The following is a 113137-nucleotide window of genomic DNA, read 5'->3' as shown; positions in this document are numbered from 1 at the left end:
CGATCGCATTTGTCGGTCGCTATTCCAGTAGTCTTCACTCATTGCCGTGAATGACAGCGAGCCTAGGCGGTCGCCAATATTCTGATTGATTTGGAATTCTGCGCGGTTGCGTCGGCGATCGTTATTAATACGCCATTCGTCATCGCGCCAGGTATCCAGCACCTCTGACAGGGTGTAATAGCCAGAGGTGGAGTAGCGATAGCCTGCAATCGAAAAGTTTGTGCCGGTTTCTACAATGTTTTTGCTGTAGCGTACGCGCCACGATTGACCGATTTGTTTGTCCTGATCTTTTTGTTCAGACCATGCCTGGGTACCGTCGATAGAGATAGCGCCCAGCGTCCCGAAGTTCTTACCCAAACCGGTCAGCAACGATTGATAATGCTGGCTAAACTGGCCACCACCGTAGAGGGTAAACCCGGCGGGCAGGCCATAGATCATCGTGCCCTGAGTAAACAGCTCTTTATCAATATCGCCATCGTAGGGGCGATACTGGCCGCTGGTCAGGCTGTATTTGAGTCGCCCCTCGCGTTGTAATACGGGGAGGGAGGCAAAAGCAACGGTCTGGTGTTGTTCGCTGCCGTCAGCCTCTTTAATCGTGACATCAAGGTCGCCGCTGCTGCCGGTAGGGTACATATCGGTAATTTCGAATGCGCCTGGGGAGACATAGCTTTGATAAATGGTATAGCCATTTTGTTTGATGATGACCTGCGCATTGGTACGGGCGATACCGCGCACCACAGGCGCATAGCCACGCAGACTGTCGGGGAGCATATCGTCATCAGATGCCAGTTGCGCGCCGCGGAACGGTACGCTATCGAACATATCTGAAGGTGCGGTGCTGTCACCCAGCGTCAGTTGACTCTTGAGGGCAATAATATTGCGCTGGGCGTAGGTATACAGCGAATCCCAGCTCTCCTGGGCATTGTCGCCGCTGGTGTTGCGATTCCAGGTACTGTAATTACGAATACGCCATGGCCCGATATTGAGACCGGGGCGTAGGCTTAAATAGTAGCTATCGGAGTCCGTCATATCGTGACGGCGTGCTTCGGTATTGGCGCCGCTAAAGTTGTAGTTCAGCAGCAGGGCGTTGATGCCTTCATCCAGCCGTTCCGGCGCGACATATCCACGCGCGTGGTTACTCACCGCGGCCTGTGGGATAGACAGACGAAGCAACTGTTGGTTGAAGACGAACTCGGCGCTGGCTTGTGGGATCGCGGCGAGAACCGCGCAGTCGCCCGAACCGGCAAGACGCGGGAATTGCTCGGTCCGAATACCGAATTCATGTAGGGTATCAACGCTCAGGCACGGCTGGAGTGATGAATTACCATTGCTGTCCTTGTGCATGATAAAGTCGATGTTATGCGTACCCAGCGAGGTTTTGTTGACCATCACGTCAACGCGATAGTTACCGGGCATTTGTCCCACGCCCTCTTCAAAGGCGGAGAGATCCGTCAGCTCTTGTCCCGGCCCGTCGATACCCAGTAACGCGGGGTTAAAATACTCGCGTGCAAGCGCGGTGGTACTAAAGGGCAGGGCGCACTGTAATGCGATAAAACAGGCGATCTGGCTTAAGGTGATTCTTTTCTGGTGTCCTTCTGCATTCATCCCGATTTCCTTTCGGTATTGGCGTTAGAGGCGAGAGCGGTGTTCATTTCCCACGGCGCCAAAATCGCTAATAATGGTCCACACCACGTCTCCATTAGCTCCCGCGGGCAAGGTAAAACTGGCCGAGCTCATCGGCGCAACGTAGGTAGCCTCTTTCACCGTATTAATGCCGACCTTTAACGTGCTGAAATTCATGTAATACGCAGTAGGGTTAGTGACGGTCAGTGTGCTACCGCTACGCTTCCAGGTAAGCTTTTCGCTCACGTTTTCAGGCTGTTGCGTGAGCGTCTGTGGGCGATAGATGAGCTTAATGCGCGTCTTAACTGCAATTTGCAATGTATTGACGTTTTCCTGTTTTTCGGTAGCCGGAATCGATTTAATGTTCATCCAATACAGCGATTCGCGGTCTTCAGGCAGGTTGTCGCCGGTGCGGATGATGCGTAGGCTATTTTCCTGCCCGCCACCGAGGCGGAATAATGGCGGTGTGACGATAAATGGTGACTTGTCATTGCTTTTCTCACCGGCGTCACTCCAGGACTGAATTAAATAAGATGCTTTGTCTGGGTTTTTGACGCTGATCGAGGTTTCCTTTTTATCACCGTTATAAATAATTCTGGTGCCACCTACGATGATGCCAGCATGAGCCGATGCCATTGATAAACACATCATAGTGACAACGGCTGGAATGAACTTATTCATCTATATCACCTCGATAAATAAAGCCGGCATAACCCGGCTTTATAAATATCCAATTGCACGGAAATAAAAACGTGCGGAGGAATTAGTTGTAGGTCAGGGTAAAGTTAGCGGAGCTATCTGCCGTACCCGCGCCAACGGAAGCTTCGGTGGCGATGTAACGGGCGAAGAAATCAAGGTTGGTTGATTCGGCTTTATCCGCGTTGATGGTGACGGCGTTAGATGCCACACCCAGCGGCAGCTCAGAACCATCGGCATTTAACAGCTGGATAGCAACGCCAGTAGCGATGCCTGCTGTACCATAGCTGGTGAGCTGCAGGTAGTCATTGTTGATGGTGTCTGGTGTGCCGTCATACTTAACGGAAACCGGTTTGCCCAGCAGTTCATCAGGGCAGCCGCTCAGCACCAGCGTGAATGCGGTTGTGGCGGCAGTATCACCTTCACCAGCAAATGCGGTTTTGGCGACTTCACCCAGTTTTACGGTCTGCGGATTGGCGACGGTGCTGTCAACCTGACAGCCTGCTTCAATAATTTTGCCTGTAAAATTAACCTGACCATCCTGTGCCATTACGGTAGAGGCGATTCCCATTGTGGTACAGAATGCAATTGTAGCCAATTTTCCTTTCATTACGTCAGTTCCTTTTTATCAGTTTTACAGCAGTATTCATCAAAATCATCAAGTAATAGATGACTTTGAGTTGTTGGAGAGTAGAATGTGATTACGCTTGTGTTTAATAGTATGTTGGACGTATGGATAATATACGGCGAACATGACGATATTATGTATAAATGTTACGCCCGCGACCATGAATAATATCTTAAGGTGGTGTTAATTTTCTCTAAATATTTATATGGAAAATGTCATTTGGATTAATCGATAAAACTATAAGTGCGATTTATATTTATTTTGTTGATGTAACTTGATGGCAATTAGGTAAAACCCGGCTTTAACGGGCAAAAAAACTTGCGGGCAGGACGTTCACCTGACACTCTGGCAAACTAAAATCTGGAGGGTGAATGTATCTGATTAATGGCGCGTCGTCTGAGCGGGTAGCCGCCAATGACCGAGGCATACAATTTGGTGATGGTTGTTTCACCACTGCGCGCATTGTAGCCGGTAAAATTGCATTATTTCCCCGTCACCTTTCTCGTCTTGAGCAATCCTGCGCTCGTCTGGCTATTCCTTTTACTGAGTGGACTGTGCTGACGGAAGAGATGCAGCGCCTGGCACAATCGCATCAGGACGGGGTGCTTAAAGTCATGATCACTCGTGGTGCGGGTGGCCGCGGTTATAGTGCCGCTGGCTGCCAGCAGCCTACGCGTATGCTTTCTGTCTCCGCTTTTCCGGTGCATTATCACCATTGGCGAGAACGCGGCATTACGCTGGCGCTAAGCCCTGTGCGTCTGGGTCGTAATCCTATGCTTGCCGGGCTCAAACACTTGAATCGCCTTGAGCAGGTACTGATCCGGTCTCATCTTGAGCAGACAGACGCCGATGAAGCCCTTGTCCTTGACAGCGACGGGTGGCTTACGGAATGCTGTGCCGCTAATCTGTTCTGGCGCTGCGGGCAGGATGTTTATACGCCGCGGCTTGATCAGGCCGGGGTGGACGGCATTATGCGGCAATTTATTCTTGCCCAACTGGCACACTCGCCGTTTCGTGTTGTCGAAGTCAATGCGCCGCTGACGGCGTTAGCGCAGGCGGATGAAGTACTCATCTGTAACGCGTTAATGCCCGTTATCCCCGTTCAGCGCTATGCGGAGCAGCAGTGGTCTGCCCGCGAACTTTACCGATATTTAGTCCCACTTTGTGAGTCGCCTGATTAGCATGAAGAAAATGTTACGCGTAGTTTTGTTACTGTTGGTTATCCTCGGCATTGCCGCCGGCGTCGGCGTGTGGAAAGTGCGACAGCTCGCCAGCAGTACGCTCCTGATTAAAGAAGAGATGATCTTCACGCTTAAAACCGGCACCGGAAGACTGGCGCTCGGCGACCAGCTCTATGCGGAGAAAGTGCTCAACCGCCCGCGGGTATTCCAGTGGCTGCTGCGTCTTGAACCTGAACTTTCCCACTTTAAGGCCGGTACCTATCGCTTAACGCCGCAGATGACTGTGCGTGAAATGCTGCAACTGCTGGGCAGCGGCAAAGAGGCGCAGTTCCCACTGCGCTTTGTGGAAGGTATGCGTCTTAGCGATTACCTCAAACAGCTGCGTGAAGCACCGTACATCAAACACACGTTGAGCGATGACAAATACGCCACGGTGGCCGAAGCGCTGAAGTTCGACAATCCGGAATGGGTTGAAGGTTGGTTCTGGCCTGACACCTGGATGTACACCGCCAACACCAGCGATGTGGCTATCCTCAAGCGCGCGCACCAGAAAATGGTCGCGCAGGTTGATAAAGTCTGGGAAGGCCGAGCGGATAACCTGCCGTACAGCGACAAAAATCAGCTGGTGACGATGGCCTCTATCATTGAGAAAGAGACCGCGGTGCCTGAAGAGCGCGATCGCGTAGCGTCGGTGTTTATCAACCGCCTGCGCATTGGTATGCGTCTGCAAACCGATCCGACCGTCATCTATGGCATGGGTGAGAGCTACGATGGAAAGCTTTCCCGTAAGGATCTTGAGACCCCAACCGCGTATAATACCTACACGATTTCTGGCCTGCCGCCGGGCGCTATTGCCAGCCCGGGCGAAGCCTCGCTGAATGCCGCCGCGCATCCGGCCAAAACGCCGTACCTCTATTTTGTGGCTGACGGTAAAGGCGGGCATACGTTTAATACCAATCTTGCGAGCCATAACCGCTCGGTACAGGATTACCTGAAAGTGCTAAAGGATAAAAATGCGCAGTAATTACATCGTCATTGAAGGACTTGAAGGCGCGGGCAAAACCACCGCGCGCGACGTGGTTGTCGAAACGCTTCGCGACCTCGGCGTAAACGACCTGCTGTTTACCCGTGAACCGGGCGGCACCGTGCTGGCAGAAAAACTGCGCAGCCTGGTGTTGGACATCAAATCGGTCGGCGACGAAGTGATTACCGATAAAGCAGAAGTGCTGATGTTCTACGCTGCCCGCGTGCAGCTAGTTGACTCGGTTATCAAACCGGCGCTGGCGAGCGGAAAATGGGTTATTGGCGACCGCCACGACCTGTCCACTCAGGCCTATCAGGGCGGCGGACGCGGTATCGACAGAAAGATGCTGGCGACGCTGCGCGATGCCGTGCTGGGCGATTTCCATCCGAATCTGACCCTTTATCTCGATGTGACGCCGGAAGTGGGCCTCAAACGCGCCCGTGCGCGCGGCGACCTTGACCGGATTGAGCAGGAATCATTGAATTTCTTCAACCGCACCCGCGCGCGCTACCTTGAGCTGGCGGCGGAAGATAGCAGCATCATTACCGTTGATGCCACCCAGCCGCTGGAAAAAGTGATGAGCGATATCCGCGCCGCGGTGACCGCCTGGTTTACGGAGCAGCAGGCATGAAATGGTATCCGTGGTTGCGCCCACCGTTTGAGCAGCTTGTGGCAAGCTATCAGGCTGGACGCGGTCACCACGCGCTGCTGATTCAGGCGCGCGGCGGAATGGGGGCCGACTCACTGGCCTATGCCATCACTCGCTTTCTGATGTGCCAGAATCCCGACGGTCATAAAAGCTGCGGTCAGTGTCATAGCTGCCAGCTGATGCAGGCGGGGACGCACCCGGACTACTACGTGCTACAGCCGGAAAAAGGCAAAAGCACGCTGGGTATTGATGCAGTGCGTGAAACCAGCGAAAAGCTGTATGAGCATTCACGTCTTGGCGGGGCGAAAGTGGTGTGGATTGCCGATGCGGCACTGCTCACCGAAGCGGCGGCGAATGCGCTGTTAAAAACGCTGGAAGAGCCGCCGAAAAATACCTGGTTCTTCCTCGCCTGTGAAGAGCCTGCGCGCCTGCTGGCTACGCTGCGCAGCCGTTGCCGTTTCTACCATCTGGCACCGCCGAGCGAAGCCTATGCGCTGGCTTGGCTCGAGCGCGAAACCAGCCAGCCGCGTGAAATGTTGTTAACCGCGCTGCGCCTGTGTGACCACGCCCCTGCCGCCGCGCTGGAACTGCTGGCGGCGGATACCTGGGGGGCGCGCGAAAAACTCTGTCAGGCGCTGAGCGCTACCTTAATTAGCGGTGACTGGCTGGCGCTTTTACCGTCGCTGAACCATGATTCAGCCGTGGCGCGCCTGCACTGGTTCTCGTCGCTGCTGCTGGATGCCCTGAAGCATCAGCAGCGGATCACGCGTCTGACCAATGCCGATAGCATCGACCTGGTGAATCAGCTGGCAAACGCGCTGTCGGCATCGCGCCTGCAGACGATTGCCGCCGATGCCTGCACCTGCCGTGAGCAGCTGCTGAGCGTCACCGGGCTGAACCGAGAATTGATCCTCACCGAGCGCCTGCTGCGCTGGGAACAGTATTTGCAACCTGGTGCGGTACTGCCAGTATCCCACCTCTAAGAGAGACACCATGTTTTTAGTCGACTCGCACTGCCATCTTGATGGCCTTAACTATGAATCCCTGCACAAAGACGTTGACGATGTGATGGCGAAAGCCGCCGCGCGCGACGTCCGTTTTGCCCTTGCGGTTGCCACCACCATACCGGGTTATCGCAGCATGCGTGAGCTGGTGGGCAACCGCCCGGAAGTGGTCTTCTCCTGCGGCGTTCATCCGCTGAACCAGGATGAGCCGTACGACGTAGAAGAACTGCGCCGTCTGGCGGCGGAAGAGGGCGTTGTCGCCATGGGCGAAACGGGGCTGGACTATTTCTATACGCCGGAGACGAAAGCGCAGCAGCAGCTCTCGTTCCGCCAGCACATCCAGATTGGCCGCGAGCTGAACAAACCGGTTATCGTTCACACCCGCGACGCGCGTGCTGATACCCTGGCTATCCTGCAGGAAGAAAAAGTGACGGATTGCGGCGGTGTACTACACTGTTTCACTGAAGATAGAGAGACGGCGGGTAAGCTACTGGATATGGGCTTCTATATCTCGTTTTCCGGCATTGTCACTTTCCGTAATGCGGAGCAGCTGCGCGATGCTGCACGCTACGTGCCGCTGGACAGGCTGCTGGTCGAAACCGATTCACCGTACCTGGCTCCGGTTCCGCATCGTGGCAAAGAGAACCAGCCGGCGATGGTGCGAGACGTCGCTGAATACATGGCTGTGCTTAAGGGCGTAAGCCTTGAACAGCTTGCCCAGCAGACGACCGATAACTTTGCGACCCTTTTCCACATCGAGCCTTCCCGCCTGCAATCTGCCTGATTTCTTAGCTTATTTTATTGCTCGTAATTAATGGTTAAAGCGAGTACAGTTCACCGCCATAAAAGTGGCGGTGAATGTTATTTCTGAAACATAAAGACACTTTTTGTGTAAAGAAGATTAAGATTTCGCGCCATAGCTCTTTGAAACGTGATAGCCGTCAAACAAAAACGGAGTGAATTATTTTACTCTGTGTAATAAATAAAAAGGGCACTTAGATGTCCTGTCCCTGGTGAGTCTCTCCCCTCTCACCAATGCGTGAAAACGTAGATATACACAACGTGTATAACAAAAGTACAAATACTCAGGAGCACTCCTAATTATGTTTAAGAATGCATTTGCTAACCTGCAGAAGGTCGGTAAATCGCTGATGCTGCCGGTTTCCGTGCTGCCTATCGCAGGTATCCTGCTGGGCGTCGGTTCCGCAAACTTCAGCTGGCTGCCAGCCGTCGTTTCTCATGTTATGGCAGAAGCAGGCGGTTCTGTTTTTGCTAACATGCCGCTTATCTTCGCTATCGGTGTGGCATTAGGCTTCACCAATAACGATGGCGTATCCGCACTCGCCTCAGTCGTCGCTTATGGCATCATGGTGAAAACCATGGCTGTGGTTGCGCCACTGGTGCTGCACTTACCGGCTGAAGAAATCACCGCTAAACACCTGGCTGATACCGGTGTTCTCGGCGGTATTATCTCCGGTGCAATTGCTGCATACATGTTCAACCGCTTCTACCGCATCAAGCTGCCAGAATATCTGGGCTTCTTTGCGGGCAAGCGCTTTGTTCCGATCATCTCAGGTCTGGCCGCTATCTTTACCGGCGTGATCCTGTCCTTCATCTGGCCGCCAATCGGTACTGCTATCCAGACCTTCTCTCAGTGGGCTGCTTACCAGAACCCGGTTGTCGCGTTTGGTATCTACGGCTTCATCGAGCGCTGCCTGGTGCCGTTCGGTCTGCACCACATCTGGAACGTTCCATTCCAGATGCAGATTGGTGAATACACCAACGCCGCAGGTCAGGTATTCCACGGTGATATCCCTCGCTACATGGCAGGCGACCCGACTGCGGGCAAACTGTCCGGCGGCTTCCTGTTCAAAATGTACGGCCTGCCGGCTGCTGCGATTGCCATCTGGCACTCTGCTAAGCCAGAGAACCGTGCAAAAGTGGGCGGTATCATGATCTCCGCAGCGCTGACCTCGTTCCTGACCGGTATTACCGAGCCGATCGAGTTCTCCTTCATGTTCGTTGCGCCGATCCTGTACATCATCCACGCGATTCTGGCTGGTCTGGCGTTCCCGATCTGTATCCTGCTGGGTATGCGTGACGGCACTTCCTTCTCTCACGGCCTGATTGACTTTATCGTACTGTCCGGTAACAGCAGCAAACTGTGGCTGTTCCCAATCGTCGGTATTTGCTATGCGATCGTCTACTACGTTGTCTTCCGCGTGCTGATTAAAGCACTGGACCTGAAAACCCCAGGTCGTGAAGATAACACTGAAGACACCAAAGCAACCGCAACCAGTGAGATGGCTCCGGCGCTGATTGCAGCCTTCGGCGGTAAAGAAAACATCACGAACCTTGATGCATGTATCACCCGTCTGCGCGTGAGCGTGGCCGACGTAGCGAAAGTTGATCAGGCTGGCCTGAAAAAACTGGGCGCTGCCGGCGTGGTCGTTGCAGGTTCCGGCGTTCAGGCGATTTTCGGTACTAAATCCGATAACCTGAAAACCGAGATGGACGACTATATTCGTAATCACTGATTGATTACGAGGTCGTAAAATTGGGGAGACTAAGGCAGCCGAATGGCTGCCTTTTTTATGTCTGTGAGATGGGAGTCAATCCCGGCGGCGCTTCGCTTGGCCGGGCTACAGGTTCTATGTAGCCCGGGCGAGGCGTGCATCCGCCGACCCCGGGAAACATCAGTATCAGAAATCGTAGCTTGCCGAGATAGAAACGTTCATTGGCGCGCCGTAGACCAGGTACGAGCCCACGTAATCGTAGTACTTCTTATCAAACAGGTTATTGATGTTAGCCTGTAGAGCAAACTGTTTGGTCACCTGATAGCGGCTAAACAGATTCACCAACCCATAGCTGCCCTGTTCGATATAGGCGGCACCTTTCGGACCGTCGCTTACGTTGTTCCAGATCTTATTCTGCCAGTTAACGCCGCCACCAACCGTCAGCTCAGGAACCATTGGCAACTGGTAGCGGGTGAATAGCTTGAGCGTGGTACGAGGCTGATCGGAACTCACCGCTTTGCCGTCTTTATCTTCTGCTACGTAGCGGGTTGCGCCAAAGGTCAATTGCCAGTTATCGGTCAGCGCGCCGTTCAGCTCGAACTCAACCCCTTTACTGACCACACCATCCAGCGATTCATAGATAGACTCGCCGCTTGGCAACTGATCGTAAGTGCTGCTTGCCACATGATCTTGTTCAATGCGGAATACTGCCAGTGAGGTTGTCAGGCGAGTATTAAACCAATCTGCTTTCACCCCAGCTTCATAGCTCTTGCCAGTGGTTGGATCAAGGTAGCGACCGTTAGCATCGCGCTTATCCTGAGGTTGGAAAATGGTGGTGTAGCTGGCGTAGGCGGACCAGGTGTCATTGATGTCATAAACCAGTCCTGCGTATGGCGTTACGTCGCTCTTGGTGCTTTCAAGGTGGGTAGACGGTGCGCCAGCTGGATTATAGCGGATGTTGTAGTTGGTATAGCGAGCCCCCAGGATCAGGTTCAGCGGGTCTGCCAGCGAAATACGTGTAGAGGTGTAGGCCGAGGACTGACGAATATCGTCTTTGCTATAGAGTTTCCACGGTGTCCACTGAGGGTCGGCAATGTTGCTGTTCCAGTTATTGAAGCTGCCCACGTCAACCATTGTACCCGCGGTGGCAGGCATAGAGTTATCGTAATGGTTTCGCTGGCGGCTGAAGCTACCGCCAAACATCAGCTCATGGCGACGACCAAACAGCTCATAGCCACCGCGCAGGAATGCATCCACCGCATCCTGTTTACGCTCTCCACGGTTCCAGCCGCCGTAGCCCACCATACCATCGCCAGTATCTTTGTCGGGATACCCGTACATGTACATCATTTTGGTATCGAAATTGGTTTCGGTATGCATGCCGTTGATGTGGGCTTCCCAGCCGCTGTCGAAGCGCTGAGTAAAGTTGGCAAACACTTTCTTACTGTCTTTATCGGAGTAGGCCCAGTTTGGCGCAACGGTGTCGCTACGATCGTAGTGCGTTCTGCTACCGTCACTGTACCAGGTCGGTAGCCCGCCCCAGGTTGGGTCATCGGTATTGCTCTCCTGATACTCGTAGCCCACCGACAGCGTCGTCATGTCGGTCAGGTCGGCATCCACCACGCCGTAGAGGAATTTTTTCTGATAGTGATAGTTATCCATCCAGGAGTCGTTGTCCTGATAACCCGCAATCATGCGCCCACGTACGTTACCGGACTCAACCAGCGGCGCCTGTAGATCCAGTACATAACGCTGCTTGTCCCAGCTACCATAGCTTGCCGAAACGTTGCCCTGGAACTCGCGGCTGTCGGCATGTTTGCGCACCATATTGACGTAGGCTGAGGGGTTACCAGAGCCGCTCATCAGGCCGGTTGCACCACGAACGACTTCAATACGGTCGTAAATCGCGGTATCGGTGGTGGTGTCACCAAAGTTCCACACTTCGCTTATTGAGGTTGGCAGATCGTCGTAGGCATAGTTGCTAACGAAAAAGCCACGGGAGTAGAACACGGTACGGTCGCTATCCTGCACTTGTGCGGTTATGCCGGTGGTGTTGGTTAAGACTTCGCCAATCGAATTCAGACTCTGATCTTTCATACGCTGCTGGCTAACCACGCTGACGGACTGCGGAATATCGCGCGGGATCAGCAGAAGCTTAGTACCGGTCGTCGTGGTTTTAACACTGTAGTCCTGCTGCTGTGAGTCTGGGCTGGTTTGATCGCTGCCTTCAACGATGATGGTATCGTCTTTGGTATCGGTATCAGCAAGCCCAAGATGGGGATAAAGCGCGAGTGCAATGCCGACGGCTAGCAAAGAGGGGGCGGTACGGTTATCCCGGGTAGTGGAAATGAAAGACATGGTAAACCCTTAATATAACGAGTGTTGTTGTGTTCCGTAGCTCTGTGTCCACGGTCAATGAAATATGCCACTGCGCACTTGAAAGTAAATGCAAACGAGAAATATACGCATTTTTATTCATATGTAAACAAAAGTACGTCGCGAAATGGTAGGAAATGAAACGGTTTTTCAGTGGGCGGGTTTAGAGGCGCTCAGGGAGATTGCCCGGTGGCGCTGCGCTTACCGGGCCTATATCAGCAGGGGAGTTAGCCGGGTAAGCGTCGCGCTACCCGGCAGGGGGAGACGAGAGACTCAGGCGACCGCGTTCTCTTCAAGCTGGCGCATAAACTGGCGCACCCACTCCATACGCGTTTTACGCTCGCTCAGGTCCTGGAAGAACTTGAGGCGCGTCGGGCCGTCGAGACGATAGTGCTGCGGCTGTTTTTGCAGCAGACCAATTAGCCACGTTGGGTTGACGTGATTCTTCTCGGCGAACTCAATCACGCCGCCTTTCTCGTTGCCTTCAAGCTTACGAATCCCGAGTTTTTGCGCCTGCTGGCGCAAACGGGCGATATCCAGCAGGTTGCGCGCGGCGTCCGGCAGCAGGCCGAAGCGGTCAATCAGCTCAACCTTGATTTCGTCCAGCTCATTCTCGCTTTTCGCGCTAGCGATACGCTTGTAGAACGACAGGCGCGTGTTGACGTCCGGGATAAAATCGTCCGGCAACAGCGACGGCATGCGCAGCTCGACTTCGGTTTGCTGGCTGGTTAAATCCTCCAGCGACGGTTCGCGACCCTCTTTGAGCGCATCGACAGCGTTTTCCAGTAGCTCCATATACAGCGAGAAGCCGATAGTCTCCATGGAGCCACTTTGATCTTCGCCGAGCAGTTCGCCCGCGCCGCGAATTTCGAGGTCGTGGGTTGCCAGCGCAAAGCCCGCACCGAGGTCTTCGAGCGAGGCAATGGCTTCCAGACGTTTTTGCGCGTCGGTGGTCATCGCTTTCGGATGCGGCGTCAGCAGCCAGGCGTAGGCCTGGTGGTGTGAACGGCCTACGCGACCGCGCAGCTGGTGCAGTTGCGCCAGACCGAAGTGATCCGCTCGCTCGATGATAATAGTGTTGGCGGTTGGAATGTCGATGCCGGTTTCGATGATGGTGGTACACACCAGCACGTTGAAACGCTGGTGGTGAAAATCGTTCATCACCCGTTCCAGTTCGCGCTCGCGCATCTGGCCGTGGCCGATGGCGATACGCGCTTCCGGTACCAGTTCCGCCAGCTTATCGGCGGTTTTCTGAATGTTTTCGACGTCGTTGAACAGGTAGTAAACCTGGCCGCCGCGCAGCGTTTCACGCAGAATCGCTTCGCGCACCACCAGACTGTCGTACTCGCGCACGAAGGTTTTTACCGCCAGGCGGCGTGCCGGAGGCGTGGCAATAATCGACAGATCGCGCATACCGCTCATCGCCATGTTCAGCGTGCGCGGAATCGGCGTGGCGGTCAGGGTTAAGATATCGACGTCGGCGCGCATCGCCTTAATGCGCTCTTTATGGCGCACGCCGAAGCGGTGCTCTTCATCGACAATCAGCAGCCCCAGGTCGCGTAGCTTGACGTCGCTTTGCAGCAGCTTGTGGGTACCGATCAGAATATCGATTTTCCCCTCGGCGGCTTCGGCCAGAATTTGCGTCTGCTCTTTGGCGCTACGGAAGCGCGACAGCATCTCGATACGTACCGGCCAGTTGGCGAAACGGTCGCGGAAGTTGTCGTAGTGCTGCTGGGCGAGCAGGGTGGTTGGCACCAGTACCGCAACCTGCTTGTGGTTTTCGACGGCAAGGAACGCGGCGCGCATGGCGACTTCGGTTTTACCAAAGCCCACGTCACCACACACCAGACGGTCCATCGCCAGCGGCTGGCACATGTCGCTCAACACCGCGTTGATGGCCTGCGCCTGATCCGGCGTGGTTTCAAACGGGAAGCTGTCGCAGAACAGCTGATACTGTTCGCGGTCGTGTTTGAAGGCAAAGCCCTCTTTGGCGGCGCGCTGGGCGTAGATATCCAGCAGCTCGGCCGCCACGTCGCGCACCTTCTCGGCGGCTTTCTGCCGCGCGCGCGTCCACGCATCGCCACCGAGCTTATGCAGTGGGGCGTTCTCTTCTGCGCCGCCCGCGTAGCGGCTGATAAGGTGCAGCGAGGAGACCGGCACGTACAGTTTGGCATCGCTGGCGTAGGTGAGCATCAGATATTCGCCGGTAATGCCGCCGGCTTCCAGGGTGGTCATCCCGGCATAGCGGCCAACGCCGTGCTCAAGGTGTACCACCGGCTGGCCGATATGCAGTTCCGCCAGGTTGCGGATAAGCGTATCCGGGTTAATGGTGCGACGCGCATCCTGACGACGGCGCGCCACGCGCTCGCCGAGCAGGTCGCTTTCGCAGATTAACGCCAGATTATTTTGAGTATCGATAAAGCCGTGCTCGGCGGCACCAATCATCAGATAGCGGTTGTTGCCGGTGGCTTCATCCAGACGCTGAATGCGCTTTGGCGCAAGCTTAATGCGCGACAGCAGTTCCCCCAGCGCTTCACGACGCCCCTCGCTCTCTACCGAAAAGATCACCGGCCCGGTAAAGGACTCAATAAACTTACGCAGGTTTTCCAGCGGCGACTTGTTCTGCGCCTGAACGGCAAGCTCCGGCAGCGGCTGGAAGCTGAGGTTAGTGTTAGCGGCTTTCTTCGGCAGGCTTTCGGTTTTGAGCTGCACGCGCGGCCATTTTTTCAGCTCGCTGTTAAGCTCATCCGTTTTCAGCCAGAGCTGCGCCGGTGGCAGCAGCGGACGCATCGGATCGACGCCGCGGTTTTCAAATCGCGCCTGGGTATCGGTCTGGAAGCGGCTCGCGCTGGCGTCGAGGTCGCCGGTATTGACCAGCAGCGTGTTGGCCGGGAAGTAGCTGAACAGCGGCGGTAGTGGTTCGTTGAAGAACAGCGGCTGCCAGTATTCAATACCAGCAGGCAGCGTACCTTTGCTGACCTGCTGGTAGATATGTTCGGCATCGCGCTTGACGTCGAACTTATCGCGCCATTGGCTGCGGAACAGTTCGATGGCGGTTTTGTCCGTCGGGAATTCGTGCGCGGGGAGCAGGTTAATGGCATCCACTTCTTCGAGCGTACGCTGGCTGTCGACGTCAAAGACGCGCAGACTGTCGATTTCATCATCGAAGAAGTCGAGACGATAAGGCTGCTCGCTGCCCATCGGGTAGAGATCAAGCAGCGCGCCGCGAGTGGCGTACTCCCCGTGCTCCATCACCTGATCGACGTGGCGATAGCCCGCGCTTTCGAGCTGGTTACGCAAAGCATCGCGTGACAGGCGCTGGCCTTTTTTCATCACCAGCGCGTGGCCGTGCAGGAAGCTGTGCGGACAGACGCGCTGCATCAGCGTGCTGACCGGAATAATCAGTACGCCGCGCTGCATCGTTGGCAACTGGTACAGCGTCGACAGGCGCGAGGAGATAATGTCCTGATGCGGGGAGAAACTGTCGTAAGGCAGCGTTTCCCAGTCGGCCAGGTTCATCACCAGATTATCGGTAAACTGGCTGATTTCGTCGTGCAGACGCAGCGCATTTTGCATATCCGGGGCGATAAGCACCACCGGACCGGCGTGACGTTCGGCGATTTCTGCCACCAGCGTCGCACAGGCGGCACCGGTCAGTTCGCCAAGCTGGCGCTGGTCGCCAGGTTTACTCGGTAGGTCGTAACGGGCATGTTCAGGCATAGTCGGCGCACGTTCTCCAGAAAGCCGTGTCTTCACGGTAATAATATAAATTTGCTGTACTTATTATCCGTGATGGCGGCGGGAGTGCAACCGCTGAAAATAGCGAAACCGGTGGATCAGAGCGTTTGTCGCTTCTGCTGGCTCAGCTTGCGGTACTGCTGTGGTGACATCCCTACGTAGCGGCTGAAGGTGCTGTAGAAGCGGCTGCTGGAACGAAAGCCCGCCGTCATCGCCACATCAAGGATAGTTTTGTCGGTATCGCTCAGCAGGGCGCGTACGTGGTTAATGCGCATCGCGGTAATGTACTGCTTTAAGGTGAGCTGCATGACGCGCTGAAAAATGCCCATCGCATAGTTGGCGTTAAGCTTGACGTGATCCGCCACGTCGTCGATGGTCAGCGCCTGATCGTAGTTATCGGCAATAAAGCCCAGCATCTGGCTGACGTAAAATTGCGCGTGCCGCGAGACGCTGTTTTTGTGGGTCCGCGAGGTTTTGTTGAGCAGAATAGGCTGCCAGCCGGAGAGGCTAAAGCGCTTGAGCATCAGGCCGATTTCATCGATCGCCAATTGGCGAATCTGTTCATTCGGGCTGTAGGCCTCCTGCTGCCAGCGCAGGACTTCAAAGGCGCTGAGCTGCTGGGTGGCCAGTGATTGCACCACCATACCGTGGGTGACGTGGTTAATCAGTTCCCGGTCCAGCGGCCAGGAGAGAAACTGGTGCATTGGCAGGCTGAAAATTGCCATCTGTCGACAGTCGCCCGGTCGCGTCAACTGGTGGGGAGTACAGGCCCAGAACAGGGTGATATGCCCCTGTTTTATCTGCACCACTTCGTTGTTAATCAGGTATTCCACATCGCCGTCAAACGGCACGTTAACCTCTACCTGGCCGTGCCAGTGGCTGGCGGCCATCGCATGCGGTCGTCGTAGCTCAATGTCCATACGCTGGTATTCGGAATAGAGCGACAGCGGGCTGCGGGTCTGCTTTTCATCGCCGTTGCACATATGCGGGTCGCGGGGCAGAAAGGTAATTGGCTCGTCGCTCATGGTTACTCCGTTTCCTGAAATATCAGAATCATGCCAGCAGGGCGGGCTCAAATGCCGCCGCTATCATTGATATTAGCCTGATTAGCAGGCCGGATACTCTGCTTTTTAGTCTATTTACTCCCAAAAGCTCAGATCTTGTCGCGACCACCAGCAGATCTGAGTTTTCGGGAATGCTCATCGGGGAAGCCGGAGGTTTTCGCCCCGAGCGCATGCCACGATAAAGGCGTTCACTACTGTTTCTGGAGAGTCATGATGACAGCACCAAAAATTACCTTTATCGGCGCAGGTTCCACCATTTTCGTTAAAAATATTCTGGGCGATGTTTTTCATCGTGAGGCGCTTAAATCGGCACATATCGCCCTGATGGATATCGACGAAACGCGCCTTGAAGAGTCGCACATTGTGGTGCGCAAACTAATGGACTCCGCCGGTGCGTCTGGCCACATCAGCTGCCATACCGACCGCAAAGCGGCGCTGCAAGGGGCCGATTTCGTGGTGGTCGCCTTCCAGATTGGCGGCTACGAGCCGTGCACCGTGACCGATTTTGAGGTCTGCAAGCGCCACGGGCTGGAGCAGACCATCGCCGATACCCTCGGCCCCGGCGGCATTATGCGCGCGCTGCGCACCATTCCACACCTGTGGCAAATTTGCGACGATATGACGGAAGTCTGCCCTGACGCCACGATGCTCAACTACGTTAACCCGATGGCGATGAACACCTGGGCCATGTACGCCCGCTATCCGCACATTAAGCAGGTGGGGCTGTGCCACTCGGTGCAGGGCACGGCGGAAGAGCTGGCGCGTGATTTAAATATCGACCCTGCCACGCTGCGCTATCGCAGCGCCGGGATTAACCATATGGCGTTCTATCTGGAGCTGGAGCGTAAAACCGCCGATGGCCGCTACGTCAACCTCTATCCCGAGCTGCTGGCCGCCTATGAAGCCGGGCAGGCGCCAAAACCGAATATTCACGGCAATGAACGCTGCCAGAACATTGTGCGCTATGAGATGTTTAAAAAGCTGGGCTATTTCGTCACCGAGTCGTCAGAGCACTTTGCGGAATACACCCCGTGGTTTATTAAGCCTGGGCGCGAAGATCTGATTGAGCGCTATAAGGTGCCGCTGGACGAGTACCCGAAACGCTGCGTCGAGCAGCTGGCGAACTGGCATAAAGAGCTGGAAGAGTACAAAACCGCCGATCGCATCGATATTAAGCCGTCGCGCGAATACGCCAGCACCATTATGAACGCTATCTGGACCGGCGAGCCGAGCGTGATTTACGGTAACGTCCGTAACGACGGCCTGATTGATAACCTGCCGCAGGGAAGCTGCGTTGAGGTGGCGTGTCTGGTGGATGCCAACGGTATTCAGCCAACCAAAGTGGGGGCGATTCCGTCGCATCTGGCGGCCATGATGCAAACCAACATCAATGTACAAACGCTGCTGACTGAAGCGATTCTGACCGAAAACCGCGACCGCGTTTACCATGCGGCGCTGATGGACCCGCACACCGCGGCGGTGCTGGGCATTGAAGAGATTTATGCGCTGGTGGATGACCTGATTGCCTCGCACGGCGATTGGCTCCCAGCCTGGCTGCACCGTTAAGTCACACCGCGCCGGGCGTAAGACCCGGCGCTTACCTCTCTAATAACAGAAGGCGGGCGCTGGTAACAGCGACCCGGTACCCTATGAGCATCTCTCTGACAACAAAACTCAGTTACGGATTCGGTGCGTTTGGTAAGGATTTCGCCATCGGTATCGTCTACATGTATCTGATGTACTACTACACCGACGTAGTGGGATTATCGGTAGGCCTGGTGGGCACGCTGTTTCTGGTGGCTAAAATCTGGAACGCGTTCAACGACCCGATCATGGGCTGGGTGGTGAACGCGACGCGGACGCGGTGGGGCAAGTTTAAGCCGTGGATCCTGCTCGGCACACTGGCGAACTCACTGGTGCTGTTTTTACTGTTCAGCGCTCACCTGTTTGAAGGCACCACGCAGGTGGTGTTCGTCTGCATCACCTACATTCTGTGGGGCACGACCTATACCCTGATGGATATTCCATTCTGGTCGCTGGTGCCCACCATCACCCTGGATAAGCGCGAACGTGAACAATTGGTGCCGTTCCCGCGCTTTTTTGCCAGCCTCGCCGGGTTCGTCACCGCGGGCATCACGCTGCCGTTCGTGAACTACGTGGGCGGAGCGGACAGGGGATTTGGCTTCCAGATGTTCACGCTGGTGCTGATAGCCTTCTTTATCGCCTCGACGATTGTCACCTTGCGTAATGTTCATGAGGTCTTCTCATCAGACAGCGATGCCACGGCGGACAGCAGCCGTCTGTCGCTGAAATCAATCCTTGCCCTCATCTACAAAAACGACCAGCTCTCCTGCCTACTGGGGATGGCGCTGGCCTACAACGTGGCGTCGAATATCATCACCGGCTTTGCCATTTACTATTTCACCTACGTGGTTGGCGATGCGGATCTGTTCCCGTACTACCTCTCTTATGCCGGGGCGGCCAACCTGCTGACGCTGGTGCTGTTCCCGCGTCTGGCGAAAGCGCTGTCACGACGCGTGCTGTGGGCGGGGGCGTCAATCCTGCCGATGGTCAGCGGCGGCGTGCTGTTGCTGATGGCGCTGGCGGGGTCGGCAAACGTGCTGGTTATCTGCATTGCGGGGATTTTCCTGAACATCGGCACCGCGCTGTTCTGGGTACTGCAGGTGATTATGGTGGCGGATACCGTCGATTACGGTGAGTACAAGTTTAACGTTCGCTGCGAGAGCATCGCCTACGCGGTGCAGACGATGGTGGTGAAGGGCGGGTCGGCGTTTGCCGCCTTCTTTATCGCGGTGGTGCTCGGAGTAATTGGCTATACGCCAAACGTTGCCCAGTCTGCCGAAACCGTGCTCGGGATGCAGTTTATTATGATTGTGCTGCCTGTCGTGTTCTTTGCGATTACCCTGGTGCTCTATTTCCGCTACTACCGTTTGAACGGCGACCAGTTGCGTAGAATTCAAATTCACCTTCTGGATAAATACCGCAAAGTGCCGACGCCCGCCGCACCGCAAGACACGCCGGTAAGTCCGCTTACCGTTACTCGCGATGCGCAGGCGTAATCATGGAGTGGGTTTCTTTGATTGGCTATCTGGCTGCTTGCCTGACGACGCTGTCGTTCTTACCGCAGGCCATTAAGGTGATCGCCACCCGCAATACCCAGGGGATCTCCGGCCTGATGTATATCATGTTCGTTTGCGGACTTGTCATGTGGCTGATTTACGGCGTGATGATTGAGGATACGGCGGTCAGCATGGCGAATTTTCTGACGCTGGTGTTCGCCATGCCGATTTTGATTATCAAGTTTCGTCGCGGATAGAAAGGATTGCCGGATGGCGGCGCAAGCGCCTTATCCGGCCTACGGGAAACTCACTGTAGGCCGGATAAGCGTTAGCGCCATCCGGCAGCTTTTAACTGCCGGCAGTGCCAGCCCGCCAGCACAATCACCGTTGTCAGCGCACCCAGTAGGGCGCAGAACATATCCGACTGCGTATCCCACGGGTCGCCCTGGGTACCGAGAAAATCATCCGCGCCTTGTCCCATGGCCAGCGCCGCCCACCACTCAATCAGCTCGTAGGTTGCGCTAATGGCGAGTGCGACACAGCAGACCAGAAATGCCAGCATCTTACGTCCGCGGACAATGTGCCCACGCAGCAGGATTTCGCGCGTCGCCAGCGCCGGTACCAGCCCCTGGAAGAAATGCCCCAGTTTGTCGTACGGGTTACGGCTGAGGTCAAACCAGGCCTGCACGTCGAAGCCAATCGGCACCTTGGCGTAGGTGTACTGACCGCCGACCATCAGAATAATGGCGTGAAAGAAAATCAGCGTATAGAGCAGCGGGGTGAGGGGATAGCGTTTCGCCGTTAATAGCAGCAGCGGGACAACGATAATCACCGGGGTGACCTCCATCAACCAGGTCACTTTTTCAGCGGCGCTCACGCCGGTATAGATCAGGAACAGCGCCATAAGCGCCGCGACTGTGGATAACAGCAGAGGATTAACGGTGCGGATCATCATGAATTCGCAAATAAAGGGAAAACAACACTATTGTCCGTGACGGCCAAAATTTCAATGTTTACGTCCTTTCGTCAGCGATTGTCAGCCTTGCGCTTACGGTTCAGTCATTTACCCATCCTGCTTTCGCTTATATACTCGTGCATCTGCTTTCAGCAACCAGACGGATTACATGTACCAACCTGTCGCACTATTTATCGGCCTGCGCTACATGCGTGGGCGAGCAGCGGACCGCTTCGGTCGCTTTGTTTCCTGGCTGTCGACTATCGGCATTACGCTTGGCGTAATGGCGCTGGTGACCGTACTTTCGGTGATGAACGGCTTCGAACGCGAGCTGCAAAACAACATCCTGGGGCTGATGCCGCAGGCCATTCTGACGGCGGATCAAGGCTCCCTCAACCCGCAACAGCACCCGGAATCGAGCGCGAAGTTACAGGGCGTAACGCGCGTCGCGCCGCTCACCACCGGTGATGTAGTGCTGCAAAGCGCTCGCAGCGTGTCGGTCGGGGTGATGCTGGGTATCGACCCGGCGCAAAAAGATCCGCTCACGCCGTACCTGGTCAACGTCAAACAGACCGATCTCACCGCTGGAAAATATAACGTCATTCTCGGCGAACAGCTTGCCGGGCAGCTTGGGGTGAACCGCGGCGACCAAATTCGCGTGATGGTGCCTTCCGCCAGCCAGTTTACGCCGATGGGTCGCCTGCCGAGCCAGCGTCTGTTCACGGTGATTGGCACCTTTGCCGCCGACAGTGAAGTCGATGGTTATCAGATGCTGGTCAATATCCAGGATGCTTCCCGCCTGATGCTCTACCCGCTGGGCAATATCACCGGCTGGCGTTTGTGGCTGGAACAACCGCTGCAGGTCGACACCCTGAGCCAACAAACGCTGCCGCATGGCACCAAATGGCAGGACTGGCGCGAGCGTAAAGGCGAGCTGTTCCAGGCCGTGCGCATGGAAAAGAATATGATGGGGCTGCTGCTGAGCCTTATCGTCGCGGTGGCCGCGTTTAACATCATCACCTCGCTCGGGCTGATGGTCATGGAAAAGCAGGGCGAAGTCGCCATTCTGCAAACCCAGGGGCTAACGCCGCGACAGATCCTCACCGTCTTTATGGTGCAGGGCGCCAGCGCGGGCATTATCGGCGCGCTATTAGGCGCGGTGCTTGGGGTGCTGTTGGCCAGCCAGCTTAACAATTTAATGCCGATTATCGGCGCGTTCCTCGACGGCGCGGCGCTGCCGGTTGCCATCGAGCCGCTGCAGGTTATCGTGATTGCGCTGGTGGCGATGCTCCTGGCGCTGCTTTCTACGCTTTATCCTTCATGGCGCGCTGCCGCCACTCAACCCGCTGAGGCTTTACGTTATGAATAAGATCCTGTTGCAATGCGACAACCTGTGCAAACGCTATCAGGAAGGCACTGTGCAAACCGACGTTCTGCACAATGTCAGCTTCAGCATTGGCGAAGGCGAAATGATGGCGATTGTTGGCACTTCCGGTTCCGGTAAAAGTACGCTGCTGCATCTGCTCGGCGGGCTGGATACGCCGACGTCCGGCGACGTCATTTTCAGCGGCCAGCCGATGAGCAAGCTCTCTGCGGCGGCGAAAGCTGAACTGCGTAACCAGAAGCTTGGCTTTATCTACCAGTTCCACCATCTGCTGCCGGACTTTACCGCGCTGGAAAACGTGGCAATGCCGCTGCTGATTGGCAAAAAGAAAGCCGCCGAAATCAACACGCGCGCGCTGGAAATGCTGAAAGCGGTTGGGCTTGAGCATCGCGCTCACCACCGTCCGTCGGAGCTTTCCGGCGGTGAACGTCAGCGCGTGGCGATTGCCCGTGCGCTGGTGAATAACCCGCGCCTGGTGCTGGCTGATGAACCGACCGGCAACCTCGATGCGAAAAACGCCGACAGCATCTTTAAACTGCTGGGCGAGCTGAATCAGTCTCAAGGCACCGCCTTCCTGGTGGTGACGCACGACCTTCAACTGGCGAAACGCATGGGCCGCCAGCTTGAGATGCGCGATGGTCACCTGAGCGACCAACTGACCCTGATGGGAGCGCATTAATGGCTCCGTCCCTCTCGTTACTGATTGGTCTGCGCTTTAGCCGCGGCCGTCGGCGCGGCGGCATGGTGTCGCTGATTTCCGTTATCTCTACGGTCGGTATTGCGCTGGGCGTAGCGGTATTGATCGTTGGCCTCAGCGCCATGAACGGTTTTGAGCGTGAGCTGAATAACCGCATTCTGGCGGTGGTGCCGCACGGTGAAATTGAAGCGGTAAACCAGCCGTGGAATCACTGGCAAAACGTTCTGCCGAAAGTCGAAGCGGTGAAAGGTATTGAAGCGGCGGCCCCGTACATCAACTTTACCGGCCTGGTCGAGAGCGGCAGCAACCTGCGCGCCATCCAGGTGAAGGGCGTTGACCCGGTACAGGAAAGCAAACTCAGCGCGCTGCCACGCTTTATTCAGGCTGAAGCCTGGGCCAATTTTAAAGCCGGTGAACAGCAGATTATTCTCGGCAAAGGCGTAGCCGATGCGCTGAAGGTGAAGGCAGGAGACTGGGTTTCAATCATGATCCCGAACTCGAATCCGGAACATAAGCTGCTGCAGCCAAAACGCGTGCGCCTGCACGTGACCGGAATTTTGCAATTGAGCGGTCAGCTCGACCACAGCTTTGCGATGATCCCGATGCAGGATGCCCAGCAGTATCTCGACATGGGCGAGAGCATTTCCGGTATCGCCATCAAAGTGAACGACGTCTTTAACGCCAACAAGCTGGTGCGTGATGCGGGCGAAGTCACTAATAACTACGTTTATATCAAAAGCTGGATTGGCACCTACGGCTATATGTACCGCGATATCCAGATGATCCGCGCCATCATGTATCTGGCGATGGTGCTGGTGATTGGCGTGGCCTGCTTTAACATCGTCTCCACGCTGGTGATGGCGGTGAAAGATAAAAGCAGCGATATTGCGGTACTGCGCACACTGGGCGCCAAAGACGGGCTGATTCGCGCCATTTTCGTGTGGTATGGTTTATTGGCTGGCCTGTTAGGCAGCGTGTGTGGTGTGGTGATTGGGGTGCTTGGTTCCCTGTACCTGACCAACATTATCAACGTGATTGAAAAACTTATTGGTCACCAGTTCTTATCTGGCGACATTTATTTTATCGACTTCCTGCCGTCTGAACTGCACTGGCTGGATGTCGTTTATGTGCTGGTCACGGCACTGTTGCTGAGTCTGCTGGCGAGCTGGTATCCCGCCCGCCGCGCCAGCCGAATTGACCCTGCGAGGGTGCTGAGTGGCCAGTAATTTGACGTCCTGACCGTGTGGCCTTGCTGCTGCACGCGTCAGCAAAGAGGAATTGACCATGATGCATTATGGATTTGACATTGGCGGCAGCAAAATCGCGCTCGGCGTATTTGATTCATCGCGCCAGCTACGGTGGGAAAAACGCGTTCCGACGCCGAAAGAGAGCTATGACAGCTTTCTCGACGCGGTCATCGCGCTGGTCAAAGAGGCCGACGAACGCTTTGATTGTCGGGGGACGGTGGGCATTGGCATTCCCGGTATGCCGGAAACCGAAGGCGGCCTGCTGTATGCGGCGAACGTGCCGGCGGCCAGCGGGAAACCGCTGCGCGCGGACCTGAGTCGCCTGCTCGATCGCGACGTGCGCCTTGATAACGATGCCAACTGCTTCGCGATTTCCGAAGCCTGGGACGACGAGTTCACCCAGTATCCGCTGGTGATGGGGCTGATTCTCGGCACCGGCGTCGGCGGCGGTATCGTGCTGAACGGTAAATCGATTACCGGTCATAGTTATATTACCGGCGAGTTTGGCCACATCCGCCTGCCGGTGGATGCGCTGGAGGTGGTGGGGCGTGATTTTCCGCTCACCCGCTGCGGCTGCGGCCAGTCTGGCTGCATTGAAAACTATTTATCCGGTCGTGGTTTTGCGTGGCTGTACCAACATTTTTACCAGCAGCCGCTGACCTCGCCGGAAATCGTTGCCCTCTGGCAGCAAGGCGACCACAACGCGCGTGAGCACGTTGAGCGTTATCTGGACTTGCTTGCGGTGTGCCTGGGCAACATCCTGACTATCGTCGACCCGGATCTGGTGGTGCTCGGCGGTGGGTTATCTAATTTTACAGCGATCGCCGATGGACTAGCGCAACGCTTACCGCGTCATTTACTGCCTGTAGCCCGTACGCCGCGCATTGAGCGCGCCCGTCATGGTGATGCAGGGGGAATGCGCGGCGCGGCGTTCCTTCATCTGACCAACTAACATGGAGTAGATATGCAGTCGCGCCGCTTACATCGATTGAGCCGTTTTCGTCGGAATAAACGTCAGCTGCGCCAGCGTCTGCGTCAGCGAATTTTCTTTACGGACAGGGTGATGCCAGAAGAAATGGATAAACCAAGAGTGGTCGTACTGACGGGCGCAGGCATTTCGGCGGAGTCGGGCATTCGGACCTTCCGCGCGGCGGACGGGCTATGGGAAGAGCATCGGGTTGAGGATGTGGCGACGCCGGAAGGCTATCACCGCGATCCTGAGCTGGTGCAGCGTTTCTACAACGATCGCCGTCGTCAGCTACAGCAGGCCGAAATTGCGCCAAACCCGGCGCATCTGGCGCTGGCAAGGCTTGAAGAGGCGCTGGGCGAGAACGTGCTGGTGGTGACGCAGAACATCGACAATCTGCACGAGCGCGCGGGCAACAAAAACGTGCTGCATATGCACGGTGAGCTGCTGAAGGTGCGTTGCACTCAAAGTGGCCAGGTGTTCGACTGGCCAGGCGACCTGATGGTGGACGACCGCTGCCATTGCTGCCAGTTCCCGGCGCCGCTGCGCCCGCATATCGTCTGGTTTGGCGAGATGCCGTTTGAGATGGACCACATCTACATGGCGCTGGCGAGAGCGGATATTTTTATCGCCATCGGCACTTCAGGGCATGTTTATCCGGCGGCGGGTTTTGTTCACGAAGCGAAGCTGCACGGTGCGCACACCGTTGAGCTGAATCTTGAGCCAAGCCAGGTCGGCAGCGAGTTTGAAGAGAAGCATTATGGTCTGGCAAGCGAAGTGGTGCCAGCGTACGTAGCGAAGCTGCTGAAAGAAATTTGATGTTTTGGTTATGCTGATAAAAAGCGGAGCGCAGGCTCCGCTTTTTTATTGCTGCCATCAGGCAATTCGGCGCGGTTAACGTCCCGCTTTCAGCTTCTGGTAATACTCTTCGTACAGTGTGCTGGCGCTGCCGACGTCGTTCTGCCATTCGCCTTTGTTGATGGTTTCGGCATCCGGGTAGAGCGACTTGTCGTTAGCGACTTCCGGGCTCAGCAGCTTACGCGCCGCCAGGTTCGGCGTTGGGTAGCCGATGGTTTCCGCCACCTCTTTTGCCACGTCCGGGCGCAGCAGGAAGTTAATCAGCTTCAGCGCGCCTTCTTTGTTTTTGGCATTGGCGGGAATAGAGAGGCTGTCCATCCAGAAGATACCGCCTTCTTTCGGCCATACCACTTCCAGCGGCGTACCGGCTTGACGGGCCACGAACGCCGAGCCGTTCCACACCATTCCCAGATTGACTTCGCCTTCCATATACGGGTTAGCCGGGTTGTCGGAGTTGAACGCCGCCACGTTTGGCATCAACTTTTTCAGCTCGTTGTAGGCCGCTTCAATCTCTTTCGGGTCGGTGGTGTTACCGGAATAGCCGAGTTTGCGCAGCGCCACCTGGAAGACTTCACGGGCATCGTCGGTCAGCAGCAGGCTGCCTTTATACTCTGGCTTCCAGAGGTCGGCCCAACTGGTGACGGTTTTCGGGTCAATGGCATCGCTGTTGATACCAATCGCCGTTGCGCCCCAGATATACGGGATCGAGTAGTCATTGTTCGGATCGAACGGCTTGTTGAGCATCTCTGGGTCGAGGTTCTTAAAGTTGCTCAATTGGCTTTTATCGATCTTCTGGATCATTCCCTCTTTGCGCATCTTGTCGACAAAGTAGGTCGACGGCACCACCAGGTCGTAGGCGCCGTCTTTGTATGTCTTGAGCTTGGCGTACATGGTTTCGTTCGACTCATAGGTCGAATAGATAACCTTGATGCCGGTCTCTTTAGTGAACTGTTCCAGAAGTCCTGGCGGCACGTACTCCGTCCAGTTATAGAAATAGAGCGTTTTGCTATCGTCCGCGTGGGCCGCACTCATACCGAGCGCTAAAGCACCTGCCGCGAGCAGGTGGCGTGACCATTTTTTCATTTTACGTCCCCTGAGTTTAGTGCCTGACCTTCAGGCTTTTAGTTTTATCTCGTGCAATCAGCTGGCTGGCAATCACCATCACCAGCGACAGCACCAGCAAAATCGTCGCCAGCGCGTTCACTTCCGGCGATACGCCAACTTTCACCATCGAGTAGATTTTCAGCGGCAGAATTTCATAGCTTGGCCCGGTCACGAATGACGAAACCACCACGTCATCCATCGACAGGGTAAAGCTTAGCAGCCAGCCTGCAGCCACCGCCGGTAACGCCAGCGGCAGAATAATTTTGCGCAGAATGGTCAGTTCGCTGGCGCCGAGATCTTTCGCCGCTTCCAGCATGCGCACGTCAAAGCCTTTGAGGCGCGAGTAGACGGTGACTACCACGAACGGCAGGCAGAAGGTGATGTGCGAGAACAGTAGCGACCAGAAGCCCAGCTGAATACCGAGCAGCATGAACAGCACCAGCAGGGAAATCGCCATCACGATATCCGGCGACATCATCACCACGAACAGCATACCGCTGACGAACGGTTTGCCGCGAAAGCGATAGCGGTACAGCGCTACGGCGGTGAGTGAGCCAATCAGCGTCGCGGCGGTGGCGGAGAAAATCGCCATCGTTAGCGAGTGCTGGGCCGCCTGTAACAGACTGTCGTTGTTCATCAGCAGGCTGTACCACTTGGTGGTGAAACCCTGCCAGTTGATCCCGAAGCGAGAACTGTTGAACGAGTTGACGATCAAAATGATTATCGGGATATAGAGATAAGCGTAGATGGCGGTCATAAAACCGCCGCGCAGCAGTCGACCGATCATTCCAGTTCCACCTTCTTATTCAGCAAGCGCGAGGCGCGCCAGTACACCAGCAGCATCAGCCCCATCACCACGGTCAGCGTAATGCTGGTGGCCGCACCGAACGGCCAGTCGCGGATGTTGAGGAACTGGCTCTTGATGACGTTACCAATCAGCAGGTTTTTCGCGCCGCCCATCAGGTCGGAGACGTAGAACAGCCCCATCGCTGGCAGCATCACCAGTAGACAGCCAGCGATAATCCCTGGCATGGTCAGCGGAATGATGATGCGGATAAAGGTTTGCAGCTTGCTAGCGCCGAGATCTTTCGCCGCTTCCAGCAGCGGTTTATCGAGCTTTTCAATACTGGAGTAGAGCGGCATCACCATAAACGGCAGCAGGATATAGACCAGGCCGATAATCACCGCGCTGGGGGTGAACATGATGCGAATCGGGGTATCAATAATGCCCAGCCACAGCAGGAACTCGTTGAGATAGCCCTTGGTGCTGAGGAAAATTTTCAGCCCGTAGATGCGAATCAGCGAGTTGGTCCAGAACGGCACAATCAGCAAGAATAGCAGCAGCGGGCGCACCTTATGCGGCAGACGCGCCAGAAACCAGGCGAAGGGATAGCCCAGCACCAGGCACGCCAGCGTCGCGATAAACGCCATGTTCAGCGAGTGCAGCAGCACCTCGGCGTACAGCGGATCAAGCAGCCGGGCGTAGTTGTCCAGGGTAAAGACCATCTGGACGAAGTTGGCATCATCACGCGTCAGGAAGCTGGTGATGATGATCATCAGGTTGGGCAGGAACACGAACAGCACAAGCCAACCGACGATGGTGGCAATCACCACATTCTGGAACTTACTTGTGCTCTTCATCAGCCAGTACAACCTCCCAGCTTTCTACCCAATTAATCGCCATTTTCTGATCTAACGAGTGGTCAAAGTCGGGGTCATCTTCATTGAAGAATTCGCTGACCATCACCATTTTGCCGTTTTCAAGCTCAACCACTGACTCCAGCGTCATACCTTTATAGTTACGCTCGCGTACGTAACCAATCAGGCCGTCAACGTCGGTGCCGTCGTGAATTTCATCGACGCGCAGATCTTCCGGGCGCAGCAGGACGTTGAGTTTTTGCCCCGGGGTGACCGGGAATTTGACGTCAATATTGCACTCGCGGCCTTCGACGCTGGCGCGAACGCGCAGCGAGTCAAGACGCTCAATGACGGTGGCGTTGAAGATGTTGATTTCGCCGATAAAGCTCGCCACAAACAGATTCTTCGGCTCTTCGTAGATTTCACGCGGCGTGCCGTCCTGCTCAATTTTGCCGTCGCGCATGACCACGATACGGTCGGACATGGTCAGGGCTTCTTCCTGGTCATGAGTGACGAACACGAAAGTGATCCCGAGCTTACGCTGCAGCGCTTTCAGTTCGTTCTGCATCTGCTTACGCAGCTTGTAGTCGAGCGCGGAGAGAGATTCATCGAGCAGCAGCAGGCTCGGCTTGTTGACCACGGCGCGGGCAATCGCCACGCGCTGTTGCTGCCCGCCAGAGAGCTGGTGCGGTTTACGCTGGGCGAACTCTTCAAGCTGTACCATGCGCAGCGCATCGTGCACCCGTGGGGTGATATCGTTCGCCGGGGTTTTCTGCATCCGCAGGCCAAAGGCGACGTTATCAAACACGGTCATATGCGGGAAGAGCGCGTAGCTCTGGAACACGGTATTGACGTGGCGGTTTTCGGCAGGCACGTCGGTGATGTCCTGGTCCTCCAGATGGATTTTCCCGGCATCGACGTTTTCCAGCCCAGCGATGAGGCGAAGAACGGTTGTTTTACCGCAGCCAGAGGGGCCAAGCAGCGTGAGGAACTCGCCGTTATTGATGGTCAGGTTCAGATCGGAGATGACCGTTTTTCCATCGAAATCTTTGCGAATTCCCGCCAGTTGCACCAGCGGTGAAAGCGAACGCGATTTTGTATTCAATTTCTTACTCTGTCCCATGTCAACACACCGGATGGCTTACCGATGCGGGGTTTGTGGTTATCCACCTTTAGACGTTTAGAGGTCTGATATTTATTAATAAGGGCTGGCATTCTACGGCAAACGATACTCAATCGCCAATCCTTGTCTAAGCTACCTTAGGTATATCTGATGATTAGCGACGTATTGATGAAAAAAATGGCCTTTGCCGGACTAAAAGTGACCTGACGCAATATTTGTGTTTTCCTGCTTATTGATAATGTTGTCACAAAAAGTGAGGGTGGCTACATGGATAAATTGCTTGAGCGTTTTTTGCAGTACGTTTCACTGGACACACAGTCGAAGCCCGGCGTGCGTCAGGTGCCGAGTACCGAAGGGCAGTGGAAACTATTACATCTGCTCAAAGAGCAATTGGAAACAATGGGGCTGGTTAACGTCACGCTGAGTGAGAAGGGTACGGTGATGGGCACCCTCCCGGCGAACGTCAGCGGCGATATTCCGGCGATCGGTTTTATCTCCCATGTGGATACCGCACCGGATTTCAGCGGTAAAAACGTTAATCCGCAAATTGTTGAAAACTATCGCGGCGGCGATATCGCGCTGGGTATCGGTGATGAAGTGCTGTCGCCGGTGATGTTCCCGGTGCTGCATCAACTGCTGGGGCAAACGCTTATCACCACCGACGGCAAAACGCTGTTGGGTGCCGATGATAAAGCCGGTATTGCCGAAATCATGACCGCGCTGGCGGTGCTGAAAGAGAAAAACATTCCACACGGCGATATTCGCGTGGCGTTTACCCCGGACGAAGAGGTCGGGAAAGGGGCGAAGCACTTTGATGTCGAAGCCTTTAACGCCCAGTGGGCCTATACCGTGGACGGCGGTGGCGTGGGTGAGCTGGAGTTTGAAAACTTTAACGCTGCCTCTATTACCATCAAGATTGTTGGCAACAACGTGCATCCGGGGACCGCGAAAGGGGTGATGGTCAACGCGCTGTCGCTGGCGGCCCGCATTCACGCGGAAGTCCCGGCCGATGAGAGCCCGGAAACCACCGAAGGTTATGAAGGTTTCTACCATCTCACCAGCATCAAAGGCTCGGTGGATCGCGCAGAGATGCATTACATCGTTCGCGACTTCGACCGTAAGCAGTTTGAAGCGCGTAAGCGCAAGATGATGGAAATCGCCAAGAAGGTCGGCAAAGGGCTGCACCCGGATTGCTATATTGAGCTGATTATTGAAGACAGCTATTACAATATGCGCGAAAAGGTGGCCGATCATCCTCACATTCTGGATATCGCGCAACAGGCGATGCGCGATTGTGATATCGAGCCGGATCTCAAACCGATTCGTGGCGGCACCGACGGCGCGCAGCTGTCATTTATGGGACTCCCGTGCCCGAACCTCTTTACCGGTGGCTATAACTACCACGGCAAGCACGAGTTTGTGACCCTGGAAGGCATGGAGAAAGCGGTGCAGGTGATTGTGCGTATTGCGGAACTGACGGCGAAGCGCGGTTAATCGGAAAAGAAAACCCGGCTTATATTTGAGCCGGGTGTTTTGTAGGCCGGATAAGGCGAAGCCGCCATCCGGCAATGTGCGTCGTTCTGCCGGATGGCGGCTTCGCCTTATCCGGCCTACGTATTATCTATTCTGCGAAAAACCAATACCCGCTATTCACCAGCGCGGCCAGCATCGCCAGGAAGGACGGGTCATCCAGTGCCTCGCCGAAATGCTGGCTCTCCAGCATAATACTGCCCGCCATGGCATCCAGCGCCTGCTGATGCGGTGAGTCGATCTTCTCGCCGTTGACAAAGAAATCATCCCCGATACGAATCACCCGCAGGCCGCCCAGACGTTGCAGCATGTCGCCCTGTTGCAGCGCATCGTAAATCTCATCCGGCTGATAAGGCGGCTCCGGCGGAGCAATATCCAGCTCATGACGCGACTGGCTGATAAATTCGCCCAGCCACTGCTGGAAGTGTTCCGGCTGCTGGATCATGCCCAGCATCATGTCGCGCAGACGATCCACTTCCTGCGGCAGCAGATCCGCCGGGTGATCGCGTGACGGTACGTCGGGATCGCTGTAGTGTTGGCTGCCGAGGTCACGCTGCAGAATATAGTCGGCAAAACCGCTTATCAGCTCGCGGCTGTTCGGTGAACGGAAGCCTACGGAATAGTTGAGCGAGTTTTCCAGCGCGTAGCCTTCGTGCGGGAATCCTGGTGGGATATAGAGAATATCACCGGGCTCCATTTCTTCATCGATAATGGCATCAAACGGCTGAACCTGAAGCAGGTCCGGGTGTGGGCAATGCTGCTTGAGGGCAGTTTTATCGCCCACGCGCCAGCGACGGCGGCCGGTACCCTGAATGATAAAGACATCGTACTGGTCGACGTGCGGGCCAACGCCGCCGCCCGGTACCGAGAAGGAGATCATCAGATCGTCAAGACGCCAGTCGGGAAGGGTGCGGAACGGGCGCATCAGCGCGCTGGAAGGCTCATGCCAGTGATCAACCGCCTGTACCAGCAGCGACCAGTTGCTTTCGCCCAGGTGATCGTAGCTTTCAAAAGGACCGTGGCTAACCTGCCAGTTGCCGTCAAGATGGCTCACCAGACGGCTATCCACTTCATTTTCCATCGCCAGACCAGCCAGTTCATCCGGTGAAATAGGGTCAATAAAGTTGGCGAAGCCGCGTTTCAACACTACCGGGCGCTTTTGCCAGTAGCGCGCCATAAAATCGGGCCAGTTTAACGTTAAGTGGTATTCCATATTGATATTTCCGCAGCAGATGTATGTCCGGATTATACATCGTATTCACAAAACTACCCTGCTACGGAAACATTATTTACCCTTCGTGACTGTCCGGGCCCTGATGACCGAAAATAACTTCCATTTTTGCGCCGCCGAGCAGGCTTTCGTGGGCAATAATCTGGCCGTCATATTGGTCCACGATATCGCGAGCAACCGAGAGACCTACCCCTTGTCCAGGACGCAGCGTGTCGGCACGCTGGCCGCGGTCAAAGACGATATCGCGTTTACTTTGCGGAATGCCAGGGCCGTCATCTTCGACGATAATATGCAGGTAATCATCGGTCTGGCGGGCGGAAACCTCAACAAATTCAAGGCAGTATTTACAGGCGTTATCCAGCAGGTTGCCCATTACTTCCATAAAGTCGTTTTTCTCACCGACGAAGGAGATCTCCGGCGAGATGTCCAGGGTGATGTTGACCCCCTTACGCTGATAGACCTTGTTCAGTGCCGATGTCAGGCTATCCAGCAGCGGGGCCACCGGATGAAGCTCGCGGCTGAACAGCGTGCTATCGGAGCGCATGCTGGCGCGGTGCAGGTAATAGCCAATCTGCTGTGAGATACGGCTTATCTGCTCCAGCATGACGGGTTCGGCCTCGCTTACGGTGATTTTTTCACTGCGCAGCGAACGCAGCGAACTTTGCAGCACCGCCAGCGGTGTTTTCAGGCTGTGGGTCAGATCGGTCAGCGTGGTTCGGTACTTATCGTAGCGGTCGCGTTCGCTTTTCAGCAGCCGGTTCAGGTTGCGTACCAGGCTTGTCAGCTCGCGAGTGGTGTCGGGGTTGAGATGCTCCCGGTGATGCTCCTCAAGCTCGCGGACTTCACGGGTCAGATCCGCAATGGGGCGCAGGCTCCAGTGTGCGGCAATCCACAATAGCGGGATAACCAGCAGCAGGTTGGCGGCGAGCACGTAGGAGAACCAACTCCAGACCATATAGGAGCGTTTAAGCTCAATAGGAATGGTGTCCACCACCACGATAACCAATGCTGGCATCAGATTGGTGGCCGGGTAGCTGTTAACGGCTACCGAGTGGGTCATCTCCGAATCGTCGCCTTCCTGACGCATTTCGGTGAGCTCTTTTTGTATCTCATGATCGTCGCGCAGCAGGGTGCTACTGGCGCTGGCATCTGCTTCTATCTCATAGAAACCGTTGCCTTTAAGCCACTCGGGCTGAATGCTGTTCACCAGCCACGGGAGATCTTTTTGCTGCCACAGCAGTTTGCCCTGATCGTCGTAGATCAACGCCACCGTGGGACCCTGCATATTGAGATTCTCAGGAATATCGACGCTGAGCCTACTGTTTTCCCATTTGGAGAGGGTATAGAACAGGTTGCTCTCGCCGCGCAGCAGGCGGAAGGTGGTTTTATCAAAGCTTACGCTATAGCCAACGAGCGCCACCATGCCATAGGCCAGCGACAGCACGATAACCACCGCGGCCGTCGCCAGCAGGAAACGCATCCGCAGCGAAAGCGGCAGGAAATGCCGACGTAAACTCTTCATTCGCGTAGTTCGAACAGATAGCCCTGACCGCGCACGGTAATAATCACGTCCTGGGGATACTGAGCCTGAATTTTCTTACGCAGGCGTCCCATCAGGACGTCGATGGTGTGGCTCTCGCGCAGCTCCGCATCCGGATAGAGCTGAAGCATCAGGGAGTCTTTGCTAACCACCTTACCGTTATTGCGGATGAGCGTTTCCATAATGGTGTATTCGAATGCGGTGAGCTTAATCACCTCGTCATTAATGGAGAGTTCGCGGCGAGAGAGGTCAACCTGGAACGGCGGTAGGGAGATAACCTGCGAGGCATGACCGCTGTTACGACGCATCAGCGCCTGCATGCGGGCGGCAACCTCTTCAATATGGAAAGGCTTGGTGACGTAATCGTCGGCGCCAGCGCTCAACACCTCCACTTTATCCTGCCAGCTTTCACGTGCGGTGAGCACCAGAATCGGCAGCGAAATATCGTGGCTGCGCCAGCGGCGAATCAGCGACAGACCGTCTTCATCAGGAAGGCCTAAATCAACAATCGCAATATCTGGAATATGCTCGCCTAAATAATAATCTGCTTCCTTCGCGTCTTCTGCGGCATCGACCTGATGGCCCATTTCCTGGAGCTGAACTTTCAGGTGATGACGTAACAGAGCGTTGTCCTCTACGACGAGTACGCGCATGCTGTTTCTCCATTTAATTAATGACGTGAATAGTTTAACGCTGATTATGACGTTATGGAGATAAACATTGATTAAATTGGCAGGAAAGTCCTCTCCTTCAGGATGAAGGAGAGGAGAGGCTGGATTATTTCAGCTCATCAACCATGGTGATGGCGCGGCCAATATAATTAGCCGGGGTCATGGCTTTCAGGCGAGTTTTCTCTTCTTCTGGCAGCGCCAGACCGTCGATAAACTGCTTCATGCCTTCGGCATCCACGCGCTTGCCGCGGGTCAGTTCTTTCAGCTTTTCGTACGGCTTTTCGATACCGTAGCGACGCATCACGGTCTGAATTGGTTCAGCCAGCACTTCCCAGTTGTGATCCAGTTCGTCGAGCAGACGGTCGCGGTTCACTTCCAGCTTGCTCACGCCTTTCAGGGTGGACTGGTAGGCGATCAGCGCATAGCCAATACCCACGCCCAGGTTACGCAGCACGGTGGAATCGGTCAGGTCACGCTGCCAGCGGGAAACCGGCAGTTTGCTGGCCAGGTGCTGCAGCACAGCGTTGGACAGGCCCAGGTTGCCTTCGGAGTTTTCGAAGTCGATTGGGTTGACCTTGTGCGGCATGGTGGAAGAACCGATTTCGCCGGCAATGGTTTTCTGCTTGAAGTGATTGAGCGCAATGTAGCCCCACACATCACGATCGAAGTCGATAAGGATGGTGTTGAAGCGTGCGATGCAGTCAAACAGCTCGGCGATATAGTCGTGCGGCTCAATCTGGGTGGTGTACGGGTTCCACTGAATGCCCAGAGAGGTGACGAACTCTTCGCTGAACTGGTGCCAGTCAACGTCCGGATAGGCGGCGATGTGGGCGTTATAGTTACCGACCGCACCGTTGATTTTGCCGAGGATCTCAACCTGTGTGAGCTGGCGGTACTGACGTTCCATACGGTAAGCCACGTTGGCCATCTCTTTACCGATGGTTGACGGCGTAGCCGGCTGACCGTGGGTACGGGAGAGCAGTGGAATATCACGGTACTGAACGGCCAGGTCTTTAATGGCGTCAATGAGTTTGCGCCAGTATGGCAGCACCACTTCTTCGCGCGCGGTTTTCAGCATCAGCGCGTGGGACAGGTTGTTGATGTCTTCGGAGGTGCAGGCAAAGTGAATGAATTCAGACACGGCGTGCAGCTCAGGCACGGACGCGACTTTTTCTTTCAGGAAATACTCAACCGCCTTCACATCGTGGTTGGTGGTGCGCTCGATAGTCTTAATGCGCGCCGCGTCTTCTTCATTGAAGTTCGCCACGATACTATCAAGGAAACCGTTTGCGTCGGCAGCAAAAGCAGGAACTTCCTTGACGGCTGCGTGTGCGGCCAGCTTTTGCAGCCAGCGTACTTCGACTTGTACACGGAACTTCAGCAAACCGTATTCGCTGAAAATCCCGCGCAGCGCGCTGACTTTATCGCCGTAGCGTCCATCGACGGGGGAAACGGCGGTCAGTGAGGATAATTCCATAGATCATAACTCCGGGGTTAAATGAGCAAGAATTTGTTTTGCCTGAGTGGTCAGGCGATTACGAGAAAACATCAGCTGTAGACGGCCACCGCCAACCTGGTGCCATAGCACCGCGGCGCGGATACCTGCCAGCAGCGAAGCGCGGACCTTGGACTGCACCTGCGGGCTTTGCAGCACGGCAGGGGAACCGGTTACCTGAATTCGCGGGCCGAGCGGGCTAATCACGTCAACATAGATACCGGCCATCGCGCTCAGCAGGGTATCTGACTGTAAATCAAAATGGTCGAGCTGACGCTGCAGACCGGTAATACGGTTGCCCAGGATATCCATCGCCCCTTTGGCGGCGGCAAGCTTGCGCTCCAGCACCATCAGGCTGAGGGTATAGCGGGTCAACTCTGCGTTCAGACCCTGACGGCTGCTGGCATTCAGCACCGCGAGCAGGGTTTCAAGGCCGAGACGAAGATTGGCTTCACTGCCACCGAACACGCCCAGCGCAGAGTCCGGGTTCAGATCGATAATACTGTTCAGCGAAACGTGTAACGCGTCGCCGTCGCAATGTCCCTGATGGGCCAGTTGCTGCACCAGACGGGCTGACTGGCAGATACCGGCCAGCGCCAGGGTGATGTCATAGTAATTCTTCGCCACGCTCACTCCTTGTTGGCATCTGACCTGCGGCGCGACGCGGGCCAGATTGCGTTGTACCCTATCGAAGCAGGGCTTTATTCCACTGGCAGCGGCAGTCGCTGCTCAATCACGCCGCCACCGAGGCAGATTTCACCGTTGTAGAACACGGCGGACTGACCTGGTGTCACTGCGGCAACAGGTTCTTCAAAGCGAACCTCAATACGGCCTTCATCCAGTGCGGTGACGGTGCACGGGATATCGGTCTGGCGATAGCGGGTCTTCACGGTGCAGCGGAACGTGCCGGTGACCGGTTCGCGGTCAACCCAGTGCAACTGCTGTGCGATAAGACCAACGGACATCAGACGCGGGTGATCGTGACCCTGGGCGACAACCAGCACGTTGTTTTCAACGTCTTTGTCGACCACGTACCACGGATCTTCCGTCCCTTCTTTTGTCCCGCCAATACCCAGACCTTTACGCTGACCGAGCGTGTGGTACATCAGCCCCTGATGGGTGCCGATCTCTTCGCCGTCAACGGTGATAATTTTACCCGGCTGCGCGGGCAGGTAGCGACCGAGGAACTCGCGGAATTTACGCTCGCCGATAAAGCAGATACCGGTAGAGTCTTTTTTCTTCGCGGTGATGAGATCCAGCTCTTCGGCGATTTTACGCACCTGCGGCTTTTCCAGTTCGCCGACCGGGAACAGGCTTTGTGCTATCTGTTCGTGACCCAACGTATAAAGGAAGTAGCTCTGGTCTTTGTTGCCATCGAGGCCACGCAGAAGCTGGCTTTTGCCGTTCACATCCGCACGGCGCACGTAATGACCGGTCGCGATGTAGTCAGCGCCCAGGTCTTCAGCAGCGAATTCGAGGAAGGCTTTAAATTTGATCTCTTTGTTGCATAGGATGTCCGGGTTCGGCGTACGACCCGCTTTGTACTCTTCCAGGAAGAGCTCAAAAACGTTATCCCAGTATTCGGCAGCAAAGTTAACGGTGTGCAGCTCAATGCCGAGCTTATCGCATACCGCTTGCGCATCGGCAAGATCGGCGGCAGCAGTGCAGTATTCCTCGCCGTCGTCTTCCTCCCAGTTCTTCATGAACAGGCCCTCCACCTTATAGCCCTGTTGTTGCAACAGGTAGGCGGAAACGGAGGAATCAACACCGCCGGACATGCCGACGATCACTTTTTTCTGGCTTTCTGACATTGGAATACTCACGACATTGGACTTCAAGGCGGCATATTCTAGCACGCAGCCCTTTACTTGACACCCTCTGTAAACGGCCAGTTAAATTCGCCGATTAATGACAGCGGATATCGTGCATCTTGCTGATAGCTACGAATACTTTCGGCGACCAGCGCGGAACGCAGGTTGTTGGCCTGCAAAATTTCTTCAGCGCTCACCCATAAACAGCGGTCAATATCGCTGTCGTGCGGCTCGGTGGGACAGATGTTATCGAGCTCAATAACGAACAGAAAACGCAGGAAAGGCGTGTTGTCCGGGGCGAGCCACTGATGCATACGAAGAAAATGCTGCGGTGTGGCGCGAATGCCAGTTTCTTCCCATAGCTCACGCTGGGCGGCCTGGACCAACGTCTCATCTGCTTCCAGATGGCCCGCAGGCTGGTTCCATAGCGCTTTGCCGTTGATGGTTTCTTCAACCACCAGGAATTTATCTTCAGCGTGAACCACGCAGGCGACGGTAACGTGTGGCTTGAACATGCGGCATCCTTATCGAGCGAGAAAGAAGATAAGGATATAAAGAAGAGGGAAGGGAATCAAACGCGAGCCGGAGAACTCCAGCTTTGCTGCATAATCACCCCTTGTTGATTGCTTAAAATGACGGTGATTTGTGTCCACTCACCCTGGGGAATATCCAGGTGCAGGCTGGCAAGCTGCTGGGGATGCTGGGCTTTCAGGGTTACCTGCCCACTCTGGCTGCTGTTGCTGGTGCCGGATTGGCCTTGATGAATAACATTGATGGTTAACTGGCAGTCGCAGTCGCGGGTCAGACTGGCCATCGGGGTGATCACCACCGTTTCGGCCTGCGCCTGGGTTTCAAACCACAGTTGGTTGCTGAGTGCGGCGGCAATAAGGAGTAAATGCATGGCGGGCCTCGTGATAGCGGAAATATCGGCCGGATGAATGTTCATCCGGCCGGTGTTATTAGTGCTGCAGTACCGTTGAACTGTTGCCGGAACCGCCAACTTGCTGAACGTAAGCCAGCGTATTGTTGCGACCCTGATCGACATAGCTGCTGTTATAATTGCCGCTCTGTGACACCACCACCATTGAACCCTCTGCATTCTGGTTAACGGTTGAGCTGTTACGGTAGTCGACCTGGGTGACATCAACCGAACTGTTTTTGCCTTTCTGGTCGATATACGAGCTATTGTTGTTGCCGCTCTGCGACACGTTAATAGCGTTACCTGAGCCCGCTTGCAGCGTTGTTGAGGCGTTTGAGGTCCCTGACTGTGTGACCGCAATCGAGTTACCTGTCCCTGCCTGAGTGGCGTAGGATTGGTTGCCCGTGCCGTACTGATTTACGACGGTCGCACTTTTGGTAGCGACCTGGTTCACCGTTGAACGACCCCAATCGCCGTTCTGATGGACGTCGATAGTGGAACCGGATGCCCCAGTCTGGCTGGCATAGGAATCGTTATTGCTGCCTGCCTGATAAATATGCACCACGCCATCCCATTTCCCCGCAGCAGGAAGAACCGGTTTTGTTGGTGTGGTAAAGCCTACGTGGGGAATGCTGACGCCGCTCCCGGTAGGTGGTTGAGGCGGTGTCCAGCCACTGCCGCCACCGCTTGCCAGTGCCGTACCGGATGCTAACAACGTTGACAAAATAACAATGTTCCACTTTTTCATGAGATACCCCATAGGTTTAGAGATTGGTAAGCCAGTTCAAACACTAATTTTGGGTAATACGAATTGCCATTCCTGCCGAATTTTGCACAACGGCCGCGCTGCGGCTTGTGCCCGTTTGATTGATCTGCGTGAGATTGCGAACACCTTTATTGACAATCTCAGCAGAGTTATCAAAACCCGTTTGCGTAATATCTGCCTGGTTGCCCGTTCCTGCCTGCACTAATACGGCAGAGTTGTTCGTCCCTGATTGGCTTACCGTGGCGTTATTACCATTACCGTACTGTGCTATTGCCGCACGATTATTAAAACCATTCTGATTTAATATCGCGTTGTTATACCCACCAACCTGCGAGATAGAACCATAAATATGCGAGCCTGACTGTTTAATAGACGCAGTATTATCACTGCCGTGCTGGCCAGTGATGGCAACCATATTGTAGCCTTGACGATAATTATTCAGCCCTGAAAATTCAGAACCAGCAAGATCGCCCCCCGCCGTGGACAGATATGAATAGCCCAATAAGGGTATTAATAAAAACCATTGTTTCATAATGGCACCTAGTTTTAACCGATGGTTAAAGTCAGGAGTTAAATCAGCACACCTTAAGCCGATAATGGATTAGGGGTGAAACTGATTTATGGATTGAGTATGTCTGAGGCTAATATCCCTGCTTTTCACCTGGATTGCGTATTTTGAAAATGAGCATCAGTCAATAGTATGAGAATGCAGGAATGAGGGATTCGCTGTGGCGCGGTATGAAAGCCGTACGTAACAATCCGTCAAGGCTGACGATGTTTGAGTACGCTAAGGTTTACACTCTGGCTGTAACCTGCTTGTAATGAGCCAATATCTTGGAAAATAAAGTTTACACTTCGGCGAATTGTTGTCTGTGATTGACTTATTGCTAATGGTTTGAAATGTAAATACGTCATTTCACACTTTGCCTGAATAATATTTTGATGGCTTTTTTTTCTATATTAATCATGAAGAAAGGCAAAATCTTTTGTAATAAAATGACATGTTATTGTTACATTTTGAAACACAAATAACCCTTGCTATAAAAATGGCAATGTCTAGATTGAACAGTATTGCAGCACTTAGGATTTAAGCGCTAATGCGTGCTTAATCCCTTTATTGTCATACTTATTAATCAGCAACTACACAGAACAGCGACCCTTTCTGTATATGCACTCGTTTGTGCATAACAGAAAGGGCACGCGTTCCACGCAGCAAGCGGGATAGGATTGCATTATGCCGAAAGTAAATGAACCGGTGTATAACGATATTTTATTGTTAATAACCAGGCCGTCTTTGCAGGCAACCGCCCTGGTCCATCAGCTCAAAACTTCATTAACGATTAATGTCAAAATACAGAATATTCAAAAAACGCTCGAACAGCCGAGCGCTGGGCGTATTCTGGTACTTTTTGACCTTAGCGAGTCGGACAAAAGAAGAACGATGCTGTGGCAGACCGAGCTTCGACGATTACGTGACAAAGTTAAAGTGTTGCTGATCAATATGCCAGATGACTATCAATTTCATGAAGTTGAGTCCTGGCTTGGGATCAGCGCCGTCTTTCAGCTCTCCGTTGATGAATCTACGCTGGTGGGCGGTATCCGTAACGTGATGAGCGGCGGCTGCCATTTTCCCCACGATCTTACCAGCTATCTTATTAATCAGTCCGGTAATTACCGATATCATGACGATACCAGTGGGCTGACGCAAAGAGAAAGAGATATTCTCAATAAACTCCGGATGGGGGCTTCTAACATTGAAATTGCTCGCTTGCTATTTATTAGCGAAAATACGGTAAAGACGCATTTATATAACCTTTTCCGAAAAATAGCGGTAAAAAATAGGACGCAGGCGGTTACCTGGGCCAACGAAAACCTTAGACGCTAAACATGAGATATCTGATGGTGGTAACAGTATCTTTAATGATGCTGCTGGCGCCGTGCGCCAGTTATTCTGCGGAAATAGAAATACCTGGGTTAGTGACGGATAATACGGTCACTCGTGTGGGTCATGATTTCTATCGTGCATTTACCGAACATTGGGAGGAGGAATATCCGGGGGCGATTACTATTAATGAGCGCCCGAGCGCCCGCTGGGGTAGTTGGATAACCATTAAGGTTGACCAGGATTTATTATACCAAACGTTCTTATTTCCCAGTAAGAATGACTTTAATAGGCAAGTTAATATCGCGTTGGCCTCGGTTTATGAGGCGCTATCGAAACGTGCGATTAATAAAGCATTATTAAATACCGGCGATTTAACCAGCGATGAGTTCTAGGAGTGTACGATGAAAGTGCTTTCTTTGATTCTTGGCATTGGTTTTTTATCTACCACCGTACAAGCTGGAAATCTGACTTTCCAGTTTGTTAACCCCAACTTTGGCGGCAACCCAAATAACGGCGCATTTTTGCTTTCACAGGCTAATGCGCAAAACTCCTATAAAGATCCTGATGCCTATGACTGGAACAGTGGATCAACAGGAACCTCTGCTCTTGATAATTTTACTGCGGCTATTCAATCACAACTTCTTGGCAGCTTGATGGGGAATATTTCCACCGGTAAGCCCGGGCGTCTGGTGACTAAAGATTTTATTGTGGATATCACCAACACCGACGGTCAACTGATGATGAATATTCTTGATCGTGCTACCGGGAAATCGTCCACCATTCAGGTCAGCGGCCTGAGCAGCATTTCAACGAACTAATCAGTGGCGAGAAGCTGACATGAAAAATATCTCTGGGGTAGTGGCTCTTTTTATTAGCCTGTTTGTGTTGACGGGCTGTATTACTTCGCCACCAAAGCAGGCGGCGAAACCCACTCTGCTACCGCGTTCGCAGAGCTACCAGGATTTAACGCATCTGCCGGAGCCGCAGGGTAGACTGTTTGTTTCGGTTTATAACATCTCGGATGAGACCGGGCAGTTCAAGCCTTATCCGGCGAGTAACTTTTCCACGTCAGTTCCGCAAAGTGCCACCGCGATGCTGGTGTCGGCGCTGAAGGACTCTAACTGGTTTATTCCGCTGGAGCGTCAGGGGTTACAAAACCTGCTTAATGAACGAAAAATTATTCGCGCGGCGCAAGAAAATGGCACCGTGGCGGTGAATAACCGTACTCAACTTCCATCGCTGGTCGCGGCCAATATTCTGATTGAAGGTTCCATCATCGGTTATGAAAGCAACGTCAAATCGGGCGGGGCAGGGGCGCGGTATTTTGGCATCGGGGCGAGTACGCAGTATCAGCTCGATCAGATTGCGGTTAACCTGAGGGTGGTTAACGTCAGTACTGGCGAAGTGCTTTCCTCGGTGAATACCAGCAAAACGATCCTTTCCTATGAGTTCCAGGCTGGAGTCTTCCGCTACATCGACTATCAGCGCCTGCTGGAAGGTGAAGTGGGTTACACGGTCAACGAACCGGTGATGCTGTGTCTGATGTCGGCGATTGAAACTGGCGTCATCTATCTGGTGAATGACGGTCTCTCTCGCAATCTGTGGCAGTTGAAGAACGCTTCTGACATTAACTCACCGGTGCTGGAAAAATATAAGAGTATTATTGTGCCGGATATTTCCTGAAACCCACTGCCGGGCGAACGCTATCCGCGTTCGCCGTCGGCTTCTCGCCATTCACCGTTGTTGAGGTTATCCAGAGTATAGCCGCCCATGGCATAGCGAATCAGGCGCAGCGTTGGGTACCCCACATGAGCCGTCATGCGTCGTACCTGACGATTGCGCCCTTCATATAGTGTGACCTTCAGCCAGGCCGTTGGAATGGATTTGCGTTCGCGGATGGGAGGATTACGTGGCCACAGCCAATCGGGAGCGTCAACGCGCTCAATACCGGCCGGCAGCGTGGGACCATCGTTTAGCGTGACGCCATGACGCAGCGCCTCCATGGCCTCTTCCGTCGGTTCGCCTTCGACCTGAACGTAGTAAATTTTCCCTGTCCGTTTGCCTGGCTGCGTCAGTCTGGCCTGTAAGGCGCCGTCATTTGTTAACACCAGCAGCCCTTCGCTATCGCGGTCGAGGCGACCTGCAGCGTAGACATTTTGCACAGGAATATAATCTTTTAGCGTGCTACGTCCTGCTTCATCGGTAAATTGTGGCAACACATCGTAGGGTTTATTGAACAGAATGACGCGTTTTGGTTGGTTATCTTTACGCGACCTGGTGGCTTGTCGTGAGCTGAATCGCTCAAGCTGGTTTTTTCTAAATGAAGTCTTAATCATAGTATTTTCAGGCCTTATCGATTCGCGCATTATAGCCTAATAACGAGAGTCTTTCATGGCGACAAACAATCAGGTAGTATTGACAGGCTTATTACAAAACATTAACAAAATGCTCTAACTCTTTGTGTTGCAGGAAGACGGTAAGACAGTGCATCTCCAGGCTATATCCTGAAGAGGATTAGTGGAGTGGGCGTAGTAGCGGCAAGAACCTGTGGCGTAAAGGATGACGAGCACACCAGAAGCGCTCGAAGGAGAGGTGAATGGAAAGCAAAGTAGTTGTTCCGGCGGAAGGTCAAAAAATCACCCTGAAAGACGGCAAGCTGAATGTGCCACACAATCCGATTATCCCATTTATTGAAGGCGACGGTATCGGTGTTGATGTCACCCCAGCAATGCTGAAAGTGGTTGATGCCGCTGTTAAGAAAGCCTACAAAGGCGAGCGTAAAATTTCCTGGATGGAAATTTACACCGGGGAAAAATCCACCCAACTTTACGGCCAGGACGTATGGCTGCCAGCAGAAACGCTGGATCTCATCCGCGACTACCGTGTTGCAATCAAAGGCCCTCTGACTACGCCAGTTGGCGGCGGCATCCGTTCTCTGAACGTTGCGCTGCGTCAGGAACTCGACCTGTACGTGTGTCTGCGTCCAGTTCGCTACTACCAGGGCACCCCAAGCCCGGTTAAACACCCAGAACTGACCGATATGGTCATCTTCCGTGAAAACTCTGAAGACATCTACGCGGGTATCGAATGGAAAGCTGACTCTGCTGACGCTGAGAAAGTGATTAAATTCCTGCGCGAAGAGATGGGCGTGAAGAAAATTCGCTTCCCTGAACACTGCGGTATCGGCATCAAGCCGTGCTCCGAAGAAGGGACCAAGCGTCTGGTGCGTGCGGCGATTGAATACGCAATCACTAACGACCGTGATTCTCTGACCCTGGTTCACAAGGGTAACATCATGAAGTTCACCGAAGGCGCGTTTAAAGACTGGGGCTACCAGCTGATTCGCGAAGAATTCGGCGGCGAACTGATTGACGGCGGCCCATGGCAGAAAATCAAGAACCCGAACACCGGCAAAGAGATCATCATTAAAGATGTGATCGCCGATGCGTTCCTGCAGCAGATCCTGCTGCGTCCGGCTGAATACGACGTTATCGCCTGTATGAACCTGAACGGTGACTACATCTCCGATGCACTGGCTGCACAGGTTGGTGGTATTGGTATCGCCCCAGGCGCAAACATCGGTGACGAATGCGCACTGTTCGAAGCGACCCACGGTACTGCACCGAAGTATGCAGGTCAGGACAAAGTGAACCCAGGTTCTATCATCCTGTCCGCAGAAATGATGCTGCGTCATATGGAATGGTTCGAAGCGGCTGACCTTATCGTTAAAGGTATGGAAGGCGCTATCAACAACAAGACCGTGACCTATGACTTCGAACGTCTGATGGAAGGCGCTAAACTGCTGAAATGTTCAGAGTTTGGTGACGCGATCATCGAAAACATGTAATGCGGTAATTTGTTAAATTCATTAACGGGAGCGTGACGCTCCCGTTTTTTATAAGCGTTGAGTCTTATATCGCCACTTTTCAACCTATCACCCTAGATAATTGGGTAACGATCTAACCCTGCTGACGTTGTGATTGCTCTTCCTTTTCTGGTTGCGATTCTGTCACTAATAGCCTAATTCTTTGCTCAGACAGGTGTGTATTGGCTTCAGCGGCAATGGCTTCAACCTCTTTAGTTCCATTCCCTGTTACTGAATACTTATACCGACAATAGACTTTATTTACCTTTCTACGATAGAGCAGATATAAGTTAGGGACTGAAATATTATTTCACGCGGCCAGGCTGCCATCACTCAAAATCCGTTGTAATAGCAATGCGTCATTTTACCTGATTGCTGGTGTTACCCCTTCTCCAACTAACTCGACGTCCTCACGAATTCGCCATAGTCGGCCTTATTTCATTGCCAGTGGGCCCAACTACCGGGATGGATCGAGTTATGCCCCATTCAGGCAATTCAGGCAGGGATACTCCTATCTGAGCTGTAAAAAGGCTGGAGCTAGAAAGGCCACAGGTGAAATTGACAATACATTGCAGCATTTATAAAGCCTGATGGTTTATGGGAAATTCATAGAAAACTGAGGGGAGATTGCTAATTCCAACATAATTTTTTGCATCCCACTTCTTCATGGATAGTAACCAATTCAATATCTTAAATGGCGTAAGTGTACCATTTAGCATCTCTCTCGTGGTATTATCGCATTTTAAACCAAATCAGGATTGTGTGATGAATTTTAAGATACACGACAAACTCATTCATGAAGTTGAATCCCCTGATGGCCTGCTTTATCGAATGGTAATCGTTTACACCTGTTGTATGTTCATGCTCATTATTAGTCTATTTTGGGCTGTAGGCGATACATCCAAATTAAACTTTTACTTTTTTATAAACTCTTGCACTGTAATAGTAATGGCATGGTTTATTAGAAAGTCTTTTAACATTTACTCGAAAGATAGGCACTTATTGATTTTCAGGATTAGTTTATTCTTACTTTTGAATTCATCTCTGGCTTCTATGGCTGGGGGGCTAAACTTGATTGAGAGGGATACAGCATCTGTATTGGCATCTCTTCTTTATATTCCTGCCATGCTGATGATTATCTATTCGTTTAATAAATTCATATCATACGTGAATGTTAATTATAATTCTGCGGTGCGTTTGTCACTAACGGACGAATTAACAGGATTACCAAACAGACGACATCTGAACGTTAAACTCAGAGAGATAGAAGATAGGTCTGGAGTAATCTGCATTGCCGATATTGATCACTTCAAAAAAATAAACGATACATATGGTCATGAAGCTGGTGATAATGTATTAAAAAACATAGGGCTGAGGTTGAAAAATATCATGAAAGATAATGTTTTTATCTCTAGATCTGGAGGCGAGGAGTTTGCAATTATTATTTTTGATGACACTGATATCGAGAGGGTTGTTAGAAACATAAAAACATCAGTTTCAGATGGTTGCAACGGAAGTATTAGTGTTACCTTAAGTATTGGTGCAGCAATTAAACAGAAAAATGATTCATCTTCTGACGTTATCACCGCCGCTGATGATGCGCTTTATCGAGCCAAAAAAGCGGGGAGAAATTGTATCATGTACGCTCATCGTCCTTATAACTAGTTTTATAAATTCATGAAGGAATAGCCCGCTTTTTAATCGTTACAGTGAGGGTGTTATTGACTTTTATCTTTCTTTAAATCCTCAACAGCTTACTGTAGATAAATATGCTGGCCATTGCTTAGTGATTTTTTATCAACAGATCTTCCCTTGAGGATTATTATCGGAGCAGGTTTGAATATCCGCTCCTCGCAGACCTTGGATTTCGCATAAGTTCTTAGCTTATAGTGATTATCAAAACCTAATTTTTTTTCATTCAGCGGGTTAGGTAAATGATGTGACGCTAATATCTTGAAAACGTCATGAGATTATTTGTAATTAATTAGATGGTTGGTTTCTAAATGCCAGGTTCATTGAACGGGTAGGTTCCCACGCCGATAAGCTCTTACACCTTTAAGTCAATAATATTTTCGTTGCCGGACAGGAGGGGCTTACATAAAATTTTATAACCATCCTGATCAAAACCAACCTGTTGTCGTGATAGCGTTTTTGCCTCGGCGAGTGAATTGACAGAACCAAGCCACATCCAGTTGCGAATAATATGGTACTGAGTCAAATCAGCACTCTCTTCTTTGATTGCGATAGCTCCGTTCCAGGGCCAGCATATAAGCTGTAGGCGTTCAAGCGCCGACAATAGCCTCTGGTGATGAGATTCGATGGTCTCTTTACCACAACAGGCGCCTGCGCATCGCTGTAGTGCCGAGCGAAAGCAACCGCGATTGCCACTCAGTGATTCCAGGCCAAGCAATCCATAACAGAGACGATGTTCATTTGCGATAGATTTCAATGCTTCAAGCGCATTACGTCGATTAGAAAATAGGCCATATAAATTTGGTTGATGAGAAAAATCTATCTCCTTTGCATACACCACCTTAGGTTGTCTCTCCTCTACATGTAATGAACAAAGTTGATGGGTACGACGAAGACGTTTATTGAGGAGTGGTTGCTGCTCTTTGATCATTTTCGCCTCAAGCAGCAGCGCGCCAATTTCTCCGGCGGTACGTATCCAGCTTATTTTTTTGATTGGTAGAGCATTGATGCTTCATCATGGGCACGGAAGTGTGACATCACGCGACTGCGTATATTCACGCTTTTCCCTATGTAGAGCGGCAGCGTTTCACTTTCTCCGTGGAATACATAGACGCCAGATAATGGCGGAATTTCAGAGAGATACCGACGGAGATGCTCGGGATATTCATAAATCACTGAAGGCTCAAATCTAAGGCGTTGTATGGGCAAGCTCCCTCCGATATCTGTTTATTTAAACAGTATAATGTCAATGAATGGATAACTCTAGTTGGTTTGGTGGTCAGAACAGCGAAAGAGCAACCGCGAGGGGGTATCTATACTGGAAATTACTGTCTCATGCTAACTGGCATCAGTATTGATAGCTGATAGTGTCATCATCGGTTTCACCCTCACATCTACATCAGGGAAGATGCGCTGTACCCTCTTGCTCAACTCCCCAGAATGATGTCCCTTGCACCAGGCAGACCATCAAAATTTATTAGCATTCGAATGGTGTAGAGCGTCCAACAAAAAGCAACGATCGATGAGGTATACATCAAGTTATCATTCTGCTGTCTATAATGGCACTGGCGACAGCGGGAAAATAGAATTCGCGTGCTGGTGATCCGCTTGTGCCGCTTGACGAATCGCTTGGGTGTGATGGGGGGGCACCAGACCAGGAGCCAATATATAACAACCAAAAATAGTAGGAATAATTTTAATTTGTTGTTGTTTTTATCATGATCTGAATAATGCATATAATAACCATTAAAGGCAATGTCTTATGAAAATTCATGCTATTACAATCATTGCGCTGCTTTCTTTTCCCATCACGACACATTCAGCTTTTCAGGAACGGGAATACAATACCTGGTATTCAAAAGATGCCATTCTTTATGATATGACGCAGACTTCAGATGGATTCCCCGTCATGTTGAGTATTTCGCAGCCAGGGCGAAGCGGGGCCAATATGGTGGTCTCTTATCTAACGGAGGGGACGTGCGTTGATGCCGGTAGGGCATTGAATGTCAATGGAAAAAATATTTCCGCTAAATACAGTTGTGTGCCAGTAGGAAAGAACAAGATTGAACATTTTGCCGTGAACAATGCCGAACAAGTCAATGACATGGTGAGCAGCCTCAATTCTGATTTCACGTTATTGCTGCAGAATGATATCAAAGTATGGGCTGCCAATATCAAATCACCGAAATATGGTGTAGCACCGAGATTTTGAGACACTATGTGAATAGTGCTTGCGGGCTGCTGCTTTATTTATCGGTATATTAGCCTTACCTGAATCCCATAGCATTTATATGGTTCCACGGCTGATGCCCCGCATTTCTATGAGAAGCAGGGTTTTGTTTTTGATTCTTTCGCTGCAGCGCTAGCAGACCTGTGCTGCAGCGATATGTTCTTTATGCTGTAAAAAGCGGCGCATTTCCCTGGCATAACCCATATGGTGCCGGAAAAGGCCGCTAGCGGTGTTTATTCACTCTCCAGCCAGAACTCCGCCTCGTCAAACATCTCCTGTACTGTACGACTTATCTGCTCCTTTTCATGCTTGCTGGCATCCGTATTGATAGCCGGCAGCGTCATCATCGGTTTCACCCGAACCTCGGCATCCGGGAAGATACGGTGAATTCTCTTGCTCAGTTCACCGTGTATTATCTCTTTTGCACCGGGCAAACCTTCAAAATTCCTTTTGTCATAAACGAGTTCCACGAACATTTCTAACGCCTCTTTACTGGATATAATAACAGTATATATACTGGATATATAAACAGTGTCAACACGAGTGAGTTCATTATGAAGTTTTATTCACCCACTGGCCTCGGCCAGATAGCGGCGCTTCCTTTGTTTAGCGATCGGGTTCCGTGTGGGTTCCCGAGCCCGGCGCAGGACTATGTTGAGCAGCGCATTGATTTAAATAAACTGGTTATCAGACACCCGAGTGCGACCTACTTCGTCCGCGCTGCGGGTGATTCCATGAATGGCGCGGGTATCGGCAGTGGTGATTTACTGGTGGTCGACAGCGCTAAAACTGCGCATCACGGGGATATTGTTATCGCCGCCGTTGATGGCGAATTTACGGTAAAACGGTTGCAAACGCACCCTTCGGTTATGTTGGTGCCAGAAAACCCTGCCTACAGCCCAATTCTGGTTGGGGGGGAAGAGTCGTTGGATATCTTCGGCGTCGTGACCCATGTTCTGAAGACGGTTGGCTGATGTTTGCGCTGGTTGATGCGAATTCGTTTTATGCGAGCTGCCAGACTGCATTCAGGCCTGACCTTAGGGGCAAACCTGTTTGTGTGCTGAGCAACAACGACGGCTGTGTGATTGCGTGTAGTGCTGAAGCCAGAGCGTTGGGGATCAAAATGGGCACGCCCTGGTTCAAACTGAAAAATGTGTCGTTTCCTGAATGCGTCCATTTTTTTTCAAGCAACTATGAGCTGTACGCTGATATGAGCGTGCGCATGATGACCACGCTTGAAGAGCTAATGCCACGGTGTGAAATTTATTCGATTGATGAATCGTTTTGTGATCTGACCGGAGTCCGAAACTGTCGCGACCTGACCGATTTTGGCCGGGAGATCCGTGCGACAGTGTTCCAGCGAGCGCACCTGACCGTCGGCGTAGGAATAGCGCAGACCAAGACGCTTGCCAAACTGGCAAATTATGCCGCCAAGCGCTGGCAGCAGCAAACCAACGGCGTCGTTGATCTGTCCAATGTGGATAACCAGCGTAAGCTGATGGCCGCCTTACCGGTTGATGAGGTGTGGGGAATTGGCCGACGGATAAGCATAAAACTCCAGAACATGGGCATCAAAACGGTGCTGCAACTGGCGGACACCGATATCCGTTTTATCAGGAAGCATTTCAGCGTGGTCCTTGAGAGAACGGTACGCGAGCTGCGCGGCGAACCGTGCCTTGAGCTGGAGGAGTTTACACCGGTAAAGCAGGAAATCATCTGCTCCCGGTCGTTTGGTGAACGTATTACGGATTATGAACAGATGCGGCAAGCCATCTGTAGCTATGCGGTACGCGCGGCAGAGAAACTGCGCGGCGAGCACCAGTACTGCCGATTCATTTCAGCCTTTGTTAAAACGTCCCCTTTTGCCGTGAAAGAATCGTATTACAGTAACAGTGCATCAGTGAAACTGCTTACGCCGACGCAGGATACCAGGGATATTGTCGCGGCAGCCACGCGCTGTCTGGATGCCATCTGGGAGAGCGGTCACCGTTACCAAAAAGCGGGCGTCATGCTGGGTGATTTTTACAGTCAGGGAATTGCTCAGCTCGATCTATTCGATGAGCGCGCGCCGAGACATAAAAGTGCGCAACTGATGGATGCTCTGGATCGCATTAATACCAGGGTGGGTAGGGGGACGCTCTATTTTGCCGGACAGGGGATTCAGCAGGAGTGGCAAATGAAAAGAGAGATGCTGTCGCCGCGGTACACAACCCGGTATAGCGATTTACTGCTGGTGAAATGAAAATAACAAAACCGCTGCGTGATGAGCGGTCATTTATTTGGTATCGGCATCATTACGTAGGGCTAATAATATTCTCTGTATGTAACAGCTGATTATCCTTCGACCAGTAATAACGATTTACTTCATTAACATCCACAACCCACTTAAACACCCCGGCTCTGGCGAGCTCCCGGCAGTACTGTTCGAAAGCGGTCACGTGAGTGAAGTGACGTTTAGCCGCAATTCGGGTCAGGCAACTGCTGGCTTCTGAGTTGATTTTTATTAAGCCACGGTCACTTTTCATCGACATATAGGTGTCCGCGGTGGTCACTATTTTGACATTTCCGGTAGCAACAAAGTAAATGTAGTAGGAAATGTTGTTTTGTTTTAACTCTGTTAAAAATTGAAGGAAGTCGGATTTGCTTCTGACTTGCTCAAAAAATCCACTGAGCATTTCATTAAATTCCATTTTCACCCTCTATGCATTCCGCTTGTTGTATTGATGGTTATTATTGTTTTAACAAATTGTGTTGATGAATAGTTAACTTGTAAATAAATTAAAATCCTAATAGTTTACGTCTGTCATTTTAAGGTCTGTAAGGTAATTGTAATAGTATTTCAATTGTTACTGAGTGTTGCTGCCATCAGTGGCGAATGTGATAGCGCGATCGCACATATCACCCTACACTGGGCACGAAACTATAAGGAGAGAGTCATGTTAGAAGGGTACTTCGATCTCGACGGCGCCACCGGCGTTGATGCCGCTGAAAACCACAAGCGCTTACTGGCCGTTCAGGCCGCTCTGGAGATCTCCAAAGCGTCCGTTTCTGCGTCCACCGCAAACTCGGGGATCCGCTCCCAGATGGACCTTCGCAACGTTTCTCAGGAAGTTGCCGCACTGGCTGACGCCATCCAGGACGCGCTGGAAATCAGCGAATAAATCCTCTTGCCGCCTTCGGGCGGCGTTCATCGCGCTTCTGTAAAACTCTTATCTCTTCGAGTCGTTGTACCGGTCTGTCATTATCTGGCTGGCATGTCCCATCAATATTTGAGTATTTACGCCCTGCTCGCGATATAACCGTTCAGATAATGAACACTGTCTGCGAAAGGTTAGCGGGGGTTCCTTCTTTTGTCATAGACCACGGATTCTCTGGTTTCCTGCAAGCGGCTTTTCATACGACTGGCCTCATCCACCGGATACTCATTTTCGGTTTTCGGATACAAGTCTTATTCCCGTAGGGCTATTTTTCCCATGCCATAAGAAGATTATCGTACCTGCATTCGATAAATGGTTGGGAGTTATCATGAAAGCAATCGGTATTACTCGCGCTACAGAAGGCGGTAGCAACATTGAGTTTTTAGAAGAAATAAGCCTGCCGGACCCGGTCGCAAAGGGATACGACTTGCTGGTTGAAGTTAAGGCCATATCTGTAAATCCGGTAGATACGAAAGTTCGTGCTGGTTTTAGTGCAGCAACGCCGCGTGTACTAGGCTGGGACGCGGTAGGGACAGTAAAGTCTGTCGGTGAATCTGTTACGCTGTTTTCACCTGGTGATGAAGTCTGGTATGCCGGTGCTTTAGGTCGTCCTGGCAGTAATAGTGAGCTTCAACTTGTCGATGAGCGCATTGTTGCCTTGAAACCCCAAACGCTGGATAACGCATCCGCGGCAGCGTTACCGCTTACCGCCATTACTGCATGGGAGCTGCTGTTTGACCGGCTTGCTATTCAGGAAGGCGGAAACGAAGGCGATATTTTGTTGATTGTGGGTGCTGCGGGCGGTGTAGGTTCGATTCTGACCCAACTCGCCAGAAAACTGACAAAATTAACGGTCATTGGCACCGCCTCTCGTCCAGAAAGTCAGAAGTGGGTTCGTGAAGCGGGTGCGCATCATGTGATTGATCATAACAAACCACTGACTGAAGAACTGAAACGTATTGGTATTAAAGAGGTGACACATGTCGCCAGCCTGAATAATACCGAACAGCATTATCAGCAAATTATTGCCGCCTTGATGCCACAGGGAAAACTGGCGCTGATTGATGATCCTGAAATATTGGATGCACGCCCCCTGAAAGCGAAAAGCATCTCTCTTCACTGGGAGTTTATGTTCACCCGGTCGATGTTTGAAACTCCTGACATCATTACTCAACATCAGTTACTGACTCGTGTAGCACAGCTTATTGACACTGACGTAATTTCCACCACGTTTGGGGAGCATTTTGGCACTATCAATGCTGCAAACTTGCAAAAAGCTCACGCACAGATTGAAACCGGGCGTGTTGTAGGAAAAATTGTATTGGAGGGTTTTTGATATGCCGTGTGCAGACGTTATTTCTATTCTTGCAACCCTTAAGGCTAAACCAGGAAAGATTGATGAGCTTAGGCAGGCACTTCAAGTACTGCTTCTGCCGACTCGTCGCGAGCCGGGTAATGTTGAATATATGCTCTTTCAGCTACGTGATACGCCAGAGGTGTTTTACATGCGCGAGTCCTGGCTTGGACAGGAAGGACTGGACCAGCACATCGCAATGCCTCATTTTCAGGCATTCATTTTACAAATGGACAATCTGTTAGCAGAACCGTTGCATCTGGAATATCTGACACCGATCGAGCTTTCTGAATAAGTTGCCGCACTGGCTGACGCCATCCAGGACGCGCTGGACATCAGCGAATAAATCCTCTTGCCGCCTTCGGGCGGCGTTCTCCTTTATTAGCTCTAGCGCAAACTGGCTATTATATTACCGGCATTCTCCACTCTTTTCCCCTCGAGTCGTTGCCCTGGTCTGTCATTGCCTGGCTGGCACGTCCCATCAATATTTGAGTATTTACTCCTTGATTGATTTTATTCCAGGGTTTTCAAATGCGTGATACAACCCGCTGATACTATCAACATCAAATTTCTTATATATGTTTCGACGGTGATGACTAATTATCTTGTCGCTCATATCAATATAACGTGATATTTCTTTGTTTTTTTTGCCTGAGATAATATACGGGAGTAATATTGTCTCTATTTTTGTTAGACTGTGAGTGTGTTCAATTAGTCGTAAATTTCGGTCTTTGCAATAGGTTGTTTTATCCATTACTCGTGAGAGATGTGCGAGACTTAACCTCAACATAGTGATCGACATTTTGCTATCTATTGTAAAATCTGCAATTGTGTTGATAAGCACATTCTCTAAAGCGTTTTCAAAGCAACTATCTCTTGTGATAAAAATAGAATACGTATTGTGAGGTGTATTTCTACTTTCAAAAAATGATATTAAGCAACTTATGTCAGGTTGCCCGTAATCAACAATAATAGCTTTGGCTGATGCAAAGAGTGATGGTGTTATCTCTTTCACATTATTTACATATATAATTTCTTTGAAGTCGTTAATTTGATGAATAAATTCAGAAATTAATGACTTAAATCCTTCTCTAAAGTAAACGCACGATGAAACGACTACGATCATCCCTGTTCAGCCCTGTAAATTAAGTGGACGATTAAACAATTGCTGGTTCCCTGATTAATTGCAATTGGGAAGTTGCGCGATATGATAGGAAAATTCTTAACTTTTTAATGGCAAATTGTGCTCTATGTGTATTTTTGTAATGAAATGCTTTATAAATCAATTTCATACATTGAATTATGAGATTTTTCCACAACCACGCAGGAACATCTGAAAGATATTTCAAAATGTATTAATTATGATTCAATTTGTAACGTGGGTGTTTTTTATCGTAGGGGCGTTGCATGTGGTTACTAATTATAGCCTTCAACGAATCAAGCTATAAATGATGTTTCAGTTTAAGGGTGGTTTTGACACCCCGGTTTGAATAGTTCTAGGCATAGCAAAGTGATAACTTCCTGATTTCAGGGGGTTATACAAAGCGAGGGAACGAACCATGAAACATAATATAAAATTAACAATTATTGCGCAAAGTGTAGCACTCATATTGGGAAGTAGTCCAATGATGCCAGTTGCTGCGGAAGTTGTAATCAAAGATCAGGCATGCAACGGTCAGTCTTCCCAGTGCTCTGGTATTAACTGGTATGATTCACAGAGATTGTGGGGGCTAAGATCTCCAAGCGAAAGTAGTATCGCAACTTTAACGGGTACCCCAGATACAGCAGCTAGCATCTATTTTTCTAGTGAAGCGCTGCGTAAGGTGGGGGAGCACCAGACACTTACGCTATCAGGTACGAATTTAACTGGTCATTTGATTAACACTAGTTATGGTGGAGAGGCTACGGTTAACCTGACTAATGGTTCAAAAATTGATGTTATTGAAACCAGTAACAGTAATGCGAGCACTACAACTTATATTGTAGTTGATGGTTCTACGATTCATGGCGGTAAATCTGCGACTTATGATAATAAAAATAAACCCTGGCTACAGGGCGTTGCTATTTACAATGACTCGGCAGATTCTGGTGATAACACTATTGATATTTTGAATAATAGCACCCTTACTGGGAATATTGTTACGGGAGGTGCTGGGGTTCAGGATATTGATATAGATAGTAGTGTCATTGCCGGTGGGGCAATAATTGTCTTTGGTGCCGGAAGTAATAAAATAAATATTTATAATAGTACGGTTGATAACAGTAACAGTTCGACAGCTAACCCGTATCTCAAGCTTCAGGCGGGTGATAACGCTATTTATGCATCTGGGTTGCTAACTGAAATTGAGGTTAAAAACAGCAGTCTTACTGGTGATCTCAATCTAAATGACTCTGCACAGACTATTCTGAGCATGGTGAAAAGTGCAGTCCATGGTGATATTAGTATCAATAAGGGCACAGTTTCATTAGATGCGACGACTGTTGATGGATCCATTACTTCTAATAACGGAGGGATGCTTTCACTTGGGAAAGAAACCAGTTCGTTTAGTAATAACTTCAGTGGTTTTGATTCGCTAGAAATTAACGGTCCCACATTATTGGTTGGCGGATTAACGAACAGCCAAGTGGGAGTGGAGGGGAGTCTTAACGTTACCGGTGATGGTGCGCTGACATCAGCGATTAATCTCAGCAGCGGTAGTTTGGTGATTAATCACGGGAAGCTACTGGCGGATACCATCGCATTAACGGAGTCTGCTTCATTAACATTAAATAATAGTGGATTGCGTACTAACTCCCAGCAAATTTTTACCAACGCTCTTGATGTGGCAGGAAAGGTTGCTACTGCGGGTGACTTTAACACCACAGGTCAAAGAATCACTTTTAATAGCAGTGTGCTGTCATTGGATGATTTGGCTTATAACCTGGCTTACGTTCAGTCAGTGCACAAGTTGTTGGGCGAAATGGGCGGAACGACTCTGCTTATGGAAGGGCAACTGGTCGATGGTGATGGTGTCGTTGACAAGGCGACAGTGGCTGAAGCTGCAAGTACCGGTTCGACGCTGGTGCAGGTAGATGTCGGGACTGATAAAAGTCACTTAATCGTTGGGAAAATATCTGATGACTTGAACACGGAAGCAACGTTGCAGGGATTTGGTGCTTCAAGCCTGCAGTTAGCGTCTGTACCGGGGGGGGGACCGAACGAAGTGACTATTAGCAATGGGCAATTCCTTACCTTAACAGGGGCGCATGGTGGAGCACTTATTGATGTATTGGATACACCAGATGCAATTGTGAATGTCGCTATTGAAGAGGGCACCCTGCAACTGGGTACCCGTGTCCTTCCCAACGCGACAGGAACCTTAAACGGTACTGTTAATGTCGGTGAAACGGGAGAGATGCTTGTTGCTGCTGGTACCCATACGATTACAGGAGAGGGGGTTAACAGTCGCGGTCAGGTCACCATTGATGATGCTGCAATATTGAAATCAGATGTCACCTTAACAGGTCAGTCAACCTTGACCGTGCTAGGAAGTTTGCAAGCAGATAAACTGACAGCAGATACGGGCACAGTTATCTCTGTCGGGAATGGCAATAGTGCGGGGAATTTGCTTGCGGGAATTGTGGACCTGAATGGCGCAAAAGTATTCCTCGATCCTGTTTGGCAGAATGGTTCAATTATTGATACTGCTTCTCGCGCCGTTTTGGGCGGCAGCGTTGTTAATGGTTTGCTCTCTGCAGGTCAGAACTCGGTGCTGGTATTGGGCGATATCGCTTTTGATAACACAAGTACTATGTTTGCTAACACAGGCTTGAACTGGAGTGCTGATGGTATTACCGCAGCATTGAGTATTGTCGCACCACAAACTCTTGATGTTACCAAAGGTGGGTTGCGCGTAGACGGGGGGCTGATAAGTTTGTCGCAAGACAGAGATGCAACTGCTAATCAGGCAACTTTTGCTGACAACTCTTTACTGATGGTCAATGCTGATGCGGCAGCAGGTCAGGCTGCACTTAGCGCTATCGGCGGTACGCTGAATGTTGCAGACAGTGCAAAACTCTATATTTCAGGGGCGAAGGTCAATAGCACCTATAACATCACGAACGGTTTCAGCAGTTCAGCAGTTAGTGACAATGGCTGGGCTGGGTCGAATCTGATTCTCAATCGGATGCTGAATGGACAACGCACGGTAGAGGGGGAATCCGTTACGGTAACGACCACAGCGAAAGCGGCTGCTGATGCGTTACCTGGAGTGGTGCTACCTAACACACTGGACAGTATGATTCAAAATGGCCTTAACTCAGCTACGAGTCCTTCTGCCGGGATCCGTTTTCTGTCCCGAGTATTGGATGCTCCTCAGGCATCGACCAGTGATATCGTTCGCACGGTGAATAGCGCAGCTCAGATGGCAACTGCAGGGGCGGTGCAAAATACGTTGCTTACCACAACCGCCGCGGCAACGAGAGCTATCCAGGACCATAACTCCATTGCCAACCATTCTGTGCGCAACGGAGGCCAGGATGCGGATGTATGGGTTAACGTGTTGTATGGCAATAACCGTAACCGTGATTTTAGCGCGGGTAGCATGGATTATGGATATAACACTAACTTTTATGGCGTCATTGCAGGGGCTGATGTGACTCGTGATGTAGGCCCCGGCCAATTACGAAGTGGTGCTGCCCTCCATGCGGGTAATGGTAAAGTAAACTCATCAGGTGATTTCAACAGTACTAAGAACGATTTTAATTTCTTTGGCGCGAGTCTGTATGAAAGCTGGAGGGTTGATTCGTTCAGTATCAATGCGGATGTAGGATATTCAGCCAGCAATAACGATCTGCAACAGCGCATTCCTGGTTATTTCGGCATGGGCAGCAAAATCAAAGGCAGTGTTGATGCGCAGCTTCTTAGTGTCGGGATGATCGGAGAGTATCTGTTCAAAACGGATGTGGTTGATGTTATCCCTTATGCTGGCGTACGTTATAACCAGCTGACTACAAAAGGTTTTACAACTAAGGTGAATAACGAAGCCATGTTTAGTACAGGGAAAGAGCGTCAGGATATCTGGCAATTCCCTATCGGGGTACGGCTGAGTAAAAACTTTGCAGTTGGCAGCGGTTGGAATGTCAGTCCTCAGGCTGATTTGGCCGTAGTTCCAGTTGCAGGCGATACCCACGCCAATACAAAAGTGCGCACCTATGGTGTTAGCGCCACCGATACAATGAATGCGCAGGTCATGGACGATACATCGTTTAACGGTCAGTTGGGCGTGAAAATGCAGAAAGGTAATATGACCTGGGGTATTAGCTACAATCTTGCAACCTCTGAGCATGAAACCGGACAGGCGGGGACGGTTTCTTTCAAATATGCTTTCTAACAACAGCGCTACCTGAATAGGTAAACAAGCAAACCGGCATGGTAATCATGCCGGTTTTTTATCTATAGATTTCGGAGAGTCTCATGGCGATAGAGACCGAAAAAAATGCGCCACAATTCACACCGGAACCAATGACGGTCAGTATCGGTGTGTTTACCTCTGTGGATAAACGTTTCACGGCAGATGAGTGCATTTCGTTCGCTGACAAAGCGTTATATGCCGCCAAAAGGAGTGGGCGAAACCGAGTTGTTGTCAGTGAGTAACGAAGGGGTAACACTATTGAGTGCTTTCTCTTCTGCTCACAGGTGGTACACTGAAAATGTGATTTCAATCATGACCTGCGTAAAAACGAAAAAGAGATACTGCTATGCAACATATCATTGAAGGGTTCCTCAACTTTCAGAAAGAAGTTTTTCCTCAACGTAAGGAACTCTTCCGCAGCCTGGCGTCCAGCCAGAATCCAAAAGCGCTGTTCATCTCCTGTTCTGACAGCCGTCTGGTCCCTGAACTGGTGACCCAGCAGGAGCCAGGGCAGCTGTTCGTTATCCGTAACGCCGGTAATATCGTGCCGTCCTTCGGCCCGGAGCCGGGTGGGGTATCTGCAACCATTGAGTACGCGGTGGTAGCGCTTGGCATTACCGATATTGTGATTTGTGGCCATTCTAACTGCGGCGCAATGAAAGCGATTGCTACCTGCCAGTGCCTGGAGCCGATGCCGGCTGTTTCCCATTGGCTGCGCTATTCCGATGCCGCTAAAGCGGTTGTTGAGAAGAAAACCTACGCGAACGAAACCGACAAGGTGAACGCGATGGTTGAAGAGAACGTCATTGCGCAGTTGAACAACATCAAAACCCACCCGTCGGTAGCGGTTGGTCTGCGCGATAACGCGATTCGTCTGCATGGCTGGGTGTATGACATTGAAAGCGGTGCTATTCGCGCGCTGGATAAAAACACCAAAACGTTTGTCTCCCTGGCGGATAACCCGGAAGTCTTCTTCGAATAATCCCCCAACGCCGCCTGCGGGCGGCGTTAACGTTTTTTAACCAGTGTGAGCTTGCCGCGTTTTGCCGAACGACGCGGGGTTGCATTGGTTATTACATAGAGAAAAGGTTGCCAGGCCATCGTCTTGTCCTCCGTTGCCGTTGTTTTAAACATGGCAAATCAAGACAGAAGGGCGCTCCTGCAAAAGGATGAATATGGCCCACTATGGTCATGCTTTAGCATGATGACCCGCATCAAGACGGGAACGAATCGCGTCCGTTCTGGTCGTCACTTAGTTACCTTACTCAAACAAAAACATTCAATTCATGCTTCATTAGTGTTACAAATACAGCAAAATATCGTGTGGTCAGCGTCGGGAGGATGCGATGATTCTGGAGAAACTGCGGACACCAAACGGCAAGAAATTCCTGCTGTGTGCTGTGGTGGTATTTACCATTGCTGTGATAGTGGTAGGGCGAGCGACTTTTGGTGGTGTGGTCAGAGAATATAATCTGCCGTACGCCGAGTGGACCACGGGTATGTTTGTGCTGCAGGGCGCGATGGTGATGGTCTATAGCTCGATATTTACCATCCTGTGTTCCATCCCGCTGGGGTTTTATTTCTTAGGTTCCGATAACCAACACTAATCACTTCGGGTGAGAGTCCGTGCTCACCCTATCTGAAATCCTATTGCCATCAGGCCTGACTCCTGACAGGATCAAATTCTCGCTTGCGAAAGTTCTCGTCCATAATGTTCTGATACGTATTGAAAACGTACCGTGACGCTGTGGCTGACTGCGCGGGTGGCGTTTTAGGGAATTAACCCATCCACACGGGGTGTCAGTGAGAATTATTCAGGATAGTTTGCGTAAAAAGCAGTCCCTGCTGATTTCAGGGGCGGTCACCTGTCTGCTTATTTGCCTTGCCGTTTTTTTCTTATACCAACGAACGATATCACAGGTAAACGAAGGCGTTCACGAGCTTCAAAATCAGATGGTGACGCTGTTTAACGATAATGAGCTGATGGCGGAAGCCTCCGGCGTGCGTTATCAGCAGATAAGTCGTCACTACCTGTGTGGTGATGCTGACGTTTTTCAGCCTCGTGGTGATGCCTGGGGGATTAACGCCGATCCGAAAAATATCGATAATCAGCATGGTGCTTTGATAACCCGCAACCCGGAACGCAGCGCCCGCTGCATTTACGTTGCCGCCGAGTACATTCGGGATAAAGTTCGCGCACTGAACCCCGAACAGCATGATATTCATCGCTATATTATTGCCAGCGATGGCCGCTGGTTTTACTGGTTCACCCCAACAGATTCCATCCCGTTTAGCTTTGAAACCTCGCAGATGGCGCACGATCCGACTCATTTTTTCAATGAGCCGGAGATGTTCTACGATCGCGTGCTGCAAAAGAGTGTGCGTAAAAAATCACTCAGCTCGACCACCTTTTACGCCGATAAAATCACCGGCGATAAAGCTTACAGCGTGGTGAGCTATATCTACGATCTCTCGGAAGGAGAGCCGAGCAATCACATCATCGGCTATCTGGCCTACGATCTCTCTCGCGCCGAACTACTGCGAATGCTGACCCTGGCCTTCAATCAGCAGGTGCCATCCGGGCTGATTCTGGGCTATCAAAGCAAACAAACCGGCGAGATGCTGTGTATTACCGGTAATTGCCGTTGGCTGGATAGTTACCGTATTCACACGGTATCGTCGCGCTATGAAATAAAATATGCGCTTCCCGTGTGGCTGTTTATTACGCACAACCCTTATGCACTGGCGATTCTGGCGATGGCGCCGGTGCTGCTGCTTTTACTGTTCCTGCTGATTCGCTATCACCTCAACCACGCCGATCTGCGTTTTTACCGCGACCCGCTGACCGGCTGCTTTACGCGCAATATTTTCGCGCTGATTCAGCAACGTGGGTTGCCCTTTATGACGGTGGTGCTTTTCGACTGCAATAAATTTAAGGCTATCAACGATAACTATGGTCATCAGGCCGGAGACCGGGCGCTACAGGCTATCTCGCAGTGTATGCTGAGCGATGTTCGGGCGAATGGCGATTGGGTTATTCGTAGCGGCGGTGATGAGTTTGTGGTGCTGTTGAGCCGTACTGATATTGCGCATGCGCACATGGTGGCAGAAAGGATTGCGGCAAAGATTGCGGTATTTCCGTTCAACCCGCAGGGACAGTCGGTACCGTTGTCGGTATCCTGGGGCGTTGCGCCGTGCGTAACAACGCTGGATGCAGCGATTCAACAGGCCGACGAAGAGATGTATCAGATGAAGAAGCGTCGCGAGGAAAGGCGATAAGCCGGGCAATGCTCGGCTTATCTCTGGTTTACCACCAGCCTAGCTGAACGCCTACGACGGTAATGACGGCGATGATCAGCATAATAATCGTGGTCTTTCTCATTGTGCTCCTCCCGGCAGCGCGTAACCGCCAATAAAAAACCAGGCCAGAAAGATCACGGCGATAATGAAGATAACGATGGGGAAGGCGATACCCAATCTCATTGTGACATCCTGAATTTTTCCATAAACAGCGCGTATGATACTGTAATTACTCAATCCGTTGGGCGCTAATTTCCGGACGATGACGGAATTTTTTATCCTGATACATTTCGCTATCTGCCGCCCGCAGCGCGCTATCAGGATCCATCACGTTGGGGTCGACCACAATGGCGCCGATGCTGGCACCGGGATAGTGAATCAGCGTATCGCCAAGAAGATAATCACCCACTAGCAGTTGGCGTAGCGTTTCGGCAAAGTGCTCAAGCTGTACCGCTGTACGGGCAAGCGTGGCCACCATAAATTCATCGCCGCCCAACCGGCCAAGCTGGTCGTCGGGGGAGATGCCAAGCTTGAGACGCTGACCCACCTGCTGTAAAAATGCATCGCCCGCCTGATGCCCATAGCAGTCGTTGATCATCTTAAACTTATCGAGGTCGATAAAGGCCAGCATCACCGAGTGGTTTAGGTGTCTCGCAAGCGAGAACAGCGTCTCCAGATTTTCAAAAACGGCACGGCGATTGGGAAGGCCGGTGAGGGCATCGGTATAGGAGTGATAAATCAGCGCGGCGTTCGCCTCCTGAAGCTGGGCGACCAGCGACTCCTTTTCGATATAGCGGGCAATAATGCTGGCAAACAATTGCAGCACGTGTTCGCTATTAAAACTGAGCGGCTTTTGCTTGGTGCTGGTGGCACACAGCGTGCCAAACAGCGAACCGTCGGTCAGGTGAATCGGCGTGCTCAGGAACGTGGTGATACCCAGCGCTTTGGCCGCATCGCAATCGGCCCACTGCTCAGGAACATGGTCACTGTAAAAACAGCCGTCGTCCATCGCGCGCTTACACAGGGTATCGCCCCAGGGAACGGAGAGATTCTCTGGGATGTTCATTTCGCCGCTGTTGCGCGAATACACGATATGCTGCAGGTCGGCCTGGGTATCAATTTTCGTCAGATAGGTGGATTCCATATTGGTCACCAGTTCAAGCATCTCAAGCAGTTGGCGAACAAGACTTTCCAGCGATTGTTCAGTGGCAAGCGTTTGCGATACCCGAGCAAGAATAATATCTGACATGAAAACGAGGGTCCCTACGATAGCGTGAATGGCAGTATTTGCGCCTGAATGCGATCCAGACTCACTAAATTTTATACATTATGTATCCAGAAGGTAAGCACTCTGTGGCTAAAAGGTGTGTAACGGGAGGTTATCTGCTTCTTATTACAGATAAAAAAAAGCCCCATCGGGGGAGATGGGGCAAAATAACTCATTGATTATGGAATGTTCTGTTCTCTGGTCAGTTGAGAACGAAATGTACTTTACGTCGCAAAAGTGTAGTTAATTTGAAGAAATTATGGAGTTTAAAGCTAAATTCCAGTGTGAAACTAAGGAGAAATGATGTCCCGTCGCTACGTTTTACTGCTGCCATTGCTGCTTGCAGGGTGTGCAAAACAGGCTGAACCAGAAGCGCCTTTACCGCCGCAAATCGGTATGGCAAATCCTGCTGCGGTTTACTGTCAGCAGAAAGGGGGAGAAAGCATTCGTCAGGTCAACGCACAGGGTGAATCAAGCCTCTGCAAACTGCCGAATGGTGAAACGATTGAGGAGTGGGCGTTGTGGCGACGCGATCATCCACAGAAAAAATGACAGTACATTCTCTATCCAGTAAACTGCGCACCTAAGATAATTCTGATTAACGAGAGACGTATGTTTTCGCTAAAACCGGGTACCATCGCCGTTATCATCGGTGCCCGTACTGCTGCTGGCCGAGCCAATATTGGTAAGAGTGTTGAACTGTTTGCGCTGATTAACCCAGGAGAGCGTTGCCTGAACCCGGTTAACGGTGTGATGACCGAACTGTCCGCCGATGCGCCGCGTGCGTTGTGGCTGGTTACCGGTGAAGTCAGCGCAGGTGAGGGGCAGCAGGGGTTTGCGTTTGTCCGTTCAGAGTATCTACTGCCATTAACCCCGGATGCGCGGGTTGAGCAAGGGCGCGCGGCCCTGGTGGGATAACGCGATGTCCGCAGACATCGCGTTCAGGGCTTAGCGACTTTTTAGCCAGTCGGCGAGTACGCGCGCATGGTTTTGTGCGGTATTGGCGGCCGCGTAAATCAGCGTTAATCCCTGTTTTTGCGCAATGTCAGCAAGACGCTGGCCTTCGTCCGGGTGGTGCGAAAGCTCTTCGCGGTAATGCTGACAGAAAGTGGCAAAGTCGATGACCTCGCCGTGGTAGGCCTTGCGCAGCTCGGCTGAAGGGGCAAGGTCTTTGCACCATTCATCGTAGATAAGGTTTTCCTTTTTGATGCCACGCGGCCACAACCGGTCGACCAGGACACGGTAACCATCGTCAGGTGCTGCGTCGTCATACACGCGTTTACACTGGATCATATCCTTCCTCCCTTTTTCCATTCGACCATACCACAAAGATTCGTGGGGTTCGCCCTCCGGGTATTGCTAAAGCACGACGACATCGCTAATCTGAGGCTCCTTATGCCGTTCGTCATGTCTGTACATAAGGATCTCCCATGGAAAACTCCGCTACTACCCCTGTTCTTCGCATTGCCCTGGTGGGCGACTACAATGCTGATGTCCTTGCGCATCAGGCCATTCCGCTGGCGCTTGATGACGCCGCTGCGGTGCTGGAACGTCCTATTGAATATCGCTGGGTGGCGACGCGCGATGTGCATAGCGCTGACGCGCTCGCCGATTTTGATGGCATCTGGCTGGTACCGGCGAGCCCGTATCAAAATACCGAAGGTGCGCTGATTGCCGCCCGCTATGCTCGCGAAAATAGTCTGCCGTTTCTTGGGACGTGCGGGGGATTCCAGCACGCCATTCTGGAATACGCGCGTAACGTGATGGGCTGGGAAGATGCCGCGCATGCGGAAACGGATACCGAAGGCCGCATGGTGATTGCGCCGCTTACCTGCTCGCTGGTGGAGAAGAGCGATACCATTGAACTGCGCGCCAACACGCTAATTGCCCGCGCTTACGGTCGTGACAGCATTGAAGAGGGTTATCATTGCAACTACGGCATCTCTGGCGAATTTGCCGATGCCTTGCAGTCACAGGCGCTGCGGGTAACCGGCTGGGATGAAAATGGAGACATTCGTGCGGTGGAACTGGTGACGCATCCGTTCTTCGTGGCCACGCTGTTCCAGCATGAACGTAACGCGCTGGCGGGGCGTCCTGCACCGCTGGTGCAGGCCTTCCTGCACGCCGCAGCCCAGTAAAATCATGTAGGCCGGATAAGGCAACGCCGTCATCCGGCAATGTGCGGCAATATTGCCTGATGGCGCTACGCTTATCAGGCCTACAGGATAGGTTCCCCGACGTCGGGCGGCGTTTTACCCGACGTTAATTTCTCTATTTCGACCGGCAAGCCCGCCAAACACCGCCATGACCAGCGCAACAATTGCCACTGCTATTAATGAGATATGCCATGCGCCTGTTGCGTCATGAATTTTCCCCATCAGCGGCGGTCCGCACGCTGCCAGCAAATAACCCACCGCCTGCGCCATCCCCGACAGGGCGGCGGCCTGATGCGCCGAACTGGCGCGCAGTCCGATAAAGGTCAGGCCCAGAATCATCGTTGCGCCGGAGCCAAAGCCAAAGATAATCGTCCAGAGCACCGCCTGTGAGGGAAAGAGCCAGTAGCCCAGTGCGCTCACAGCGCACATCAGCGCCACGGTAATGGCGATCCCACGTTGATCCTTCATCCGATGCAGGATCAGTGGCACCACAAAACCGGGAGCGGCGGTGGCAAGCTGCAGGAGGCCGTGCAGAGAACCAGCATGCGCTTCGCTGTAGCCCTGGCTAATCAGAATTGCCGGCAGCCAACCGATAATCACGTAGTAGACCAGCGAATTCAGGCCGAGGAACAGCGTCACCTGCCAGGCCAGCGCCGAGCGCCAGATGCCGCGGTTATGCATGGCGCCGCTGCTGGAGATGGCCGTGGTTTTTGCTGCCCGCCATTGCGGCAGCCAGAACAGCAGCGCCAATACGGGAAATACCATCAACATCAGCAGCGCGCCGCGCCAGCCAAAACCGCTTAGCGCAATAGGGACCACCAGCGCTGAACCCAACGCGGCGGCGGCCCCCATGGTGACCGAGTAGGCCCCGGTGAATTTCGCCACCTGGGAGGCAAAATCACGTTTGATTAACCCCGGCAGCAGGACGTTGCCGAGCGCAATCCCGCAGCCAATAATGGCGGTACCGATAAACATCAGCGCGACCGACGGCAGGGAGCGCACGGCGATACCGGCGCAAATCAGCAGCATAGCGATAAACAGGCTGCGCTCCATACCAATACGGCGAGCAACCCCGGCCGCCAGCGGTGAGACCAGGCCAAACGCCAGCAGCGGCAGCGTGGTTAACAGCCCGGTCTGTGCGGTGGTCAGGCCGTATTCAGCGCGAATCGCATCGAGCAAGGGGGCCGCGCCGGTAAAGGTGACACGCAGCGTCGAAGCAATCAATAAAATACCAATAATCAGCAGCCAACGACGGCTGGAAGACGTCACAACATCAGACATAGTCATCTCGACAAAAGAGTGGGAGCACTACAATACCCGGTTTAGCCTTTGCTGAAATCAAGCTAAAATGACAGATTATCGCTAAATTCGGACAAAATGATGCTGGGACTCGGTTTAGGCGGCTATCACCCGGATAGCTATCAGGATGCGGCCGTCGCGTTTGGGGTACAGGTGGCAGAGAGTGAGCAGCATATTCCACGGCATCAGCACCGAAAAGGGCAGCTGATTCTTGCGCTGCGCGGTGCGATTACCTGCGAAGTGGAAAATGCGATGTGGATGGTGCCGCCACAGTTTGCGGTGTGGATCCCCGGTGAAGTGCCGCACAGCAATCGGGCTACGCCGCAGGCGGAACTGTGCTTTTTGTTTATCGAACCCGGTGCGGCGCAGATGCCAGCGCACTGCTGCACGCTGAAGATATCGGCGTTGGTACGCGAGCTGATTTTATCGTTGGCGCAGCGCGATGAAGCGCAGCGGCTGGAGCCAGAAACCCAGCGGCTTATACAGGTTCTGTTTGATGAGCTACCGCAGCAGCCCGAGCAGCAGTTACAGCTGCCGGTCTCCGCGCACCCGAAAATTCGTCTGATGGTCGAGACTATGGAAGCGGAGCCCGCGCAGTGGCAGACGCTGGCGCAGTGGGCGCAGCGCTTTGCCATGAGCGAGCGCAATCTAGCCCGGCTGGTGGTAAAAGAGACCGGGCTGAACTTTCGCCGCTGGCGGCATCAGCTACAGTTGATTCTCGCCCTGCAGATGTTAATACGCGGGCTTAACGTACAGCAGGTGGCGCTATCGCTGGGGTACGACTCCACCACGGCGTTTATCACCATGTTCCGTAAGGGGCTGGGGCAAACGCCGGGGCGCTATCTGGCGGCGCTGACTACGACTTCCCAATAAGCAGCGAGACAAGGCCCGCGGCAATCAATGGCCCCACCGGCACGCCGCGGAACAGCGCGACGCCCAGCACCGTGCCTATCAATAATCCGGCGACCAGATGCGGCTGAGTCCCCATCAGCGTCACGCCGCGCCCGCCGAGCCACGAGACAAATACGCCGACGCCAATGGCAACCAGCGATTTCCAGTTGGCAAACGAGTGTATCAACGTGGAGGCGGGCAGCGTGCCGCTGGCGATGGGCGCCATCACGCTGATGGTTAGAATGATAATTCCGATGCTGAGCCCCTGTTTTTCGACCCACGGGAAGAAGGTGCTTAGCGGGGTGACGCGAAGAATAATCAGAACCAGAATGGAGACGGCGACGGTGGTGTTGTGGCTGATAAAGCCAAGCGCCGCCAGACCCAGAAGGATCAGTAGGGTGGTATCGAGCATAGAGCGGTAATCCTTGCCAGAAAAAGAAAAAAAGACTGCATTATCGTAGCCCGGCGTCGCTGCGCTCGGCCGGGCTACTGGTTTGTCACTCTACTGTACGCAAGAAGCGGGGCGTACACAGGTCTTTTTCAATTTTTATCGAGGATTTCAGGCATTTGCCTGATTATCTGACCAATACCGTTATTAATGGGCTGCCTTCGCGAATAAACAGTGGAATCGTCTCTAACCCGGCAGCGACGGTGATGCGCTGGCCGCCCTGATAGCGTTCTCCGTCGAGACTAACCCAGGCATTACCGCTCGGTAACCAGACATCGCGCTGGCGCTGTCCTGCGTGCATCACCGGCGCAACCAGCAGCTCCTCACCGAACAGATACTGATCTTCCGTTTGCCAGCTTTGTGGTTCGTCAGGGTAGTGCCAGAACAGCGGGCGCATCAGCGGGTCGCCGTGGCGGTGGGCGTTATCGTACAGCGCGTCAATATACGGGCGCAGGCTTTCACGCACGCCAAGCCAGCGCTGCATAATGGCGAAATTCTCTTCACCGTAGCTCCACAGCTCATTAGGCGAACCGCTGTCGCACTGCGGAATACCGTGGCGGTAGCTTTCCGGCGGCTGAACGCGCGGTTCGCGGTAGCCATGCATACGCAGCACCGGGCAGAACACCGCCCACTGGAACCAGCGGATTAGCAGTTCGTGGAAGTCCGGGTCGTGAATGTTACCGCCCTGGAAACCGCCGATATCCGTGGTCCACCACGGGATCCCCGCCAGACCCATATTCAGCCCAGCGGCAAGCTGGTTGCGGAAGGCATGGAACGACGAGTGCACGTCACCTGACCAGGCCAGCACGCCGTAACGTTGGCTTCCGGCCCAGCTGCAGCGCACCAGGTTGACGATATCGCGTTCGCCTGCGTCGTGCAGCCCATCGTAGAAGCCCTGCGCGAAATCGCGCGGGTAGCGGTTGCCCACTTCCAGTACCGGACCGGCATGATAGCGATAGTTATCGAAATCGTAGGCGCGGTACTCTGGCTCGGCTTCATCCAGCCAGAACAGTTTGATACCGAGATCGTAATAATTTTTCTTCACCGTCTCCCAAACGAACTCCCGCGCCTGCGGGTGGGTGGCGTCAAAGAAGGTGGTGTTGCCCATAAAATCGAGATTGACCTGCACTCCGCGATCGCTGGTGACCAGCCAGCCCTTGGCTTTCATGTGTGGGAACAACGGACTGCGCGCTTCTACCGTCGGCCAGACGGAGACCATCAGCTTAATGCCGAGTGATTCCAACTCTTCTACCATCGCTTTCGGGTCTGGCCAGTCAACCGGGTCAAAGCACCAGGTCCCCTGGTTCGGCCAGTGGAAGAAGTCGATAACCATCACCGAGAGCGGTAGCTGGCGGCGATGATATTCACGCGCCACTTCCAGCACTTCTTGCTGATTACGATAGCGCAGCTTGCACTGCCACAGGCCGCTGATAAATTCCGGCGCGGGCGGCGGCGTACCGGTGGCGCGCGCGTATTGACGGGTAATTTGGGCGACGGTATCGCCTGCGGTTATCCAGTAATCCATCTCTTCAGTGACGCGCGCGGTCCACCAGGTGTGGTTTTTCGCCAGCACCGCCTCGCCAATGGCCGGGTTATTCCACAGCAGGCCGTAGCCGAGGCTGGATTGTAAAAACGGCACGCTGGCCTGGGAATTACGCTGGGCTAGCTCCAGCGAACAGCCTTTGAGATCCAGCCACGGCTGCTGGTATTGGCCCATGCCGTACAGCCGCTCGCCATCGCGCGACTCAAAACGCACCGTCAGTTGATACTTACCGCCGGGTAGCGGTTTAAATTCGCGACCGTCAAGCTTCAGGGCGCTGACGTATTTGTCCTGGCTCTTTTCGCTGGCGCCAATTCCCACCGTTGAGCGCTGACGCCACATCTCTTCCAGCAGCAGTTCGCCGCGTTGATTGTAAAACGCCAGTTGCCCCTTGAGATTCAATACTGCGCGAATATTGCCGTGGGTTAAGGTCAGGGTTTCCGCATCCTGCTGAATGACCGCCTGGCCTTCGGCCTGGGGCAGCAACGCATTAAGTTCAGCTTTGAACGCTGGAGCACAGGTGGCGCGGACGCGGAGGCTGTGTTCTCCCCAGGGTTCTACACGTAGTATCTGCCGTTCGAAGCGCCATTCGATAGCGTTTGGATGCTGAATTAGTTCGCTCATGGTTGACTCATCCTTTAACAAGAGATTGGGTTTTCGCGAGATTGATTTCCTGCATGGTGCAGTCGTCGAGCTTGTACCAGCGCAGGGTGATGAATGCGCCCAGTGACAGCAGCCCAGGCACCACGGTAAAGAGGGCGACAATGCAGTGCATCGCCAGCGGCGTTTGTTCCGGCGCGTTGGCGACATAACCGCTGAAGCCAAGCGTCCAGCCGACGATGGCCCCGCTCAGCGCCATACCCAGCTTGAGCACGGCGAGGAAGGTCGAGAAGATAATGCCGTCCATACGCTTACCCTGACGCCATTCGCCGTAGTCGGCGACGTCGGCCATCATCACCCACATCAGGGTGGTGGTGGACTGATAAAGGGTGGAGACGATGAACGTGAGCGGCACCAATACCATGACCGATTTCGGCGCGAAGAACAGCCCAATGCTCAGTACCCCGGCCAGTACGGCGCAGTAGCCGAACATCTGAACTTTGTTGGCGTTGCAGGTCAGGCGTTTAGCTAGCAGGCTACCGGCGGCTTTGCCGATGATGTGCGCGGCCAGCATCCACATAAAGTAAGCGGCGCTGCCGAGGTAGTAGGTGACGAAGTACATCATGGCGCCAAGGCGAATGACGCCGAAGCCGATGTTGGTCATCACCAGGACGGCGACCACGCGCCATTGATCGTTACGCAGCAGGTCGCGCAGTTCAGCGAGGTAGTTGTTGTGAGTGGCCGGGGCCTTAATGCGTTCGCGGGTGTTGGCAAAACAGATCCAGAACATCACCACGGCAACGCAGGCCATGATGGCCATCGCCGAGCGGTAGCCCATCAGTTTGTCATCACCGCCGAGATATTCGGCCAGCGGCATCATAAAGAAGGTCGACATCGCGCCGCCGAGGGTGGCCAGGAAAAAGCGCCAGGATTGCAGCGAGATGCGTTCATCGTTGTCTGGCGTAATGACCGCGCCCATCGAGCAATAGGGAATGTTGATGGCGGTGTACATCAGCATCATGAAGGTGTAGGTGACGCTGGCGAAGATCATTTTGCCAGACATATCCAGCGACTGCGGTACGGCGTAGGTCAGCAGACAGCTCACGCCGAAAGGCAGCGCCAGCCAGAGCATCCACGGACGAAATTTGCCCCATCGCGAGCGGGTACGGTCGGCCAGATAGCCCATTGCCGGGTCGATGATGGCGTCGGCGGTACGCGCCAGTAAAAACATGGTGCCAACGAAGGCGGCAGGCAGGCCAACCACGTCGGTATAATAGAAGGTTAAGAAGATAATGACGTTGTCCAGACCAATATGGCTGGCCATGTCGCCTAATCCATAGCTGATTTTCTCTTTACGGGTAACTTTCATGTTCATCGTATCACCTGGTGTCGTTACAGCACGATTGTGGGGAAAGACGCCATACAGTGTGGATGAATGAGAAAAGTTAACAATTGCGATATTCCGTATTACGCTTACGTAAACTGATTTGCGTGATACCGGTAACAGATTGAATGGGTGTGAATGTAACGACGGGGTGAACCCGGAAAATCGAGAGCAGCGGTGGGGTGCTGTAGGCCGGATAAGCGAAGCGCCATCCGGCAATCGGTGACTGCGTGCCGGATGGCGCTTCGCTTATCCGGCCTACGGTATACGAAACGTCAGGACTGACGGCGGAAAGAGACCAACTCTGGCTGGGCGATACGCAGATAATCTTCAGTATTAAGGATCACCGACTTTTCGAGACTGCCAGCGTTAAACGCGATTTCCTTGAAGCGGTCGAATAGCAGTGGGTCGGCCACCAGACGCAGTGACGGGTGGAAGCTGAATGGCGGAATTGCGCCAAACACGCAGGCGGTGAGGGCATCCACTTCAGCTGGGCTGGCGAGAGACGCCTTTAAGCCGCCGATATGGTGGGCCAGCTGCGCGAGGTCGGCTTGCTGGTCGGCGGCGAGGATAGCCAGTACGTGCTGGTTTACGCCGTTGCCTTTCACCTTGCACACCAGCGCTTTGGCGCCCTGGCCTAGCGCGGTGCCGCGAATTTCAGACACAGCTTCACATTTACCCACGGCATCGTGCGTCATCACGCGATACCGCGCCTGGTGCTCGTCGAGCAGGCCCAAAAGCCGTTGATGAATATCTACAGTGACGGGTTCAATCATTATTTATTCCATGCGTCTGCGCCGAAGCGGTTCTGTTACGCTGTTTATGTTGGTAAAGGCGCCGGTCGGCTATTTTCATCGACTCTTCAAGGGTATCACCAAGGCGCATCTTGTAGGCGCCCCAGGAGAAACTCACGCGGTTTTCGGTGTCGATAAGCGTCAGATGCTCCTGAATACGTTCGGTTATCACCTGCGCTTCGGCTTCTTCGTAGTCAACCAGGATAATACAAAACTCGTCGCCACCCAGGCGAACGCCATAATCGCTCTTGCGGATCGTGGCCGATATCGCTTGTGCTAGCATGATTATCACACGGTCGCCTTCATCGTGGCCCCAGGTATCGTTGATAATCTTCAGCCTGTCGCAGTCGAGCGCTATCACCACAATGCCCACTCCCTGTTCCGTCAGGCGCTGTAAGCGCATGCTCTGCACTGACGAGAGGATCTTACGGTTGTAAAGCCCGGTCAACGCATCGCTGATGTTCTCCTGGCTTACCGTCCGGTAGAGGCGGAAATGCGTGCGAACCAGCTGCAGCAAGGCGGCGGTGGAGATGAGATAAAACAGGAACAGTTTCCACGAACTCAGCAGGAAGTACATCACATCCAGTGACAGCACCACGCGCATATTTTCCGCCAGCGGGTGGCTGTAGTGTACATAGCTCAGCAGGTGAGACGCACTGCGATGGACCACGATATGGGCGTTATTATCGGAATCAATAAATGAGATATCCAGATAGCGCCAGAAATGAGGACGGTCACGGGTATAAAAAATATCATGCAGGTCCTGATGGGACAGATCGACCATCACGATGCCCTGCAGGTTTTCATGATGATAGAGCGGTGTTAAAAACGTTAAGATATTTTTATGAGTAAAGGTATCAATATAGATACTGGATACCACCGTTCGACCAAGGAATAAATTCTCCAGGCTGGCCGGAGATATACCCAGTCGATCGCCATAAAGGAAATTCCAGCTGGTTAACGTTGCGTCATTAATAACTACTGGTGAATTAAAATAGATATATTGATTTACTACATCAATATAATAACGAAAACGTTTCTGCTGGGGTACCACATCGGGTAGGCGGGGTTTCCAGATGGAACTATCATCGATGGCCGAGTCAAAAGCCTCGAGGGCCGGGAGGCTTTGTACCCATTTATCACAGGGGGTTTTGCCCGCAGTAAGCGAGCCGGATAGCATCGAATAGGTGTAGCCATCGATGTTCAGACCGTTAATGCTGCCATGATGCTGTACGCTGGCGCAGGCATGTGCGGCCTCCTCGGCAGTGGGCCGTTCATCCAGTTTTTGAGCAAACTGCGATATAATCAGCTGGTTCTGGTATTTCTCATAGAGAAAGGCCGATTCACCTTTATCGATGATATATCGCATATATTCGGACATATCCCGATGGCTGGCGACTAATTCATAAATCAGGAAAGAGGATGTCAGTATGACAACGCCTGATGAAATGACAAATCGCAGTATTTTATTCTGCAGTTTCATAGTGAAATTATATGTTCTTCCATGTCTGTCTGAATATTAACATGGCGTGCCCGGTATCTCTAGCAATGCATTAGCGATAGAAATGTTTTGAAAACATCGGGGAAGGGGCTGCCTCTGAAGAGACAGCCGGTTAGCGTTATTTTTCACTACTTTGCTTGTGGAACAGCTCACGGAAGACCGGATAAATATCTTCCTGATCGCGAATGTGCTGAATGGCAAAGTTATCAAACGTCTGCTGTAAATGCTCATACTCGCGCCACAGCGTCTGGTGTGCCCGGCGGGTGATTTCGATGTAGCTGTAATACCGCACCACCGGCAGAATTTTCTTCGCCAGAATTTCATGGCACAGCGGGGAGTCGTCCGCCCAGTTATCGCCATCCGACGCTTGGGCGGCGTAAATGTTCCATTGTGCCGGGTCGTAGCGGGCCTTCACCACTTCATCCATCAGCTTCAGCGCACTAGAGACAATTGTGCCGCCGGTTTCCTGCGAGTAGAAGAACTCGTGTTCATCCACCTCTTTGGCCTGGGTATGGTGGCGAATATAGACCACCTCGACGTTTTTATAGGTCCGGCTCAGGAACAGATAGAGCAGGATGTAAAAGCGTTTTGCCATGTCCTTGGTGGATTGATCCATCGAACCCGAGACGTCCATCAGACAGAACATCACCGCCTGACTGGAAGGCTCTGGGCGTTTTTCATAGTTTCTGTAGCGTAAATCAAAGGTGTCGATAAACGGCACGCGGTCGATTTTTGCCCGCAGTTCGGCAATCTCTTTACGCAGACGTTCCTCTTCCAGAAGCTGCGCCGGTTCGCTTTTGGCCACTTCATCCAGCGTGGTTTCCAGCGCGTGCAGTTCGCGACGTTTGCCCGCAGTCATCGCCGTACGGCGGGCGAGGGAGTTTTGCAGCGAGCGAACGACGCTGATATTGGCAGGTACGCCGTTGGCGGTGAAGCCCGCACGGTGCGTTTTATACTCGGTTAGCTGTCGCTGCTGGTTGCGTTTGAGATTCGGCAGCGCCAGGTCTTCAAACAGCAGGTCCAGATACTCATCTTTGGAAATCTGGAACACGAACTCATCCTGGCCCTCGCCATCGGCGCTGGCCTGTCCCTGACCGCTACCGCCACCACCGCCGCCGCCCTGTGGTCGCTCGATACGATCGTTCTGTACGAAGTGGTCGTTGCCGGGATGAACCCGATGCCGCAACCCGCCGCGCCCCTGATGGAACATCGGCTCGTTAATATCATCCGTCGGAATGGAGACAGATTCACCGCTGTCGATATCGGTCACCGAACGTTTGTTGATGGCCTCGGAGATCGACTGTTTTATTTGCGCTTTATAACGGCGCAAGAAGCGCTGGCGGTTAACCGCACTCTTGTTTTTGCCGTTCAGACGCCGGTCAATGAACCAGGTCATAGCCCCTCCTGAACTGCTTTTTGCCAACTTACTGCGCCTGTAAGTGCCGGATGAACCGGCCTACGGGACATTGTTGTCGGTCCGGCAGCGCGAACGCTGCCGGGTACCGTGTGGTTATGACGATTTACGCACGCGCAGATACCATTCACACAACAGGCGAACCTGTTTGCGGGTATAGCCTTTTTCCATCATCCGGTCGACAAAGTCGTCGTGCTTTTTCTGCTCATCGGTTGAGGTCTTCGCGTTAAACGAAATTACCGGCAGCAGCTCTTCGGTATTGGAGAACATTTTCTTCTCAATAACCGTGCGCAGCTTCTCGTAGCTCGTCCAGTTCGGGTTGCGGCCGTTGTTGTGGGCGCGGGCGCGCAGTACGAAGTTGACTATCTCATTACGGAAGTCTTTCGGGTTGCTGATCCCGGCAGGCTTCTCAATTTTCTCCAGTTCAGCGTTCAGCGATTCACGGTCGAACAACTGTCCGGTATCCGGGTCGCGATACTCCTGATCCTGAATCCAGAAATCGGCGTAGGTGACATAACGGTCGAAAATGTTCTGTCCGTATTCCGAGTAGGATTCGAGGTACGCCGTCTGGATCTCTTTACCGATAAACTCGGCGTATTTCGGGATCAGATAGCCTTTGAGGAACTCCAGGTAGCGTTCTGACTGCTCCTGTGGGAACTGCTCGCGTTCGATCTGCTGTTCCAGTACGTAGAACAGATGCACCGGGTTCGCCGCCACTTCGGCCTGATCGAAGTTGAACACGCGCGAGAGGATCTTAAAGGCGAAACGGGTGGAGAGACCGTTCATCCCTTCGTCCACGCCCGCGTAGTCACGGTACTCCTGGTAGGATTTCGCTTTCGGGTCAGTATCCTTCAGGCTTTCACCGTCGTACACGCGCATTTTCGAGTAAATGCTGGAGTTTTCCGGCTCTTTCAGACGCGACAGAATGGAGAAGCGTGACAGCGTTTCCAGCGTGCCAGGGGCGCAAGGCGCATGGGTTAGCTCACTGTTGTTAAGCAGTTTTTCGTAAATCTTGATCTCTTCAGAGATGCGTAAGCAGTAAGGCACCTTGACGATGTAAACACGGTCGAGGAACGCCTCGTTGTTTTTGTTGTTGCGGAAAGTGACCCACTCCGATTCGTTCGAGTGCGCCAGGATAATACCGTTAAAGGGCAGGGCGGAGATCCCTTCGGTCCCGTTGTAGTTCCCTTCCTGGGTGGCCGTCAGCAGTGGATGCAGCACCTTGATGGGCGCTTTAAACATCTCGACGAACTCCATGATCCCCTGGTTGGCGCGGCACAGGGCGCCGGAATAGCCGTAGGCATCCGGGTCGTTCTGCGCGAAGTGTTCCAATTTACGGATATCAACTTTACCGACCAGCGCGGAGATATCCTGGTTGTTTTCATCGCCCGGTTCAGTTTTGGCAATCGCAATCTGTTCAAGGATGGATGGCCAGACTTTCACCACGCGGAATTTGGTAATATCGCCGCCGAACTCGTGCAGGCGCTTAGCAGCCCACGGCGACATAATGGTGCCCAGATAGCGAGTTGGCACGCCGTACTCTTTTTCCAGAATCTGCGCGTCTTCCTGCGGGTTAAACAGGCACAAAGGGTGGTCATTAACCGGGCTGCGCTCGCCGTTGGCGCTCAGCACGTAAATAGGCACGCGCTGCATCAGCGCTTTAAGACGCTCTGCCAGCGAGGATTTACCGCCGCCGACCGGGCCTAATAAGTAGAGGATCTGTTTCTTTTCTTCCAGTCCCTGGGCGGCATGTTTCAAATAGGAGACGATCTGTTCAATCGCTTCTTCCATGCCGTAGAATTCTTCAAACGCCGGATAGCGTCCGATGACTCGGTTCGAAAAGAGACGGGAAAGCCGCGGTTCCTGGGCAGTATCAACCATTACGGGCTCGCCAATAGCGGTTAATAGCCGTTCTGCTGCGTTAGCATAGGCACTGCGATCTTGCCGACAAATGGTAAGAAACTCCTGCAGTGTGAACTCTTCGTCCTTGGCAGCTTCATAGCGCTGGCGATAGTGATCGAATATATTCATGGCATGCCGTCCTTTCATTTTTTAGCACAGGTTAAGAGCCATTGGTATGAATAGTGGGGGCTCCCGGAAGAGGTAAGCCGAACGACGCTCACTCCTTAATCCAGCAACCCTTGTGCCAGGTTGTTGGACGATTAACGGTAACGTGCGCGGCGATTACACCTTCTAAAATTAAGCGTAGATGGCATTTGCAAAACTTGCATGGCGGGAAAAACGATTTTCAATGACATATCAATAACTCATCAAAAAATACGGACATTAATTCTTTTACTATTTTTTACGCTTTCATAGTGCTGTCACGTATTTGCAAGCGTGTTGCCATCAATAGGCGAGATAATGATGAGTCGTATTCTGATATTACAGGTAAAAAATTTGTCGTTGGGCTGTGTGAAAGGTAAACTTCAGCCCGCTGAAATGTTGAAAAAAGGAATGACAGATTGTGAATCGAATCAAACTTCTAGCTTTAGGGGTCCTGATTGCCACTTCTGCTACCGCAGTACAGGCGGAAAGTAAGCTGACTCTGGGTGCGGGTGTCGGGATTGTTGAGCATCCATATAAGCAGTACGACCATGATATTTATCCTGTACCAGTTATCAGCTATGAAGGGGATAACTTCTGGTTCCACGGTCTCGGCGGTGGTTACTATCTGTGGAACGACGGCACTGACCAGCTCTCGCTGATGGGCTACTGGTCTCCGATGTACTTCAAGCCAGGCGACAGTGACAACAGCCAGCTGCGTCGACTGGATAAGCGTAAATCTACCGTGATGGCGGGAGTCTCCTGGATGCACCACACGCAGTATGGTTCTCTGCGTACCGCGCTGTCGGGTGACGTGCTGGATAACAGTAACGGTGTTGTATGGGATACCGCGTGGGTTTATCGCTACACCAACGGTGGCCTGACCTTAACGCCGGGTATCGGTGTTGAGTGGAACAGTGAAAACCAGAACCAGTACTACTACGGCGTTTCGCATCACGAAGCGGCCAAAAGTGGTCTGAGAAGCTACGACCCAAGCAATAGCTGGAACCCGTATCTTGAACTGACCGCCAACTATCGCTTCGCTAACAGCTGGAGCGTATACGGAACCGCGCGCTATACCCGTCTGTCTGACGAAATCACCGACAGCCCGATGGTTGACAAAAGCTGGACCGGCCTGTTGTCTACCGGTGTGACTTACACCTTCTAATCTCCGCTGTCTCCACTATTGTTAAGCCTGCTGCCTTCTAGCGGGCTTTTTTTTGCTCTTTTTTGGTGCGTTTTCTGGCAGGTGCACAATGGCGGGGCGCGAAATCTGGGCATTGAAATTACGTTCCGATGATGGGTTATCCTTTAGGATAGCGAGAAAAAGAGGAGAACATCATGACGGACACTAGCATCATGTTTTGCGGGCAGCGTTTACCAGCGATAGGTCAGGGGACCTGGTATATGGGAGAGCATGCGTCAGCTCGTCGCCAGGAAGTCGAGGCGCTAAAAGCCGGGATTTCGCAGGGATTGACGTTGATTGATACGGCAGAGATGTATGCCGACGGTGGCGCGGAAACGATTGTCGGTGAAGCGATTCGCGGCCAGCGGGATAACGTCTTCCTGGTTTCTAAGGTGTATCCGTGGAATGCGGGCGGTCAAAAAATGGCTGCCGCCTGCGAAGCGAGTTTGCAGCGACTTGGCACGGATTATCTCGATCTTTATCTGTTGCACTGGCGGGGTAGTTTTGCGCTGAAGGAGACGGTGGAAGCGATGCAAGCGCTGGTGGCGGAAGGCAAGATTCGTCACTGGGGCGTGTCAAATCTCGATATCGACGATATGCAAGCGCTGTGGCAAGTCGAGGGTGGCAAGGCGTGTGCGACCAATCAGGTGCTTTACCATCTTGCTTCGCGCGGCATTGAGTACGACCTGATGCCTTGGTGCCAATCGCACGAGGTGCCGGTGATGGCCTACTGCCCGCTCGCTCAGGCTGGACGTTTACGTGACGGTCTTTTTGCTCATCCTGATGTCCAGGCGGTTGCCAGCAACCATCGGGCGACGGTGGCGCAGGTTTTACTGGCGTGGGTGATCCATCATAATGGGGTCATGGCGATCCCAAAAGCGGCCACGATGGCACACGTAAAAGAGAATGCTGAGGCGCTGGCGCTAATACTCACCGCCGAAGAACTGCAGCGACTGGATAAGGCGTTTCGGGCACCGGGGAAAAAAGTGGCGCTGGATGTGGTGTAAATCGAAAAAAACCGGCGCAGCGCGTTGGCTATGCAGTAGCCGTAGCGAGCCACGCCGGATCAACGTGAAAGATGATGCGTAAAATTAACGCTTCGTCACCTTGATGGTTTGCGACAGACGCGCCGGTTTCTCTTCGCTGGCTTTCTGCGTTGCGCTAGCGCAGGCAGTTTCAACACAGACGAAGGTTTTGTAACCATCATCCGGCATATCGACCATGCTGACGGACAGCGCCGGGCCTGGGTTCCAGCCCACAACGTTGACGTGGTGATGATGAATCACGTCGATAGTGCGGTTCAGTGACGTATCGCTGATCACGCTGCACGCTTCCGGATTCAGGTATACGCGATCAGTACGGTCCGGGAAGGTCTGTACGCCGTCGCTCAGTACGCCAATTTCGGCGTTATTCACTTTATCGATGTAACGATCGCCAAGGCCGCTGACTTTGACGGCGTGAATGTCACCGACGTTGAAGTAGGTGTGCAACGCGGTCGTGGTCTCGAATTCACCGTGTGCTTCCAGCTCCATTTCACAGGTTTTACCCAGTTTGAAACGGGCGAGCAGGGAGAATTCATGTGGCCAGTACTGGCGAGTGGCATCGCTACTTTTCAGTTCAAAGGTCAGCACGACGCCGTTGTCATCTTCATTGTGAGCTTTCAGCTCCCACGGCAAGTTACGCGCAAAACCGTGTGCCGGGAAACCCTGCTGTGCCGCTGGGCCAAACCACGGCCAGCAGATAGGTACGCCACCGCGCAGGGCGACGCCATTTTTAAACGGCGTGTTGTCGCTCAGCCACAGCACTTCTTCTTCACCCGCTGGTTTCCAGGAGAGCAGGTGCGCGCCCTGGAAAGCGACGGACGCTTTGACTTTTGGATGGTCGACAACGATAAGCTCCAGCTCATCAAGCTGGCGACGAGAGAGGACAGGGGTAAGCTGTTCAATGACCGGGAGAGCGAAAATTTTGTTAATCATGATGCAATCCTTGGTGTTTAAATATTTTGGTCATAAAAAAAGGCGACCGAAGTGGTCTTTCTTTCATCTGTAAAATCAGTAAGTTACTGTTTTGTCTGTAATGCGCGTACGTCATTCTACATCACAAAACCACACCTTACATCGGTATTTGGGGCAATTTGTGGACACTCAGAAAAAAAAGCCCCGCACTTAGCGAGGCATAAAATTCATGAGGTTACCGACAGCGGATGCCATTCAGTATTTCTGAGATTAAAAAGCTGCTCAAGACCGGCAGAGAGCGCATATATGTCAAATCGAGCTCGGTATATAGCTATGTGAGCCGCTTACACAACGCCGGCAAGGTAGCATCAAATTGTAAACCGGAGTCATACCATTGCTGGATCTTCAAACGCAAAAATTAGTGAAGCCCAAAATGACATGCCTTTACCGCTTCCACGAGGACTACAACTAGGCAAAGTGAAAAATATACGCCGGAAAACAGAGTTAAGCACCAGAGGGATTTCTCGTTATATATATGGCGGGAAGTTATTCAAGTTACTGAAATATAACATTAAAAAACCTAATTTTTTCAGGGGCACGCCACGAGGCAAGGCATTCAGGAGGCTTTGCGAGATTGAAAGACTGCTATGACCAATAAGTCCCCGGAAAGTATATGATTGAATTACATTCATACGGCTATTAGCCGTACATTTGACAATCACACCCTATCGGCGTAACTTATCTGTACGGCTAGTAGCCGTATGGTAGCTGGTGAGTTTTTTTATGTACTTATTTAAGTACAAACTTGGGGAAAATTACGTAAGAAACACGCTAATAAAACTAATCAGAAGATTTTTAATTTGACTTTTCAAAGAAAGTCAATCGCTTAGCTTTGTGTTCTGATGTTTTATAGAAGGTGTCTTACGTAAACATGAGGGTAAGACAATGACAACATGTGTTGCACAATTCCCGGCAGACGGTAAAAACGTCAAAAACGCTAGGGTGGAATTGAAAACAAGCACTGACCTAAAGGATGTGCTCCGTGAAGCAGCAATGGCTGCAGGTTTGGATTTGAGTGCGTTTATTCTGAACGCCGCACTGGAAAGGGCCGAAAGCGTGCTGGAGAATCAGCGCCGCCGTAAGCTATCTGAGCAGAGCTGGCAACAGGTTAACCAACTTCTCTCTGAGCCTGCTGCGCCTACGCTTGCGTTGAAAGCGCTAATGCGAAGAAGGAAAGACGAAGATGGAAAACAATCTTGATGCTGTAAATAACGGTCTTATGGTCTGTACTTATCAAGCTGATATTACATACCCTGGTGTTAAACATTTTGATTGCGGTAATACGGTCATCAATTCTTATGTACGCAACTCCTTAAAGAAGAGCGTCAAAGATGGGAACTGCGCTGCAAAGGCACTAATCGATGAAAAAAGCGGTGAGCTGATTGGTGTTTGTAGTTTTAGCGCATATTCGCTCGAGAGAGGAAAGTTGGTAGGAGCTTTGGGTGGTTCTTTGCCAAATGATGTCGGGGTAGTTCGTCTAATCATGTTGGGTGTAGCTACTAAAGAGCAAAAGAAAGGCTACGGGCAAGACCTGCTCTGCGAGTTCTTTGAGCATGTGAAATTGATCCATAAAGCGCTCCCTATTAAGGGCGTGTATTTGGATGCTGATCCTGATGCCGTAAACTTTTATGTGCGTCTGGGGTTCACTGAATTAAAGGAGCCGCCAAACGCGTTTGGCGCGATTCCAATGTTTCTCGCTATTCAGCACATACTTGCTGCATAGTAAAAACCCCGCTCTGGCGGGGTTTTTTGTAGGTTGAACAGCAACAAATATAGTTGTTCATAAGCACTGATTCATCACATTTTTTTCTTTATTTTGTGGTGTGCGGTATATGGTTTAGCTAAAATAATTTTTCTACTACACATTGATGGCAAAAATATGAATGAAGCATTTAAAGGCACCGTTGCTGCACTAGATGCCTTACAAAATCAGTTGCACAGTATTAAGACTGACGACAGGTTGTTAAGTGAAACGGTGAATTTTCACCACCCCGCACTATACCCCAGTGATTTTGTGGGGGTTGTTTTTATGACAAAAGAAAAGATCATTAAGTATGGAGAGATTGAACTTTCTGATAGTGAGTATGAATTTGTTTCCTCTTTGCCAATTAGAATAAATGGTGTTGGGGCTGGGGTTGCACCATATATTTTCAATGGAAATGGTGCTCAGGCCATTCCCGCTTTTATGACTACATTTGCATTCATCAATATGGCTCTTGATGATTTGTTTAGTTATGAGCGTTTAGAGAAATCTCATTTAATTCCAAAGGCTATGTCACGCAGAGTAAAAAGTTTTGAAGCAAGGCTTAATGATATATCACCAGATATTGAAGGATTAGATGAGAAAATAAAATCGATTAATGAGGCGCATAGCGTTGCTGAGAACATCCCAATCGATATGCAACAGCTAAAAACATATAATAATGAAGCGTCTAATTTAAAGGACGGGATTCAAAAAATTCAATTCAGCTTAGAAGATGCAGAAAAAAAGAGCAGTGCTCAACTCTCCGCGCTGGAAGAAAAAAACAAGAAAGCTACAGACTATTTAGAATTGTGTGAAAAGGCAATAGTTGCCTCAACATCAAAAGGACTGGCGGGAGCATTCGAAATAAAGGCAAAAAACCTTAATCACTCAATAATAGCTTGGGTGGTAGGTTTGTTAGTTGCTTTAGGGGCTGGCGGTTATATTGGTTTTGAACGTTTGAAAGTGTTATCTAAAGTATTGGAAACAGGGAGTCCAAGCACTGCGGTTATTATAACTCAGTTGGTGTTGTCAATATTTAGTGTTGGCGCACCTTTATGGTTCGCATGGATATCAACAAAACAAATTAATCAGCGCTTTAAATTGGCTGAGGATTATGCGTTTAAATCTGCAGTCGCTAAAGCCTATGAAGGTTACAAAAATGAAGCAGCAAGGGTATCTGATGGTGACTTTGAAAGAAGACTATTTGATTCAGCCCTTTCTAGATTAGAAGAAGCACCTCTGCGACTGATTAATGATGATGAACATTCAACGCCTTGGGCAGAAATGCTTAATTCGAATTCATTCCAAAAGTTTCTCGATGCATCAATAGATAATGTTAATTTTGTTAAAGGGATTATAAGCAAAAAAGGTCAGCCAGTTTCCACTGCAAAAAGCTCGGATAGCGCACAAGGTGAAGCGAAATCTGCAGATGTCTAAAGTTGTAATAAAACACCCCGCCAGCGCGGGGTGTTTTATGAGTTAGTCTGCAGCAAATCTAGCGCAAATTGCCGCTGCTGGGGAGTGAGCTGGCCGACAAGCTCTTTGACGAGTCTATCCGTGGCCATCGCGCTGGGGCTCAGAGTGTGGGAGAACGTCAGATTCAATACGTAAGTATGGCCGCACTCAACATTAGTGCAGGCGCAGTACAAATCAGAGAATCGCGGGTCTTTCGCTACCGAACGGCGGATCACGGCCGGCGCACTACACTCAGGGCAAGACAACTTTAAAACGCGCATATTCATCGTTCCTGCGTGGTCACTTAAACAACCCCACGATCTTAGCGCTTTTTCGCTCATTTTTCGCTGCTTTCCTCATCAATCGTGAAAGATAAATGCAATCTTTCCGGCACTTCCGGGTCATCATTCACCGCGCGCAGGAATTTACGCTGCAGCGGCGCGATTTCATTTTTTTGATATGTGCTTTCGGCTTTCTCCGGGTCGCCAAGTCCGGCCGCGTTCTGAGGAATGATACCGGCGATGCCTGCGGGGAAGCGGTGAGCCGTTAAGATATCTTGTGCGGTGATATTCTTCACGTTCGAAAACTCATCCTTTGCAGTCACTTCACCGATGTTAATGAGCTTCACGCGATCAGGATTGCCGCGCGGGATGTTCACATACAGATTTGAGAAGTTGCCGACGCCTTTTGATTGCTCAATCTAGCTTTTAATCTCGGTTTCAACCTCGGCCGTGATGTTGGGATCGTTGGTGTAGAGAATAAAGCCCATATGCGCGCCGTTGTGGTAGTAGCGACGGCGAAAAATGGTTGCCTCTGAATTGAGTAGCGCCGAATGAATGCCGCCGATGTAGTCCGGCAGGCCATACACCTGCTGCAACGGGTCATAAGAGCGGATAAAAATATTATCCTGAGCGGGGTACACAAGCGGCTCACCTTCCTGCAGCACAACAAAATCACCACTTTTGCGCCGGCGTAAGTAGAGCGACGGCAGCGGGTGCAGCCCGATAACTTTGCCAAAGAAATTGCGCAATTTAACGATGGCCAGATCACCACAAAGCAGATAATCAAAAATACCTGCCTCAATCTGGTCATGATTCAGGCCACCACCGGTATAACCAGCGGTAAACATGTTACGCCGCGCGTACATGATGCCACCGTGCTGGCCGTTGAGATTTGGCAGCTGAGAGAGTGCCACGCGGTCAATGGGCAGGCGCCAGTGGTCGGCCTTATTGTCGTACCAGATGTTATAGTAATCCGTACCGGTCGTGAGGATAGGCTCAGGCTCACCGAAAGTGATCACGCTACTGCGCCCGATGGATAATTCTTGTTTCTGCACAGCAGCTGCCGCGCCAGATGGTTTTTTCTTATTACGTTTTCTCATGCTGCTTGCTTCCCAAATGCCCAGGTTGATGAGCGCTCAAATTCATGATCAAGCGGCTCGTTTATCATTGCGTGTGATGCTGCAAAAAAGATGTCTGCGTGTCCGGTTTTCTCCGAACGTTCAGCAACAAAGGTCATTGCGCCGCCGCTTTTAGTCGTCATGCGCCTGATGGCCATAAAACTGGGTATGATTTCCGCACGTTCCCGGCTCACCTCATCTATCGCGTCTTTGCTCCACTCAATGCGGTGGCGTTCTACCGCATCAATCATCTTGAGGACGAGGCGCGTTTTAGTTTCAAGGCTGTAATGGATCGGCATGGCCTCGCGTGGCGCGAACTTAGATACCAGCTCATAAACGCCCCGGCCTATACCGGTGATATCAATGCCGATGTGAGTGATGTTAAATCGCCGCATGAGCTCCTGTATCTGCTTAGCCTGGTGCGAGAAGCTCAAGCCTTGCCAGTGGTACACAGCCAGCAAACGGAAGCGCTCAACGGCGTAAATTGGCGGCGCAATGAGCACAAAGGTGGAATTGTCGCCTGTTCGCGCCGGGTCGAACCCTGCCCAGACCTCGCGATCACCAAATGGCCGCGCAGCCGAGGGATCGTAATCCCCCCAACGCGCCGCATCGATGGCGCAGCGCTGCAGCTCGGTGAACTTGAAAACGGCGTCTTTGCTATCAACGAAAATGCACATATAGAGCATGTTGTATGTGGTTTCGTTGTAGCGGTCGCGCAGGCGTTTAATATCAACCAGTTTTCCGAGGCCGCCGGCGATGGCCATTTCCATAGTGATGACATAGCGCCAGATCGTATCAGGGCAGCGCTGGCCACCTCCCTGCAGTGCTTTATCGGTAGGGAATGGGATCACTTTGCGTTTCGGGTCGTCGTCCTTCCAGTGGTCGCCCGTCCAGACCTCATACGCCTCGTGAGTTTTCGCGCTCGGTGTTGAGAAGTAGGTCGTTCTGAAACGTGATTGTGTGGTCATGGCGCTGGCCACGTCGTGCAATTTCTTAAAGCGGGGAATCCAGAAAACCTCATCGCCGTACAGGTGGCCATTGAACCCCTGTGAGGTGCTTGAGTTGGTCGACAGGAAGCGCAGCAACGCGCCATTACTCAGGCGCACTTTATTGCCGGCGCCGGTGAGCGTGATACCGAAATGCTGCTCAGCAATCTCAAAAATGTACTGCTTGAAAATCTCGGCCTGAGCCTTTGATGCTGAGAAAAATACCTGACTCTCGCCCGTTGTTACCGCATCCTCAAATGCCTCAAATGCGAAATAGTACGTCATGCCGATTTGTCGCGATTTGAGGATAAAACGCCAGTCCTCATGCTTGTGCTCGCGGCAATAGAGCTGGTAATCAAAAAGGTGTTCACGTGCGAAGGTATCAAGGCGCTCGGCGGTTAACTCAGAAACGTCATTTTTGCGGTATTTCTTCTGTTTCTTCTCCTCGCCGGTACCGGCGCTGCTGCCGGCAGAATCACCACGCTGAGCCATTGCATTAATCTCGGCCACAGTGGCGATGTGATATTGTTTATACTGTATGCAAGAACAGTGCTTGTGTGGGGTGAGTTATGCCGCGAGCAGATGAGATAAACGTCGCTTTTAAGAAAGCCATCAGGGTGGAGTCAAACGGCCGCAGGACGGTTACAACAAAAGATTTCGTGCGTGAGCTGCACGATGTTAACTGGCACTGGTCGCTGCGCGAGGCCAACCAATGGATCGAGTTCTACATTACGACATTTAAGGACATTTCACCCAGCGAGGGAGAGGAAAGACTTTTTATGTTGTATAACCCTAATGGCCAGTATTAAAGAAAGGATTGTGAAGGCTATCGCTTAAGCCAAAAGGCACCCTCAGTGTAGTGCAGGAAAGGACTTGTATTTTTAGTGCGGTAATATGAGCAAAGCGTATCAATAGCTTTATCGGTTATTTCAGCAAAGAAATCTATGGGGTAGATAAGCAACCATTTACCATTGATAAGCAAGCCCTTATCGTTAACCTGGTTCAGGTTTACATAGTAGGGAATCCGGCTCGATTCAGTAGGAAATTCGCTACTTGTACCGGGCACTCTTAGTTCGTGAGCCAGTTTGTTTCTGTATTTCCATAGTAAATGCAGGTGGGTAAACTCATCTGGCGCATATTGGCGGTTAAGTTTTACCGGCTTGCCTTCTTGATGTGGCCACAATGAGAGCACCATGTGCATCTCTGGATCAATACTGAGGTATTCAGGTTTATTTATTAAGCTGTTTGGCTTAGGAAGTTTAGCGAGCAGCTCAGAGAGTACCCATTCTTTAAGACCAAGAAACTCTTCTGGAACCTCACCTATATGCTCAAATGCATATCTCAGCTGCAAAAGGCTCACTCTGTTGCATTCAGACCAACCCGAATACTCAACGATTGTTTTTTTGAACCGTTCATTGTTCTTGCCGATATCAGGAAACGCTACTTTTGAAAGAGAATCAAAGATTGCACAAAGCAATAGCTTACCCGGGGTTCCTTGATAGGATCGGTTTGATTCCGCAAGAGCAACCTCAATCATTGTTTTGTTGTACTGATTGAATCTGTCTATTTTTTCTAATACCGATTCCATCATAAATGCTCCTAAAAAATGAAATGCGTTGAGATTTTGGGGGAACGTTGGGGCAATATGTGGACACTGATTTAAAAACTCTAGCAAAATCAATGTGTTAATGTATAAAAAAAGGCGACCGAAGTCGCCTTTTTGGATCAGATACTCATCTCAACTTATTTGGAGATGTGAGCGATCAGGTCCAGAACTTTGTTAGAGTAACCAGTTTCGTTGTCGTACCAGGAAACCAGTTTAACGAAGTTGTCGTTCAGAGCGATACCCGCTTTAGCATCGAATACGGAAGTGCAAACTTCACCGTTGAAATCGGTAGATACAACGTCGTCTTCGGTGTAACCCAGAACGCCTTTCATTGCGCCTTCGGAAGCAGCTTTGATTGCTTTCTTAATTTCTTCATAAGAAGCAGCTTTTTCCAGACGAACGGTCAGGTCAACTACGGATACGTTAGGGGTTGGAACGCGGAACGCCATACCAGTCAGTTTGCCATTCAGTTCTGGCAGTACTTTACCTACTGCTTTAGCAGCACCGGTAGAGGATGGGATGATGTTCTGAGCTGCGCCGCGGCCGCCGCGCCAGTCTTTGTGAGACGGGCCATCAACGGTTTTCTGAGTAGCGGTGGTCGCGTGAACAGTAGTCATCAGACCTTCGATGATACCGAAGTTGTCGTTGATAACTTTAGCCAGCGGAGCCAGGCAGTTAGTGGTGCAAGATGCGTTAGAAACGATGTCCTGACCTTCGTATTTGTCAAAGTTAGCGCCTTTAACAAACATAGGGGTGTTGTCTTTAGAAGGACCAGTCAGAACCACTTTTTTCGCGCCAGCAGCGATGTGCTTACGAGCGGTTTCGTCAGTCAGGAACAGACCAGTTGCTTCAGCAACAACGTCAACGCCTGCTTCGTTCCACTTCAGGTTAGCCGGATCACGTTCAGCGGTAACACGGATTTTTTTACCGTTAACGATCAGATGACCGTCTTTCACTTCAACGGTACCGTTGAAACGGCCGTGAGTGGAGTCATATTTCAGCATGTAAGCCATGTAGTCTGCGTCTAACAGATCGTTGATTGCAACGATCTCGATGTCAGAACGTTCCTGAGCAGCACGGAAAACAATGCGACCGATACGGCCAAAACCGTTGATACCTACTTTGATAGTCATATATTCCACCAGCTATTTGTTAGTGAATAAAAGGTTGCCTGTAAAATTACAAAAACCTTACGCAGCGTCAAGCGGAATCGTGTCAATCATTGCGACAAATCAATCCTCTGCCTAAGCTTTAGTCGACTGACATGCCTCACTCTTCCTATGAGCTTGAAACCACATGAGGGCGGCGCCGGGGATTTTAAAGGGCGCAGAAGATAAAAATGTGATTTAAGTCACAATTCCCCGGGTGCCTTTTCACGCCGATTAAGTTTAGAACAAAAGTTCACACTTCATTGTTAATGTTTTGTTAGAATCGTCTGGCATATGTATTTTTCATAATGAGATGTGAGCAAAATGGTGAAAAAAAACACCCCAGAAGAACTGAAAAATACCCTGAGTGAAATGCAGTTCTACGTGACTCAGAAACATGGCACAGAACCGCCGTTTACCGGGCGTTTACTGCACAATAAGCGTGATGGGATTTACCATTGTCTGGTGTGCGATGCGCCGCTTTTCCACTCCCAAAGTAAGTATGATTCCGGTTGCGGCTGGCCCAGTTTTTATGAGCCGGTGAGCGACACGGCTATCCGTTACCTCAATGATTACTCCCACGGCATGCAACGCACTGAAATCCGTTGTGGAAATTGCGATGCGCACCTCGGGCATGTGTTCCCTGACGGTCCGCAGCCAACCGGTGAGCGTTTTTGCGTCAACTCCGCTTCGTTGAGCTTCACGGATGATGAGAACGGCGACGCCACTAAGGGTTGAAGAAACGATTCAGCAAATTATTCCTGAGGAGAGGGCGCTGACGATGAGTATTGAGCAAATGATCGACAATATGACGCCGGAAATTTACCAGCGTTTAGTCACCGCGGTGGAGTTAGGAAAATGGCCCGACGGCGTGGCTCTGACGGCCGAACAGAAAGAAAACAGTCTGCAACTGGTGATGCTGTGGCAGTCGCGCTACAACGATGATGCGCAGCACATGACTATCGACACGCAAGGGCAGATGGTGATGAAGAGCAAGCAGCAGTTAAAAGAAGACTTCGGTATCACACCGAAGCCAATTGCGACGTTTAAACAGCACTAAGCTGCCGCCCAGGGCTCAACCCACTGCGCGTTGGCATACCACAGCGCCTCTCTGACCGCTACGGGCCTGTTCAGCAGGCCCAGTGCGTAAAAACGATCGGCGATAGTTTGCTGCGCGCGTATCGCCTGCAGATCCATTTCACGCGTTTGATGGCTGCGCCGCGCCAGCGCACAGACCAGCGCGCTCGTATCCAACCCCAGTTCGCTTGCCAGAAGCTGTGCTGCCTCATGGCGGTGTCTATCGATAAACTTGCCGGTTTTCACCAGCGCCGCGACGATCCCGCTGATAATCTCTTCGTTATGCTGAGCATACTGACGGCGGGTGATATAGAACTGATGGTTATTCACCCGGCCTTCCCCGGTGGCAAGCACCCGCAGAGTACCGCTGCGCTCCGCCGCGCTGAGGACCGGGTCCCACATCATCCATGCATCCGCTGCCAGATAGTCGCTGGCGGTTAAAGGAAACTTAGGCGGGGCATACACCACTTTGACGTCTCCCAGCCCCAGCCCGGCCTCTTCCAGAATCTGTACCAGCAGCCAGTGCACGTTTGACCCTTTATTCAGCGCAATACGCTTGCCTTTGAGTTGTTCAATGGCGCGGATATCGCTGTCATGCGGCACCACCATTGCCACGCTACGCGGCGCTGGTGGCTCCCAGGCCACGTAAAGCAGCGCGTTGTCCTTCGCCTGAGCAAAGATGGGCGGCGCTTCGCCGGTGGTACCAAAATCAATTTCATCGTTACTCAGCGCTTGCAGCAACTGCGGGCCAGCGGGATATTCGCTCCACAGCACGTTTACCCCTGAATCGGCGAAGGTCTGCTCCAGAAGCTGACGCGCTTTCAGCACCCCAAGATTACCAAAACGCTGGTAGCCAATACGCAGTTCGCGTTCGCGTGGCGGCGCAGGCAGCGGCTCACCCGGTTTGCGACGTTGCTTAATGACCCCCAGATGAGCCAACTGGGTGCGCAGCGCATGGCGGCTCATGCCGAGCAGCGAGGCGGCCTGGCTCTGGTTGTTATCACTTTGGCTCATGGCCGTCTGGATCATGGCGCGCAGCATACGATCGTACAACGCGCCGCTATGCGTCTGTAGCTGACGGCGCATAAAGATGGTCAGCTCGTCGCTTTCATCCTGCGCAGGGAGCGGTGGCGAAGTGGCTGAGGTGAGCCGCAGATGCTCCGGCAAGAGCAGTACGTCGGGGTTCAGCAACACCGCATTATGCAGCGTATTTTCCAGCTCGCGGATATTGCCAGGCCAGGGATACGCCAGCATCAATGCCAGCGTTTCCGGAGCAATCTGCTGCTCTGCTCGACCCAGCCTGTGGGCATAGCGCTGGATAAAATGAGCGGCCAGCACCGGGATGTCCTGTTTACGCTGGCGCAGCGGTGGGAGATTCACGGCGGCGATATTCAGGCGATAAAAGAGATCTTCGCGGAATCGACGCTCCTGAATGGCGCGTTTAAGATCGACATGCGTCGCGGCAATCACCCGCACGTTGATGCGAACCGGCCTGTGGGACCCCACGCGCGTAATTTCTCGCTCCTGAAGCACACGCAGTAGCTTGACCTGCAGCGACGGGCTCAGCTCACCAATTTCATCGAGCAGCAGGGTGCCGCCTTCCGCGGCTTCAAACCAGCCTTCATGACGGTGCGTCGCACCGCTGAATGCGCCTTTCTCATGGCCAAACAGTTCGGACTCCGCCAGCGATTCGGTTAACGCGCCGCAGTTCACCGCCAGAAACGGCGCATGGGCGCGCGGGCTATGGTGATGAAGGTAGCGTGCCACCACCTCTTTGCCCGTGCCGGTTTCGCCAATAATCAGCACCGTGGCATCCGTCGGGGCAAGCCGGTTCAGCACTTTCTGAAAGGCCTGTGAGGCGGGGTCGACCAGTATCGGGCCTGATGAAGTGAGTTCTGCATTGCGCATCGTGAGTCTCCGGCTTATTCCTGTCTGGACGGTATCTTTTGCGCGATAAATTTTCCAGAGGGGAACAGGCGCAGTCTGTTGCCATTGCAGCAGTTTTTGCCTACTCGCTGTTGCATTTGCAACAGCGAGTAGGCGCCGGGGTTTTGTTTAATTTATTGATTTTAAAAGTGATTGATATTTTTAAAAACTGGCACGTATTTCGCTAACTCCTTTATAACTGACTCAAATAACCACTTCTATAAATACCAAATATAGTTATAAAGGAAATGGATAATGACCGTACAAGCCGCAGAGAACATCAATATCTTCTGGTTCTTACCCACCCACGGTGATGGGCGCTACCTGGGCACCACCGAAGGAGGGCGGCCGGTAGACCTGCCTTACCTGCAACAGGTGGCGCTGGCGGCAGACAGCCTTGGCTACTACGGGGTATTGATCCCCACCGGAAAAAGCTGTGAAGACTCCTGGCTTGTTGCCGCCGCGCTGGCACCGATAACGCGAAATTTGCGTTACCTGGTGGCGGTACGCCCCGGTTTGCAGCCTCCGACTCTGGCAGCACGAATGGCCGCCACCCTTGACCGACTTTCTGAAGGCCGCCTGCTGATAAATGTCGTGACCGGCGGCGACCCGGTTGAAAATAAAGGGGATGGCATTTTCTTAAGCCATAGCGAACGCTATGAAGTCACGCATGAGTTTCTTGAGGTTTATCGTCGGCTGCTGGCGGGCGAAAAAGTGGACTATCACGGCCAGCATATTCAGGTGGAAGGCGCAGAAGTGCTGTTTCCGACGGTACAGCGCAACGGGCCGCCGCTCTACTTTGGCGGATCGTCGGAGCAGGCCATTGATGTTGCCGCCGACCATATCGATGCCTACCTGACCTGGGGCGAGCCGCCAGCGCAGGTGGCGGAGAAACTGGCGGTGGTTAAAGCGCGGGCGGAAGAGAAAGGGCGCACGCTGGAGTACGGTATCCGTCTGCATGTGATTGTGCGCGAAACGGAAGACGAGGCCTGGGCCGCCGCCGATAAGCTTATCGCCCATCTTGATGACGACACTATCGCGCAGGCGCAGCAGATTTTTTCTCGCATGGATTCAACCGGCCAGGCGCGGATGAGCGCGCTGCATAACGGTAACCGCGACAACCTGCGTATTGCGCCGAACCTTTGGGCGGGCGTTGGGTTGGTGCGCGGAGGTGCCGGTACCGCGCTGGTGGGCAGCCCTCAACAGGTGGCCGAACGCATCAGGGAATATCAGGCGCTGGGGATAACCAACTTTATCTTCTCTGGCTACCCGCATCTGGAAGAGGCGCACCGCTTTGCCGAACTGGTGATGCCGCTGCTGCCAACCAGCACTCAGCCACGTTCGGCGAAAGGGCAGCTTAACACCGGGCCCTTCGGTGAAACCATCGGCGGCGCGGCGCGCCCCGTCAAACAGGTCAGCGCGAGCTGAAGGAGGCGGTGTCATGCAACCACGGATGAGCGAGCCCCATGTGGTGATCGTCGGGGGCGGGTTTAGCGGTACGGCAGTCGCCATCCATTTGCTGCGCGAGGCGGCGCGACCGGTAAACATCAGCATTATTGAACCACGCAACGCGCTGGGGCAGGGAGTCGCCTATTCAGCCAGTGACCCGGCGCATCGGATTAACGTTCCCGCCGCGCGCATGCAGCTTGCGGGAGATGATGATGGCACGTTTGACCGCTGGTATCGGCGTCATGGTGATTTTCCGCAGGACCCGCAGGCGCAGCTTGCCGATGGCAGCATCTACCCGCAGCGTGGGGCATTTAGCCGCTATCTTCAGGCCGCGCTGGCAAGTGAAGTCAGCGCACAGCGCGGGCGGGTGAGACATCTTCAGGACCGGGCGGTTGATTGGTGCAACGGGCAGGTGGTGACAGAAAAAGGTGAGCGGCTCCAGGCCGATAGTCTGGTACTGGCCATTAGCCACCCGCCGCCGCAGCTACCTAGTGGGGTAGGTGAACTGGCGCACCACCCGCGGGTGATAGCGAACCCGTGGCAGTCCGATGCATTAGCGACCATCCCCTCTACGGCAAAGGTCGCGGTTATGGGGACGGCGCTCAGCATGGGCGACGTGGTGGCTTCACTTCATCGCCAGGGGCATCAGGGGGACATTATCGCTTTCTCACGCCACGGGCTGCTGTCACGTCCCAATGCGCCAATCAATTTGCCGAAATGGACGATCGATGTTCTGGCAGGGCCGTTGCGCCAGCGTCTGAAGCAGATACGCCAGGATATTCGCCGCGCCGCTGATGCAGGGTTGCCGTGGCAGGTGGTGCTGGATGCGGTGCGCAGCCAGGGACAGGTTATCTGGCAGCAGATGAGTGACAAGGAAAAGCGTCAGTTCCAGCGCCATCTGCGGCGTTTCTGGGACGTGCATCGTTACCGTATTGCTCCACAGGTGGCGCAAGCGATTGAATCCCGGCAGCGTGCGGGCACATTGCGCGTGCTGGCCGCACGGCTGAAGAACACCCGCCTTCATGGCGACACGCTACATCTTGCGCTACTTGCGCGCGGTGGCGAACCACAGGTGGAAACGGTGGACTATCTGGTCCTCACCACTGGCCCTGCACACAGCAATCTGATTAGCGGCCAACCGTTTTTAAGCGCGCTCCAGCAGGCCGGAATTATCCGCGCCGATTCACTGGGGATGGGCATTGACGTTAACGCGCAGTCGCAGCCTGTCGGCAGCACATTACCGATTTGGGTTGCGGGCCCCGCCGCGCGCGGACGTTTTGGCGAACTGATGGGACTGCCGCAGGTTGCCGATCACGCGCAGCAGGTCGCACACGCCGTGCTGGAAAAACTGGACTGTCGTCAGCGCGTTTTATCGTAAACACACCAACACTATTTTTGACGCCGGGCTTTAGCCGGGCGTCGTGGGAGAATGCTATGTCATCACAACGTGAAATTCGTCTCAACGCTTTCGATATGAACTGCGTCGGCCACCAATCACCGGGGCTGTGGGCCCATCCGCGCGATCGTTCCTGGCAGTATAAAGACCTGGATTACTGGGTCGATCTGGCGCGCCTGCTTGAGCGCGGCAAGTTTGACGGCCTGTTTATTGCCGATGTGCTGGGCGTTTATGACGTGTACAACGGTAACGGTGATGCGGCCATTCGCCAGGCGGCTCAGGTGCCGGTTAACGACCCGCTGGCGCTGGTCACGCCAATGGCCCTGGTGACGGAGCATCTGGGTTTTGGTCTTACCGCATCGCTATCGTTTGAACATCCTTATCCCTTTGCCCGTCGTCTGTCGACGCTGGACCACCTGACCAAAGGGCGCGTGGGCTGGAACATTGTGACCTCCTATCTGGAAAGCGGGGCGCGCAATATCGGCCAGCAGGCGCAGACGGCGCATGACGCGCGTTACGACTACGCCGATGAGTACCTGGAGGTTATCTATAAACTGCTGGAAGGCAGTTGGGAAGAGGGGGCGATTCTGCGCGATCGTGAACGTAGAATTTTCAGTGACCCGAGTAAAATTCACGCCATTAACCACCACGGCAAGTTTTTTGATGTGCCGGGTTATCATCTGTGTGAACCGTCGCCGCAGCGCACGCCGGTGCTCTACCAGGCGGGGGCATCCAGCCGTGGTAAGCAATTTGCGGCAAGCCACGCCGAATGCGTGTTTGTCGCATCGCCGTCAAAAAGCGCGTTGAAAAAGACGGTTGCGGATATCCGCCGTCGCGCCGAAGAAGCGGGACGCGATCCGCGCAGCATTCTGATCTTCAACATGCAGACGGTTATCGTTGGCGAAACCGACAAAGCCGCACAGGCGAAGTGGCAAGAGTATAAAAACTGGACCAGCTACGAAGGCGCGCTGGCACTGATTTCTGGCTGGACGGGGATAGACTTCGGTCAGTATCAACCGGATGAAGTGTTCACCTATTCAAAAACCAACGCCATTCAATCGGTGGTGGATACCTTCTCAACCGCTGACCCGGAGCGGCAGTGGTCGGTAAAAGCGATGGCGGATTGGGTCGGCATTGGCGGCTTTGGCCCGTTGATGGTGGGCAGCGCACAAACGGTCGCGGATGAGCTGCAATCGTGGGTGGAAGAGACGGATGTGGACGGCTTTAACCTGGCCTACGCGGTCACGCACGAAACGTTCACCGATGTGGTCGAATTGCTGATCCCTGAACTGCAAAAACGCGGGGTGTATAAGCAAGAGTACAGCCAGGGCACGCTGCGCGAAAAGCTGTTCGGCGGCAGCCCCCGGTTGCAGACGCCGCATCCGGGAGCAGGTTACCGTATTCATGAACAAAGCGGGATTTTAACGCCGGCCTAACCGGAAACGGCGTGCCGCCTCGTCCGGGCTACGCGAAGCTTGTAGCCCGGCCAAGCGAAGCGCCGCCGGGATGGCTCGGTATCTCGTATCGACACCAGGTCACCCAGGTGGCCTAGTGTTTTATCCCGAGCGACTCAGCCAACTGTTTTGCCAACTGGTTGTTGTCATCCGCGCCATACTCCCAGAACATCGCGCCTGCCAGCCCTTTGCTCTTGATGTACTCGGCTTTGATGCTCACCGAACGTGGATTTTCATAGGAGAGCGCAAACAGCGGTTTCCCATCCGTTGACTGCACCGACAGCCACGGCACCTTCGCCTGGTCATCCCAGTGCTCGGTAAAGCGCTTCTGCGGATCGTTCAGCAGCTTGCTCACAATGTCGTTGTATTTCACGTAGGTATCTTTGCTCAAATCGAAACCAAGCGATTTAAACAACGCCACCTCGTGCGCGCTAAAGTAGGGCTGGGTCACCGGGTTTTTCTGCGCGTCCGGCTTGCTCCAGTCGATACCCGGCTCAACGGTGCGTTTTGGCACCCGGCCATAGAAACCAATACCCAGATTCATCTGGCTCGGCTTCAGTCCGGCCGCCAGATAGTTATTTACCACGAAATCAGCGCTATATTTATCCGCCGCGGCAACCGTCGGCCACTGGGTCGAATCATACAGGTTTGAGTTGAAATACTGGGTGCCGTACGCCATGTCGTAGGTCATCAGGTTGATGTAATCGAGCAGCGGTGCAATGGCTTTTACGTCGACCCAGCTTTTCGGGCTTTCCGCATTCGCGCCAACGGCAATCGTCACCAGCTTTTTATGACCAAACGCAGCACGTAGATCTTTAAGCAGGGTGGTGAAGTTATCGCGATCCGCCGGTTGGCTTGCCACCAGCCCCCACGCGCCGTTAACCGGGTATTCCCAGTCAAGGTCAATGCCGTCTAAGCCATATTTTGCCACCACATCCTGCACCGAGCGGACAAACACTGCACGGGATTCCGGCGTTGCCGCCGCGCCGGAGAAGCCGCGAGCACCCCAGCCGCCGACGGAGAGCAGGACTTTCAGGTCAGGGTTCTGTTTACGCAGTACGGGGATTTTTTCTAAGTCAGCCTGGACTTTCGGCGAGAGCCAGATTTGGTGCAGTTTGGTCGGGTCTTTTAACGCGTCGTTGGTTTCGTCTTTCTCGTCGTTGTAGATAAGGCCAAACGAGTAGTTCAGGTGGGTAATCTGACGCACATCGAGCTTATTGATATCGCCGCCGGGCCCGGCCGTCACGTCACCGCCACCGTTAAAGTAGCCGACGGACATCAAGGAATTTGCGGAAACAACCGAGGCGCAGAGCAGGGGTAATGCTGCCAGCAAAGGCAAAAGTTTCATAAACGGTCCTCTTTGACATTAAAAAAGCAAACACGCCACGGAAATGGCGTGGCGAAAAAACAACCGTTCGAACATATCACTGCTATTAAGTTAAATCTGAGAGATGGTTCACGAGGGGAAGAAAGGCGAAGTTGAAATGGTAGGCCGGATAAGCGAAGCGCCATCCGGCAATGTGCTAGGTGTCTGCTGGATGGCGCTTCGCTTATCCGGCCTACGTGTTAACCTTGAATTTCCAGCCAGTCATCCAGCGTATACAGCGTGGCCCCCTCGACGGTCATCTCCATAAAGGCGTTGGCGCTGTCCTGCGGCTGAATATTCACCCCACGACAACCATCGGTGATAACGTTAACCGCATAGCCCAGTTGCAAGGCATCCAGCACGGTGAACTTTACGCAGTAATCGGTCGCAAGCCCTAACACCACAAGCTCGTTGATACTGCGCTCGCGCAGCCACGCGTCCAGACCGGTTTTCTGCCGATGACCGTTGTCGAAAAAGGCGCTGTAGCTGTCGATATTAACGCTTTCACCTTTGTGGAACACGGCATCAATATTCTGGGCTGCAAGCAGAGGATGCAGCGCCGCACCGTCGCTGTGCTGCACGCAGTGATCCGGCCAGAAGGTTTGCGCAAGGCCGTCGAGCGTGCCCTGGCTGTAGGCGTCAACCCCGTGCTGGCTGGCAAAACTGCCGTGGTTAGCCGGGTGCCAATCCTGGCTTGCTACAACAGCATCGCCGCGAATTTTAGCGGCGCGAATCAGCACGTTTGCGACGTCGATAGTGCTGTCACCGTCGGCGACGGCCAGCGCCCCACCGGCACAGAAATCGTTCTGTAAATCCACTAATAACAGTGCGCGTTGCGTCATCTCGCTCTCCTTACTCGTCCGGGGTCAGTTCACCGCGCAGGTTTTGCTGCATGGCGCGGCGAATGGCGTCGGCATCCAGCCCCTGGCTTAGCAGATAATGTAATTTGGTCAGCGTGGCTTCCACCGTCATGTCAGAACCGCTAATCACGCCCGCCTGCGCCAGCGCGTTACCGGTGGCGTAGCCGCCCATATTAACCTTGCCGGACATACATTGAGTGAGGTTGACCACCACAATGCCGCGCTTGCTGGCTTCCGCCAGTTCATTGACGAAAACGCCGTTTTGCGGGGCGTTGCCCACACCGTAGGAACGCAAGATAAGCGCTTTTACCGGCTGAAGCAGGAAGTTACGTACCACATCGGCGGAGATACCCGGATAAATGGTCACTACGCCTATCGGCTGTGGCGTAATCGGGTGCACAATCAGCTCGCCTTCACCGTGCGGCGCAGGTGGAGTACCTAATTTGCGGATGTGAATCCCCGCTTCCAGCAGCGGCTGCAGGTTAGGTGAAGCGAAGGCATCAAAACCGTCGGCATGCGCTTTGGTGGTGCGGTTGCCGCGATAGAGGCGATTATTGAAGAACAGCGTTACTTCATTAATCGGGAAATTCGCGGCGACGTACAGCGAGTTCAGCAGATTAATCTGCCCGTCGGAGCGCAGTTCAGCGAGCGGGATCTGCGAGCCGGTAACGATAACCGGCTTGCCGAGGTTCTCCAGCATAAACGACAGCGCCGAGGCGGTGAATGCCATGGTGTCGGTACCGTGCAGGATAACAAAGCCGTCATACTTGTCGTAGTGCGTTTTAATATCGTCGGCAATGTGCTGCCAGTCTTCCGGCGTCATGTCGGAAGAGTCCATCAGCGGATCGTATTCGTGGATGGTAAAGTCCGGCATCTCGGGGCGATGGAACTCTGGCATCAGCGCTAGCTGGCGCTGCAGGTGACCGGAAACCGGAATGTAGCCGTGATCGGAGCGCTGCATCCCGATGGTCCCGCCGGTGTAGGCGACGTAAATGGATTTTTTTTGCATGGGGTCGTCTAATGATTAATCGAAAGAAAATCCCCTCCATGCGGAGGGGATTGTGATTAGCGAATATTGGCGCAGGTCAGGCAAAATGCATAGCGATTTTGCGGATCGTTAAACACCGCCAGTTTGTCGCTATCGGCTTTCACCGCATTTGCAGCAGAGGCAAGCGGTGCTGGCAGATAAGCCTGAATGGCCTGCGGCAGTGCGGCGTGCACCGAACCGGAGACGCTGTCCATGATCATATCGAAGAAGGTTGGCTCGCTCTGGTAGTAGTCGATATGCCAGGTTTTCACTTTCGCAAGCTCAGCGGCTTTTGCTACCGCATCGTCGAAGTCACCCAGACTATCGACCAGGCCGTTGGCTTTCGCATCTTCACCGGTCCAGACGTGGCCCTGTGCAATCTTATCAATGGCCTCCGGCGTGCTGTTACGCGCTTGCGCCACCAACGTGATAAAACGCTTGTAGCCGTTCTCAATGCTAAGCTGCATCATCTGCTGCACTTCCGGCGGCAGGGCTTTCGTTACCGCCATATCAGCCAGCGGCGAAGTTGCCACGCCATCGGTGTGGACGCCGATAGAATCCAGCGTGTTTTCAACGGTGTTGATGACCCCGAAGATACCAATCGACCCGGTCAGCGTGGTTGGGCTGGCAACGATGTAATTTGCTGGCGTAGAGATCCAGTAACCACCGGATGCCGCCATACCGCCCATTGAAACCACCACGGGTTTGCCTGCCGCTTTAGCGGCTGCCAGCTCTTCGCGGATCACTTCAGAGGCGCTGACGCTACCGCCTGGGCTATTCACGCGCAGGACGATGGCTTTTACTTTCGGGTCCAGACGCGCATCGCGAATCTGCGATGCTGTGGTATCACCGCCGACGTTACCTGGGGTTTCTTCACCGTCCATGATAGCGCCGTTCGCGAAGATGACCGCAATGCTGGCGCCGGTATCCGCCGGTGTTTTCACCGCGTAGTCATACATGCTGACCGCGCGATAGTTGTTATCGGCTTTGCTCCAGCCAAACGCTTTGGTCATCGCTTTTTCGATCTCAGCGCTTGAGCCCAACGCGTCGACCAGCTTGTTATCGAGCGCATATTTTGCCGTGTCGCCATCGACTTTACGCAGACCGTCGAGCAGACCCTGTGCGCCAGGGAAGACTTGCTGTGCGGTAATCTGGCGGTTAGCGGCGATGGTGTTCAGATAGTTCTGCCACAGCTCGCCAATCCAGCGGCTGTCCGCATCACGGGCGGCAGGGGACATATCGTCACGGATAAACGGCTCAACGGCGGATTTATAGGTGCCGACGCGGAACACGTGGGTCGAGACCTTGAGCTTATCCAGCAGCGACTTGTAGTACAGACCGTTGGTTGCGAAGCCATGAAGATCCACCACGCCCTGCGGCGATAGCCAGATCTTGTTGGCGAAGCTCGCGAGGTAGTATTGCCCCTGGCTGTAGCTATCGCCGACGGCGTAGACCGGCTTACCGCTGTCGCGGAACTCGCGCAGCGCCTTGCCGATATATTGCATCGACGGCTGATCGCCACCGGCAAAGTTTTTCAGATCCAGCACGATGCCGGTGATATTACGGTCATCTTTGGCCTGGCGAATGGTCTGCACGATATCGAACAGCGAGTTTTCCTGCAGGCGGTCAGAGCTGGCGCCGAAAACCTGGCGACCAATCACGCTGAGCTTGCTGCTGGCGGAAGGTTTATCCACCACCACGCCGCTGATATCCATCAGTAGTGCACCACGGCTGCTGCTCTCGCTTGTGCTACTGCTACTCACCTGCATCCAGATGCCGACGCCCACCAGCACCAGCAGAATAAAGAACAGGTTCAGCACCAGCTCACGTACGAAGTTGAGCAGCCGCCACGTCCATTTAAAGAATCCGGCAATAAAGCGCCATAGGGTTCGCATGTATTCTCCCTGCAAGAAATAAAAGGTTCACCGAAACGGTGAAACGTGTGGCTATCCTAAATAGACCGTCGCCGCTTGTCAGCAGGAATCGCCTGTGGCGCTGTAACAAAATCCTCGCGCATGTTAATTTTATGAAAAATAACATGAGAGGGTTACTCAATGGACGCACTTGAATTACTCGTTAATCGCCGTAGCGCATCCCGCCTGGCAGAGCCCGCACCTACCGGGGAAGCGCTGGAAAATATCCTCCGTGCCGGTATGCGCGCACCGGATCACGGCACGCTGCAGCCGTGGCAGTTTGTAATTATTGAAGGCGAAGGCCGCGAGCGTTTTAGCCAACTGCTGGAGCAGGGCGCGGTGGCGGCGCAAAGCGATGAGAAGGCCGTTGAGAAAGCGCGTAATGCGCCATTCCGCGCGCCGATGATTATCACCGTGATTGCAAAATGCCAGGAACACCCGAAAGTTCCTCAATGGGAGCAAGAGATGTCCGCAGGCTGCGCGGTGATGGCGATGCAGATGGCGGCCGTCGCTCAGGGATTCAACGGTATCTGGCGCAGCGGTGCGCTGACCGAAAGCCCGGTCGTGCGTGAAGGGTTCCAGTGCGGCGAGCAGGACAAAATTGTCGGCTTCCTCTATCTGGGCACTCCACAGCTCAAAGCCTCCACCACCATTACCTTCCCGGATACGGCGCCGTTCGTCCGTTATCTCTAAAAAAACCGCGACGATTGTCTGGATTATAGGCAACTGCCCCCGAATTCAGACAGTCGTACTTATCACGGCTCTGTTCTGGCGTTAACATACATCCCCTATGCAAATGCCAGAGCAATGACAGGAGTTGTCCATGAGCGAGCAGGCCATTCGTTTAACGCAGTACAGCCACGGAGCGGGTTGCGGTTGTAAAATTTCACCGAAGGTGCTGGAAACCATCCTGCACAGCGAGCAGACGAAGTTTATCGACCCGAACCTGCTTGTCGGTAACGAAACTCGCGACGATGCCGCCGTTTATGACCTGGGTAACGGTACCTCGGTCATCAGCACCACCGATTTCTTTATGCCGATTGTCGATAACCCGTTCGACTTTGGCCGCATTGCGGCGACCAACGCCATCAGCGATATCTTCGCCATGGGCGGTAAGCCGATTATGGCGATTGCGATCCTCGGCTGGCCTATTAACAAATTGGCACCGGAAATTGCCCGTGAAGTAACCGAAGGCGGGCGCTTTGCCTGTAAACAGGCCGGTATTGCGCTGGCCGGTGGTCACTCCATTGACGCGCCGGAACCTATTTTCGGCCTCGCGGTCACCGGGATCGTCCCGACCGAACGCGTGAAGAAGAACAGCACCGCGCAGGCGGGCTGCAAGCTGTTCCTGACTAAACCGCTGGGGATTGGCGTGCTGACCACCGCCGAGAAAAAATCGCTGCTGAAGCCAGAACATCAAGGGCTGGCGACGGAAGTGATGTGCCAGATGAACCTGGTCGGCTCCGCGTTTGCCAACATCGAAGGCGTCAAAGCGATGACCGACGTAACCGGTTTTGGCCTGCTCGGCCACCTGAGCGAAATGTGCCAGGGCGCGGGCGTACAGGCACAGATTGATTTCGAGGCGGTGCCTAAGCTGCCGGGCGTAGAAGAATACATCGAGCTTGGCGCCGTGCCGGGCGGGACCGAGCGTAACTTTGCCAGCTACGGTCACCTGATGGGCACCATGACCGCCTCTCAGCGCGCGCTGCTCTGCGACCCGCAAACCTCCGGTGGGCTGCTGCTGGCGGTGACGCCAGACGCAGAAGACGCGGTGCAGGCGGCTGCCGCAGAATTTGGTATCAAACTGACCGCCATCGGCGAACTGGTGACCGCGCGCGGTGGCCGTCCGATGATCGAGCTGCGCTGAACCCATGCGGCTGTTCATAGCGGAAAAACCGAGTCTGGCCCGTGCCATCGCTGACGTATTGCCGAAGCCCCATCGAAAGGGCGACGGCTTTATCGAGTGCGGCAACGGTCAGGTTGTGACCTGGTGTATCGGCCACCTTCTGGAACAGGCTCAGCCGGATGTTTACGACAGCCGCTATGCGCGCTGGAATCTGCAGGATTTACCGATTGTGCCGGAAAAATGGCAGCTTCAGCCCCGGCCATCGGTGACTAAACAGCTCAACGTGATTAAGCGCTTTCTGCATGAAGCCAGCGAAGTCATCCACGCGGGTGACCCCGATAGAGAGGGGCAGCTGCTGGTGGATGAGGTGCTGGACTATTTGCAGTTGTCGGCGGAAAAGCGCCACCAGGTGCAGCGCTGCTTAATCAACGATCTTAACCCACAGGCGGTGGAGCGGGCGATTTCGCGTCTGCGCGCCAACAGCGAGTTTATCCCACTGTGCGTGTCGGCGCTGGCCCGCGCCCGCGCCGACTGGCTGTACGGCATCAATATGACCCGTGCTTACACCATTCTTGGGCGTAATGCGGGTTATCAGGGCGTGCTCTCCGTGGGGCGAGTGCAGACCCCGGTGCTGGGGCTGGTGGTGCGTCGCGATGAAGAGATTGAGCATTTTGTCTCGAAGGATTTCTTCGAAGTCAAAGCGCATATTGTCACGCCGAAAGATGAACGCTTTACGGCCATCTGGCAGCCGAGCGAGGCCTGCGAGCCGCATCAGGATGAAGAGGGTCGTTTGCTGAACCGCGCGCTGGCTGAGCACGTGGTGACGCGCATTAGCGGCCAGCCTGCGCTGGTCACCGCCTACAACGATAAGCGCGATTCTGAACCGGCTCCGCTGCCGTTTTCACTGTCGGCATTGCAGATTGAAGCGGCCAAACGCTTTGGCCTGAGCGCGCAGAACGTGCTGGATATCTGCCAGAAGCTGTACGAAACCCATAAGCTCATCACCTATCCGCGTTCCGATAGCCGCTATCTGCCGGAAGAGCATTTTGCTGGACGACACTCGGTGATTAACGCCATTGGCGTACACGCGCCGGACCTGCTGCCGCAGCCGGTGGTGAACACCGATACCCGCAATCGCTGCTGGGACGACAAAAAGGTTGATGCTCACCACGCGATTATTCCTACCGCGCGTGCGAGCAAGGTCAATCTCAGCGAGAACGAAGCGAAGGTTTATAACCTCGTCGCCCGTCAGTATCTGATGCAATTTTGCCCGGATGCGGTGTACCGCAAATGTCAGATTGACCTCGATATTGCTAACGGTAAGTTCGTAGCAAAGGCGCGCTTCCTGGCGGAAGCCGGCTGGCGGACGCTGCTGGGGGCCAAAGAGCGCGATGAAGAGAACGACGGCACGCCGCTGCCGGTGGTGGCTAAAGCGGATGAACTGCTGTGCGAAAACGGCGAAGTAGTGGAGCGACAAACTCAGCCGCCGCGCCATTTCACCGACGCCACGCTGCTGTCGGCGATGACCGGGATTGCCCGTTTCGTACAAGATAAAGATCTGAAAAAGATCCTGCGCGCTACCGACGGTTTAGGCACCGAAGCGACGCGTGCAGGGATTATCGAGCTGCTGTTTAAGCGCGGCTTCCTGACCAAGAAAGGGCGTTATATTCACTCGACTGACGCCGGGAAAGCGCTGTTCCACTCGCTGCCGGAGATGGCGACGCGCCCGGACATGACGGCGCACTGGGAGTCGACGCTGACGCAAATCAGCGAGAAACAGTGCCGCTATCAGGACTTTATGCAGCCGTTGGTGGGGACGTTGTTCCAGCTTATCGATCAGGCACGCAGCACGCCGGTGAGGCAGTTCCGCGGCTTGGTTGCGCCGGGCGGCGCGAAGAAGTCGTTCAGTAAAAGCAAAGGGAAGAGCAAGAAGCCAGCGGCGAGCCCTGAATAAGATACGTAGCCCGGCCGAGCGAAGCGACGCCGGGAAGCACCAAACGCCGGACACAAAAAAAGCGCTATCACTAGCGCTTTTTTTTACACCACCGAAAGTCAGGATTTTGACTCTTCTGCTTCCGGTAGCGTGACGTTGAGTTCCAGAATCGAAATATCCCCGTCTTTTTGCTCTAACTGCACCGTGACCATTTCTGGGTCAATCTGCACGTACCTGCAAATCACTTCCAGAATATCCTTCCTTAACTGCGGCAGATAGTGCGGTTCTGCGTCACTGCGGCGGCGTTCCGCGACAATGATTTGCAGGCGTTCTTTAGCAATGTTGGCGGTATTCTTTTTCCGTGAGAGAAAAAAGTCGAGTAATGCCATGATTTATCCTCCGAACAGGCGTTTGAGGAAACCTTTCTTCTCTTCTTCAATGAAGCGGAAAGGACGTTCTTCTCCCAACAGACGATCGACAGTGTCGGCGTAGGCTTTACCTGCGTCAGACACGGTATCCAGAATAACCGGTTCGCCCTGGTTAGAAGCGCGAAGGACGGATTGATCTTCCGGAATGACACCGACCAGTTTGATGCGCAGGATTTCCAGCACATCTTCCATGCTCAGCATATCGCCTTTGTTAACGCGGCCAGGGTTATAGCGCGTCAGCAGCAGGTGTTCTTTAATTGGATCTTCACCATTCTCGGCGCGGCGGGATTTCGACGCCAGAATGCCCAGAATACGGTCGGAGTCACGAACGGACGACACTTCTGGGTTAGTGGTGATGATCGCTTCATCAGCGAAGTAGAGCGCCATCAGCGCGCCGGTTTCGATACCGGCAGGGGAGTCGCAGACCACAAAGTCGAACTCCATCTTCTTCAGCTCGTCGAGTACTTTCTCGACGCCTTCGCGGGTCAGCGCATCTTTATCACGGGTCTGAGAAGCAGGAAGGATATAAAGATTTTCGGTGCGCTTATCTTTGATTAATGCCTGATTCAGCGTGGCATCGCCCTGGATAACGTTCACGAAATCATAAACTACACGACGTTCGCAGCCCATGATTAGGTCAAGGTTACGCAGACCGATATCAAAATCGATAACGACCGTTTTCTTTCCCTTCTGCGCCAAACCAGTTGCGATGGCCGCGCTGGAGGTGGTCTTACCCACGCCCCCTTTACCTGAAGTCACAACAATAATGCGTGCCATAGAAATTCCTTGTTAAAAAGGGATTAATTTAACGGTTGAATAGTCAAAGCGCTGTTGTCTAAACGCAGACGCGCCGCTTTGCCATAAAATTCGGCTGGGATCTGATCGCTCAGCCAATATTCCCCGGCAATGGAGACCAGCTCCGCCGCCAGGTGGGTACAAAATACTTGTGCTTCCCGGTCCCCGCCGGCACCGGCCAGAACGCGTCCACGCATCATGCCGTAAACGTGAATATTGCCGTCGGCAATCAACTCAGCGCCCGCGCTGACGTGGCTTGTCACAATCAGATCACAGTTTGGTGCATAAATGCGCTGACCGGAACGTACTGGCGTATCAATCATTCGCGTTTTTGTGATCGGACTAACAATTGGTTCGGGTTCTACCGGTTTGGGCTGCTCTACGGGGGCCGAGCGGACAACTTTTTCTTTGCCTTCAGTCAGTAATGGAAGACCTGACTGGTCGATAGCCGCTTTAAATTGAGGGTTTTTACAACCACTCACGCCTACAATCCGTAAGCCCACGGACATAATGGCCTGCTGAATAGCACGCCACTGGGTGAATTCTTCAAGGTTACCGACATTAACCACAACAGGGGCATGACGGAAAAAGGCCGGAGCCTGGGCGACTTTGTCTTCCAACGCCTGACGAATAACCTCGGGCTTTGCATCATGCAAATGAACCACAGATAGGGTGAAGCTACTGCCTTTAAGTTCGATTGGCGTGTTTGACATCCTGGCCTTACTCAATTTGCTATTTATCGCCGCACGTTGCGCGACGATATTCCGAAGACTATCAGTCATGTTATAGTCACTAATATATTCAAGCAAGTCACGATCGGTCTAATTCGAAGTAAAAGTCGCATTTTCAGAACAAGTGTGCTCAATGGCGTCGTTAGCATTTGGTGCACATATCGTCGTGCGACTTCTTTAGGGCGTTTTTCACCTTGAGTGAAGCGCTTGGAATGGGGGGCTTGGGGTTTAATTTAGGTGGCCTTCGGCCTGAACCCGATGTTCCAATAGTTCTTTTTTCTTAGATATCAGCTTGTTTTGAGACTGTTTATCTAAGGTCATCATTTCGTTAGTAACGTATGTTACTTCTCAATGGACCAGCCTCTCTCACAAAAGGCCGGTCTGAAACCGCGGAGTGATGCTGGATGATAGCTATCTGTGGTAAAGCTGCTCGACGTGATTATCCGCGTTATTTTGAGTGACAAATATCGTATCAATGAACCACGACGGAGTATACTTCAGGCGAAATGCCAGGTATTTTTGACCATTTATTTCTGTTGTATTTTTAGGACATTTTGCTGCATGTCTTTTACCGAGGTAATCGGTGACATGAACAGATACTTTCGAGCACATATTTGATGTAGCATCATTTGTAAAGGGAACCGATACAATGATCACGGTGTCTAGCGTGTAGCGCTCATTGTACAGATAGACATCTGATGATTGAACAGAATCAGTAATTTTGGGGTTACTGAGGCGACTTAAGGGGTTCTCTGAAAGCACTGAGTAATCCATATCAGTGCCCGAGGTTGAAATATTTTTACTGTAGTATTTAGACATCGCAGGGATGTTTTGCCAAGTGTCGAACCTATATGTTTTTGATGGCAGATAATTAAAATAAAAATCGGGGATGACAGGGGAGTTTTCAGACTTAATGATATTTAATCTGATTTTATTTTGATTGTTAATTGATTTGTATGTGCTAATTGTTGGTGGGATGAAAAATATAAAAACAACAAATAACATTGTCTGGAAGTGTGTGATTTTTTTAATGGCTATATCTCTTTCGACGAAGAAAGCTAGACCGTAAATTAATGACATTAGGCAAAAAGTAAATGCTGCTGTTTTGGCTCGATCAGGATATCCAGGCGAAAAAACCATAATAGCCGAACAACCAAGAGACATAAGAAACAATAGTATGGAAATGGATAGTAAAGTCGGCTTTCTATTTTGGATATACTTATTATTCTTGACGGTAAAAACTGCATAGAGAACCAGAACTGTAGTGGTTATGTACAATAATTTTGATGCCTTCAGTGTATCTGGTATCTGTTTGGTAAAGTGAGCTTTGAATTTATCAAAAGTGGATAAGTTTCGCCATTCAGCAAAAGCAGAGTCCATTAAGCGGTGTTCATTACCCGGTGCAGCGAGCAAAACTATGGCACCAACAATGGTAATGGAAAGTAAAGCAACCAACTTAGTATCAATTTTCTTAGTCGAAAAATAGATAAATGAAATTGCAATAATAATGAGTCCAATTACAGCCAGGGAAGCATTTTCGTTACTGCATCCTGCAAATAGTGCAACTGGATAAGTAAATGTGGAGAATTTATTATTTAATATATAGTTAATGACTTGACTTGTCAGGAAAATATAAAAAATAGACGGCCATAGGTAGTTTGCGCTGCCTACGACCCATAAATTGGCTTGACCAAAACTAGGGTGAGAGGTGAAGAATATCATTGCAGCGATAGAATAAAAAAACATTCTATTTTTTTTATTGATGCAAGTATGCTGAACCATTAAAAATATCAAAAATGCTACAGCAGTTGTTTGAATTAATGATAGTAGCGCTTTATTATTGATTGCGAGTAGGCTTGGGCTAATGTAATCAGCAACTACTCGACCGCTCCAGGTCATATAATGCGATAAATGGGCTTCAAAATTGAAAGCCATTAAACTATACCCGTAATCGTCAGACTGCATAGGGTTAAGGTAGTTTAAAGTTAGCAGCGTGATAATGAATAAGGCTATCGATGCTGATGTCAAATATGATTGACGAAAACATTTTAACATTATAAATTCTCTGGGTGTATTAAGGACTATTTTTCAATAAGTTATGTATTGTACGCTATTGGCGAACCATTTTCTACGACTATGAATTGGTGTTTCACAACCAGAGTTAAAGCGTAGTTGGATGTATCTCTATGAAGTTATCGATACGTCATATTTCACTTTGCTAACTCTGTGTCGAGTCACAGCCAAGTCTGGGAATGCGTATACCTTGCAACAACTTTGCGTCTGTAAGCTAACGAAATGTACCTATCGAGGAAGTAACCTGATTTTAGTCCCGTATGTGGCTTGTCGTAGGGGTTTCATTGGTGTTAGCGTAGGCTCAATTTTGAGGATTTTAAGAGTATAAAGTATGTTTTGTGTGATTTATCGTAGTTCTAAACGTGATCAAACCTATTTGTATGTCGAAAAAAAAGACGATTTCTCTCGCGTGCCGCCAGAACTGATGCAGGGCTTCGGCCAGCCTCAGTTAGCAATGCTGTTGCCGCTTGACGGACGTAAGAAGACAGTCAATGCCGATCTGGAAAAAGTAAAACAGGCGCTTAAAGAGCAGGGCTATTATTTACAGATCCCGCCACCGCCTGAAAATCTGTTAAAGCAGCATTTGGCTGAGTCGAAAAATAAGGGCGAGTAACCGCTCTGCTTCCGGCCAAAATGCGTCCACGATGAACAACGAGTAAGGGAAAAGCATGTATCAGCATCATAACTGGCAGGGTGCTCTGCTGGATTACCCGGTAAGCAAAGTTGTCTGTGTTGGCAGTAATTATGCTAAGCATATCCAGGAAATGGGCAGCGCAACGCCGGAAGAACCCGTTCTTTTTATTAAGCCAGAAACGGCGCTGTGCGATCTGCGCCAGCCGCTGATCCTGCCCCAGGGCCTTGGCTCTGTGCATCATGAAGTCGAACTGGCGGTATTGATTGGCGGCACGCTGCGCCAGGCGACCGAAGACCACGTACTGCAGGCGATTGCTGGCTACGGCGTGGCGCTGGATCTCACCCTGCGCGACCTGCAGGGGAAAATGAAGAAGGCCGGTCAGCCGTGGGAAAAAGCCAAAGGTTTTGATAACTCCTGCCCAATTTCTGGCTTTATTCCCGCTTCCGCCTTTGAGGGCGACCCGCAGAATATTTCGCTGGGCCTGACCATCAATGGCGAAGTCCGCCAGCAGGGCAGTACGTCCGATATGATCCACAAGATAGTGCCGCTGATTGCCTATATGAGCCGCTTCTTTACCCTGAAACCGGGTGATGTTGTGCTGACCGGTACGCCGGAAGGCGTTGGCCCACTGCATGCAGGCGATGAGCTTGAGGTGCAGCTTAACGGTCTGTCTCTGACGACCCGCGTACTGTAAGCCCTCCTTGCCGCCCCATTCGGGCGGCAAAACTTGCATCCCTGTGCCAGACTGGTTATAAGAAGCACCCTGATTTTTGATGTGGACATCCTGATGAGCGAATTACCTTTCTGGCAGAGCAAAACCCTTGATGAAATGACAGATGCGGAGTGGGAGTCGCTGTGCGATGGCTGTGGGCAGTGCTGCCTGCATAAACTGATGGATGAAGACACCGACGAAATCTATTTCACTAACGTCGCCTGCCGTCAGCTCAATATCAAAACCTGTCAGTGCCGCAACTACGAACGTCGTTTCGAGTACGAGCCGGACTGCATCAAGCTGACCCGAGACAACCTGCCTACATTCGAATGGCTGCCGCATACCTGTGCCTACCGCCTGCTGGCGGAAGGGGAACCTTTACCGCAGTGGCACCCGCTGATGACCGGTTCAAAAGCCGCAATGCACGGTGAGCGTATTTCCGTTCGTCATATTGCGGTGAAAGAATCGGAAGTCCGAGATTGGCAGGATCATATTTTAAATAAACCGGATTGGGCTGAATAAACCGCCATTTGCGAAGCCATTCACTTTTTTTATATCCGCAGCTGAAAATCACTACGTAATTCTTATACCGGGTCGATAGAGAATAAAATAATCTCGGTATAAGGACGCTCATGCGTAATCCAATAAAACTCTTAATGCTGGCGTTAGCCATCAATCTCGGCGGCTGGGGCCTGGTGCTTGCGGCAGGGTATGGGATATGGTCGTTTGTCAGATAGGAAACAAACTTGCCAGTAGCCTGCGAGAGGCCACTGGCAAGGTGGTGATTAGCGGCCGAACAGGTCGCGTCTTTTCGGTTTGAACGGTTGGGCGATCAGCACCAGCAGCGCCACAATCAGGTAGGCGGCAAAAATACCGACCAGCCATTGCGGCATCTCCAGCGATAAAAATTCCCACTGACGAACAGAGCAGTCACCGGATGCCACGAATACCTGCGGCAGCCACTTATCGAGCGGCAGCCAGCTTGGGAATCGTGCCATAAAATCGCAGGTCATAAACGGCGAGGGGTGAAGCTGAATCATAGTGTGCTCCCACGCCAGCTGCAGGCCTCTGAAAGCGCTGTACAGCCAGATGAGCAGGGCCACATAGCGTAACGGGCTTTTCGGTGCGATAGCACCAACCAACCCCGCGCCCATAACCCCAAACAGCGCACAGCGCTCGTAAATACAGAGTACGCACGGTTTTAATAACATCACGTGCTGGAACCATAATGCCACTAACTCAAGCGCAAAAGCGGTTAACGCCAGTAATAACCAGGCACTGCGGCCACGTGAGCTCTGGTTTAAATATCGCAACATATACATTTCCCTGGAACGTGCTTTGAAAGCGCAGTGTAAACGAAAACGATAGCTGTGCCATCCGGCTATACGTAATTATTCATAAATAGCGAATCAATGCCCGAAAAAAAGTTGTCGGGCGGTAATCACTGAACGTTATTAAGATGTTACTTAGGCAAAACTAACAGCCCATTATTCATCATCCAGTCTATCGATGGCTGCAGCGTAAACTCGACGCACAGCAGGCCGACAATCGTCAACACGAGAGTATAGGGCAGCGCCATCCACACCATGCGCCCGTAAGAGAGGCGAATGAGCGGCGCTAGCGCCGAGGTGAGCAGGAACAAGAAGGCTGCCTGACCGTTTGGCGTTGCAACAGACGGCAGGTTGGTGCCGGTGTTGATGGCCACCGCCAGCAGCTCGAACTGCGGCAGGCTGATTGCACCGTTATCCAGCGCGGCTTTTGCTTCGTTGATATAAACGGTACCGACAAACACATTATCGGAGATGGATGACAGAACGCCGTTAAAGACGTAGAACAGCGAGCGCTGGGCATGCGGAGAAGCCTGGAGCACAAAGTCGATAATTGGCGCAAAGAGGTGTTGGTCGATAATGACCGCGACGACGGCGAAGAAGACCGTCAGCAACGCGGTAAAGGGCAGCGCTTCGGTAAAGGCTTTACCAATAGCGTGTTCGTCGGTAATGCCGGTAAACGAGGTGGCGAAGATAATAACCGACAGGCCAATCAGCCCCACTTCAGCCAGGTGCAGCGCCAGCGCCAGCACCAGCCAGACGCCGATGATGCCCTGAACAATCAGCCGCATTTTCTCCTGTGGCGTCCGCTGCTGACGACTGCGTTCATCAAAATCGTACAGGATTTTACGCACCGGGTCGGGCAGTTCGGCGCCGTAG

At 52.5% G+C, this 113137-nt stretch carries 106 protein-coding genes and 6 pseudogenes (2 of these 112 running past the window's edge); 54 read left to right on the top strand and 58 right to left on the bottom strand.

The genetic code is table 11. The features are described from left to right. The 3 genes from ACH1XZ_RS08085 to ACH1XZ_RS08075 all read right to left on the bottom strand — a co-directional run. Window positions 1-1605, bottom strand: partial view of a fimbria/pilus outer membrane usher protein gene (locus ACH1XZ_RS08085; protein ID WP_395595120.1) — the 5' portion only. The gene continues 939 nt to the left of window position 1, outside the view; the window shows 1605 of its 2544 coding nt (coding positions 1-1605); its start codon is at window positions 1603-1605; its stop codon lies beyond the left edge, outside the window. A 24-nt stretch (window positions 1606-1629) separates the two neighbouring features. Continuing rightward, window positions 1630-2304 (bottom strand): fimbria/pilus periplasmic chaperone, encoded by a 675-nt coding sequence (locus tag ACH1XZ_RS08080; RefSeq protein ID WP_395595119.1) that lies wholly within the window; start codon window positions 2302-2304, stop codon window positions 1630-1632. An 82-nt stretch (window positions 2305-2386) separates the two neighbouring features. Next, entirely contained in the window at window positions 2387-2929 is a 543-nt protein-coding gene (locus tag ACH1XZ_RS08075; protein ID WP_395595118.1) for a fimbrial protein, read from the bottom strand. A 389-nt stretch (window positions 2930-3318) separates the two neighbouring features. On the opposite strand from ACH1XZ_RS08075, the gene pabC reads away from it, so the two are divergent. The 6 genes from pabC to ptsG all read left to right on the top strand — a co-directional run bounded on the left by pabC (window position 3319) and on the right by ptsG (window position 9342). Continuing rightward, complete coding sequence (pabC, locus tag ACH1XZ_RS08070) at window positions 3319-4128, top strand: aminodeoxychorismate lyase (protein ID WP_395595117.1); 810 nt, start codon at window positions 3319-3321, stop codon at window positions 4126-4128. Window position 4129: 1 nt separating this feature from the next. Next, window positions 4130-5152, top strand: coding sequence for a cell division protein YceG (gene yceG, locus ACH1XZ_RS08065; RefSeq protein ID WP_395595116.1), 1023 nt, complete (start codon window positions 4130-4132; stop codon window positions 5150-5152). Next, window positions 5142-5783: a dTMP kinase gene (gene tmk / locus ACH1XZ_RS08060; protein WP_395595115.1), complete on the top strand. Its 642-nt coding sequence runs from the start codon at window positions 5142-5144 to the stop codon at window positions 5781-5783. Before yceG ends, tmk begins: the two co-directional genes overlap by 11 nt. After that, window positions 5780-6784: a DNA polymerase III subunit delta' gene (gene holB / locus ACH1XZ_RS08055; protein ID WP_395595114.1), complete on the top strand. Its 1005-nt coding sequence runs from the start codon at window positions 5780-5782 to the stop codon at window positions 6782-6784. Before tmk ends, holB begins: the two co-directional genes overlap by 4 nt. 10 nt (window positions 6785-6794) lie before the next feature. After that, window positions 6795-7589, top strand: coding sequence for a metal-dependent hydrolase (locus ACH1XZ_RS08050; protein ID WP_395595113.1), 795 nt, complete (start codon window positions 6795-6797; stop codon window positions 7587-7589). Between the two features lie 319 nt (window positions 7590-7908). After that, window positions 7909-9342 carry a PTS glucose transporter subunit IIBC gene (gene ptsG, locus ACH1XZ_RS08045; RefSeq protein WP_220440298.1) on the top strand — a complete coding sequence of 478 codons (1434 nt, stop codon included), beginning with the start codon at window positions 7909-7911 and terminating at the stop codon, window positions 9340-9342. A gap of 165 nt (window positions 9343-9507) precedes the next feature. Here the strand turns inward: ptsG and fhuE are convergent, their stop codons facing one another. From fhuE to melR, 3 genes are all read right to left on the bottom strand, one after another. Further along, window positions 9508-11679, bottom strand: coding sequence for a ferric-rhodotorulic acid/ferric-coprogen receptor FhuE (fhuE, locus tag ACH1XZ_RS08040; RefSeq protein WP_395595112.1), 2172 nt, complete (start codon window positions 11677-11679; stop codon window positions 9508-9510). Between the two features lie 291 nt (window positions 11680-11970). Then, complete coding sequence (mfd, locus tag ACH1XZ_RS08035; protein WP_395595111.1) at window positions 11971-15417, bottom strand: transcription-repair coupling factor; 3447 nt, start codon at window positions 15415-15417, stop codon at window positions 11971-11973. Window positions 15418-15533: 116 nt separating this feature from the next. Continuing rightward, window positions 15534-16460: a transcriptional regulator MelR gene (gene melR / locus ACH1XZ_RS08030; RefSeq protein WP_395595110.1), complete on the bottom strand. Its 927-nt coding sequence runs from the start codon at window positions 16458-16460 to the stop codon at window positions 15534-15536. Between the two features lie 249 nt (window positions 16461-16709). Between melR and melA the strand changes: the two genes are divergently transcribed. The 3 genes from melA to ACH1XZ_RS08015 all read left to right on the top strand — a co-directional run bounded on the left by melA (window position 16710) and on the right by ACH1XZ_RS08015 (window position 19836). Continuing rightward, complete coding sequence (gene melA, locus ACH1XZ_RS08025) at window positions 16710-18065, top strand: alpha-galactosidase (protein ID WP_395595109.1); 1356 nt, start codon at window positions 16710-16712, stop codon at window positions 18063-18065. A gap of 83 nt (window positions 18066-18148) precedes the next feature. Further along, window positions 18149-19579, top strand: a complete 1431-nt coding sequence (gene melB, locus ACH1XZ_RS08020) for a melibiose:sodium transporter MelB (protein ID WP_395595108.1) — start codon at window positions 18149-18151, stop codon at window positions 19577-19579. Between the two features lie 2 nt (window positions 19580-19581). Further along, the gene (locus ACH1XZ_RS08015) at window positions 19582-19836 is read left to right on the top strand and encodes a SemiSWEET transporter (protein WP_395595107.1); all 255 of its coding nucleotides are present in this window, start codon (window positions 19582-19584) and stop codon (window positions 19834-19836) included. A 71-nt stretch (window positions 19837-19907) separates the two neighbouring features. Here the strand turns inward: ACH1XZ_RS08015 and ACH1XZ_RS08010 are convergent, their stop codons facing one another. Beyond that, window positions 19908-20531, bottom strand: a complete 624-nt coding sequence (locus ACH1XZ_RS08010; RefSeq protein WP_395595572.1) for a DUF2238 domain-containing protein — start codon at window positions 20529-20531, stop codon at window positions 19908-19910. 172 nt (window positions 20532-20703) lie between these two features. Here ACH1XZ_RS08010 and lolC point away from each other — a divergent pair, with 172 nt between their 5' ends. The 5 genes from lolC to cobB all read left to right on the top strand — a co-directional run bounded on the left by lolC (window position 20704) and on the right by cobB (window position 25648). After that, window positions 20704-21903: a lipoprotein-releasing ABC transporter permease subunit LolC gene (gene lolC / locus ACH1XZ_RS08005; protein ID WP_395595106.1), complete on the top strand. Its 1200-nt coding sequence runs from the start codon at window positions 20704-20706 to the stop codon at window positions 21901-21903. After that, entirely contained in the window at window positions 21896-22597 is a 702-nt protein-coding gene (gene lolD / locus ACH1XZ_RS08000) for a lipoprotein-releasing ABC transporter ATP-binding protein LolD (RefSeq protein ID WP_395595105.1), read from the top strand. Before lolC ends, lolD begins: the two co-directional genes overlap by 8 nt. Further along, complete coding sequence (gene lolE / locus ACH1XZ_RS07995) at window positions 22597-23841, top strand: lipoprotein-releasing ABC transporter permease subunit LolE (protein ID WP_185666392.1); 1245 nt, start codon at window positions 22597-22599, stop codon at window positions 23839-23841. Before lolD ends, lolE begins: the two co-directional genes overlap by 1 nt. 61 nt (window positions 23842-23902) lie before the next feature. Next, a complete protein-coding gene (gene nagK / locus ACH1XZ_RS07990; protein WP_395595571.1) occupies window positions 23903-24814 on the top strand; it encodes an N-acetylglucosamine kinase in 912 nt (303 codons plus the stop codon). Window positions 24815-24826: 12 nt separating this feature from the next. Continuing rightward, window positions 24827-25648, top strand: coding sequence for a Sir2 family NAD+-dependent deacetylase (gene cobB, locus ACH1XZ_RS07985; protein WP_395595104.1), 822 nt, complete (start codon window positions 24827-24829; stop codon window positions 25646-25648). Window positions 25649-25723: 75 nt separating this feature from the next. On the opposite strand, the gene potD is transcribed toward cobB, so the two are convergent. From potD to potA, 4 genes are read right to left on the bottom strand one after another with little or no spacing between them, the layout of a single operon-like run. Continuing rightward, a complete protein-coding gene (gene potD / locus ACH1XZ_RS07980) occupies window positions 25724-26770 on the bottom strand; it encodes a spermidine/putrescine ABC transporter substrate-binding protein PotD (RefSeq protein ID WP_333498557.1) in 1047 nt (348 codons plus the stop codon). Window positions 26771-26786: 16 nt separating this feature from the next. After that, entirely contained in the window at window positions 26787-27578 is a 792-nt protein-coding gene (gene potC / locus ACH1XZ_RS07975; RefSeq protein ID WP_395595103.1) for a spermidine/putrescine ABC transporter permease PotC, read from the bottom strand. Next, complete coding sequence (potB, locus tag ACH1XZ_RS07970; RefSeq protein ID WP_395595102.1) at window positions 27575-28432, bottom strand: spermidine/putrescine ABC transporter permease PotB; 858 nt, start codon at window positions 28430-28432, stop codon at window positions 27575-27577. Before potB ends, potC begins: the two co-directional genes overlap by 4 nt. After that, window positions 28416-29552 carry a spermidine/putrescine ABC transporter ATP-binding protein PotA gene (gene potA / locus ACH1XZ_RS07965; RefSeq protein ID WP_395595101.1) on the bottom strand — a complete coding sequence of 379 codons (1137 nt, stop codon included), beginning with the start codon at window positions 29550-29552 and terminating at the stop codon, window positions 28416-28418. Before potA ends, potB begins: the two co-directional genes overlap by 17 nt. A gap of 267 nt (window positions 29553-29819) precedes the next feature. On the opposite strand from potA, the gene pepT reads away from it, so the two are divergent. After that, window positions 29820-31046, top strand: coding sequence for a peptidase T (pepT, locus tag ACH1XZ_RS07960; RefSeq protein ID WP_395595100.1), 1227 nt, complete (start codon window positions 29820-29822; stop codon window positions 31044-31046). Window positions 31047-31173: 127 nt separating this feature from the next. Here pepT and ACH1XZ_RS07955 read toward each other — a convergent pair whose 3' ends face one another. The 10 genes from ACH1XZ_RS07955 to ACH1XZ_RS07910 all read right to left on the bottom strand — a co-directional run bounded on the left by ACH1XZ_RS07955 (window position 31174) and on the right by ACH1XZ_RS07910 (window position 40047). Beyond that, a complete protein-coding gene (locus tag ACH1XZ_RS07955) occupies window positions 31174-32295 on the bottom strand; it encodes a ribosomal protein uL16 3-hydroxylase (protein ID WP_395595099.1) in 1122 nt (373 codons plus the stop codon). A gap of 76 nt (window positions 32296-32371) precedes the next feature. Continuing rightward, on the bottom strand, window positions 32372-33835 hold the full coding sequence (phoQ, locus tag ACH1XZ_RS07950) for a two-component system sensor histidine kinase PhoQ (RefSeq protein ID WP_395595098.1): 1464 nt from the start codon (window positions 33833-33835) through the stop codon (window positions 32372-32374). Next, a complete protein-coding gene (gene phoP, locus ACH1XZ_RS07945) occupies window positions 33832-34506 on the bottom strand; it encodes a two-component system response regulator PhoP (protein WP_035896075.1) in 675 nt (224 codons plus the stop codon). The genes phoQ and phoP overlap by 4 nt, the downstream gene beginning before the upstream one ends. Window positions 34507-34630: 124 nt before the next feature. After that, a complete protein-coding gene (gene purB / locus ACH1XZ_RS07940) occupies window positions 34631-36001 on the bottom strand; it encodes an adenylosuccinate lyase (RefSeq protein ID WP_395595097.1) in 1371 nt (456 codons plus the stop codon). 3 nt (window positions 36002-36004) lie between these two features. Continuing rightward, window positions 36005-36646 carry a high frequency lysogenization protein HflD gene (gene hflD, locus ACH1XZ_RS07935; protein WP_035896078.1) on the bottom strand — a complete coding sequence of 214 codons (642 nt, stop codon included), beginning with the start codon at window positions 36644-36646 and terminating at the stop codon, window positions 36005-36007. A gap of 74 nt (window positions 36647-36720) precedes the next feature. Further along, window positions 36721-37830, bottom strand: coding sequence for a tRNA 2-thiouridine(34) synthase MnmA (gene mnmA / locus ACH1XZ_RS07930; RefSeq protein WP_035896079.1), 1110 nt, complete (start codon window positions 37828-37830; stop codon window positions 36721-36723). Between the two features lie 53 nt (window positions 37831-37883). Beyond that, complete coding sequence (locus tag ACH1XZ_RS07925; RefSeq protein WP_395595096.1) at window positions 37884-38345, bottom strand: NUDIX hydrolase; 462 nt, start codon at window positions 38343-38345, stop codon at window positions 37884-37886. Window positions 38346-38401: 56 nt separating this feature from the next. Further along, window positions 38402-38731, bottom strand: coding sequence for a curli assembly chaperone CsgC (gene csgC, locus ACH1XZ_RS07920; protein WP_395595095.1), 330 nt, complete (start codon window positions 38729-38731; stop codon window positions 38402-38404). Between the two features lie 58 nt (window positions 38732-38789). Further along, window positions 38790-39497: a hypothetical protein gene (locus ACH1XZ_RS07915; RefSeq protein ID WP_395595094.1), complete on the bottom strand. Its 708-nt coding sequence runs from the start codon at window positions 39495-39497 to the stop codon at window positions 38790-38792. Between the two features lie 43 nt (window positions 39498-39540). Then, window positions 39541-40047, bottom strand: a complete 507-nt coding sequence (locus ACH1XZ_RS07910) for a curlin (protein WP_395595093.1) — start codon at window positions 40045-40047, stop codon at window positions 39541-39543. A 702-nt stretch (window positions 40048-40749) separates the two neighbouring features. Here ACH1XZ_RS07910 and csgD point away from each other — a divergent pair. From csgD to csgG, 4 genes are read left to right on the top strand one after another with little or no spacing between them, the layout of a single operon-like run. Continuing rightward, window positions 40750-41400, top strand: coding sequence for a biofilm master transcriptional regulator CsgD (gene csgD, locus ACH1XZ_RS07905; protein WP_395595092.1), 651 nt, complete (start codon window positions 40750-40752; stop codon window positions 41398-41400). 14 nt (window positions 41401-41414) lie between these two features. Beyond that, the gene (gene csgE, locus ACH1XZ_RS07900; RefSeq protein WP_395595091.1) at window positions 41415-41792 is read left to right on the top strand and encodes a curli production assembly/transport protein CsgE; all 378 of its coding nucleotides are present in this window, start codon (window positions 41415-41417) and stop codon (window positions 41790-41792) included. Between the two features lie 9 nt (window positions 41793-41801). Then, window positions 41802-42218, top strand: a complete 417-nt coding sequence (csgF, locus tag ACH1XZ_RS07895; protein ID WP_395595090.1) for a curli production assembly/transport protein CsgF — start codon at window positions 41802-41804, stop codon at window positions 42216-42218. Between the two features lie 19 nt (window positions 42219-42237). Continuing rightward, entirely contained in the window at window positions 42238-43083 is an 846-nt protein-coding gene (csgG, locus tag ACH1XZ_RS07890; protein ID WP_395595089.1) for a curli production assembly/transport protein CsgG, read from the top strand. A 20-nt stretch (window positions 43084-43103) separates the two neighbouring features. On the opposite strand, the gene rluE is transcribed toward csgG, so the two are convergent. Then, window positions 43104-43766, bottom strand: coding sequence for a 23S rRNA pseudouridine(2457) synthase RluE (rluE, locus tag ACH1XZ_RS07885; RefSeq protein ID WP_035896093.1), 663 nt, complete (start codon window positions 43764-43766; stop codon window positions 43104-43106). A 230-nt stretch (window positions 43767-43996) separates the two neighbouring features. Here rluE and icd point away from each other — a divergent pair, with 230 nt between their 5' ends. Continuing rightward, window positions 43997-45247, top strand: a complete 1251-nt coding sequence (gene icd / locus ACH1XZ_RS07880; RefSeq protein ID WP_395595088.1) for an NADP-dependent isocitrate dehydrogenase — start codon at window positions 43997-43999, stop codon at window positions 45245-45247. A 95-nt stretch (window positions 45248-45342) separates the two neighbouring features. Here the strand turns inward: icd and ACH1XZ_RS07875 are convergent. Together ACH1XZ_RS07875 and ACH1XZ_RS07870 are read right to left on the bottom strand one after the other, a co-directional pair. Then, window positions 45343-45595: pseudogene (locus tag ACH1XZ_RS07875) on the bottom strand (phage integrase Arm DNA-binding domain-containing protein); the annotation flags it as partial. 34 nt (window positions 45596-45629) lie between these two features. Further along, window positions 45630-45698 (bottom strand): annotated as a pseudogene (locus ACH1XZ_RS07870) (excisionase); the annotation flags it as partial. A 332-nt stretch (window positions 45699-46030) separates the two neighbouring features. On the opposite strand from ACH1XZ_RS07870, the gene ACH1XZ_RS07865 reads away from it, so the two are divergent. After that, entirely contained in the window at window positions 46031-46930 is a 900-nt protein-coding gene (locus ACH1XZ_RS07865; protein ID WP_395595087.1) for a GGDEF domain-containing protein, read from the top strand. A 382-nt stretch (window positions 46931-47312) separates the two neighbouring features. On the opposite strand, the pseudogene cho reads toward ACH1XZ_RS07865, so the two are convergent. Beyond that, window positions 47313-48178, bottom strand: a pseudogene (gene cho, locus ACH1XZ_RS07860) (excinuclease Cho). 120 nt (window positions 48179-48298) lie between these two features. Further along, window positions 48299-48492: pseudogene (locus ACH1XZ_RS07855) on the bottom strand (DinI-like family protein); the annotation flags it as partial. A gap of 227 nt (window positions 48493-48719) precedes the next feature. Between ACH1XZ_RS07855 and ACH1XZ_RS07850 the strand changes: the two are divergent. After that, window positions 48720-49169, top strand: coding sequence for a hypothetical protein (locus ACH1XZ_RS07850; protein ID WP_395595086.1), 450 nt, complete (start codon window positions 48720-48722; stop codon window positions 49167-49169). Window positions 49170-49420: 251 nt separating this feature from the next. On the opposite strand, the gene ACH1XZ_RS07845 is transcribed toward ACH1XZ_RS07850, so the two are convergent. Then, window positions 49421-49663 carry a DinI-like family protein gene (locus tag ACH1XZ_RS07845; protein WP_395595085.1) on the bottom strand — a complete coding sequence of 81 codons (243 nt, stop codon included), beginning with the start codon at window positions 49661-49663 and terminating at the stop codon, window positions 49421-49423. A gap of 78 nt (window positions 49664-49741) precedes the next feature. Between ACH1XZ_RS07845 and ACH1XZ_RS07840 the strand changes: the two genes are divergently transcribed. Both ACH1XZ_RS07840 and ACH1XZ_RS07835 read left to right on the top strand, forming a co-directional pair. Beyond that, window positions 49742-50161: a translesion error-prone DNA polymerase V autoproteolytic subunit gene (locus ACH1XZ_RS07840; RefSeq protein ID WP_395595084.1), complete on the top strand. Its 420-nt coding sequence runs from the start codon at window positions 49742-49744 to the stop codon at window positions 50159-50161. Continuing rightward, window positions 50161-51429, top strand: a complete 1269-nt coding sequence (locus ACH1XZ_RS07835; protein WP_395595083.1) for a Y-family DNA polymerase — start codon at window positions 50161-50163, stop codon at window positions 51427-51429. The genes ACH1XZ_RS07840 and ACH1XZ_RS07835 overlap by 1 nt, the downstream gene beginning before the upstream one ends. A gap of 52 nt (window positions 51430-51481) precedes the next feature. Here ACH1XZ_RS07835 and ACH1XZ_RS07830 read toward each other — a convergent pair whose 3' ends face one another. Next, window positions 51482-51877 carry a DUF1398 domain-containing protein gene (locus tag ACH1XZ_RS07830; protein WP_395595082.1) on the bottom strand — a complete coding sequence of 132 codons (396 nt, stop codon included), beginning with the start codon at window positions 51875-51877 and terminating at the stop codon, window positions 51482-51484. A 246-nt stretch (window positions 51878-52123) separates the two neighbouring features. On the opposite strand from ACH1XZ_RS07830, the gene ACH1XZ_RS07825 reads away from it, so the two are divergent. Next, window positions 52124-52348 (top strand): hypothetical protein, encoded by a 225-nt coding sequence (locus tag ACH1XZ_RS07825; RefSeq protein WP_035896104.1) that lies wholly within the window; start codon window positions 52124-52126, stop codon window positions 52346-52348. 48 nt (window positions 52349-52396) lie between these two features. Here the strand turns inward: ACH1XZ_RS07825 and ACH1XZ_RS07820 are convergent. Beyond that, window positions 52397-52525, bottom strand: a pseudogene (locus ACH1XZ_RS07820) (integrase); the annotation flags it as partial. Between the two features lie 187 nt (window positions 52526-52712). On the opposite strand from ACH1XZ_RS07820, the gene ACH1XZ_RS07815 reads away from it, so the two are divergent. Beyond that, window positions 52713-53720 (top strand): zinc-binding alcohol dehydrogenase family protein, encoded by a 1008-nt coding sequence (locus tag ACH1XZ_RS07815; RefSeq protein WP_395595081.1) that lies wholly within the window; start codon window positions 52713-52715, stop codon window positions 53718-53720. A 1-nt stretch (window position 53721) separates the two neighbouring features. After that, on the top strand, window positions 53722-54033 hold the full coding sequence (locus ACH1XZ_RS07810; protein WP_395595080.1) for a putative quinol monooxygenase: 312 nt from the start codon (window positions 53722-53724) through the stop codon (window positions 54031-54033). Between the two features lie 201 nt (window positions 54034-54234). Here ACH1XZ_RS07810 and ACH1XZ_RS07805 read toward each other — a convergent pair whose 3' ends face one another. Next, on the bottom strand, window positions 54235-54864 hold the full coding sequence (locus ACH1XZ_RS07805; RefSeq protein ID WP_395595079.1) for a LuxR C-terminal-related transcriptional regulator: 630 nt from the start codon (window positions 54862-54864) through the stop codon (window positions 54235-54237). 433 nt (window positions 54865-55297) lie between these two features. Between ACH1XZ_RS07805 and ACH1XZ_RS07800 the strand changes: the two genes are divergently transcribed. From ACH1XZ_RS07800 to ACH1XZ_RS07780, 5 genes are all read left to right on the top strand, one after another. Then, entirely contained in the window at window positions 55298-59110 is a 3813-nt protein-coding gene (locus ACH1XZ_RS07800; protein WP_395595078.1) for an autotransporter outer membrane beta-barrel domain-containing protein, read from the top strand. 83 nt (window positions 59111-59193) lie between these two features. Beyond that, window positions 59194-59373, top strand: coding sequence for a diguanylate cyclase domain-containing protein (locus ACH1XZ_RS07795; protein ID WP_395595077.1), 180 nt, complete (start codon window positions 59194-59196; stop codon window positions 59371-59373). 104 nt (window positions 59374-59477) lie between these two features. Next, a complete protein-coding gene (locus ACH1XZ_RS07790; protein WP_395595076.1) occupies window positions 59478-60113 on the top strand; it encodes a carbonic anhydrase in 636 nt (211 codons plus the stop codon). 364 nt (window positions 60114-60477) lie between these two features. After that, window positions 60478-60738: a DUF2534 family protein gene (locus ACH1XZ_RS07785; RefSeq protein ID WP_395595075.1), complete on the top strand. Its 261-nt coding sequence runs from the start codon at window positions 60478-60480 to the stop codon at window positions 60736-60738. Between the two features lie 346 nt (window positions 60739-61084). Next, complete coding sequence (locus ACH1XZ_RS07780; RefSeq protein ID WP_395595074.1) at window positions 61085-62410, top strand: GGDEF domain-containing protein; 1326 nt, start codon at window positions 61085-61087, stop codon at window positions 62408-62410. 99 nt (window positions 62411-62509) lie between these two features. Here the strand turns inward: ACH1XZ_RS07780 and ACH1XZ_RS07775 are convergent, their stop codons facing one another. Both ACH1XZ_RS07775 and ACH1XZ_RS07770 read right to left on the bottom strand, forming a co-directional pair. Next, complete coding sequence (locus ACH1XZ_RS07775; protein WP_035897158.1) at window positions 62510-62614, bottom strand: YoaK family small membrane protein; 105 nt, start codon at window positions 62612-62614, stop codon at window positions 62510-62512. 46 nt (window positions 62615-62660) lie between these two features. Continuing rightward, window positions 62661-63680 (bottom strand): sensor domain-containing diguanylate cyclase, encoded by a 1020-nt coding sequence (locus ACH1XZ_RS07770; RefSeq protein WP_395595073.1) that lies wholly within the window; start codon window positions 63678-63680, stop codon window positions 62661-62663. A gap of 321 nt (window positions 63681-64001) precedes the next feature. On the opposite strand from ACH1XZ_RS07770, the gene ACH1XZ_RS07765 reads away from it, so the two are divergent. Continuing rightward, on the top strand, window positions 64002-64250 hold the full coding sequence (locus ACH1XZ_RS07765) for a putative hemolysin (protein ID WP_227675092.1): 249 nt from the start codon (window positions 64002-64004) through the stop codon (window positions 64248-64250). Between the two features lie 60 nt (window positions 64251-64310). Next, complete coding sequence (locus ACH1XZ_RS07760; RefSeq protein ID WP_395595072.1) at window positions 64311-64616, top strand: hypothetical protein; 306 nt, start codon at window positions 64311-64313, stop codon at window positions 64614-64616. A 30-nt stretch (window positions 64617-64646) separates the two neighbouring features. Here the strand turns inward: ACH1XZ_RS07760 and ACH1XZ_RS07755 are convergent, their stop codons facing one another. Continuing rightward, complete coding sequence (locus ACH1XZ_RS07755; protein ID WP_395595071.1) at window positions 64647-64991, bottom strand: DUF488 domain-containing protein; 345 nt, start codon at window positions 64989-64991, stop codon at window positions 64647-64649. A gap of 137 nt (window positions 64992-65128) precedes the next feature. Between ACH1XZ_RS07755 and ACH1XZ_RS07750 the strand changes: the two genes are divergently transcribed. Then, on the top strand, window positions 65129-65836 hold the full coding sequence (locus tag ACH1XZ_RS07750; protein WP_395595070.1) for a CTP synthase C-terminal region-related (seleno)protein: 708 nt from the start codon (window positions 65129-65131) through the stop codon (window positions 65834-65836). Between the two features lie 114 nt (window positions 65837-65950). On the opposite strand, the gene ACH1XZ_RS07745 is transcribed toward ACH1XZ_RS07750, so the two are convergent. After that, window positions 65951-67135, bottom strand: a complete 1185-nt coding sequence (locus ACH1XZ_RS07745) for a CynX/NimT family MFS transporter (RefSeq protein ID WP_395595069.1) — start codon at window positions 67133-67135, stop codon at window positions 65951-65953. Window positions 67136-67234: 99 nt separating this feature from the next. Here ACH1XZ_RS07745 and ACH1XZ_RS07740 point away from each other — a divergent pair, with 99 nt between their 5' ends. Next, window positions 67235-68026: an AraC family transcriptional regulator gene (locus ACH1XZ_RS07740; RefSeq protein ID WP_395595570.1), complete on the top strand. Its 792-nt coding sequence runs from the start codon at window positions 67235-67237 to the stop codon at window positions 68024-68026. Here the strand turns inward: ACH1XZ_RS07740 and ACH1XZ_RS07735 are convergent. The 7 genes from ACH1XZ_RS07735 to yeaG form a co-directional block, all read right to left on the bottom strand. Continuing rightward, window positions 68010-68456, bottom strand: coding sequence for a DUF441 domain-containing protein (locus ACH1XZ_RS07735; protein WP_395595068.1), 447 nt, complete (start codon window positions 68454-68456; stop codon window positions 68010-68012). The genes ACH1XZ_RS07740 and ACH1XZ_RS07735 overlap by 17 nt on opposite strands. Window positions 68457-68619: 163 nt before the next feature. Then, the gene (locus ACH1XZ_RS07730) at window positions 68620-70656 is read right to left on the bottom strand and encodes a glycoside hydrolase family 31 protein (RefSeq protein ID WP_395595067.1); all 2037 of its coding nucleotides are present in this window, start codon (window positions 70654-70656) and stop codon (window positions 68620-68622) included. A 7-nt stretch (window positions 70657-70663) separates the two neighbouring features. Further along, the gene (locus ACH1XZ_RS07725; protein ID WP_395595066.1) at window positions 70664-72007 is read right to left on the bottom strand and encodes a glycoside-pentoside-hexuronide (GPH):cation symporter; all 1344 of its coding nucleotides are present in this window, start codon (window positions 72005-72007) and stop codon (window positions 70664-70666) included. Between the two features lie 284 nt (window positions 72008-72291). Continuing rightward, window positions 72292-72792, bottom strand: a complete 501-nt coding sequence (locus tag ACH1XZ_RS07720; protein WP_395595065.1) for a YbaK/prolyl-tRNA synthetase associated domain-containing protein — start codon at window positions 72790-72792, stop codon at window positions 72292-72294. Next, entirely contained in the window at window positions 72785-74293 is a 1509-nt protein-coding gene (gene dgcJ / locus ACH1XZ_RS07715) for a diguanylate cyclase DgcJ (RefSeq protein WP_395595064.1), read from the bottom strand. The genes ACH1XZ_RS07720 and dgcJ overlap by 8 nt, the downstream gene beginning before the upstream one ends. A 136-nt stretch (window positions 74294-74429) precedes the next feature. Further along, window positions 74430-75707, bottom strand: a complete 1278-nt coding sequence (locus ACH1XZ_RS07710; protein WP_395595063.1) for a YeaH/YhbH family protein — start codon at window positions 75705-75707, stop codon at window positions 74430-74432. A gap of 114 nt (window positions 75708-75821) precedes the next feature. Then, window positions 75822-77756 (bottom strand): protein kinase YeaG, encoded by a 1935-nt coding sequence (gene yeaG / locus ACH1XZ_RS07705; protein ID WP_395595062.1) that lies wholly within the window; start codon window positions 77754-77756, stop codon window positions 75822-75824. A 436-nt stretch (window positions 77757-78192) separates the two neighbouring features. On the opposite strand from yeaG, the gene ACH1XZ_RS07700 reads away from it, so the two are divergent. Both ACH1XZ_RS07700 and ACH1XZ_RS07695 read left to right on the top strand, forming a co-directional pair. Next, the gene (locus ACH1XZ_RS07700) at window positions 78193-78939 is read left to right on the top strand and encodes a MipA/OmpV family protein (RefSeq protein WP_395595061.1); all 747 of its coding nucleotides are present in this window, start codon (window positions 78193-78195) and stop codon (window positions 78937-78939) included. Window positions 78940-79112: 173 nt separating this feature from the next. Beyond that, window positions 79113-79964 carry an aldo/keto reductase gene (locus tag ACH1XZ_RS07695; RefSeq protein ID WP_395595060.1) on the top strand — a complete coding sequence of 284 codons (852 nt, stop codon included), beginning with the start codon at window positions 79113-79115 and terminating at the stop codon, window positions 79962-79964. A gap of 84 nt (window positions 79965-80048) precedes the next feature. On the opposite strand, the gene ACH1XZ_RS07690 is transcribed toward ACH1XZ_RS07695, so the two are convergent. Next, entirely contained in the window at window positions 80049-80933 is an 885-nt protein-coding gene (locus tag ACH1XZ_RS07690) for a D-hexose-6-phosphate mutarotase (protein WP_395595059.1), read from the bottom strand. A gap of 924 nt (window positions 80934-81857) precedes the next feature. Here ACH1XZ_RS07690 and ACH1XZ_RS07685 point away from each other — a divergent pair. The 3 genes from ACH1XZ_RS07685 (at window position 81858) to ACH1XZ_RS07675 (ending at window position 84153) form a co-directional block, all read left to right on the top strand. Beyond that, window positions 81858-82172 (top strand): type II toxin-antitoxin system TacA family antitoxin, encoded by a 315-nt coding sequence (locus ACH1XZ_RS07685; protein WP_395595058.1) that lies wholly within the window; start codon window positions 81858-81860, stop codon window positions 82170-82172. Beyond that, window positions 82156-82695 carry a GNAT family N-acetyltransferase gene (locus ACH1XZ_RS07680; protein WP_395595057.1) on the top strand — a complete coding sequence of 180 codons (540 nt, stop codon included), beginning with the start codon at window positions 82156-82158 and terminating at the stop codon, window positions 82693-82695. The genes ACH1XZ_RS07685 and ACH1XZ_RS07680 overlap by 17 nt, the downstream gene beginning before the upstream one ends. Window positions 82696-82851: 156 nt before the next feature. Continuing rightward, a complete protein-coding gene (locus tag ACH1XZ_RS07675; RefSeq protein ID WP_395595056.1) occupies window positions 82852-84153 on the top strand; it encodes a hypothetical protein in 1302 nt (433 codons plus the stop codon). 35 nt (window positions 84154-84188) lie between these two features. Here the strand turns inward: ACH1XZ_RS07675 and ACH1XZ_RS07670 are convergent, their stop codons facing one another. The 3 genes and pseudogenes from ACH1XZ_RS07670 to ACH1XZ_RS07660 form a co-directional block, all read right to left on the bottom strand. Next, window positions 84189-84512, bottom strand: coding sequence for an Ogr/Delta-like zinc finger protein (locus ACH1XZ_RS07670; protein ID WP_395595055.1), 324 nt, complete (start codon window positions 84510-84512; stop codon window positions 84189-84191). Next, window positions 84509-85552: pseudogene (locus ACH1XZ_RS07665) on the bottom strand (phage portal protein). Before ACH1XZ_RS07665 ends, ACH1XZ_RS07670 begins: the two are co-directional and overlap by 4 nt. Further along, on the bottom strand, window positions 85549-87048 hold the full coding sequence (locus ACH1XZ_RS07660) for a terminase large subunit domain-containing protein (RefSeq protein ID WP_395595054.1): 1500 nt from the start codon (window positions 87046-87048) through the stop codon (window positions 85549-85551). The pseudogene ACH1XZ_RS07665 and the gene ACH1XZ_RS07660 overlap by 4 nt, the downstream one beginning before the upstream one ends. A 77-nt stretch (window positions 87049-87125) precedes the next feature. Here ACH1XZ_RS07660 and ACH1XZ_RS07655 point away from each other — a divergent pair, with 77 nt between their 5' ends. Continuing rightward, on the top strand, window positions 87126-87365 hold the full coding sequence (locus tag ACH1XZ_RS07655) for a DNA polymerase V (RefSeq protein WP_395595053.1): 240 nt from the start codon (window positions 87126-87128) through the stop codon (window positions 87363-87365). Window positions 87366-87382: 17 nt separating this feature from the next. Here ACH1XZ_RS07655 and ACH1XZ_RS07650 read toward each other — a convergent pair whose 3' ends face one another. Both ACH1XZ_RS07650 and gapA read right to left on the bottom strand, forming a co-directional pair. Further along, entirely contained in the window at window positions 87383-88147 is a 765-nt protein-coding gene (locus ACH1XZ_RS07650; RefSeq protein ID WP_395595052.1) for a hypothetical protein, read from the bottom strand. Between the two features lie 152 nt (window positions 88148-88299). Beyond that, window positions 88300-89295 carry a glyceraldehyde-3-phosphate dehydrogenase gene (gene gapA, locus ACH1XZ_RS07645; protein ID WP_035894601.1) on the bottom strand — a complete coding sequence of 332 codons (996 nt, stop codon included), beginning with the start codon at window positions 89293-89295 and terminating at the stop codon, window positions 88300-88302. A 339-nt stretch (window positions 89296-89634) separates the two neighbouring features. Between gapA and msrB the strand changes: the two genes are divergently transcribed. Together msrB and ACH1XZ_RS07635 are read left to right on the top strand one after the other, a co-directional pair. Further along, on the top strand, window positions 89635-90048 hold the full coding sequence (gene msrB, locus ACH1XZ_RS07640) for a peptide-methionine (R)-S-oxide reductase MsrB (protein ID WP_035894600.1): 414 nt from the start codon (window positions 89635-89637) through the stop codon (window positions 90046-90048). A 43-nt stretch (window positions 90049-90091) separates the two neighbouring features. After that, complete coding sequence (locus tag ACH1XZ_RS07635; RefSeq protein ID WP_368893893.1) at window positions 90092-90370, top strand: YeaC family protein; 279 nt, start codon at window positions 90092-90094, stop codon at window positions 90368-90370. Here the strand turns inward: ACH1XZ_RS07635 and ACH1XZ_RS07630 are convergent. After that, window positions 90367-92295, bottom strand: coding sequence for an aliphatic sulfonate ABC transporter substrate-binding protein (locus ACH1XZ_RS07630; protein WP_395595051.1), 1929 nt, complete (start codon window positions 92293-92295; stop codon window positions 90367-90369). The genes ACH1XZ_RS07635 and ACH1XZ_RS07630 overlap by 4 nt on opposite strands. Window positions 92296-92333: 38 nt before the next feature. Here ACH1XZ_RS07630 and ACH1XZ_RS07625 point away from each other — a divergent pair, with 38 nt between their 5' ends. The 4 genes from ACH1XZ_RS07625 (at window position 92334) to ACH1XZ_RS07610 (ending at window position 96594) form a co-directional block, all read left to right on the top strand. After that, the gene (locus ACH1XZ_RS07625) at window positions 92334-92501 is read left to right on the top strand and encodes a hypothetical protein (protein ID WP_395595050.1); all 168 of its coding nucleotides are present in this window, start codon (window positions 92334-92336) and stop codon (window positions 92499-92501) included. Window positions 92502-92568: 67 nt separating this feature from the next. Continuing rightward, window positions 92569-93741 (top strand): FMNH2-dependent alkanesulfonate monooxygenase, encoded by a 1173-nt coding sequence (ssuD, locus tag ACH1XZ_RS07620; protein WP_395595049.1) that lies wholly within the window; start codon window positions 92569-92571, stop codon window positions 93739-93741. Window positions 93742-93754: 13 nt separating this feature from the next. Then, the gene (locus tag ACH1XZ_RS07615) at window positions 93755-95140 is read left to right on the top strand and encodes an FAD/NAD(P)-binding protein (protein ID WP_395595048.1); all 1386 of its coding nucleotides are present in this window, start codon (window positions 93755-93757) and stop codon (window positions 95138-95140) included. Between the two features lie 56 nt (window positions 95141-95196). Continuing rightward, window positions 95197-96594 carry an LLM class flavin-dependent oxidoreductase gene (locus tag ACH1XZ_RS07610; RefSeq protein WP_395595047.1) on the top strand — a complete coding sequence of 466 codons (1398 nt, stop codon included), beginning with the start codon at window positions 95197-95199 and terminating at the stop codon, window positions 96592-96594. Between the two features lie 112 nt (window positions 96595-96706). On the opposite strand, the gene chiD is transcribed toward ACH1XZ_RS07610, so the two are convergent. The 4 genes from chiD to sppA form a co-directional block, all read right to left on the bottom strand. Continuing rightward, window positions 96707-97960 carry a chitinase ChiD gene (gene chiD, locus ACH1XZ_RS07605; protein ID WP_395595046.1) on the bottom strand — a complete coding sequence of 418 codons (1254 nt, stop codon included), beginning with the start codon at window positions 97958-97960 and terminating at the stop codon, window positions 96707-96709. Window positions 97961-98178: 218 nt separating this feature from the next. Next, window positions 98179-98820: a bifunctional nicotinamidase/pyrazinamidase gene (gene pncA / locus ACH1XZ_RS07600; protein ID WP_395595045.1), complete on the bottom strand. Its 642-nt coding sequence runs from the start codon at window positions 98818-98820 to the stop codon at window positions 98179-98181. 10 nt (window positions 98821-98830) lie between these two features. After that, the gene (gene ansA, locus ACH1XZ_RS07595) at window positions 98831-99847 is read right to left on the bottom strand and encodes an asparaginase (protein WP_395595044.1); all 1017 of its coding nucleotides are present in this window, start codon (window positions 99845-99847) and stop codon (window positions 98831-98833) included. Between the two features lie 56 nt (window positions 99848-99903). Continuing rightward, window positions 99904-101760 (bottom strand): signal peptide peptidase SppA, encoded by a 1857-nt coding sequence (gene sppA / locus ACH1XZ_RS07590; protein ID WP_395595043.1) that lies wholly within the window; start codon window positions 101758-101760, stop codon window positions 99904-99906. 159 nt (window positions 101761-101919) lie between these two features. Between sppA and ACH1XZ_RS07585 the strand changes: the two genes are divergently transcribed. The 3 genes from ACH1XZ_RS07585 (at window position 101920) to ACH1XZ_RS07575 (ending at window position 105578) form a co-directional block, all read left to right on the top strand. Next, a complete protein-coding gene (locus ACH1XZ_RS07585; protein ID WP_395595042.1) occupies window positions 101920-102471 on the top strand; it encodes an NAD(P)H nitroreductase in 552 nt (183 codons plus the stop codon). 130 nt (window positions 102472-102601) lie between these two features. Continuing rightward, complete coding sequence (gene selD / locus ACH1XZ_RS07580; RefSeq protein ID WP_395595041.1) at window positions 102602-103645, top strand: selenide, water dikinase SelD; 1044 nt, start codon at window positions 102602-102604, stop codon at window positions 103643-103645. Window positions 103646-103649: 4 nt separating this feature from the next. Further along, window positions 103650-105578, top strand: coding sequence for a DNA topoisomerase III (locus ACH1XZ_RS07575; RefSeq protein WP_395595040.1), 1929 nt, complete (start codon window positions 103650-103652; stop codon window positions 105576-105578). A 98-nt stretch (window positions 105579-105676) separates the two neighbouring features. On the opposite strand, the gene minE is transcribed toward ACH1XZ_RS07575, so the two are convergent. The 4 genes from minE to ACH1XZ_RS07555 all read right to left on the bottom strand — a co-directional run bounded on the left by minE (window position 105677) and on the right by ACH1XZ_RS07555 (window position 109566). Next, entirely contained in the window at window positions 105677-105946 is a 270-nt protein-coding gene (gene minE / locus ACH1XZ_RS07570) for a cell division topological specificity factor MinE (protein ID WP_035894584.1), read from the bottom strand. Between the two features lie 3 nt (window positions 105947-105949). Further along, window positions 105950-106762, bottom strand: a complete 813-nt coding sequence (gene minD, locus ACH1XZ_RS07565; RefSeq protein WP_395595039.1) for a septum site-determining protein MinD — start codon at window positions 106760-106762, stop codon at window positions 105950-105952. Window positions 106763-106785: 23 nt separating this feature from the next. Further along, window positions 106786-107493 (bottom strand): septum site-determining protein MinC, encoded by a 708-nt coding sequence (gene minC / locus ACH1XZ_RS07560; RefSeq protein WP_395595569.1) that lies wholly within the window; start codon window positions 107491-107493, stop codon window positions 106786-106788. A gap of 429 nt (window positions 107494-107922) precedes the next feature. Then, on the bottom strand, window positions 107923-109566 hold the full coding sequence (locus tag ACH1XZ_RS07555) for a DUF6056 family protein (protein ID WP_395595038.1): 1644 nt from the start codon (window positions 109564-109566) through the stop codon (window positions 107923-107925). Between the two features lie 349 nt (window positions 109567-109915). Here ACH1XZ_RS07555 and ACH1XZ_RS07550 point away from each other — a divergent pair, with 349 nt between their 5' ends. The 3 genes from ACH1XZ_RS07550 to ACH1XZ_RS07540 all read left to right on the top strand — a co-directional run bounded on the left by ACH1XZ_RS07550 (window position 109916) and on the right by ACH1XZ_RS07540 (window position 111452). After that, the gene (locus tag ACH1XZ_RS07550; protein ID WP_035894581.1) at window positions 109916-110197 is read left to right on the top strand and encodes a YcgL domain-containing protein; all 282 of its coding nucleotides are present in this window, start codon (window positions 109916-109918) and stop codon (window positions 110195-110197) included. Between the two features lie 55 nt (window positions 110198-110252). Then, window positions 110253-110912 (top strand): fumarylacetoacetate hydrolase family protein, encoded by a 660-nt coding sequence (locus tag ACH1XZ_RS07545; RefSeq protein WP_395595037.1) that lies wholly within the window; start codon window positions 110253-110255, stop codon window positions 110910-110912. 93 nt (window positions 110913-111005) lie between these two features. Further along, on the top strand, window positions 111006-111452 hold the full coding sequence (locus tag ACH1XZ_RS07540) for a YcgN family cysteine cluster protein (protein WP_395595036.1): 447 nt from the start codon (window positions 111006-111008) through the stop codon (window positions 111450-111452). A 263-nt stretch (window positions 111453-111715) separates the two neighbouring features. On the opposite strand, the gene dsbB is transcribed toward ACH1XZ_RS07540, so the two are convergent. Continuing rightward, window positions 111716-112246, bottom strand: a complete 531-nt coding sequence (gene dsbB / locus ACH1XZ_RS07535; protein WP_248537243.1) for a disulfide bond formation protein DsbB — start codon at window positions 112244-112246, stop codon at window positions 111716-111718. Window positions 112247-112392: 146 nt separating this feature from the next. Further along, window positions 112393-113137 carry the end of a Na(+)/H(+) antiporter NhaB gene (nhaB, locus tag ACH1XZ_RS07530; protein WP_395595035.1) on the bottom strand. The gene runs 800 nt beyond the window's last position, so the window shows 745 of its 1545 coding nt (coding positions 801-1545); the start codon falls outside the window, past its right edge; its stop codon occupies window positions 112393-112395.

The organism is Kluyvera chengduensis, assembly GCF_044197065.1.
Classification (GTDB): domain Bacteria; phylum Pseudomonadota; class Gammaproteobacteria; order Enterobacterales; family Enterobacteriaceae; genus Kluyvera; species Kluyvera ascorbata_C.
Note: the sequence above shows the minus strand (reverse complement) of the source record. Positions and strands in the feature narration are given on the sequence as shown.

Bases quoted from the DNA above. Each gene is read 5' to 3' on its own strand.
- ACH1XZ_RS08080 (WP_395595119.1), bottom strand. From the start codon at position 2,304: ATGAATAAGTTCATTCCAGCCGTTGTCACTATGATGTGTTTATCAATG.
- ACH1XZ_RS08075 (WP_395595118.1), bottom strand. From the start codon at position 2,929: ATGAAAGGAAAATTGGCTACAATTGCATTCTGTACCACAATGGGAATC.
- pabC (WP_395595117.1), top strand. From the start codon at position 3,319: ATGTATCTGATTAATGGCGCGTCGTCTGAGCGGGTAGCCGCCAATGAC.
- yceG (WP_395595116.1), top strand. From the start codon at position 4,130: ATGAAGAAAATGTTACGCGTAGTTTTGTTACTGTTGGTTATCCTCGGC.
- tmk (WP_395595115.1), top strand. From the start codon at position 5,142: ATGCGCAGTAATTACATCGTCATTGAAGGACTTGAAGGCGCGGGCAAA.
- holB (WP_395595114.1), top strand. From the start codon at position 5,780: ATGAAATGGTATCCGTGGTTGCGCCCACCGTTTGAGCAGCTTGTGGCA.
- ACH1XZ_RS08050 (WP_395595113.1), top strand. From the start codon at position 6,795: ATGTTTTTAGTCGACTCGCACTGCCATCTTGATGGCCTTAACTATGAA.
- ptsG (WP_220440298.1), top strand. From the start codon at position 7,909: ATGTTTAAGAATGCATTTGCTAACCTGCAGAAGGTCGGTAAATCGCTG.
- fhuE (WP_395595112.1), bottom strand. From the start codon at position 11,679: ATGTCTTTCATTTCCACTACCCGGGATAACCGTACCGCCCCCTCTTTG.
- mfd (WP_395595111.1), bottom strand. From the start codon at position 15,417: ATGCCTGAACATGCCCGTTACGACCTACCGAGTAAACCTGGCGACCAG.
- melR (WP_395595110.1), bottom strand. From the start codon at position 16,460: ATGAGCGACGAGCCAATTACCTTTCTGCCCCGCGACCCGCATATGTGC.
- melA (WP_395595109.1), top strand. From the start codon at position 16,710: ATGATGACAGCACCAAAAATTACCTTTATCGGCGCAGGTTCCACCATT.
- melB (WP_395595108.1), top strand. From the start codon at position 18,149: ATGAGCATCTCTCTGACAACAAAACTCAGTTACGGATTCGGTGCGTTT.
- ACH1XZ_RS08015 (WP_395595107.1), top strand. From the start codon at position 19,582: ATGGAGTGGGTTTCTTTGATTGGCTATCTGGCTGCTTGCCTGACGACG.
- ACH1XZ_RS08010 (WP_395595572.1), bottom strand. From the start codon at position 20,531: ATGATCCGCACCGTTAATCCTCTGCTGTTATCCACAGTCGCGGCGCTT.
- lolC (WP_395595106.1), top strand. From the start codon at position 20,704: ATGTACCAACCTGTCGCACTATTTATCGGCCTGCGCTACATGCGTGGG.
- lolD (WP_395595105.1), top strand. From the start codon at position 21,896: ATGAATAAGATCCTGTTGCAATGCGACAACCTGTGCAAACGCTATCAG.
- lolE (WP_185666392.1), top strand. From the start codon at position 22,597: ATGGCTCCGTCCCTCTCGTTACTGATTGGTCTGCGCTTTAGCCGCGGC.
- nagK (WP_395595571.1), top strand. From the start codon at position 23,903: ATGCATTATGGATTTGACATTGGCGGCAGCAAAATCGCGCTCGGCGTA.
- cobB (WP_395595104.1), top strand. From the start codon at position 24,827: ATGCAGTCGCGCCGCTTACATCGATTGAGCCGTTTTCGTCGGAATAAA.
- potD (WP_333498557.1), bottom strand. From the start codon at position 26,770: ATGAAAAAATGGTCACGCCACCTGCTCGCGGCAGGTGCTTTAGCGCTC.
- potC (WP_395595103.1), bottom strand. From the start codon at position 27,578: ATGATCGGTCGACTGCTGCGCGGCGGTTTTATGACCGCCATCTACGCT.
- potB (WP_395595102.1), bottom strand. From the start codon at position 28,432: ATGAAGAGCACAAGTAAGTTCCAGAATGTGGTGATTGCCACCATCGTC.
- potA (WP_395595101.1), bottom strand. From the start codon at position 29,552: ATGGGACAGAGTAAGAAATTGAATACAAAATCGCGTTCGCTTTCACCG.
- pepT (WP_395595100.1), top strand. From the start codon at position 29,820: ATGGATAAATTGCTTGAGCGTTTTTTGCAGTACGTTTCACTGGACACA.
- ACH1XZ_RS07955 (WP_395595099.1), bottom strand. From the start codon at position 32,295: ATGGAATACCACTTAACGTTAAACTGGCCCGATTTTATGGCGCGCTAC.
- phoQ (WP_395595098.1), bottom strand. From the start codon at position 33,835: ATGAAGAGTTTACGTCGGCATTTCCTGCCGCTTTCGCTGCGGATGCGT.
- phoP (WP_035896075.1), bottom strand. From the start codon at position 34,506: ATGCGCGTACTCGTCGTAGAGGACAACGCTCTGTTACGTCATCACCTG.
- purB (WP_395595097.1), bottom strand. From the start codon at position 36,001: ATGGAATTATCCTCACTGACCGCCGTTTCCCCCGTCGATGGACGCTAC.
- mnmA (WP_035896079.1), bottom strand. From the start codon at position 37,830: ATGTCAGAAAGCCAGAAAAAAGTGATCGTCGGCATGTCCGGCGGTGTT.
- ACH1XZ_RS07925 (WP_395595096.1), bottom strand. From the start codon at position 38,345: ATGTTCAAGCCACACGTTACCGTCGCCTGCGTGGTTCACGCTGAAGAT.
- csgC (WP_395595095.1), bottom strand. From the start codon at position 38,731: ATGCATTTACTCCTTATTGCCGCCGCACTCAGCAACCAACTGTGGTTT.
- ACH1XZ_RS07915 (WP_395595094.1), bottom strand. From the start codon at position 39,497: ATGAAAAAGTGGAACATTGTTATTTTGTCAACGTTGTTAGCATCCGGT.
- ACH1XZ_RS07910 (WP_395595093.1), bottom strand. From the start codon at position 40,047: ATGAAACAATGGTTTTTATTAATACCCTTATTGGGCTATTCATATCTG.
- csgD (WP_395595092.1), top strand. From the start codon at position 40,750: ATGCCGAAAGTAAATGAACCGGTGTATAACGATATTTTATTGTTAATA.
- csgE (WP_395595091.1), top strand. From the start codon at position 41,415: ATGGTGGTAACAGTATCTTTAATGATGCTGCTGGCGCCGTGCGCCAGT.
- csgF (WP_395595090.1), top strand. From the start codon at position 41,802: ATGAAAGTGCTTTCTTTGATTCTTGGCATTGGTTTTTTATCTACCACC.
- csgG (WP_395595089.1), top strand. From the start codon at position 42,238: ATGAAAAATATCTCTGGGGTAGTGGCTCTTTTTATTAGCCTGTTTGTG.
- rluE (WP_035896093.1), bottom strand. From the start codon at position 43,766: ATGCGCGAATCGATAAGGCCTGAAAATACTATGATTAAGACTTCATTT.
- icd (WP_395595088.1), top strand. From the start codon at position 43,997: ATGGAAAGCAAAGTAGTTGTTCCGGCGGAAGGTCAAAAAATCACCCTG.
- ACH1XZ_RS07865 (WP_395595087.1), top strand. From the start codon at position 46,031: ATGAATTTTAAGATACACGACAAACTCATTCATGAAGTTGAATCCCCT.
- ACH1XZ_RS07850 (WP_395595086.1), top strand. From the start codon at position 48,720: ATGAAAATTCATGCTATTACAATCATTGCGCTGCTTTCTTTTCCCATC.
- ACH1XZ_RS07845 (WP_395595085.1), bottom strand. From the start codon at position 49,663: ATGTTCGTGGAACTCGTTTATGACAAAAGGAATTTTGAAGGTTTGCCC.
- ACH1XZ_RS07840 (WP_395595084.1), top strand. From the start codon at position 49,742: ATGAAGTTTTATTCACCCACTGGCCTCGGCCAGATAGCGGCGCTTCCT.
- ACH1XZ_RS07835 (WP_395595083.1), top strand. From the start codon at position 50,161: ATGTTTGCGCTGGTTGATGCGAATTCGTTTTATGCGAGCTGCCAGACT.
- ACH1XZ_RS07830 (WP_395595082.1), bottom strand. From the start codon at position 51,877: ATGGAATTTAATGAAATGCTCAGTGGATTTTTTGAGCAAGTCAGAAGC.
- ACH1XZ_RS07825 (WP_035896104.1), top strand. From the start codon at position 52,124: ATGTTAGAAGGGTACTTCGATCTCGACGGCGCCACCGGCGTTGATGCC.
- ACH1XZ_RS07815 (WP_395595081.1), top strand. From the start codon at position 52,713: ATGAAAGCAATCGGTATTACTCGCGCTACAGAAGGCGGTAGCAACATT.
- ACH1XZ_RS07810 (WP_395595080.1), top strand. From the start codon at position 53,722: ATGCCGTGTGCAGACGTTATTTCTATTCTTGCAACCCTTAAGGCTAAA.
- ACH1XZ_RS07805 (WP_395595079.1), bottom strand. From the start codon at position 54,864: ATGATCGTAGTCGTTTCATCGTGCGTTTACTTTAGAGAAGGATTTAAG.
- ACH1XZ_RS07800 (WP_395595078.1), top strand. From the start codon at position 55,298: ATGAAACATAATATAAAATTAACAATTATTGCGCAAAGTGTAGCACTC.
- ACH1XZ_RS07795 (WP_395595077.1), top strand. From the start codon at position 59,194: ATGGCGATAGAGACCGAAAAAAATGCGCCACAATTCACACCGGAACCA.
- ACH1XZ_RS07790 (WP_395595076.1), top strand. From the start codon at position 59,478: ATGCAACATATCATTGAAGGGTTCCTCAACTTTCAGAAAGAAGTTTTT.
- ACH1XZ_RS07785 (WP_395595075.1), top strand. From the start codon at position 60,478: ATGATTCTGGAGAAACTGCGGACACCAAACGGCAAGAAATTCCTGCTG.
- ACH1XZ_RS07780 (WP_395595074.1), top strand. From the start codon at position 61,085: ATGGTGACGCTGTTTAACGATAATGAGCTGATGGCGGAAGCCTCCGGC.
- ACH1XZ_RS07775 (WP_035897158.1), bottom strand. From the start codon at position 62,614: ATGAGATTGGGTATCGCCTTCCCCATCGTTATCTTCATTATCGCCGTG.
- ACH1XZ_RS07770 (WP_395595073.1), bottom strand. From the start codon at position 63,680: ATGTCAGATATTATTCTTGCTCGGGTATCGCAAACGCTTGCCACTGAA.
- ACH1XZ_RS07765 (WP_227675092.1), top strand. From the start codon at position 64,002: ATGTCCCGTCGCTACGTTTTACTGCTGCCATTGCTGCTTGCAGGGTGT.
- ACH1XZ_RS07760 (WP_395595072.1), top strand. From the start codon at position 64,311: ATGTTTTCGCTAAAACCGGGTACCATCGCCGTTATCATCGGTGCCCGT.
- ACH1XZ_RS07755 (WP_395595071.1), bottom strand. From the start codon at position 64,991: ATGATCCAGTGTAAACGCGTGTATGACGACGCAGCACCTGACGATGGT.
- ACH1XZ_RS07750 (WP_395595070.1), top strand. From the start codon at position 65,129: ATGGAAAACTCCGCTACTACCCCTGTTCTTCGCATTGCCCTGGTGGGC.
- ACH1XZ_RS07745 (WP_395595069.1), bottom strand. From the start codon at position 67,135: ATGTCTGATGTTGTGACGTCTTCCAGCCGTCGTTGGCTGCTGATTATT.
- ACH1XZ_RS07740 (WP_395595570.1), top strand. From the start codon at position 67,235: ATGCTGGGACTCGGTTTAGGCGGCTATCACCCGGATAGCTATCAGGAT.
- ACH1XZ_RS07735 (WP_395595068.1), bottom strand. From the start codon at position 68,456: ATGCTCGATACCACCCTACTGATCCTTCTGGGTCTGGCGGCGCTTGGC.
- ACH1XZ_RS07730 (WP_395595067.1), bottom strand. From the start codon at position 70,656: ATGAGCGAACTAATTCAGCATCCAAACGCTATCGAATGGCGCTTCGAA.
- ACH1XZ_RS07725 (WP_395595066.1), bottom strand. From the start codon at position 72,007: ATGAACATGAAAGTTACCCGTAAAGAGAAAATCAGCTATGGATTAGGC.
- ACH1XZ_RS07720 (WP_395595065.1), bottom strand. From the start codon at position 72,792: ATGATTGAACCCGTCACTGTAGATATTCATCAACGGCTTTTGGGCCTG.
- dgcJ (WP_395595064.1), bottom strand. From the start codon at position 74,293: ATGAAACTGCAGAATAAAATACTGCGATTTGTCATTTCATCAGGCGTT.
- ACH1XZ_RS07710 (WP_395595063.1), bottom strand. From the start codon at position 75,707: ATGACCTGGTTCATTGACCGGCGTCTGAACGGCAAAAACAAGAGTGCG.
- yeaG (WP_395595062.1), bottom strand. From the start codon at position 77,756: ATGAATATATTCGATCACTATCGCCAGCGCTATGAAGCTGCCAAGGAC.
- ACH1XZ_RS07695 (WP_395595060.1), top strand. From the start codon at position 79,113: ATGACGGACACTAGCATCATGTTTTGCGGGCAGCGTTTACCAGCGATA.
- ACH1XZ_RS07690 (WP_395595059.1), bottom strand. From the start codon at position 80,933: ATGATTAACAAAATTTTCGCTCTCCCGGTCATTGAACAGCTTACCCCT.
- ACH1XZ_RS07685 (WP_395595058.1), top strand. From the start codon at position 81,858: ATGACAACATGTGTTGCACAATTCCCGGCAGACGGTAAAAACGTCAAA.
- ACH1XZ_RS07680 (WP_395595057.1), top strand. From the start codon at position 82,156: ATGGAAAACAATCTTGATGCTGTAAATAACGGTCTTATGGTCTGTACT.
- ACH1XZ_RS07675 (WP_395595056.1), top strand. From the start codon at position 82,852: ATGAATGAAGCATTTAAAGGCACCGTTGCTGCACTAGATGCCTTACAA.
- ACH1XZ_RS07670 (WP_395595055.1), bottom strand. From the start codon at position 84,512: ATGAGCGAAAAAGCGCTAAGATCGTGGGGTTGTTTAAGTGACCACGCA.
- ACH1XZ_RS07660 (WP_395595054.1), bottom strand. From the start codon at position 87,048: ATGGCTCAGCGTGGTGATTCTGCCGGCAGCAGCGCCGGTACCGGCGAG.
- ACH1XZ_RS07655 (WP_395595053.1), top strand. From the start codon at position 87,126: ATGCCGCGAGCAGATGAGATAAACGTCGCTTTTAAGAAAGCCATCAGG.
- ACH1XZ_RS07650 (WP_395595052.1), bottom strand. From the start codon at position 88,147: ATGATGGAATCGGTATTAGAAAAAATAGACAGATTCAATCAGTACAAC.
- gapA (WP_035894601.1), bottom strand. From the start codon at position 89,295: ATGACTATCAAAGTAGGTATCAACGGTTTTGGCCGTATCGGTCGCATT.
- msrB (WP_035894600.1), top strand. From the start codon at position 89,635: ATGGTGAAAAAAAACACCCCAGAAGAACTGAAAAATACCCTGAGTGAA.
- ACH1XZ_RS07635 (WP_368893893.1), top strand. From the start codon at position 90,092: ATGAGTATTGAGCAAATGATCGACAATATGACGCCGGAAATTTACCAG.
- ACH1XZ_RS07630 (WP_395595051.1), bottom strand. From the start codon at position 92,295: ATGCGCAATGCAGAACTCACTTCATCAGGCCCGATACTGGTCGACCCC.
- ssuD (WP_395595049.1), top strand. From the start codon at position 92,569: ATGACCGTACAAGCCGCAGAGAACATCAATATCTTCTGGTTCTTACCC.
- ACH1XZ_RS07615 (WP_395595048.1), top strand. From the start codon at position 93,755: ATGCAACCACGGATGAGCGAGCCCCATGTGGTGATCGTCGGGGGCGGG.
- ACH1XZ_RS07610 (WP_395595047.1), top strand. From the start codon at position 95,197: ATGTCATCACAACGTGAAATTCGTCTCAACGCTTTCGATATGAACTGC.
- chiD (WP_395595046.1), bottom strand. From the start codon at position 97,960: ATGAAACTTTTGCCTTTGCTGGCAGCATTACCCCTGCTCTGCGCCTCG.
- pncA (WP_395595045.1), bottom strand. From the start codon at position 98,820: ATGACGCAACGCGCACTGTTATTAGTGGATTTACAGAACGATTTCTGT.
- ansA (WP_395595044.1), bottom strand. From the start codon at position 99,847: ATGCAAAAAAAATCCATTTACGTCGCCTACACCGGCGGGACCATCGGG.
- sppA (WP_395595043.1), bottom strand. From the start codon at position 101,760: ATGCGAACCCTATGGCGCTTTATTGCCGGATTCTTTAAATGGACGTGG.
- ACH1XZ_RS07585 (WP_395595042.1), top strand. From the start codon at position 101,920: ATGGACGCACTTGAATTACTCGTTAATCGCCGTAGCGCATCCCGCCTG.
- selD (WP_395595041.1), top strand. From the start codon at position 102,602: ATGAGCGAGCAGGCCATTCGTTTAACGCAGTACAGCCACGGAGCGGGT.
- ACH1XZ_RS07575 (WP_395595040.1), top strand. From the start codon at position 103,650: ATGCGGCTGTTCATAGCGGAAAAACCGAGTCTGGCCCGTGCCATCGCT.
- minE (WP_035894584.1), bottom strand. From the start codon at position 105,946: ATGGCATTACTCGACTTTTTTCTCTCACGGAAAAAGAATACCGCCAAC.
- minD (WP_395595039.1), bottom strand. From the start codon at position 106,762: ATGGCACGCATTATTGTTGTGACTTCAGGTAAAGGGGGCGTGGGTAAG.
- minC (WP_395595569.1), bottom strand. From the start codon at position 107,493: ATGTCAAACACGCCAATCGAACTTAAAGGCAGTAGCTTCACCCTATCT.
- ACH1XZ_RS07555 (WP_395595038.1), bottom strand. From the start codon at position 109,566: ATGTTAAAATGTTTTCGTCAATCATATTTGACATCAGCATCGATAGCC.
- ACH1XZ_RS07550 (WP_035894581.1), top strand. From the start codon at position 109,916: ATGTTTTGTGTGATTTATCGTAGTTCTAAACGTGATCAAACCTATTTG.
- ACH1XZ_RS07545 (WP_395595037.1), top strand. From the start codon at position 110,253: ATGTATCAGCATCATAACTGGCAGGGTGCTCTGCTGGATTACCCGGTA.
- ACH1XZ_RS07540 (WP_395595036.1), top strand. From the start codon at position 111,006: ATGAGCGAATTACCTTTCTGGCAGAGCAAAACCCTTGATGAAATGACA.
- dsbB (WP_248537243.1), bottom strand. From the start codon at position 112,246: ATGTTGCGATATTTAAACCAGAGCTCACGTGGCCGCAGTGCCTGGTTA.